Origin of the sequence: Lysinibacillus sp. NPDC094403 (assembly GCF_050278745.1) — a bacterium.
Taxonomy (GTDB): domain Bacteria; phylum Bacillota; class Bacilli; order Bacillales_A; family Planococcaceae; genus Lysinibacillus.
Genome location: NZ_JBNNTL010000006.1, coordinates 57,672 through 173,014, shown reverse-complemented (window position 1 = coordinate 173,014; position 115,343 = coordinate 57,672). Strand labels below are relative to the sequence as shown.

General features: G+C 35.3%; 111 protein-coding genes, 1 pseudogene and 1 other annotated feature (2 of these 113 cut by a window edge). Of the genes and pseudogenes, 91 read left to right on the top strand and 21 right to left on the bottom strand.

What is annotated here, in order from left to right; translation table 11 throughout:
* The 20 genes from ACQKMV_RS12115 to ACQKMV_RS12020 all read left to right on the top strand — a co-directional run.
* Window positions 1-327, top strand: the 3' portion of a protein-coding gene (locus ACQKMV_RS12115; RefSeq protein WP_427504180.1) for an MFS transporter. It extends 984 nt beyond the left edge of the window; only the last 327 of its 1,311 coding nucleotides appear in the window; its start codon lies off the left edge, out of view; it ends in the stop codon at window positions 325-327.
* A complete protein-coding gene (locus ACQKMV_RS12110) occupies window positions 312-2,630 on the top strand; it encodes an ABC transporter permease (RefSeq protein WP_427504178.1) in 2,319 nt (772 codons plus the stop codon). The genes ACQKMV_RS12115 and ACQKMV_RS12110 overlap by 16 nt, the downstream gene beginning before the upstream one ends.
* Before the next feature lie 3 nt (window positions 2,631-2,633).
* On the top strand, window positions 2,634-3,392 hold the full coding sequence (locus ACQKMV_RS12105) for an ABC transporter ATP-binding protein (protein ID WP_427504177.1): 759 nt from the start codon (window positions 2,634-2,636) through the stop codon (window positions 3,390-3,392).
* A gap of 199 nt (window positions 3,393-3,591) precedes the next feature.
* Complete coding sequence (locus ACQKMV_RS12100; RefSeq protein ID WP_427504176.1) at window positions 3,592-4,497, top strand: hypothetical protein; 906 nt, start codon at window positions 3,592-3,594, stop codon at window positions 4,495-4,497.
* A 738-nt stretch (window positions 4,498-5,235) separates the two neighbouring features.
* Window positions 5,236-6,006 (top strand): hypothetical protein, encoded by a 771-nt coding sequence (locus tag ACQKMV_RS12095; RefSeq protein WP_427504175.1) that lies wholly within the window; start codon window positions 5,236-5,238, stop codon window positions 6,004-6,006.
* On the top strand, window positions 6,003-6,359 hold the full coding sequence (locus tag ACQKMV_RS12090) for a GntR family transcriptional regulator (protein ID WP_427504173.1): 357 nt from the start codon (window positions 6,003-6,005) through the stop codon (window positions 6,357-6,359). The genes ACQKMV_RS12095 and ACQKMV_RS12090 overlap by 4 nt, the downstream gene beginning before the upstream one ends.
* A 10-nt stretch (window positions 6,360-6,369) precedes the next feature.
* A complete protein-coding gene (locus ACQKMV_RS12085; protein ID WP_427504171.1) occupies window positions 6,370-7,065 on the top strand; it encodes an ATP-binding cassette domain-containing protein in 696 nt (231 codons plus the stop codon).
* A gap of 5 nt (window positions 7,066-7,070) precedes the next feature.
* A complete protein-coding gene (locus ACQKMV_RS12080) occupies window positions 7,071-7,994 on the top strand; it encodes an ABC transporter ATP-binding protein (protein WP_427504170.1) in 924 nt (307 codons plus the stop codon).
* A complete protein-coding gene (locus ACQKMV_RS12075; RefSeq protein WP_427504169.1) occupies window positions 7,972-8,910 on the top strand; it encodes an ABC transporter permease in 939 nt (312 codons plus the stop codon). The genes ACQKMV_RS12080 and ACQKMV_RS12075 overlap by 23 nt, the downstream gene beginning before the upstream one ends.
* Before the next feature lie 283 nt (window positions 8,911-9,193).
* Window positions 9,194-11,140 (top strand): N-acetylglucosamine-specific PTS transporter subunit IIBC, encoded by a 1,947-nt coding sequence (gene nagE / locus ACQKMV_RS12070; RefSeq protein WP_427504167.1) that lies wholly within the window; start codon window positions 9,194-9,196, stop codon window positions 11,138-11,140.
* A gap of 201 nt (window positions 11,141-11,341) precedes the next feature.
* The gene (gene nagA, locus ACQKMV_RS12065; RefSeq protein WP_427504166.1) at window positions 11,342-12,484 is read left to right on the top strand and encodes an N-acetylglucosamine-6-phosphate deacetylase; all 1,143 of its coding nucleotides are present in this window, start codon (window positions 11,342-11,344) and stop codon (window positions 12,482-12,484) included.
* A 53-nt stretch (window positions 12,485-12,537) separates the two neighbouring features.
* Entirely contained in the window at window positions 12,538-13,242 is a 705-nt protein-coding gene (locus tag ACQKMV_RS12060; RefSeq protein WP_427504164.1) for a glucosamine-6-phosphate deaminase, read from the top strand.
* On the top strand, window positions 13,239-13,505 hold the full coding sequence (locus tag ACQKMV_RS12055; RefSeq protein ID WP_427504163.1) for an HPr family phosphocarrier protein: 267 nt from the start codon (window positions 13,239-13,241) through the stop codon (window positions 13,503-13,505). The genes ACQKMV_RS12060 and ACQKMV_RS12055 overlap by 4 nt, the downstream gene beginning before the upstream one ends.
* Window positions 13,502-15,214 carry a phosphoenolpyruvate--protein phosphotransferase gene (gene ptsP, locus ACQKMV_RS12050; protein WP_427504162.1) on the top strand — a complete coding sequence of 571 codons (1,713 nt, stop codon included), beginning with the start codon at window positions 13,502-13,504 and terminating at the stop codon, window positions 15,212-15,214. Before ACQKMV_RS12055 ends, ptsP begins: the two co-directional genes overlap by 4 nt.
* A 146-nt stretch (window positions 15,215-15,360) precedes the next feature.
* On the top strand, window positions 15,361-16,215 hold the full coding sequence (locus tag ACQKMV_RS12045) for a LysR family transcriptional regulator (protein WP_427504161.1): 855 nt from the start codon (window positions 15,361-15,363) through the stop codon (window positions 16,213-16,215).
* Window positions 16,216-16,266: 51 nt separating this feature from the next.
* Window positions 16,267-17,004 (top strand): sulfite exporter TauE/SafE family protein, encoded by a 738-nt coding sequence (locus tag ACQKMV_RS12040; RefSeq protein ID WP_427504160.1) that lies wholly within the window; start codon window positions 16,267-16,269, stop codon window positions 17,002-17,004.
* 233 nt (window positions 17,005-17,237) lie between these two features.
* Window positions 17,238-17,561, top strand: coding sequence for a YnfA family protein (locus tag ACQKMV_RS12035; RefSeq protein WP_053593001.1), 324 nt, complete (start codon window positions 17,238-17,240; stop codon window positions 17,559-17,561).
* A 174-nt stretch (window positions 17,562-17,735) separates the two neighbouring features.
* Window positions 17,736-18,251 carry an RNA polymerase sigma factor gene (locus ACQKMV_RS12030; RefSeq protein WP_427504159.1) on the top strand — a complete coding sequence of 172 codons (516 nt, stop codon included), beginning with the start codon at window positions 17,736-17,738 and terminating at the stop codon, window positions 18,249-18,251.
* Complete coding sequence (locus ACQKMV_RS12025) at window positions 18,238-18,846, top strand: zf-HC2 domain-containing protein (protein ID WP_427504274.1); 609 nt, start codon at window positions 18,238-18,240, stop codon at window positions 18,844-18,846. The genes ACQKMV_RS12030 and ACQKMV_RS12025 overlap by 14 nt, the downstream gene beginning before the upstream one ends.
* Window positions 18,847-19,094: 248 nt before the next feature.
* On the top strand, window positions 19,095-19,508 hold the full coding sequence (locus ACQKMV_RS12020) for a GNAT family N-acetyltransferase (protein ID WP_427504273.1): 414 nt from the start codon (window positions 19,095-19,097) through the stop codon (window positions 19,506-19,508).
* A gap of 79 nt (window positions 19,509-19,587) precedes the next feature.
* On the opposite strand, the gene ACQKMV_RS12015 is transcribed toward ACQKMV_RS12020, so the two are convergent.
* Window positions 19,588-20,346 carry a methyltransferase domain-containing protein gene (locus tag ACQKMV_RS12015; RefSeq protein WP_427504158.1) on the bottom strand — a complete coding sequence of 253 codons (759 nt, stop codon included), beginning with the start codon at window positions 20,344-20,346 and terminating at the stop codon, window positions 19,588-19,590.
* A 539-nt stretch (window positions 20,347-20,885) separates the two neighbouring features.
* Between ACQKMV_RS12015 and ACQKMV_RS12010 the strand changes: the two genes are divergently transcribed.
* The 14 genes from ACQKMV_RS12010 to ACQKMV_RS11945 all read left to right on the top strand — a co-directional run bounded on the left by ACQKMV_RS12010 (window position 20,886) and on the right by ACQKMV_RS11945 (window position 38,354).
* A complete protein-coding gene (locus ACQKMV_RS12010; RefSeq protein ID WP_427504156.1) occupies window positions 20,886-21,467 on the top strand; it encodes a hypothetical protein in 582 nt (193 codons plus the stop codon).
* A 378-nt stretch (window positions 21,468-21,845) separates the two neighbouring features.
* A complete protein-coding gene (locus ACQKMV_RS12005) occupies window positions 21,846-22,019 on the top strand; it encodes an RNA polymerase sigma factor (RefSeq protein WP_427504154.1) in 174 nt (57 codons plus the stop codon).
* A 290-nt stretch (window positions 22,020-22,309) separates the two neighbouring features.
* Entirely contained in the window at window positions 22,310-22,798 is a 489-nt protein-coding gene (locus tag ACQKMV_RS12000) for a nitrous oxide reductase accessory protein NosL (RefSeq protein ID WP_427504153.1), read from the top strand.
* A 42-nt stretch (window positions 22,799-22,840) separates the two neighbouring features.
* Window positions 22,841-24,247 carry a nitrous oxide reductase accessory protein NosL gene (locus ACQKMV_RS11995; protein ID WP_427504152.1) on the top strand — a complete coding sequence of 469 codons (1,407 nt, stop codon included), beginning with the start codon at window positions 22,841-22,843 and terminating at the stop codon, window positions 24,245-24,247.
* A gap of 175 nt (window positions 24,248-24,422) precedes the next feature.
* Window positions 24,423-25,001 (top strand): peroxiredoxin family protein, encoded by a 579-nt coding sequence (locus ACQKMV_RS11990; RefSeq protein WP_427504150.1) that lies wholly within the window; start codon window positions 24,423-24,425, stop codon window positions 24,999-25,001.
* A 726-nt stretch (window positions 25,002-25,727) separates the two neighbouring features.
* Complete coding sequence (locus ACQKMV_RS11985) at window positions 25,728-27,887, top strand: alkaline phosphatase PhoX (protein ID WP_427504148.1); 2,160 nt, start codon at window positions 25,728-25,730, stop codon at window positions 27,885-27,887.
* 199 nt (window positions 27,888-28,086) lie between these two features.
* Window positions 28,087-29,316: a hypothetical protein gene (locus ACQKMV_RS11980; protein ID WP_427504147.1), complete on the top strand. Its 1,230-nt coding sequence runs from the start codon at window positions 28,087-28,089 to the stop codon at window positions 29,314-29,316.
* A 355-nt stretch (window positions 29,317-29,671) separates the two neighbouring features.
* Entirely contained in the window at window positions 29,672-30,304 is a 633-nt protein-coding gene (ytaF, locus tag ACQKMV_RS11975) for a sporulation membrane protein YtaF (RefSeq protein ID WP_427504146.1), read from the top strand.
* A gap of 216 nt (window positions 30,305-30,520) precedes the next feature.
* Complete coding sequence (locus tag ACQKMV_RS11970) at window positions 30,521-31,171, top strand: DUF1232 domain-containing protein (protein ID WP_427504145.1); 651 nt, start codon at window positions 30,521-30,523, stop codon at window positions 31,169-31,171.
* Between the two features lie 30 nt (window positions 31,172-31,201).
* Complete coding sequence (locus ACQKMV_RS11965) at window positions 31,202-32,182, top strand: LCP family protein (protein WP_427504144.1); 981 nt, start codon at window positions 31,202-31,204, stop codon at window positions 32,180-32,182.
* Window positions 32,183-32,925: 743 nt separating this feature from the next.
* Complete coding sequence (locus ACQKMV_RS11960; protein WP_427504143.1) at window positions 32,926-33,894, top strand: 2-keto-3-deoxygluconate permease; 969 nt, start codon at window positions 32,926-32,928, stop codon at window positions 33,892-33,894.
* A 183-nt stretch (window positions 33,895-34,077) separates the two neighbouring features.
* A complete protein-coding gene (locus tag ACQKMV_RS11955) occupies window positions 34,078-35,787 on the top strand; it encodes an NAD-dependent malic enzyme (RefSeq protein ID WP_427504141.1) in 1,710 nt (569 codons plus the stop codon).
* Window positions 35,788-36,048: 261 nt separating this feature from the next.
* Complete coding sequence (gene dcuS / locus ACQKMV_RS11950; RefSeq protein WP_427504140.1) at window positions 36,049-37,650, top strand: DcuS/MalK family sensor histidine kinase; 1,602 nt, start codon at window positions 36,049-36,051, stop codon at window positions 37,648-37,650.
* On the top strand, window positions 37,647-38,354 hold the full coding sequence (locus ACQKMV_RS11945) for a response regulator (protein WP_427504139.1): 708 nt from the start codon (window positions 37,647-37,649) through the stop codon (window positions 38,352-38,354). Before dcuS ends, ACQKMV_RS11945 begins: the two co-directional genes overlap by 4 nt.
* 428 nt (window positions 38,355-38,782) lie before the next feature.
* Here ACQKMV_RS11945 and nhaC read toward each other — a convergent pair whose 3' ends face one another.
* Together nhaC and ACQKMV_RS11935 are read right to left on the bottom strand one after the other, a co-directional pair.
* Window positions 38,783-40,165, bottom strand: a complete 1,383-nt coding sequence (nhaC, locus tag ACQKMV_RS11940; RefSeq protein ID WP_427504138.1) for a Na+/H+ antiporter NhaC — start codon at window positions 40,163-40,165, stop codon at window positions 38,783-38,785.
* A gap of 235 nt (window positions 40,166-40,400) precedes the next feature.
* Window positions 40,401-40,958 (bottom strand): annotated as a pseudogene (locus ACQKMV_RS11935) (sulfite exporter TauE/SafE family protein).
* A 433-nt stretch (window positions 40,959-41,391) separates the two neighbouring features.
* Between ACQKMV_RS11935 and ACQKMV_RS11930 the strand changes: the two are divergent.
* The 6 genes from ACQKMV_RS11930 (at window position 41,392) to ACQKMV_RS11905 (ending at window position 46,856) form a co-directional block, all read left to right on the top strand.
* Window positions 41,392-42,012, top strand: coding sequence for a DUF47 domain-containing protein (locus ACQKMV_RS11930; protein ID WP_427423951.1), 621 nt, complete (start codon window positions 41,392-41,394; stop codon window positions 42,010-42,012).
* A gap of 15 nt (window positions 42,013-42,027) precedes the next feature.
* Window positions 42,028-43,044, top strand: coding sequence for an inorganic phosphate transporter (locus tag ACQKMV_RS11925; protein WP_427504136.1), 1,017 nt, complete (start codon window positions 42,028-42,030; stop codon window positions 43,042-43,044).
* A gap of 369 nt (window positions 43,045-43,413) precedes the next feature.
* The gene (locus ACQKMV_RS11920) at window positions 43,414-44,112 is read left to right on the top strand and encodes a response regulator transcription factor (RefSeq protein WP_427504134.1); all 699 of its coding nucleotides are present in this window, start codon (window positions 43,414-43,416) and stop codon (window positions 44,110-44,112) included.
* On the top strand, window positions 44,109-45,554 hold the full coding sequence (locus ACQKMV_RS11915; RefSeq protein WP_427504133.1) for a HAMP domain-containing sensor histidine kinase: 1,446 nt from the start codon (window positions 44,109-44,111) through the stop codon (window positions 45,552-45,554). The genes ACQKMV_RS11920 and ACQKMV_RS11915 overlap by 4 nt, the downstream gene beginning before the upstream one ends.
* 2 nt (window positions 45,555-45,556) lie before the next feature.
* Complete coding sequence (locus tag ACQKMV_RS11910) at window positions 45,557-46,624, top strand: LolA family protein (protein WP_427504132.1); 1,068 nt, start codon at window positions 45,557-45,559, stop codon at window positions 46,622-46,624.
* Between the two features lie 10 nt (window positions 46,625-46,634).
* On the top strand, window positions 46,635-46,856 hold the full coding sequence (locus ACQKMV_RS11905; RefSeq protein ID WP_427504130.1) for a hypothetical protein: 222 nt from the start codon (window positions 46,635-46,637) through the stop codon (window positions 46,854-46,856).
* Window positions 46,857-47,039: 183 nt separating this feature from the next.
* Here the strand turns inward: ACQKMV_RS11905 and fabF are convergent, their stop codons facing one another.
* The gene (fabF, locus tag ACQKMV_RS11900) at window positions 47,040-48,275 is read right to left on the bottom strand and encodes a beta-ketoacyl-ACP synthase II (RefSeq protein WP_427504129.1); all 1,236 of its coding nucleotides are present in this window, start codon (window positions 48,273-48,275) and stop codon (window positions 47,040-47,042) included.
* 122 nt (window positions 48,276-48,397) lie between these two features.
* Here fabF and ACQKMV_RS11895 point away from each other — a divergent pair, with 122 nt between their 5' ends.
* The 3 genes from ACQKMV_RS11895 (at window position 48,398) to ACQKMV_RS11885 (ending at window position 52,932) form a co-directional block, all read left to right on the top strand.
* A complete protein-coding gene (locus ACQKMV_RS11895) occupies window positions 48,398-49,249 on the top strand; it encodes a helix-turn-helix transcriptional regulator (protein WP_427504128.1) in 852 nt (283 codons plus the stop codon).
* A gap of 468 nt (window positions 49,250-49,717) precedes the next feature.
* Complete coding sequence (locus ACQKMV_RS11890; protein ID WP_427504127.1) at window positions 49,718-51,691, top strand: S9 family peptidase; 1,974 nt, start codon at window positions 49,718-49,720, stop codon at window positions 51,689-51,691.
* 293 nt (window positions 51,692-51,984) lie between these two features.
* A complete protein-coding gene (locus tag ACQKMV_RS11885) occupies window positions 51,985-52,932 on the top strand; it encodes an MBL fold metallo-hydrolase (RefSeq protein WP_427504125.1) in 948 nt (315 codons plus the stop codon).
* Here ACQKMV_RS11885 and ACQKMV_RS11880 read toward each other — a convergent pair.
* The 3 genes from ACQKMV_RS11880 to ACQKMV_RS11870 form a co-directional block, all read right to left on the bottom strand.
* The gene (locus tag ACQKMV_RS11880; RefSeq protein ID WP_427504124.1) at window positions 52,816-53,289 is read right to left on the bottom strand and encodes a YrdB family protein; all 474 of its coding nucleotides are present in this window, start codon (window positions 53,287-53,289) and stop codon (window positions 52,816-52,818) included. The genes ACQKMV_RS11885 and ACQKMV_RS11880 overlap by 117 nt on opposite strands.
* Window positions 53,290-53,569: 280 nt before the next feature.
* Window positions 53,570-53,923, bottom strand: a complete 354-nt coding sequence (locus tag ACQKMV_RS11875) for a DUF4260 domain-containing protein (RefSeq protein ID WP_427504123.1) — start codon at window positions 53,921-53,923, stop codon at window positions 53,570-53,572.
* Window positions 53,910-54,350, bottom strand: a complete 441-nt coding sequence (locus ACQKMV_RS11870; protein ID WP_427504122.1) for a MerR family transcriptional regulator — start codon at window positions 54,348-54,350, stop codon at window positions 53,910-53,912. The genes ACQKMV_RS11875 and ACQKMV_RS11870 overlap by 14 nt, the downstream gene beginning before the upstream one ends.
* 125 nt (window positions 54,351-54,475) lie before the next feature.
* Between ACQKMV_RS11870 and ACQKMV_RS11865 the strand changes: the two genes are divergently transcribed.
* From ACQKMV_RS11865 to ACQKMV_RS11825, 9 genes are all read left to right on the top strand, one after another.
* Window positions 54,476-54,982: a sigma-70 family RNA polymerase sigma factor gene (locus ACQKMV_RS11865; RefSeq protein WP_427504120.1), complete on the top strand. Its 507-nt coding sequence runs from the start codon at window positions 54,476-54,478 to the stop codon at window positions 54,980-54,982.
* Window positions 54,975-56,180: a hypothetical protein gene (locus tag ACQKMV_RS11860; protein ID WP_427504119.1), complete on the top strand. Its 1,206-nt coding sequence runs from the start codon at window positions 54,975-54,977 to the stop codon at window positions 56,178-56,180. The genes ACQKMV_RS11865 and ACQKMV_RS11860 overlap by 8 nt, the downstream gene beginning before the upstream one ends.
* A 344-nt stretch (window positions 56,181-56,524) precedes the next feature.
* The gene (locus tag ACQKMV_RS11855; protein ID WP_427504118.1) at window positions 56,525-58,000 is read left to right on the top strand and encodes a diguanylate cyclase; all 1,476 of its coding nucleotides are present in this window, start codon (window positions 56,525-56,527) and stop codon (window positions 57,998-58,000) included.
* Between the two features lie 171 nt (window positions 58,001-58,171).
* Complete coding sequence (locus ACQKMV_RS11850; protein WP_427504116.1) at window positions 58,172-58,687, top strand: sigma-70 family RNA polymerase sigma factor; 516 nt, start codon at window positions 58,172-58,174, stop codon at window positions 58,685-58,687.
* The gene (locus ACQKMV_RS11845; RefSeq protein WP_427504114.1) at window positions 58,674-59,360 is read left to right on the top strand and encodes a TIGR04104 family putative zinc finger protein; all 687 of its coding nucleotides are present in this window, start codon (window positions 58,674-58,676) and stop codon (window positions 59,358-59,360) included. The genes ACQKMV_RS11850 and ACQKMV_RS11845 overlap by 14 nt, the downstream gene beginning before the upstream one ends.
* A gap of 29 nt (window positions 59,361-59,389) precedes the next feature.
* A complete protein-coding gene (locus tag ACQKMV_RS11840) occupies window positions 59,390-60,304 on the top strand; it encodes an ABC transporter ATP-binding protein (RefSeq protein ID WP_427504113.1) in 915 nt (304 codons plus the stop codon).
* Window positions 60,304-61,038 (top strand): ABC transporter permease, encoded by a 735-nt coding sequence (locus ACQKMV_RS11835; RefSeq protein WP_427504112.1) that lies wholly within the window; start codon window positions 60,304-60,306, stop codon window positions 61,036-61,038. Before ACQKMV_RS11840 ends, ACQKMV_RS11835 begins: the two co-directional genes overlap by 1 nt.
* A 312-nt stretch (window positions 61,039-61,350) precedes the next feature.
* Complete coding sequence (locus ACQKMV_RS11830; protein WP_427504110.1) at window positions 61,351-61,908, top strand: biotin transporter BioY; 558 nt, start codon at window positions 61,351-61,353, stop codon at window positions 61,906-61,908.
* 13 nt (window positions 61,909-61,921) lie between these two features.
* Window positions 61,922-63,496, top strand: a complete 1,575-nt coding sequence (locus tag ACQKMV_RS11825; protein WP_427504109.1) for an amidohydrolase — start codon at window positions 61,922-61,924, stop codon at window positions 63,494-63,496.
* Between the two features lie 432 nt (window positions 63,497-63,928).
* Here ACQKMV_RS11825 and ACQKMV_RS11820 read toward each other — a convergent pair whose 3' ends face one another.
* The gene (locus ACQKMV_RS11820; protein ID WP_427504107.1) at window positions 63,929-64,147 is read right to left on the bottom strand and encodes a hypothetical protein; all 219 of its coding nucleotides are present in this window, start codon (window positions 64,145-64,147) and stop codon (window positions 63,929-63,931) included.
* A gap of 257 nt (window positions 64,148-64,404) precedes the next feature.
* Here ACQKMV_RS11820 and ACQKMV_RS11815 point away from each other — a divergent pair, with 257 nt between their 5' ends.
* The 5 genes from ACQKMV_RS11815 to ACQKMV_RS11795 all read left to right on the top strand — a co-directional run bounded on the left by ACQKMV_RS11815 (window position 64,405) and on the right by ACQKMV_RS11795 (window position 69,512).
* Entirely contained in the window at window positions 64,405-66,177 is a 1,773-nt protein-coding gene (locus ACQKMV_RS11815; RefSeq protein ID WP_427504106.1) for a glycerophosphoryl diester phosphodiesterase membrane domain-containing protein, read from the top strand.
* A 461-nt stretch (window positions 66,178-66,638) separates the two neighbouring features.
* On the top strand, window positions 66,639-67,571 hold the full coding sequence (locus ACQKMV_RS11810; protein WP_427504104.1) for a stalk domain-containing protein: 933 nt from the start codon (window positions 66,639-66,641) through the stop codon (window positions 67,569-67,571).
* 224 nt (window positions 67,572-67,795) lie between these two features.
* Window positions 67,796-68,227 (top strand): NUDIX hydrolase, encoded by a 432-nt coding sequence (locus ACQKMV_RS11805; RefSeq protein WP_427504102.1) that lies wholly within the window; start codon window positions 67,796-67,798, stop codon window positions 68,225-68,227.
* A gap of 191 nt (window positions 68,228-68,418) precedes the next feature.
* Window positions 68,419-68,961 carry a cysteine hydrolase family protein gene (locus ACQKMV_RS11800; RefSeq protein ID WP_427504101.1) on the top strand — a complete coding sequence of 181 codons (543 nt, stop codon included), beginning with the start codon at window positions 68,419-68,421 and terminating at the stop codon, window positions 68,959-68,961.
* Between the two features lie 5 nt (window positions 68,962-68,966).
* Entirely contained in the window at window positions 68,967-69,512 is a 546-nt protein-coding gene (locus ACQKMV_RS11795; RefSeq protein ID WP_427504100.1) for an N-acetyltransferase family protein, read from the top strand.
* 384 nt (window positions 69,513-69,896) lie between these two features.
* Here ACQKMV_RS11795 and ACQKMV_RS11790 read toward each other — a convergent pair whose 3' ends face one another.
* The gene (locus ACQKMV_RS11790) at window positions 69,897-71,144 is read right to left on the bottom strand and encodes an MFS transporter (protein WP_427504095.1); all 1,248 of its coding nucleotides are present in this window, start codon (window positions 71,142-71,144) and stop codon (window positions 69,897-69,899) included.
* A 73-nt stretch (window positions 71,145-71,217) separates the two neighbouring features.
* On the opposite strand from ACQKMV_RS11790, the gene ACQKMV_RS11785 reads away from it, so the two are divergent.
* The 7 genes from ACQKMV_RS11785 (at window position 71,218) to ACQKMV_RS11755 (ending at window position 80,447) form a co-directional block, all read left to right on the top strand.
* Window positions 71,218-72,609 carry a PLP-dependent aminotransferase family protein gene (locus tag ACQKMV_RS11785; RefSeq protein WP_427504093.1) on the top strand — a complete coding sequence of 464 codons (1,392 nt, stop codon included), beginning with the start codon at window positions 71,218-71,220 and terminating at the stop codon, window positions 72,607-72,609.
* A gap of 457 nt (window positions 72,610-73,066) precedes the next feature.
* On the top strand, window positions 73,067-74,272 hold the full coding sequence (locus ACQKMV_RS11780) for an MFS transporter (protein ID WP_427504092.1): 1,206 nt from the start codon (window positions 73,067-73,069) through the stop codon (window positions 74,270-74,272).
* 264 nt (window positions 74,273-74,536) lie between these two features.
* Complete coding sequence (locus ACQKMV_RS11775; RefSeq protein ID WP_427504090.1) at window positions 74,537-75,178, top strand: hypothetical protein; 642 nt, start codon at window positions 74,537-74,539, stop codon at window positions 75,176-75,178.
* 378 nt (window positions 75,179-75,556) lie between these two features.
* On the top strand, window positions 75,557-77,503 hold the full coding sequence (locus ACQKMV_RS11770; protein WP_427504089.1) for a primary-amine oxidase: 1,947 nt from the start codon (window positions 75,557-75,559) through the stop codon (window positions 77,501-77,503).
* 21 nt (window positions 77,504-77,524) lie between these two features.
* Window positions 77,525-78,076 carry a hypothetical protein gene (locus tag ACQKMV_RS11765; RefSeq protein ID WP_427504088.1) on the top strand — a complete coding sequence of 184 codons (552 nt, stop codon included), beginning with the start codon at window positions 77,525-77,527 and terminating at the stop codon, window positions 78,074-78,076.
* 13 nt (window positions 78,077-78,089) lie between these two features.
* Window positions 78,090-79,604, top strand: a complete 1,515-nt coding sequence (locus ACQKMV_RS11760; RefSeq protein WP_427504086.1) for an aldehyde dehydrogenase family protein — start codon at window positions 78,090-78,092, stop codon at window positions 79,602-79,604.
* A 33-nt stretch (window positions 79,605-79,637) separates the two neighbouring features.
* The gene (locus tag ACQKMV_RS11755) at window positions 79,638-80,447 is read left to right on the top strand and encodes a helix-turn-helix domain-containing protein (protein ID WP_427504084.1); all 810 of its coding nucleotides are present in this window, start codon (window positions 79,638-79,640) and stop codon (window positions 80,445-80,447) included.
* A 777-nt stretch (window positions 80,448-81,224) separates the two neighbouring features.
* On the opposite strand, the gene ACQKMV_RS11750 is transcribed toward ACQKMV_RS11755, so the two are convergent.
* On the bottom strand, window positions 81,225-81,707 hold the full coding sequence (locus ACQKMV_RS11750; protein ID WP_427504083.1) for a CcdC family protein: 483 nt from the start codon (window positions 81,705-81,707) through the stop codon (window positions 81,225-81,227).
* A 733-nt stretch (window positions 81,708-82,440) separates the two neighbouring features.
* On the opposite strand from ACQKMV_RS11750, the gene lepB reads away from it, so the two are divergent.
* Window positions 82,441-83,034: a signal peptidase I gene (gene lepB, locus ACQKMV_RS11745; RefSeq protein WP_427504082.1), complete on the top strand. Its 594-nt coding sequence runs from the start codon at window positions 82,441-82,443 to the stop codon at window positions 83,032-83,034.
* Window positions 83,035-83,220: 186 nt separating this feature from the next.
* On the opposite strand, the gene ACQKMV_RS11740 is transcribed toward lepB, so the two are convergent.
* Window positions 83,221-83,541, bottom strand: coding sequence for a hypothetical protein (locus ACQKMV_RS11740; protein WP_427504081.1), 321 nt, complete (start codon window positions 83,539-83,541; stop codon window positions 83,221-83,223).
* A 511-nt stretch (window positions 83,542-84,052) separates the two neighbouring features.
* Entirely contained in the window at window positions 84,053-84,646 is a 594-nt protein-coding gene (locus tag ACQKMV_RS11735) for a YdeI/OmpD-associated family protein (protein ID WP_427504079.1), read from the bottom strand.
* Between the two features lie 287 nt (window positions 84,647-84,933).
* Between ACQKMV_RS11735 and ACQKMV_RS11730 the strand changes: the two genes are divergently transcribed.
* From ACQKMV_RS11730 to thrC, 8 genes are all read left to right on the top strand, one after another.
* The gene (locus ACQKMV_RS11730) at window positions 84,934-85,671 is read left to right on the top strand and encodes a hypothetical protein (protein WP_427504078.1); all 738 of its coding nucleotides are present in this window, start codon (window positions 84,934-84,936) and stop codon (window positions 85,669-85,671) included.
* Between the two features lie 290 nt (window positions 85,672-85,961).
* Window positions 85,962-86,705: a hypothetical protein gene (locus tag ACQKMV_RS11725; RefSeq protein WP_427504077.1), complete on the top strand. Its 744-nt coding sequence runs from the start codon at window positions 85,962-85,964 to the stop codon at window positions 86,703-86,705.
* A gap of 1,202 nt (window positions 86,706-87,907) precedes the next feature.
* Window positions 87,908-89,125, top strand: coding sequence for a benzoate/H(+) symporter BenE family transporter (locus ACQKMV_RS11720; protein ID WP_427504076.1), 1,218 nt, complete (start codon window positions 87,908-87,910; stop codon window positions 89,123-89,125).
* A 38-nt stretch (window positions 89,126-89,163) separates the two neighbouring features.
* Complete coding sequence (locus ACQKMV_RS11715; protein ID WP_427504075.1) at window positions 89,164-90,315, top strand: NAD(P)/FAD-dependent oxidoreductase; 1,152 nt, start codon at window positions 89,164-89,166, stop codon at window positions 90,313-90,315.
* Window positions 90,316-90,363: 48 nt separating this feature from the next.
* Window positions 90,364-90,744, top strand: a complete 381-nt coding sequence (locus ACQKMV_RS11710) for a Rid family detoxifying hydrolase (protein WP_427504074.1) — start codon at window positions 90,364-90,366, stop codon at window positions 90,742-90,744.
* A gap of 82 nt (window positions 90,745-90,826) precedes the next feature.
* Entirely contained in the window at window positions 90,827-91,795 is a 969-nt protein-coding gene (gene sbnA, locus ACQKMV_RS11705) for a 2,3-diaminopropionate biosynthesis protein SbnA (protein ID WP_427504073.1), read from the top strand.
* A 23-nt stretch (window positions 91,796-91,818) separates the two neighbouring features.
* Window positions 91,819-92,784: a 2,3-diaminopropionate biosynthesis protein SbnB gene (locus ACQKMV_RS11700; RefSeq protein ID WP_427504071.1), complete on the top strand. Its 966-nt coding sequence runs from the start codon at window positions 91,819-91,821 to the stop codon at window positions 92,782-92,784.
* 55 nt (window positions 92,785-92,839) lie between these two features.
* Window positions 92,840-94,048, top strand: coding sequence for a threonine synthase (gene thrC, locus ACQKMV_RS11695; RefSeq protein WP_427504070.1), 1,209 nt, complete (start codon window positions 92,840-92,842; stop codon window positions 94,046-94,048).
* A 281-nt stretch (window positions 94,049-94,329) separates the two neighbouring features.
* Here the strand turns inward: thrC and fumC are convergent, their stop codons facing one another.
* Entirely contained in the window at window positions 94,330-95,721 is a 1,392-nt protein-coding gene (gene fumC / locus ACQKMV_RS11690) for a class II fumarate hydratase (RefSeq protein WP_427504069.1), read from the bottom strand.
* A gap of 455 nt (window positions 95,722-96,176) precedes the next feature.
* Window positions 96,177-96,392: a hypothetical protein gene (locus ACQKMV_RS11685; protein WP_427504068.1), complete on the bottom strand. Its 216-nt coding sequence runs from the start codon at window positions 96,390-96,392 to the stop codon at window positions 96,177-96,179.
* A gap of 225 nt (window positions 96,393-96,617) precedes the next feature.
* Window positions 96,618-96,817: a binding site (T-box leader), on the top strand.
* A gap of 145 nt (window positions 96,818-96,962) precedes the next feature.
* On the opposite strand from ACQKMV_RS11685, the gene ACQKMV_RS11680 reads away from it, so the two are divergent.
* The 4 genes from ACQKMV_RS11680 (at window position 96,963) to ACQKMV_RS11665 (ending at window position 100,435) form a co-directional block, all read left to right on the top strand.
* Complete coding sequence (locus tag ACQKMV_RS11680; RefSeq protein ID WP_427504066.1) at window positions 96,963-97,874, top strand: EamA family transporter; 912 nt, start codon at window positions 96,963-96,965, stop codon at window positions 97,872-97,874.
* Window positions 97,875-97,912: 38 nt separating this feature from the next.
* Window positions 97,913-98,644 (top strand): AAA family ATPase, encoded by a 732-nt coding sequence (locus ACQKMV_RS11675; RefSeq protein ID WP_427504065.1) that lies wholly within the window; start codon window positions 97,913-97,915, stop codon window positions 98,642-98,644.
* Window positions 98,641-99,864: a GNAT family N-acetyltransferase gene (locus ACQKMV_RS11670; RefSeq protein WP_427504064.1), complete on the top strand. Its 1,224-nt coding sequence runs from the start codon at window positions 98,641-98,643 to the stop codon at window positions 99,862-99,864. The genes ACQKMV_RS11675 and ACQKMV_RS11670 overlap by 4 nt, the downstream gene beginning before the upstream one ends.
* A gap of 436 nt (window positions 99,865-100,300) precedes the next feature.
* A complete protein-coding gene (locus ACQKMV_RS11665) occupies window positions 100,301-100,435 on the top strand; it encodes a DUF5412 family protein (protein ID WP_427504063.1) in 135 nt (44 codons plus the stop codon).
* A 25-nt stretch (window positions 100,436-100,460) separates the two neighbouring features.
* On the opposite strand, the gene ACQKMV_RS11660 is transcribed toward ACQKMV_RS11665, so the two are convergent.
* The gene (locus tag ACQKMV_RS11660) at window positions 100,461-101,849 is read right to left on the bottom strand and encodes a PLP-dependent aminotransferase family protein (protein ID WP_427504061.1); all 1,389 of its coding nucleotides are present in this window, start codon (window positions 101,847-101,849) and stop codon (window positions 100,461-100,463) included.
* 112 nt (window positions 101,850-101,961) lie between these two features.
* Between ACQKMV_RS11660 and ACQKMV_RS11655 the strand changes: the two genes are divergently transcribed.
* From ACQKMV_RS11655 to ACQKMV_RS11620, 8 genes are all read left to right on the top strand, one after another.
* Window positions 101,962-102,402 carry a GNAT family N-acetyltransferase gene (locus tag ACQKMV_RS11655; RefSeq protein WP_427504059.1) on the top strand — a complete coding sequence of 147 codons (441 nt, stop codon included), beginning with the start codon at window positions 101,962-101,964 and terminating at the stop codon, window positions 102,400-102,402.
* A complete protein-coding gene (locus ACQKMV_RS11650; protein WP_427504058.1) occupies window positions 102,368-102,847 on the top strand; it encodes a GNAT family N-acetyltransferase in 480 nt (159 codons plus the stop codon). Before ACQKMV_RS11655 ends, ACQKMV_RS11650 begins: the two co-directional genes overlap by 35 nt.
* A gap of 55 nt (window positions 102,848-102,902) precedes the next feature.
* Window positions 102,903-103,304 carry a hypothetical protein gene (locus tag ACQKMV_RS11645; RefSeq protein WP_427504057.1) on the top strand — a complete coding sequence of 134 codons (402 nt, stop codon included), beginning with the start codon at window positions 102,903-102,905 and terminating at the stop codon, window positions 103,302-103,304.
* A gap of 363 nt (window positions 103,305-103,667) precedes the next feature.
* The gene (locus tag ACQKMV_RS11640) at window positions 103,668-104,276 is read left to right on the top strand and encodes a CPBP family intramembrane glutamic endopeptidase (RefSeq protein ID WP_427504056.1); all 609 of its coding nucleotides are present in this window, start codon (window positions 103,668-103,670) and stop codon (window positions 104,274-104,276) included.
* Window positions 104,277-104,548: 272 nt separating this feature from the next.
* Window positions 104,549-104,734 (top strand): hypothetical protein, encoded by a 186-nt coding sequence (locus tag ACQKMV_RS11635; protein ID WP_427504055.1) that lies wholly within the window; start codon window positions 104,549-104,551, stop codon window positions 104,732-104,734.
* A 168-nt stretch (window positions 104,735-104,902) separates the two neighbouring features.
* On the top strand, window positions 104,903-105,526 hold the full coding sequence (locus tag ACQKMV_RS11630; RefSeq protein ID WP_427504054.1) for a hypothetical protein: 624 nt from the start codon (window positions 104,903-104,905) through the stop codon (window positions 105,524-105,526).
* Between the two features lie 121 nt (window positions 105,527-105,647).
* Window positions 105,648-106,166, top strand: coding sequence for an RNA polymerase sigma factor (locus tag ACQKMV_RS11625; RefSeq protein ID WP_427504052.1), 519 nt, complete (start codon window positions 105,648-105,650; stop codon window positions 106,164-106,166).
* Complete coding sequence (locus ACQKMV_RS11620; protein WP_427504051.1) at window positions 106,132-106,992, top strand: hypothetical protein; 861 nt, start codon at window positions 106,132-106,134, stop codon at window positions 106,990-106,992. Before ACQKMV_RS11625 ends, ACQKMV_RS11620 begins: the two co-directional genes overlap by 35 nt.
* Window positions 106,993-107,078: 86 nt before the next feature.
* On the opposite strand, the gene ACQKMV_RS11615 is transcribed toward ACQKMV_RS11620, so the two are convergent.
* Complete coding sequence (locus tag ACQKMV_RS11615) at window positions 107,079-107,576, bottom strand: DUF1648 domain-containing protein (protein ID WP_427504050.1); 498 nt, start codon at window positions 107,574-107,576, stop codon at window positions 107,079-107,081.
* A gap of 91 nt (window positions 107,577-107,667) precedes the next feature.
* Between ACQKMV_RS11615 and ACQKMV_RS11610 the strand changes: the two genes are divergently transcribed.
* From ACQKMV_RS11610 to ACQKMV_RS11585, 6 genes are all read left to right on the top strand, one after another.
* Window positions 107,668-108,408: a sulfite exporter TauE/SafE family protein gene (locus ACQKMV_RS11610; protein WP_427504049.1), complete on the top strand. Its 741-nt coding sequence runs from the start codon at window positions 107,668-107,670 to the stop codon at window positions 108,406-108,408.
* A gap of 330 nt (window positions 108,409-108,738) precedes the next feature.
* Entirely contained in the window at window positions 108,739-109,674 is a 936-nt protein-coding gene (locus tag ACQKMV_RS11605; protein ID WP_427504047.1) for a PD-(D/E)XK nuclease family protein, read from the top strand.
* 388 nt (window positions 109,675-110,062) lie between these two features.
* On the top strand, window positions 110,063-110,290 hold the full coding sequence (locus ACQKMV_RS11600; protein ID WP_427424027.1) for a hypothetical protein: 228 nt from the start codon (window positions 110,063-110,065) through the stop codon (window positions 110,288-110,290).
* A 265-nt stretch (window positions 110,291-110,555) separates the two neighbouring features.
* Complete coding sequence (locus ACQKMV_RS11595) at window positions 110,556-110,699, top strand: hypothetical protein (protein WP_427504045.1); 144 nt, start codon at window positions 110,556-110,558, stop codon at window positions 110,697-110,699.
* A 235-nt stretch (window positions 110,700-110,934) separates the two neighbouring features.
* On the top strand, window positions 110,935-111,246 hold the full coding sequence (locus tag ACQKMV_RS11590; RefSeq protein WP_427504044.1) for a YfzA family protein: 312 nt from the start codon (window positions 110,935-110,937) through the stop codon (window positions 111,244-111,246).
* Between the two features lie 29 nt (window positions 111,247-111,275).
* Complete coding sequence (locus ACQKMV_RS11585) at window positions 111,276-111,557, top strand: hypothetical protein (protein ID WP_427504043.1); 282 nt, start codon at window positions 111,276-111,278, stop codon at window positions 111,555-111,557.
* Between the two features lie 204 nt (window positions 111,558-111,761).
* Here ACQKMV_RS11585 and ACQKMV_RS11580 read toward each other — a convergent pair whose 3' ends face one another.
* The 5 genes from ACQKMV_RS11580 to ACQKMV_RS11560 all read right to left on the bottom strand — a co-directional run.
* Window positions 111,762-112,007 carry a YkuS family protein gene (locus ACQKMV_RS11580; RefSeq protein ID WP_427504042.1) on the bottom strand — a complete coding sequence of 82 codons (246 nt, stop codon included), beginning with the start codon at window positions 112,005-112,007 and terminating at the stop codon, window positions 111,762-111,764.
* Window positions 112,008-112,210: 203 nt separating this feature from the next.
* Window positions 112,211-112,525 (bottom strand): hypothetical protein, encoded by a 315-nt coding sequence (locus ACQKMV_RS11575; RefSeq protein WP_427504041.1) that lies wholly within the window; start codon window positions 112,523-112,525, stop codon window positions 112,211-112,213.
* Window positions 112,526-112,764: 239 nt separating this feature from the next.
* A complete protein-coding gene (locus tag ACQKMV_RS11570) occupies window positions 112,765-113,085 on the bottom strand; it encodes a hypothetical protein (RefSeq protein ID WP_427504040.1) in 321 nt (106 codons plus the stop codon).
* Between the two features lie 179 nt (window positions 113,086-113,264).
* A complete protein-coding gene (locus tag ACQKMV_RS11565; RefSeq protein ID WP_427504039.1) occupies window positions 113,265-114,413 on the bottom strand; it encodes a hypothetical protein in 1,149 nt (382 codons plus the stop codon).
* 435 nt (window positions 114,414-114,848) lie between these two features.
* A protein-coding gene (locus ACQKMV_RS11560) for a hypothetical protein (protein WP_427504037.1) crosses the window boundary here: on the bottom strand, window positions 114,849-115,343 show its final stretch. Its footprint extends 660 nt past the window's final position; only the last 495 of its 1,155 coding nucleotides appear in the window; the start codon falls outside the window, past its right edge; the stop codon is at window positions 114,849-114,851.

Sequence of the window (115,343 nt, the reverse complement as noted above, 5' to 3'; positions counted from 1 at the left end):
ACTATGGATTTTCTTGTTCGTACCAACATTGATAATGCCGTTCAGGGCAGAGCATGGTCACTTATAGGGGTAATTTCACAGCTTGGATTTGTTGCCGCCTATGCGCTTTCGGGTATACTTGCTGATTATGTGTTCACTCCTTTGTTAGTTGACGGCGGATTGCTTGCTGACAGCGTAGGGAAAATTATCGGTACAGGTCAAGGCAGAGGAACGGGCTTACTCATCATAACAGCTGGAATTTTATTAAGTGTTACTTCATTAATTTTGTTCAACTTAAAATCAGTTAAAAAGCTTGAAAACAGAGGTGACGTATGTATTTCAGATTAATCCGAAATGACATTTCTAAAAGCAAACTGATAACGCTGACAACAACGTTATTTGTCGCGGCTGCGGCTATGCTGGTTTCTTTATCGGCGATCCTTATGGTTAATCTTTCTGGTGCGATCGATTCACTTATGAATCAGGCGAAAACTCCGCATTTTATGCAAATGCATTCGGGAGATATCGATACTGTCCGGCTTACAAATTTCGCGGAGAAAAACAGTAATGTCGATGAATTTCAAGTGCTCGAGTTTCTCAACATGGATAATGGGCAAATTATTTTAGGTGATCGTTCACTTGCTAATAATGTTCAAGACAATGGTTTTAGCACACAGAGTGAGAAATTTGATTATCTTCTTGATCTTGACGGAAACATCATAAACGTATCTGATGGTGAGCTTTATGTTCCAATAAACTATATGAAGGACTCCACGACGAAGGTCGGTGATAAAGCCGTAATAGGTGGAAAGGAATTTACTGTAGCGGGATTCCTCCGGGATTCACAGATGAATTCTATGCTGTCTTCTTCAAAAAGATTTCTCGTTAGTGGAAATGATTACGCGGAAATAAAAAGTCTTGGAAGTATGGAGTATTTGATTGAGTTTAGATTGAAGGATTTGTCTGCACTTGGTGAATTTGAAACTGCTTATGCCTCTGAAGGACTTGAAGCGAACGGACCAACGATTACATATCCACTTTTCAAAACACTTAACGCGCTTTCCGACGGGATCATGATAGCAGTTATACTTCTTATAAGCGTCCTTGTCGTTGCTATCGCATTTCTGTGCATACGCTTTACACTCCTTGCGAAAATCGAAGACGATTACCGTGAAATTGGTGTAATGAAGGCAATAGGGCTACGCCTTTCTGACATTAAGAAAATTTATCTTGCGAAGTACGCAGCAATTGCCGCAGGGGGGAGTATTCTCGGTTATGCACTTTCGTTAATGTTCAAAAACAGGCTTCTTGAAAACATCCGGCTTAATATGGGGGAAAGCGAACACTCTTCTTTTGCCACGTCTTTAGGAATCCTCGGCATTATACTTGTATACCTTGCAATAATCGCTTATATAAGCGGGGTGCTGAGACGCTTTCGGAAAATTTCTGCTGCAGAAGCAATTCGCTTTGGCACATCACAGGAAAAAAACGCAGTCGCAAAGCGTTTTAGCCTGAATAGAAATAAGCTTTTTAACACGAATATTTTCCTTGGAATCAAAGATGTTCTCGCAAGGAAAAGACTATACGCCACAATGCTTGCAGTACTTGTAATTTCCGCATTTATCATTATTGTTCCACAAAACCTTTACAACACGATTTCCTCAACAAGCTTCATTAAATATATGGGTATTGGAAACTACGATATTCGTATTGATATTCAGCAGACGGATCAAATCTCTGAAAAAGCTGCAGAAATTTTAGATTATATGGACAGCGACAATTCCATTGCAAAGTATACCATCCTTACTACAAAGACATTCAAAGTGAAAACGGAAGACGGATCAGAGGAAAATATAAAAATCGAACTTGGAGACCATTCGATATTTCTTATCGAATATACAAAGGGAAGAGCACCTGCTACAGAAAAGGAAATTGCACTTTCGGTTTTGAACGCCGAAGAAATGAGCAAAAAGGTCGGCGATACCATTACGGTCATCATGAAGGGGAAGGAGAGTAAGCTCACGGTAAGTGGCATTTATTCCGACATTACTAACGGTGGTAAAACGGCAAAGGCTGTTTTTACTGACAACTCGGAAAATATAATGTGGAGCGTTATTTGTGCAAAGCTTTCAGATAAAACCCTTGTCGATGATAAAATCTCTAAGTACACGGACCGATTTACTTTTGCTAAGATCTCTAATATTGATGAATTTGTTAAACAAACATTCGGATCGACAATAAAATCAGTTGAAATGGCCTCCATTGCCGCAATTGCTATAGCGCTCATAATAATGGTGCTAGTGACACTATTGTTTATGAAAATGCTTGTCGCAAAGGATAGATATTCGATTGCTGTCATGAAAGCACTAGGTTTTACAAACTCCGATATTACGGTACAGTATGGTTCGCGAGCGGTATTCGTATCGATTATCGGAATTGTTCTAGGCACCCTTATGGCAAACACTCTTGGAGAGGTACTTGCAGGTACAGTTATCACCTCGTTCGGGGTGTCATCGTTCAGTTTTTCAATCAATTCACTTTCGGCATACGTACTTTGTCCGTTATTGATGATTTGCTCGGTACTAATCACAACTATAATTGGCACATGGGACGTGGGGAAAATAAAAATATCCGAAAATATAAAGGAGTAGCTTATGAAGAAGATTATAATCGGTGAACATATTGTAAAGTCTTTCGGCGAGGGCGATGAAAAGCACAATGTTCTCGACGGAGCATCCGTTGACATAAACGAGGGTGAGTTTGTTGCAATTATGGGACCCTCGGGCTCAGGAAAATCAACGCTAATGTTTGCACTGAGCGGCATGGACAGCGTTGATGGAGGAAGGGTTATTTTTGATGGCAATGAATTATCGTCAGTCGGAGAGGTTGAACTTTCAGACATACGTAGAACTAAAATGGGCTTTGTATTTCAGCAACCAACGATGCTCAAAAATCTAAATATTCTTGATAATATTATTCTACCATCCATTCGTGATAACAGAAAAAACGTTACGAAAATTTCAGAGAAGGCAAGAGCGATTATGAAGAGGGTAGGCATTGCGGAGCTTGAAATGCGCGACATTACACAAGTTTCGGGAGGTCAGCTACAGCGAGCAGGGATATGTCGAGCGCTTTTGAACAGCCCGAAAATCATTTTCGGCGATGAGCCTACAGGTGCACTTAACTCCAAAACAGCGCAGGAAATCATGGACATTTTTACCGAAATCAATGCGGGCGGTACTGCGATTATGCTCGTCACTCACGATGCAAAGGTAGCGGCGCGGACGGAACGTGTGATGTTTATGCGCGATGGGAAAATCGTCAGTGAGCTGAAACTTCCGAAGTTTGACGGTACCGATATTGATGGAAGAATTGAGAAAGTAACGGAGAAAATGTGGGAAATAGGAATATGAGTTGTTGAGAATCTCATAATGGAAAATGTAAGATTTCTAGAGTAGTTATGTACCGAGTTAAATGATTGGTTATAGAGAAAAGCAGGGGAATTGGTATACAAACAAACCTCTGCTTTTATTTATATAATAAAATTTTTTTACTTATTTATTTTTTGAATACTTGAAAAAATGAAACTTTTCGATTTGGAATCCGTATTAAATGGAAAATATTGATTTTTCAGGAGGTAATATGTTTAAGTTTAGAAGCTTCTTCCTTATATTTATTTTCATATTCTTATTAACTGCCTGTACTCAGGATACAGTTGTTCCTAAAGGAAACAATGATGAAAATATTGTTGTTACAGCGGATGGGAAAATTACCTTTGAGATTATTAATAAAATAAAGCTTCCACAAGAAAAAGTAGAATCAATAAAAGACGAACTCTTTAATGCCTATGATGAAATTCAGAATTCAATTCACACTACATATGTTCCTTCCGAGAGAATTAATGTATTTCTCAATGAAGGAAATGAAGTATCACGGGGTTTGAGATCGGAACTTCAACTATATGACATTAAGGAAGACCAATATCCACTTGTCCATGAACTGACACATTCCGTAGTTGGTTATGGCAACAATTTTGATAAAAGTAGGGGCTATTTTACGCAAGAGGGTTTTGCTACTTATATGGAAGATAAGTATGGGAAAAATGAGTCATATTCCCATAAGCTTATGAAGTATTATATCGATTCAAACAAATTCATACCAATTAGCAAGTTGATAGATCCGAATCAAGCAGATTCCTATTTTCGCCCAGCCCTTAAAAATCAAAAAGAGTACACCCTTCAATGGATGAGCTATATACATTCAGCCTCTTTTATTACTTATTTAATTGATACTTATGGATTAGAAAAGTTTGAACAACTCTACAACGAAGATGACTTGGCTAAAAAAGTAGAGGAATTATACGGAAAGAACATTAGTGAGATAGAAAATGATTGGGTAGTTTTTATTAAAAAGAGTCAAAAGGAATTAACATATGATGACAAAAGGAAAATAGGATCATTTTATACTGCTACTTCAGTTATTGATCAGATTGACCCTAAATTTTTCACTAAGGAATAATTTATTGTAGAACGGTAAGGTGTGATTCAAAGTAAGTTGTTTTCAATTATTTGAGAATCGTCTTTGAAGTTATAGCCGATGACACCGGATATATTGAGGGCAATGAAAAACTAGAAAAATCATTTTTTATTTAAAAATTTATCTTTTGTTAGATTTGAAACCTTAAAAAAAGTCGATTTGCATCACATTTTTTGTGGCAAATCGACTTTTTCAGTGCCTTCGAATATTACCTATCTCTTCTTCTAAAACAGGGAATGTGGTATTCTTCTTCATAAGAATACGGTGCCATATTTTTAGCAATGCTTGTTAACTCTATGGCAAACACACCTGATAGTACATAAAAAATATAATAAGAAGTAGTGGTGAAGAAAAATGGGGTAACGGTAAAACAAGGGAAAATTCTTGTCGTTACCTCTTTTTTAATTGCCCAGAGGATGTCGATAAAATTCAGAAGTTGGGTGATAAAACGCAAAAGTTAGTAGATAAAACTAAGAAGTTGGGCGATAAAATGTAAAAGTGTTCTGATAAAAATAAAAAGTTGGATGACATTTTGTTAAAACGTCAAAATCACCCTCATATTGCTGAAGATGCATACTTTATTAAACTTTATTTCATTACAACCCGAAGGAAGAAGCCTTTATTTTAAAGGGTTCTTCCTTTTTTTTGCATTTAATGCTTGCAAAGTTAAAAGTCATAGTGTACTATTTGACTAGTACACTATGACACGAGGTGTTTGCTTTGAAAAAATTTGCAGGGCTAATGAAAAAGGAATGGGTGCTTTATCAGGCATGGCTATTCAGTGGGATTTTTATTGGGATCATGCTGACAATGGTAGTTCCATATTTAATTAGGCATTTTAGTGATCAATTTGTGATGGATAATCAGATGCCATTTTTCTTCTCGATATTAGTACTTATGTTAGGTGGATTTTTTTCGATATTACAATTTCTAGTTAGTATCCGTAATGACTTAAGGACCAAAGAGATCTGGCTGCATTCAACTAGTTCCATCGCACAGCTTGTGGGTGTGAAGATTGTATTTTCCTTAATAGGATACGCTATCTTCAATTTTATCTTTGTGAGTATAGCTATTTACAATATCAAAGATGAAATGATAGGCAACTTCGCCCAAATGTTTTTATTGCTTTTATTTTTAGTTGGAATGATTGTTATTTTTCAATTGATGATGTTTGTGACACTGCTACTATTTTTTGCATTTAATCTCCAAATGAAACACTTTATTGGGAACTTTTCAGTAGTTATTACTATGGTTACCTTTTTCATCAGTATGAATTCATGGTTGAAATTTACAGAAAGCAAATTATATGATAATATTTTCCATCATATAGGCATTTCATTAAAGGGTCTCGAACAATTTTTCCCGAAGTCACCAACAATGAATTTAAGTTTGAGCACTATGTATTTAGTAGAAGAAGTAGCAACTATTATTTTTGTAGCCATCCTATTTATCACAGCGACAAAATGGCTTGAAAAGGTGGTTTTACGATGACAATCGACTTTTCACGTGATAAGCCTATCTATAGCCAGCTCGTTGATCTGATATGTGGGGACATTTTGAAAGGGAAGCTAGTGCTTGGAGATCGACTTCCTTCTGTTCGAGAATATGCAGTGGAAACAGGAGTCAATGTAAATACTGTGCAACGGGTGTATAAGGAGTTAGAGGCAATGAATATAACGGAAACCAAACGAGGTCAAGGTACATTTATTACAACCGAAGAAGAGCGAATTGCTCTATTACGGGAAGATATGAAAAATCAACTGGCAGATCATTTTTTAACTTCCATTGAAGCACTTGGGTTTTCAAAGGAAGAGATGCTCGTTGTTTTACAAAATAAATCGTGAGGTGAAATAAATGCTACAGCTATCAAACGTTTCTTTCCGTTATATGAAAAAGCCTATTCTCCAAGATGTGTCTTTTTCCTTTCCTGTTGGACAAATCATTGGGCTTGTTGGAGAAAATGGTAGTGGTAAGTCTACACTATTAAAAGTGTTGGCAGGCTTATTATGTCCATCAAGTGGTGAGGTATTGTTAAATGGAACGCCTGTTACACGCAGAAGTGCTGATAAAATTGCTTATTTACCAGATATTGATTTGTTTTTTGATTTTTACACAGGTGAGCAGCTTTTTCAGCACTACGCCTCTCAATTCGAAGATTTTTCGTATGATAAGGCATGTATAGTTGCAGAGTTTTTACAGGTTGATAAAAATGTGAAGCTACGGCAATTATCAAAGGGTAATCGTGGTCGAATGAAAATGGCCGCAACTCTTGGGCGAGAAGTACCCTTTTATGTAATGGATGAGCCATTTTCAGGTCTTGATCCAATTGTTCGTGAGCAACTCATAAAAGGGTTAATTCAATTTACAGATATTGAACACCAAACAATATTATTATCAACGCATGAGTTATATGAAGTAGAGCCTATTTTAGATCAAATCATTTTATTGCGAAATGGTTCGATCATTGCACATGAAGAAGTAGAGACTATTCGAGACGTTACGAATAAAGATGCTGTGCAATGGATGAAGGCTTATTATAAGAAAGGGTGAAATTAATGACAACACAACCAATTGTTCAATTGCAAAATATATCAAAAACCATTGGTGGTAAGCAATTGATTCAGCAATTGAATATCGATTTATATCCAGGTCAAATTACTGGATTTTTAGGACCGAATGGTGCAGGGAAAACGACGACAATTCGTATGATGACAGGGCTTATGAGTCCATCTGAGGGGAAAGTTATTATTGATGGCCTTTCCTTACAGGACAATTATGAAGAAGCGATAAGTAAGGTCGGCGTAATTGTAGAAAATCCGGAAATGTATAAATATATGACGGGTTATAAAAACTTACTGCACTTTGCGCGTATGCATAAAAACGTTACAAAAGAGCGTATTCAAGAGGTGGTTAAACAAGTTGGTCTTGAGAAACGCATCAATGAAAAGGTATCGACGTACTCGCTAGGGATGCGTCAGCGTTTAGGACTCGCACAGGCTCTACTTCATCGACCAAAATTTTTAATTTTGGATGAACCAACAAACGGTCTAGATCCAGCAGGTATCCGCGAGTTTCGTATGTATTTGCGTAAAATTGCGGCGGAGGATGGAGTATCTGTTTTTGTCTCCAGTCATTTATTATCTGAAATTGAATTAATGTGTGATCGAGTGGCTGTCATACAAAATGGCAAACTTATCGATATTCGTGATATCAACGTTGAAACTTCTTCGTTTTATTATATTGAAGCTACACCAAATAATCAGGCAACAGAACATCTTCAAAAGCTCGATTATAACTTTGTGGCTGAAAATAATGGTTATGTGGTGGAAATTAAGAAAGAGGATATACCGAAACTCATTACACAATTTGTTAATGAAGGAATTCAATTATTTGCCGTTCAACCGCATCAAAAAACTTTAGAGGATCAATTCTTAGAAATGACAGGAGGTGGCCAAATTGCTGAATCTAATTCAAAATGAATGGATGAAATTATGGCATAAAAAAGGAACTTGGGCAATGGTCACGCTATTAATCCTCTTTATTATTGGTCCAGGTATTATGATGAAATACTATGAAACAAAAACGACAGAGGATTTAACGTGGCAGGAAAGTGAACAGAAAGCCATTATTAATAATAAAGAAATACTGAAAGGTGACGACCTAACGGCAGAGGATAAAAAACACTTCGAGGAGCAAATTGCTATTTCTGAGTATCGACTAGCAAATGATGTGCCATCTCAAGAAGAGGGAAGCGTAGCAAGCTTTATGTCATTTTCAGGTGGCATGCTGACTTTAGTGACATTATTTACGGTTATTACTGCAGCAAGTATTGTCTCTAGTGAATTCTCTACTGGTACGATAAAAATGCTATTAACGCGTCCGGTTTCACGGGCAAAAATATTAACTTCAAAATTGCTTACTACATTCATATTTGGGCTCTTTTTAATTGTTGTCAATGTGATAATAAGCGCTCTCGTTGGGTTAATACTATTTGGTGGTACAACTGGTGTTGAGTTAGAAATGGTCAACGGTCAAGTAGTTGAAAAAGCAGTATGGAATGATTTAGCATACCACTATTTACTTTCTGGCGGAAACTTTGTCATGTCAATATTATTTGCTTTCTTAGTAGGCTCAGTTTTCCGTTCAAGCTCTTTAGCGATTGGCTTAACGATGTTCTTATCTTTTACAGGTGGAATGATTGTCATGTTCTTAAGCAGATTTAAAATCGTTAAATATATTTGGATAACACATTCAGATTTGACACAGTATGAAACTGGTCACTTTATAATAGATGGTATGACAATGCCATTCTCACTCACAATTCTTGCGATTTATGCTGTAATTTTCCTTGTGATCAGCTATATGTCCTTTATGAAACGTGACGTCACAGCGTAAAGAAAAGAAATGATGAACTTGTAGCCCAATTGGTTGAAGAAAAGCTTCCAATTGGGCTATTCTTTGTTCAATGGCAAGACTATATCCATCCATGTAAATAAGATCATATTTGAGCATGGTATGATGACTTTAGAGAATTTGAAAAAGTTGGATGCTTCCCATCATTTCAAAAATAGTGTTTATTTTTTGTAAGAGTGGTAATATAATTGATATCAACTTAATGAAAACGCTTTTTTTTCGATTAATTGGTCTAGACAACTATACCAAAAGGGGGGGAGAATAAATGTTAGCTTTCTTACAAAAAATCGGTAAGTCGTTAATGTTTCCAATTGCTACTTTACCAGCAGCTGCATTACTTTCACGCTTAGGATCTAGTGACATGCTTGGTGCAGTTCCAAATGACGTTGTCCAGCATATTGCAGCTGTAATGGCAGCATCTGGTGAAGCTATTTTAGGTAATTTACCTATTATTTTTGCAATCGGTATCGCAATGGGCTTAGCACATGATAATAGTGGTGGAGCAGCATTAGCGGGCGCCATTGCGCATCTGGTGTTAGTCGCAGTATTAGCATCCGTAAATAAAGATCTGAATATGGGAGTATTTGGTGGTATTATCGCAGGTATTACAGCAGGTTCACTCTATAACAAATTCTATAATGTAAAATTCCCAGAATGGCTGTCATTCTTCGGAGGACGGCGTTTTGTGCCAATTATAACGTCCATCACCATGGCGCTTTTAGGTGCTATTTTAGCTGTTGTATGGGGACCAATTCAAGGTGGTATCGATGCAGTAGGGAACGGGTTAATCGGTGGTGGAGCACTTGGTGTTGGGATGTATGGCTTCTTAAATCGTTTATTGATCCCAGTAGGTTTACACCATGTAATTAATACAATAATTTGGTTTGACTTCGGTGAATTTACCAATGCTGCAGGCGATCTTGTCAAAGGAGATATTAATCGATTTTTAGCAGGAGACCCATCAGCAGGACATTTCCAAGCAGGTTTCTTCCCAATCATGATGTTTGGGTTACCAGCAGCGTGTCTTGCGATGTTCTTTGCAGCGAAAAAGGAAAAACGTGCTGTAGTCGGTGGTATGTTTGTATCCATCGCTTTAACAGCATTTTTAACAGGTGTAACAGAGCCTATTGAATTTACATTTATGTTCTTATCACCAGTACTTTACGGTATCCATGCAGTTTTAACGGGTATTTCGCTTGCAGTTTCTTATATTATTGGATTCCGTGATGGTTTTGGTTTTTCGGCAGGCTTAATTGACTATCTTTTAAACTTTGGTATAGCAGATAAACCATGGCTATTAATCCCATTAGGATTAGGTTTTGGCGCTATTTACTTTGTCGTTTTCTATTTCTTAATCAAGATATTAGACTTAAAAACTCCTGGTCGTGAAGACGACGATGAAGAAGGGACCGATGTTGATGCAGCTGTTTCCAATGATTTAGATGTACGTGCTTACAAAACAATCGAAGCATTAGGTGGACAAGAGAATATCAAGCAAGTGGATTACTGTACAACACGTCTTCGTATGACTGTAGATGATGCAGATCAGGTGGATGAAAAAACATTAAAACAAACGGGTGCGCGTGGTGTTATGCGTATTAGTAAGACAAATGTACAAGTCATTATCGGTACATTCGTAGAGTTTTTAGCAGAAGCCATGAAAGATCGCCTGAAAAAGGGTAATCCAGCTCCTACAAATGTAGATTTACAAAAAGAAGTGCCTGTTGAAGAAAAGATAGCAGAAGAAGGGACAATTCCTTCCAATGATTTTGAGATGCCAATTACAGGCGATTTAATACCGCTATCTGACGTGCCAGATGATGCGTTTTCAGCAGGTATAATGGGGCCAGGTTTTGGTATTCATCCAAAAGGTGGTACAGTTCATGCACCATTTGATGGACAAGTAGTAATGGTTTTCCCAACGAAGCATGCTATTGGATTAAAATCTGATACAGGTGTGGAAATATTAATCCATGTCGGTTTAGATACTGTCACTCTAAATGGTGAAGGATTTGAAGCAATGGTTACAGAGGGTCAATTAATTCAACGTGGTGATACGTTATTAAAAGTTGATTTTGAGAGTATTGCAGACAAAGTGCCGTCTATCGTCACTCCAGTTGTCTTCACAAGTTTAATTGGTCAAGAAATAACACTTGAAAAATCTGGTTACCAACGAGCAGGTTCTAATAACATCATTTCGATGAAGAAGTAACAAACAATATTTGCTGTCAAAAAAAGTCCATTAAACAAAATGAACATTCTCTTTTATTAAATCCGTAAATTCCTGTGGGAAAGTTTATCCCACAGGAATTTACGGAGGTTTAAACTCTATATCAAAATATTAGTCTTGATAGGATCGCTTAAACATACTATTTTGGACAGCACCTTTTATCAATCCTAGGAGATGTTTTTAATGAATTTATTAATCCGTAACATCACGGTCGTCAATGCAACAGGACGAAAGGAACATATCGACGTTTTCATAAAGGATGGGAAAATTGCACAAATTGCGCAACACATTAACGCAGACAATGTGCAACTAGTAGATGGTACAGGGAAATTTTTATTCCCAGGTTTTATCGATATGCATATTCATGGCTCTGCTCAAATGGACACGATGGATGCATCGAATGACGGTCTTCACACGATGGCAAAATCACTTGCCAAAGAAGGCATAATAGGCTTTTTAGCTACGACTATGACACAAAGCTATCAAAATATTGAACGTGCCATTGAAAATATTGCGCAGTTTACATCAAATCCAGATGAGGCAGAACTTCTAGGTATTCATGTTGAAGGTCCTTTTATCTCAAAAAATCGTGTAGGTGCACAGCCCCTTGAACATATCGTACCACCTGATTTCGCTTTATTTACAAAGTGGCAAAAATTAAGCGGTAATAAAATTAAAGAAATTACAATGGCACCAGAAGAACCAAATGGATTTGAGGTAGTTCAAGCAATTGCAGAAAGCGGTGTGGTCGTATCGATTGGTCATTCTGATGCAACATTTGAACAAGTGAAAGAAGCGGTTCATCATGGTGTAACACAAGGTACACATTTATACAACCAAATGCGTCCATTCCATCATCGAGATCCAGGTGTTGTCGGTGGTGTATTATTAGAAGAAATTAAGGCCGAAATCATTGTTGATTTTATTCATATGCACAAGGATGCCGTGAATATGGCATATCGTTTAAAAGGAGCAGACGGAATTATTTTAATTACCGATGCTATGCGAGCAAAAGGAATGCCATATGGAGATTATGACTTAGGTGGTCAACTGGTTCATGTCTCCGAAAGTGGCGCCCATTTATCAAATGGAGCTCTTGCTGGTAGTGTGTTAAAAATGGACCAAGCTGTACGTAATATGCAACTCATCACGAACTGCTCGTTAGAAGAACTTGTTAAAATGTCGAGCTACAATGCAGCTAAACAACTAAAATTAGCTAAAAAAGGACAAATCGAACAAGGATTTGATGCGGATGTTGTGATTCTGGATGAACATTTAATGTTGCAACAAACGGTTAAGGCTGGCAAGGTAATTTACGAAGCTTAAGAGGCCGTTTCCTAGTCATGAGGATTAAAAAATAAAAAAGGGGGAATAGGAAAATGAGATTGGAACGTTTTACTTCAAAAGAAGATTTATACGCTCGTGCAGTAGACATTATCGCGAATGCTAAAAATGAGGGTGCTACAACGTTCGGTCTAGCTACAGGTGGTACAATGGAACCGCTATATGCTGAAATTTGTGACACTAATATCGATTTTACAAATTGTATTAGCTTTAATCTAGACGAATACGTTGGACTAAGTGCTAAACATGAACAAAGTTACGCATTTTATATGTACAAACATTTATTTCACTATAAACCATTTGAAAAATCCTATTTACCGAATGGTTTAGCTGATAATCCTATAGAGGAAGCGACACGCTATGAATCATTATTACAGCAGCATTCATTAGATTTTCAATTGCTTGGTATCGGACAAAACGGCCATATCGGTTTCAATGAACCAGGAACTTCTTTTCATTCCTTGACACATCTTGTAACACTTGAAGATTCAACACGCCAAGCAAATGCACGCTTCTTTGATTCAATCGATGAAGTTCCAACCCAAGCATTTACGATGGGGATTCAATCCATAATGCGCGCAAAGAGCATTTTGTTAATCGCTGTTGGAGAAGCTAAACGTGATGTTTTAGAACGTGTGCTTGCATCTGAATATACAGAAGATATACCAGCAAGTATATTAACGAAACATCCAAATGTTACTATTTTAACAGATTTACAAAAAGGGGAGAATGAACAATGAAAACTAAACAATTTACAGTAGTAGACCCACTAGGTATTCACGCACGTCCAGCTAGTCAACTTGTAGCAGCAGCAACTCCATTCGCTTCTTCTATCGAGTTGCAGACAGATCAAAGAACGGCAAATTTAAAATCTATTTTAGGCGTTATGGGATTAGCCCTAAAACAAGGTTCAATATTTACACTACAAGTAGAGGGGGAGGATGAAGAACAAGCGATTACTGCATTAACTAAATTAATTTTAGAAACGGGGCTTGCACAATGAACCAACTCAAAGGTATTGCCGCATCTGACGGCATTGCCATTGCAAAAGCATATTGTTTAGTACAACCAGATTTAACGTTTACGAAAACAACTATTCAGGATATTGATGCAGAGCAGCGACGTTTAGTGGCAGCGCTTGAAAAAACAGAAGCAGAGTTAGCCGCTATTCAACAGCAAACACATGAAAAGTTAGGCGCGGAAGAAGCCGCGATTTTTGGTGCACATATACTGGTCGTAAAAGATCCAGAACTAATTGGACCTATCAAACAAAAAATTGCTGATGAAGCTGTCAATGCTGAATATGCATTGAGTGACGTTTCAATGATGTTTGTATCATTATTTGAAGGTATGGATGACGAATATATGAGTGAGCGTGCTGCAGATATTAAAGACGTTTCAAACCGTGTTTTAGCACATTTACTCGGTGTACATATTCCAAATCCAAGTAATATCCATGAACAGGTGATAATTGTAGCAACTGATTTAACGCCTTCTGAGACAGCACAATTGGACCGCAACTTTGTACTTGGCTTTACAACGGATATTGGTGGTCGTACATCTCACTCTGCCATTATGGCACGTTCACTTGAAATTCCAGCCGTTGTAGGGACCGGTACAGCAACGACTTCCATTCAAGATGGTGATTTATTAATCGTGGATGGTTTAACTGGTGATGTACTTGTGAACCCAACTGAAGCTGTTGTTGCAACTTTTAGAAAAAAAGCGGAAAACTTTACTGCTCAACAAGCAGAATGGGCAACATTAATGAATGAAAAAACAATCTCCAAAGATGGGGTTCAAGTTGAACTAGCTGCCAACATTGGGTCACCAAATGATTTAGACAGTGTACTTCGTCACGGTGGTGAAGGAATCGGTTTATATCGTACAGAATTTTTATATATGGGACGAGAAAACTTACCGTCAGAAGAAGAACAATTTACAGCGTATAAAATGGTATTAGAAGGAATGGAAAGGAAAGCGGTTGTCATCCGTACACTTGATATTGGTGGAGATAAAAATTTACCGTATTTACCGCTCCAAGAAGAAATGAATCCGTTCCTCGGCCATCGCGCGATTCGTCTGTGCTTAGATTATCAAGACATTTTCCGTACACAATTGCGTGCATTACTACGTGCATCCAATTACGGTAACTTAAAAATTATGTTCCCTATGATTGCGACATTGCAAGAATTCCGTGACGCGAAAGCGATTCTTTTAGAAGAAAAGGAAAACTTACTGGCACAAGGCATAGCTGTTAGCGAGCAGATTGAAATAGGTATTATGGTTGAAATTCCATCGACGGCAGTGATGGCAGATATTTTTGCGAAAGAAGTGGACTTCTTCTCGATTGGTACAAATGATTTAATCCAATATACGATGGCAGCGGATCGTATGAACGAAAAAGTATCTTATTTATATCAACCTTATAATCCAGCTATTTTACGTTTGGTAAAAATGGTCATTGATGCAGCACACAAAGAAAAGAAATGGGCAGGGATGTGTGGTGAAATGGCAGGGGATGAATATGCTGTACCACTATTACTTGGTTTAGGTCTAGATGAATTTTCAATGAGTGCAACATCTATTTTAAAAATACGTTCCATTATTAAAAATTTATCCGTAGCGGATATGCAAGCATTAGCAACAGAAGCATTACAATTAGCAACATCCGATGAAATATTAGATAAAGTGAAGCAAGCTGTTAACTAAGTCTTTAAGAATAATAAAAAAAGATAATAAGTAGTTGAAGATACAAGAAATTGGAGATCTTCAACTACTTTTTTTAGTTTTTAGAAAAGGTTTTAAGACGTAAATATAATTCGATATAATGAATGAAAAACTAGAGAGGCCTATTTATGGAAACAGAATGGTTACGAACTTTTATTGTTGCTGCGAAAACGGAGAATTTTCGTGAGACGGCAGAACAACTTTTTATTACACAATCAACAGTATCGAAGCATATTCAACACCTTGAAAAAGAACTGCAAACAACACTTTTTGATAGACAGGGGAAGCTTGTGAAGTTAAATCATATTGGTGCTCACTTCCTTCAACATGCCGAGAAAATGATGGCAACGATTGATGAAGGATTACAAACTACTGTATCCCTTTTGAATGGTTATACGTCCAAGCTAACGATTGGTGTCGCACCACAAATTGCTAATTCTACATTACCAGTAATCATTGATACATTTCAGCAGCAAAAACCTTCCATTCAAATAACGATCGAACTATTACAGTCCAATGAAATCGGGGAAGCGGTATATGCAGGTAAAGTAGATATCGGTTTATCAAAATTAACATCGACACGTGATCTTCACACAGTACTTCTTGCACAGGAACCACTTCAATTGATAGCTCCGATGTCAAAAAAGGCTACCGATGCACGGACTCTTTTACAACAGGAAACTATATTAACACATGAATATGCACCTTACTGGCAGGAAATCCAACAAGTACTACAACAATTCCCAAGCTATAAAAGTATGAATATCAATCAAACAGAGGTTATAAAAAACTTTGTCAAGCAAGGATTAGGAATTGCCTTTTTACCAAAGAGTGTAATTGAGGCTGAAACTCACCAGCAATTGCTTCATAGCTATTCGTTAAAGGAATGTTCTCATATTGTTTCGAATACCTATTTTTTAACGAAATATGTAACAGCGGATATTGAGGCGTTCTTAGCAGTATGTCATCTGATATACGCGTAGTTAATGATTAGAGGAGCAGGTTTTCTACTAAAAAATTGAGGGTGTTTATAGATGTATAGTTTAATGTCGAAAATAAGCCAAATTATTAGTGGACCGATTACAGTATTTCTAAATTCCTATGAACATTCCCCACTCATTATTGCGATTCTTCTTGGATTAATAGGCGCATTAGCACCTTGTCAATTAACGGGGAATATGAGTGCTATCACTTTTTATGGAAATCGGACATTGCAAATGAAAAACAATTGGCATGAAATTGTGTTTTTTATTCTAGGGAAAGTTGTTGTATTTAGTTTAATAGGTTTATTCGCCTGGTTACTAGGTCAGTCCTTTGAAACTGAGATGACGAGGTATTTTCCTATTTTTCGCAAAGCAATTGGTCCAATCATGTTAATAACAGGACTCGTGCTAATTGGAATATTAAAATTGAAATTACTAAATCGAATTCCTAAGTATATTCCATCTGTTTTAAAAGAGGGGAAATTGGGCTCCTTTCTAATGGGTGCTAGTTTTTCCATAGCCTTTTGCCCTACGATGTTTGTGCTATTTTTCGTGTGGTTAATGCCAACAGTCGTAACCTCTTCGTATGGGGTAGTTTTGCCGGCCATTTTTGGTATATCAACCTCTATACCACTACTAGTGATACTGGGGCTTATTCATTTATTTGACGCAAAAAGATTCATTATGCGTACAAGCATGAAAATGGGAAGAGTAATTCAAAATGTAGCGGGTGTTATTCTGATTTTTATTGGCGTTACGGATACGATTACATACTGGGGATTGTATTAAAGAGAGGAAGAAGCAAGAAAGAGTGTTACAAGTAAGGGGAGTATATTCAAACATAATAGCGATATCTACTTCAATTTTTCGCCTTTCTCCTGTTAAAATAAACAACCGCTTTTAAATGGTAGTACAAGAGAAAGGCGAAGTTTTTTTGATTTCATTCATGGTAACGTTCTTTTATGTATAATAGAGCAGATAATGCAATTTTTAATCAAACATATATAGAAAGAGTGAAAAAAATGATCGGTGCAACATTATTATTTATCCTCGCAGGTATTGGCGAAATTGGGGGCGGCTATTTAATTTGGCTTTGGTTAAGAGAAGGTAAACCATTTTATTGGGGAATTATAGGCGGGATTGCGTTGGCTTTATATGGAGTTGTCGCAACTTTTCAGACCTTCCCAACCTTCGGAAGAGTCTACGCTGCCTATGGTGGTGTCTTTATTGTCCTTTCTATTTTATGGGGCTGGGGAATCGACGGGAAAAAACCAGACATCTTGGATTTCGTTGGAGCTGGCATTTGTTTGATTGGTGTTTTGGTAATTTTAATACCTCGTTCATGATGGGTAGAATGTTTTTATGAACCTTCACAATTTGAGTAAAATCATGATTGTGAAGGGTTTTTTATTTTAAATAATAAAATTAATTGGAAAAAATAAAAATTTTTGTAACGAATCTTCTTTAAGATCTATATATAAGTATCCACCGTTAAAAGGCTAGAGAGAGGAGGGAGGAAAGTGGAGGATTTAAATGAAATTTACAAATCTTATGCAGATGAAGTAAAACGGTTTCTTATTTGTTTAACAACTAATGTCGATTTAGCTGAAGAACTGACGCAAGAAACCTTTTATCAAGCTGTGAAGTCAATTGACCGATACAACGGTGAATGTAAGATGTCTGTTTGGTTATGTCAAATTGCAAAGCATACATACTATAACCATTTAAAAAGGGAAAAACGGAATAGTCATGTGAGTGTAGAACAAATGATGGAAATGGGGTTGGATGTTCCATCTAATGCGGAATTACCAGACGTGCAGCTTTCAAAACGAAATACATTTATTTCATTACATAGGGAAGTTCATCTATTAAAAGAACCTTATCGTGAAATATTTTTACTTAGAAATTCCGTCAATCTTAGTTTCAAGGAAATTGGTGAGATATTCGATAAAAGTGAGAACTGGGCAAGGGTAACCTATTATCGAGCCAAATTAAAATTGGTAGAAAGGATCCAAGGTGATTATGATGAATTGTAATATAATAAAGGATTTATTACCCTCTTATATTGATGGTATTTGTAGTGAAGATACTACTAGGGTTGTAGAGGAACATTTACAACATTGTGAAGAGTGTCGATTGTATCTAGAAATGATGGAGAAGCCAACAAATGATATGCTACCAGAAGAAGTAATGGTAGCAAAAGCTCCATTTAAAAAAATTAATAAAAAGCGTCGTATTCAAGTTTTAATTTCCATTTTGATTACTTTTATTATCACAATAATAGGCTCACTAGTTGTTCAAGAAGTGGGAGCTGTACATCAAATCTTTTTTCCGATGAGTACTGCTACTGTAAATTCAACAGATGATAAAGAAGAGTGGGCAACATTATATTTTGACGATAAGGATTATTTAAAGTTCGAGAGTATTTTTTGGAACAAGGAAATCGTTAATCATGCAAATAGTAATAGTGATGTAATTTTAAGAATAAAGGATGAAAATGGCCATGTTGTAGTAGATGAATTTAAGATATCCCCTGGTAAAAGCGTGAAATTGGATGGACTAAAGAATAATATAAAATATTCTTTTGAAATAAAGGCTAAAAAAGGGCAATTTTTTATAAATGTAGTTTGAAAACTAGAAAGTTGAAAACCTTCAAATTCTCTAAATAATATGGAAGAACGTAAATATACGTTCTTTTTTTGTAGGATATAACCTTATTTCTTAAATGTATTCAAAAGTACAAAGAAGAAGGATTTTTAGAATTTGAATCGAATATCTTTTAATAGACTAGAAAAGTTTGGAGGTCGCAAATTTGTTACTTTATTTTTGATATATATTATCTACCTAAAAAATTGTAGATAAATTAGGAGTGATATATGTTGATATACAAAAATTCTCTTGATGGAATTTCATCTGATATGTTAAATGGCTTCTTTGTTGATTGGCCTAATCCACCAAATCGACAAACTCACTTAAAGCTATTAAAAAACAGCAGTAAAGTAGTCATTGCTATAGAAGAAAATTCTAATAAAGTAGTTGGATTTGTAACAGCGATTAGCGATGGGGTTCTATCTGCCTACATTCCGTTCCTTGAAGTTTTGCCGGAGTATAAAAATAAAGGTATTGGCATGGAATTAGTCAAACAAATGTTAAAGGAACTTGATGATATCTATATGGTTGATTTGTGTTGCGACGATGACTTAGTTCCTTATTATGAGAAGTTTGGAATGATAAAATCTAACGGGATGCTCGTTAGAAATTACGAAATGCAGTCTGGAATTTCAAACAAATAAATATAAAGAAAGAACGCTTGGATATTTTCCAAGCGTTTTTTATATGCCACGTTATTTGATTTCATGTGTAAAATGACTGTTATTTTTTTATAGCAACAAAGCGTAATCGGCAATAATCAGCAACCCATTGATGATCCTGATAAAACTTTGGCTTTAATAGTTCTTCACATTTTGCATAAATTTGTTCTTTTTCAGATTCAGATAAATGCTGGAGCATATTATTACTGAACATTACTAGCCAATTACGTAGCCCTGTATCGCCTTGAAGTAGTGTTGGGCGCTCATATAGCGTAATCTTTTCAACTGTAAAACCTGCATCTTCTAATTTCGACTGATATTCTTCTAAAGTTGGAAAATACCACGGGAAAAATTCCTCTATATAAGATAGTTTTAATTCATCCATGCTTTTTTGAAGAGCCCAAACAATAGAAGCGATATTACCATGTCCGCCCATCTCAGCGACGAAACGACCACCTTGTTTAAGTGCGCTATAGATGTTTTTTATGACTTCATCTTGTAGTTTCATCCAATGGAGGGCAGCATTTGAAAAGACTGCATCGAATTGATTTGTCATGCGAAGTACGGTTGTGTCCATTGTTTGAAACGTAATGTCTGGGTATTTTTGCTGTGCAGCGATAATCATGTCATGGGAGGCATCTATCCCTTGAACATTGGCACCAAGAGCTGCAATTTCATGGGCTAAATCACCTGTACCACATCCGACATCTAAAATTCTTTCATTTTTTTGTGGTGCAAGCAAATCCACTAAGCTCCCTCCAAATTTTGAAACAAAGTCATGCTTTTGATCATATAAATTGGCATTCCATATTGTTGTCATTGTTCCTCATCTCCTTTGTTTGAGCATAGCAGAGGGTTTAATGGAACAGAAATGCGTAAAATCATCAGTTTTGATTCCACATTGGAATATAGGGACGTCAGTTTAGCATTAGTTTCGATGAACCGTATCATAAGTAAGTGAGGTTTTTTTTGAAAAATAGTAAAGCACCTCCCCAAATAGTGGAATAAGTATTTTTTTGTTGTTTGGCCGTATAAAAAGAATGAACTCCTTATGAGAACAGAATAGTGGTAAAGCAGAGAATAGAAGTTTCTTTGGATAGCAAGGTTCTAAAAAAATTGATATAAACCAAAGAATTCCGTCAAATTGTCATTGATGATTCGCAGTTATTGGAGTGATACGTGAACAATTTATTGGATAATGCGGTTAGACATACACCTCGCCATGGGGAGTTTTTTGTAGAATGCTATACACAAAGATATTATCCAAATAATACTTTAGTAAAATTAATGTATTTGACTAAATCTAAATTTCTTCTTCGAATAAGATATATTATTCTAAATTGAAAAGAAGGTGGTATAATGTCAAATCAACGAGGACATAAAGATAGTAATGATGGGTCTAATTCCGAGGAATTACAAAGCGGTGTGGAAAGTAAAAATGAAAAATTAAGGATTATTGTAAAAAAAGATGGAGAAGAAATTAGGACTGATTCTCCTGTATTGGATAAGTTAAAAGTTGTAATTGTTATAAATAATCAGTTCACTAGTGCACCTAATACCACGCAAATTGCAAGTGGGGCAGGAAGAAATAGTGCAGCTGGTAGTAATGCTGCAATAGATTCCTCGAATACCGATCAACAGCAAAGTGTGGGAGCACAAGGGGTAGCTAGAAACAGCGGTATGGAGGGGGAGCAGACTGAACCTCATGAACAGCATAAAGACTGGGATGGTGACGAAGAAATTGTAATCATCATCAATAATCAGATAAATATGGGTCAAAAACAGTCGTCAGCTACTCAGGTAGCAAGCGGAAGCGGTTTAGATAGTACGGGAGGAACTAATTCAGCCATAGGAAGTTCTAATACGAAGCAACAGCATGCGGTTGGTGGAGGCGGTCGTGCAATAAATGAGGGTGAGAATGATGATCAAGAGGAAAAGTAACAATTCAAAGTAAACATTTCATTGGAAAAGTTAAAAAGGTTTAAATATAATTATCTACGTAAACTAAAAGAGAATTGATTCCATAGCTTATAGATAGTTAAGAATCAGTTTTTTATTTAATCAGAAGGATAACATTGAGAAAAATCATGTCTTTTCTGTAGATAAAGTGTAAGTATAAAAAGGTAGTAGCTAGATTTGGTAGCTCACATAATACTTTCCTTTTTTCAATCAGTTAGAAGCACATAATATTTATTATAAACTTACGGAAATTTGACAGGCATATTCAGTTAAAATGAATATGTCTATTTTTTATGCAATGAAAATTTTTTGTAACGGAATACAAGTTCAATAGTTATATAAGTGAAGGGAGTGAAAGCTATGGACTTTGAGGAAATCTATCAAACGTATTTTCATGATTTGTACTTATATATGAAATCATTATCGGTAGATGAAAATATTGCTGAAGAAATAACGCAAGAAACGTTTTTTAAAGCATTGAAGTCCATTCATCAATTTGATGGGAAAAAGGATATTCGGGCCTGGCTCTTTTAAAAAGGGTAATTGTAAAATAAATTTAATAAACTGATAACGCAAAGCGAAAACTCCTAAAGTATTTGTCTCTACAACAATTACGATAAGTGAGTTTTCGCTATTATACTATAGCAAACTGTAAAATTGTTGAATTTCTATAATGCCGATCCTAAATTACGATAATGTGCCATATTTAATAATTTATCAAGAGGAATTCTATTTTGAAGAAATTTTTCTATTATTTCACAATTTCTTTCATCTTATTTCACATTTATTCTGTATTATTGGAAATTGAAAGGGGATTGTAAACATTGAAAAAACTATTGGCATTAGGAATTATATTGTTAAGTATCATCTCTGTAGGTTTTATAGACAATAAGCACAAAATGAGTGCTGAGGCAGCTAAGTCTAGTTTAGAACAAGATGTACCTGATAATACAAATTGCGCATTTTGTAACATGGTTGTTTACCAAAAAAAAGATAAAATGGGTGTTTTTGCAGCGCAGGCAATTAAAAAGAAAGGGAAGGTAGTTTATTACGATGACATAGGTTGTCTTTTATACGATGAAGAAAAAAACAAAACAAAAAATAAAAAGTATGTTCGTGATTACAAAACATTGAAGTGGGTTCAAGCTGAAAAGGCGACTTATGTTAAAACATCACTAGCTTCACCAATGGACGATGGCTATATATATTTTGATAAAGAAGCTGATGCGAAGAAATATATAGCCAAAAATTCAGGTACAAAGATTGTCCCGTTTAAAACTGTTCGAAAAGAGAGTATTGAGAAATATCAATAAGTATATATAAAAATACAATAGATTTAGGAAGGAAAATATAGAATGAGAAAATATTTAAGATTTGGATTGCTTGTATGTGTAATTTTAGTAGCATTTTTAAGTGGTAATCAAAATTCGACTGTATTTGCAAAAACTACAGATGTCCAAGCTATTAAAAATGGAGAAGTAGTTTATTATAAGAATGTATTTTCATTGTTATACGATGAATTAAATGAAGGAGTTACACTAACAAAAAAAGTTCAGGATTATAGTACAAAAAAGTGGGTTGCGTTAGATTCGGTAACGATTGTTAAAACTAATACTTCAAAAAATATTTATTTCTCAAAAGAAGCAGATGCAGATCAATATATTAACGCTTATAAAACAAAAAACAATGTAAAGTTAAAAAAGGTTGAACTAAATACAATTAAAACTAGTGCGAGGGAAAAATATGATAAAGAAGCACCAAGTATTGTATTGAATGTGAGCACAACAAAGCCAACGAAAACAGATGTTACAGTGAATGTAGATGTTACAGATAACAAGGAAGTGACCTTGATAAAATGGGCTATTGGTACAAAGCCAGCGAATAAATTTTCAAATGTAGGCACAACATTGACAGATAACTCATTTACAGTAAGTAAAAATGGAACATATACAGTTTATGCTTTAGACAATGATGGTAATAAAAGAACAAAATCAATCACAATATCAAATATCGATAAGACAACACCAGTAATAACACTTTCAATACCTGAAAGTGATGTAACAGCAGTAAGTAAAAAAATACAAGTTTCAACTACTGATGATACTGGGATTCAAGATCAAAAATGGGCATATGGAAATAAAGGTGTAGAATACTTCGTTGATAAGGGTTCAAGAATAGCACCATTACAAAATGCGAATCAAAAGGATAAAATTATCGCACTAAAAAATGGCGTTTATACAGTGTATGCTGAAGATAAAATGGGGAATAAAGCAGTAAAAACAATTACAATCGATGGAATTTCTGAATTTACAGAAGTAACACAAGCGGGTGTACATTGTGAAGTATGTCGTATGGATCTTCATAACACTGACCCAAATAAAGTGTATTCTGCCAAAGCGATTGACCAAGAAGGTACTACACATTATTTTTGTAGAATTGGATGTATGTATCATCAAGAACATGCAAATGGTATAGCATTTACTAATAAATATGTTCGAGATTACAGTGCAACAGCACCGCGCTCAAATAACTGGATTGCAGTTGAAAACGCAGTAACTGTAAAATTTAATAAGAGTGAAACAGCCAAAGGAATCATGGGTTGGAATCTTTTCCACTTTACAGATTTATCAAGTGCAGCAAACTACCTAGGTGTTAGCAAAGAAAATGTAGTAGCTGAAAAATTAGAAAATATCAGTGAATATACGAAAACGAATAATAAGGGAATGAATTATCAATACGAGGTTGATAAAGTAGCGCAGTAATTTTAAATAACAAAAATTTAAATACCATTTGCGACGGATAGAAAAGCGAAAACTCATGTATCGTATTTGTTGTTGAGACAAATCACGTTAGGAGTTTTCGCTTTGTGTCATTAGTTGAAACAATCTGTTTATCATTTATTCCTTATTAATTTACAAAATTGGAGGTATTACATTCGTGGTTAAGAATCTGATTTCCATTATTATTATCATGGGTTTATTAACGATAGTTGCAATAAATGTTCTTGGTAATGAAAAAGAAACTGTGAAAACAGCTGAAACAGCTAAAAAAACCGAATCAGCATCTACTAATGAAAAAGAGGATACTACATATCAAGTAGAGTATGTAGCACCCGATTTTGAGTTGAAAACGTTAAAAGGTGAAACAGTACGTTTATCGGATTATGTAGGAAAAAAGGTAATTTTAAATTTTTGGGCAACATGGTGTCCACCTTGTAAAGAAGAAGTGCCGCATATGCAAAAGATTTATGAAGAGTATAAAAATCAAGGTATTGAAATTTTAGCGGTTAACGTAACAAATAAGGATAAAGGGGAAGAAGCGGTTGCTCAATTTGTGAAAGAACATGGACTAACTTTTGAAGTATTGTTAGATGAAGAAGGGTTTGTAGGTAGTAAATATCAAGTATTTACGCTGCCAACGACCTATATGATTGATACCAAAGGCAACATGATTGACATCATTGAAGGTCCAATGAATGAGGCATTGATGAAAGAATTAATTAACAAGGCTGAATAATAAAAATTATAAAGGACAAAAGAACTTTTTGAATATAAACATAACTAAAATCCAAAATCTAAAATCCAAAATCCAAAATTAAGATATATACATAAGTAGAGTATTGATATTGTGAAAAAATGTAATTAAAAACTCTATAGATTATAATCGTTATTATCCAAACCATGGATATTAAAAAAATCAAATAATTGCTTATCATGCAGAGAAGCATTAATAACTTGAAAAAAATGCCCTAACCTGTAAAAAAACAACAGGCTGAGGCATTTTTTATTTCCACAGTATAGATAAAGTAAACATCCCTCATTTTAAGATATAATACCATTTATTGTTAAAATAATTGTTATCACCGGCACAGCCGAATATTTGCCAGTGCTAATGCTGCTACGCTGGTTTAATGCCAAAACGACACAAAATGGCGAAGAAGCAGTTGCCTATACTCGGTTTTGGTTACCGCCCCTAGACGCATAGATATCTCCTGCATGCAGCACCATTCCATTACGTGTGGATGGTGCTGTTTTTGGTAAACGATGTTATAAATTTGAATGATAATCAGCTTCAATCTAGCTTTTTAATTCATTATCTTGCCTTACTCTTCATGAAATGTTACAAAAAGAGCCCCTAGTAACTTCAAATGTTAATAAATACTAAATATAAAATCAATAGTAAATTAACATTTACATAGTTTAATAGAATTGTACAAAAGGAATCTACTAGGAGGATTATTAGATGATTAATAACAAACTTGTGAAAAAAGGTGCTACCTTAGCACTTGCTCTAGCTATTGCAGTTCCAGCATTATCACCGTCTGCAGTGAAGGCTCAGGAAAATATAACAATCGAATCTGTTAAATTTAATGGGATGAAAGCGCCGTCTACTATTGAAGAAATGGTAAAAACGTATACAACCGCAACAGTTGATGTGAAATATAGCAATGGAAAAGTAAAAACATTTCCGTTGTCCTACAACTACCTATTTAAATCGGAAGATAAGGTAGCAACTGTTAAAGGGGAAAAAATCCCTGCCGGTACACCAATTGATGTAAAAGGAAATCCAATTAAGGATCCAAGCAGCACAGACGGAAAATACTTTGTTTCCGATTCTCCGGATTCAAATAGCTTAATGATGCCTATTAATGGAAAACTTTATATGGTTACACATTATGAATATCAAACCATTGATGCTGCTGGAAAATCAGCATACGGTTTAGTTCCTGCATCTATGTCTTTAACTGAGTTGGAACAGGACAATAAAACAGGTGAATTGAAACCTGTAAAAGTAGAAAAAATTGATTTTTCAGCAGTAAATGGACTTTGGATTCCGTGTAATGGATCATTATCTCCTTGGAATACACATTTAGGTTCTGAAGAGTACGAACCAGATGCACGACTTTTCTTAGATCCAACTTCGAAAGTAAGAAGTCAAGTTGAAACATTCTCTCAATTCTATTTTGGAGATAAAGCAAAGGCTAATCCTTATTTCTATGGGTACACTCCTGAGATTACAGTAGAAAAGAACGGGAAAACATCAGTTGTAAAGCATTATGGTACAGGACGCTTCTCTCATGAGTTAGCGAAAGTAATGCCTGATAACAAAACTGTTTTTTACGGTGATGATGGCGGTAATACAGGAATGTTTATGTATGTGGCTGACCAAGCAAAAGATTTATCATCAGGTACATTATATGCAGCCAAATTTAACCAAATTGGTACTGAAAACGGTGGTTCAGGAGATTTACAATGGATTAATTTAGGACATGCAACCGATAAAGAAGTGAAAGATATTATTGATAGTGGTATTACATTCAATGATATTTTTGAAACTTCAGATGCGCCTAAAGAAGGTTTTACAGCTATTAAAACATACTCAAATGAAGGAAAAGTTGAGTATTTAAAACTTAAACCTGGCAAAGAAAAAGCAGCAGCCTTCTTAGAAACTCGCCGTTACGCTGCCATGCTTGGTGCGACTACAGAATTTAACAAAATGGAAGGTGTAGCACTAAACGAAAAGGATAAAAAAGTATATATCGCAATTTCCGATCAAAGTAAGGCTATGGAAAAAGATTCAACAGGAAAAGACCCAGCAGACCATATTCAATTACCAAAAATTAAAGCTGGTGTAACTTATCAATTAGATTTGCAAGATGGTCAAAAGGATAGCGAAGGAAAGTCTATTAATAGCTCTTATGTAGCACTTACAATGTCTGGATTAGTTGTTGGTGAAGATTTAAAAGAAGCTGATTCATTTGGAAATACTGCAAATGTAGATAAAGTAGCCAATCCAGATAACTTAAGTTACTCTGAATCAATGAGAACACTCTTTATTGGTGAAGATAGTGGAGCTCACACAAATAACTACGTTTGGGCATATAATGTTGATACGAAAAAATTAGATCGTGTCTTATCTGTTCCAGCAGGAGCGGAATCAACTGGATTATTTGCTGCTGATGACCGCAATGGATTCCCATACATTTTCAGTAATTTCCAGCATCCTGGTGATGAATTAGAGGCTAAGTCAATTACAGCTGTTAATAAAGATGAATTACTTAAAGCTGTTGACGTACAAATTGGTATTAATAAAACAGGTGGTATTGGTTATATCTCTGGTCTTCCTTCTTTAACAAACATGCCAGATTTCACTGCAACTAATGCTCCTAAAGTAGATAAAGTAACAGCAAAATCTAAATCAGTTAAAGGTACAACTGAAGAAGATGCTACTGTACAAGTTTATAACGGGAAAACATTATTAGGGGAAGCAAAAGCAAATTCAAAAGGGAAATTCACTGTGAAGATTAAAGCCCAAAAAGCAGGCACAAGCCTAACTGTTGTGGCTAAAGACAAAGCTGGAAACGAAATTGAACCAACAGTCATAATAGTTGCTTCTAAATAACAAACACTTACATTTATTGTGCATGTAAAAAATGAAAAGGGCTGTCATAAAAGTGACTTTGTGACAGCCCTTTTTCTCATTCCATAAATCAGATAAAACTGTATTGATAAAACAAAAGAAGGAAATATGTTTATTTAGTAGAAGTTGTTCATATCAATACATTTTACATAGAAAAATATAGTTAGAAGGAATGAAAATAATGATTCTTACTGAATATGCGATTGAAAGAGAATTTGTTAATAAATTTATTCAATTCACTTTTGATAATCCACTTGTAATTAATGGGATAGAGATGAGACTTTTTATATGGGGGCATGAGATTTTGCTTCCAGATGGAAAAGGTAATTATAATTCAGGAATTCTTGATTTAATAGGAACGGATGAAAGAGGAGAAGTATGGTTAATAGAGGCAAAGCTAAACAGCAACAAAGAATGGAATTCGAACATTTGGGAAAATCAGCTAGGATTATATGCAAAGTCATTACGAAAAAGGACGGAGCAAGAAATAGTATTAGGGGCTAGAAGATATATAGTAAAGGAAAGTGCAGGAACATTATTCCCGTCATTTATTTTTGAAGGTACCAATAGTCTGTCAGAGGCATTTTGTCAATGGGCTACATCTTTAAAAAAGGATAATAAGGAAGGACTTACACTTTATGAAACAACTATGCGGAAAATAATGAATGGGGAAATTATACAGTGTGTATTATCGAATGAACCAGGTCAGGGAATTTGGGAGAATCGACCTAAAGGTGACTCTACTGCAAGAGCCTATATAACTTTTCAAAAAATGATTGCAGATGTAGTGTTGGAACAGAATAAAGTAGTATCTACAAGTTTTGAAGAGGGACATTGGAGCCATGGAACATGGATTTCCTTTATACAGAAGAAAAATGAAGTAAAGCCTACTCCAGATAAAATCCCTCTACTACTTGCTGATGGTGTCATCCCCACATATGAACGGATACTTTCCTTTATATTGGAGATTGGATGGAATGGGAAATATGTTGCAAACCAAAAAGCATTTCGATTTGATTTACAAACTGTCTATGGAGTGCCTTTACGGATTCATATTGGCTGGATCGATGCAGATGGACAGCAGGATATTCAATATAGAACACCTTATCAATTTGGTTTGAAATTTAATATTGATTTTCGGCATTTTAAAAGACATGTAGATACGGAAATTTGGGAAACAGGTTATAAGCTTGCCAAAGAACTTGCGGAAAAGGCACATTACAATATTAGAGGAGGAGAATTTTCAATTTTTGATCCATATTGGACTGCTGAGAAAGTAAAAGATTTAAGATGGGATGGAGAAATGTATAGGTTTATCTCACAAAGAAACAGAGATTATATTGGGCTTGAGGAAGAGCAGCATGATCTGAATGGGGTATTTCTATTTTTGAGAAAAGTAATCAAACATTGAAATAGGGTGAAGCTTACAGCACTATTAAAAGTAGTACAAACCAAGACCATGGTTTGTGCTACTTTTTTTATAGTAGATGTGAAGTTAGCTGGCAGGGCTCCCCCTCCCAGCTAAACAAATTCTATTCTTCTCATAAAAATTATCTGTAATCAATTGACTGGAGGTAAGAAAGTACCCAGTCGGAACGGAGAGCAACCCCGCGTACGGTTAAAAGGAAATTTTTTCTAAGTTTATGTTTATTAATTCACATACTATTACCAAAATATTGTTGTTTTTTTGTCAACATTTTTCAGATAAATAGGCAACATTTGTCAACACAAATAATAAGATATAAAAAAATAAGGGGTGTGGTTGAGTGAATTGGTTAATGATTATTGCTTTTACTTTTTCATCCAGTATCGATAATTTGGGTGTAGGACTTTCTTATGGGATTCGGAAGATAAATGTTAGATTTGATAAAAATATATTAATCTCGTTCATTTGTTTTCTAATGAGTATGGGAGGCATTTCATTTGGTGTTTGGCTCTCTAAAATTCTTCCAGGTATGCTTCCTGTGATTATTGGAGCGTTATTATTATTTATCATCGGAATTCGGATTATTCTTTTGGCTAAACCGCGGAAACAAGAGACCTCAATAGTGGATAGTAACAATGAAATGCAGTCCAATAATGTTCAAGATATTTTAAGAAATCCTGAGGAAGCACATTTCAATAAGTCTGGAGAAATTGGATGGGGAGAAGCTGTACTTCTCGGCATAGCCTTATCGGCGAATGCACTTACGAATGGGGTAGGTGCAGGTTTACTCGGTCTTTCACCGTTTGTCATCTCGTTAACTGCTGCAATTGGGAGTTTTATTACTGTTTGGTTAGGGGTTAAGTTAGGAAGTAAAGTAGCGGATGTTCGAATCGGTTCATTCACTTTAGGGCAATTTGGAACAATTATTAGTGGAGTAATTTTATTAATAGTCGCTGTTGCAGCTTTCTTTTAACTTCTTTCTGACCTCTATAGGTGGTGAGATGAATGAGAGTTTTAAGTTATTTTTTAGTGTGTGACCAACATCGTGATGACCTTAAGCCTCCGGACGATTATGTTGTTGACAAAATGTCAATGGATTAATATACTTTTTGAGAATGATAATTTCATTATTTCATTTTAGACAACGGCGTTAAGTCACGTTAGTCACTGTAAGAAGGGAGAATCGAAATTGGCTGAACAGAGAAACAGTAATACTCTTGGTTTATTGCTGAGACGGTTATTGAAAGAACGTTCATTATCTATGCGGAAGTTTAGTGAACAAACTGGAATCGATACAGCTACGATCTCACGAATAATAAATGATAAGAGAAAAGCGACACCACAACATTTAGAAAAATTTGCTGACTGTCTTGAAGTTCCTTTAATCAATCTTTTTGAAGCAGCAGGATATCCAATTGAACAGAGACAAGAAGAGTCAGAAACAGATTCAGATATCCATACTTCTGTTGACGCAATACAAGCTTTTCTTAAGTCTTCAAATGTTTACGATGATGAATTTTCGGTGGCAAATGTTGAACAGAAATTAGAAAGCTATGGACTCTATGCGCAAACAGAAGAAGGTAAAAATTCGATACTTGAGGATTTTGATGAAAAAATTAAGAGTGTAGGAAGCATAGGCCCGTTTATATGCAAGTTAAAAGAGTTGTATGAGAAATTCGCATCTGAGAAAGGGACACTTTTTGAACTAACCTTAATCGGAAGTACATTATTATATTTTATTATTCCAGTAGATGTTATACCGGATTATCTATTTCCCATTGGTTATTTAGATGATGCAATAGCTGTACAACTAACTACAAAGTCATTACTAAAAAAATAACTTAGACTTAAGTGATAGGTGGATATATTTATGAGAAGAAGCAAAAAGAGCCGTAAATGGCTAAGAAATTTGTTCTTAGCATTCGCATTAGTACTCGTAGCAGGGATTATTTATTCGGTTTATCAATACAAAAGTGGATTGGCTATGGCTGAAGATAGTCATTTAAAAGATAAAGAAAAGGCGTATGACCCATTTGAAGGTGCGGATGTACAATTTGGTCAGATTAATGTGCTATTAATGGGAAGCGATGCTAGAGACGAGGATGGTAGATCGGATACTTTAATGATTGCACATTATGATCAAGCGACTAATGACGTAAAATTGATTTCTATTATGAGAGATTCGTATGTCGACATCCCAGGTCACGGAATGAATAAAATAAATGCTGCATTTGCTTTGGGAGGTCCTGAACTTGTAAGGAAAACAATTAAGCAAAATTTTGATATTGATGTTAATTACTACGCTCTCGTGGATTTTAAAGGATTCCCTAAAATTGTTGATCTTTTAGCACCGGATGGGATTGAGGTGGATATTCCATATGAAATGTCCCATGGAATTGGTATGACATTACATCCAGGAAAACAAGTTCTACATGGTAATGAGTTATTAGGATATGTGCGATTCCGTCACGATCGTTTAAGTGATTTTGGGCGAGTAGAACGTCAGCAAGAGGTTTTGGGTAAGGTTAAAGAGCAAATCGGTGTTTCAAGCTTAATGAATATACCAAAAATACTTGGCGTTGCTGATTCCTACATCGATACAAATGTTGATAATAAAACAATCCTTACAATTGCAAAAGGGATAGTAAATGGAAAATCTAAAGGTATGGACACTTTACGAATTCCTGTTGCAGGTTCTTTTGAAGACAAACGTGAAAATGTAGGGGACGTCTTGAATATTGACTTTGATAAGAACAAACAGGCATTAGAAGAGTTTTTATCATCAAAGGACCATGAAAAAAATACGAAGACAGATGACGTTTCATCCCAGGGAACGAAGGCATCAAATTAAATAAGGGCAAAAAATTAGAGTATGTTTTGAACAGTTTTTCAAAACATACTCTTTTCTTATTTTATGGGTTCCTTTTCGAGAAAAGTGCTACATCATTCCAATCTTATATTGGAGATATTTATATATGTACTTTTAGTTCGTGAAATTTCTCATATTAACGCTAAATCACAAAAATTCTTTCATTTTTTTGTGCAAGCAAATCCACTAAACTTCCTCCAATTTCGAACCTAAGTCATGTTTTTGGTCATATAGAAATGGAAGACGGCAATTTTCAAATCTCAAATACTAAACATAATTTGACAATCTCACCTTACACAATTATACGGGGGATTGTCTTTTTTAGTATTGGAAAGTCACTTAAAATTCCAGATGCAAAGAAATCTTTTTAACACATCTATTAACTCTTCCAACAATAAAAAGCTAAGGTTTTGGGGGGAATTGAACCGGGGATGTTCAATTGTCAATTAAAAAAAATGCAATGGTTCTTACCTTGATTATGGGAGTTGCCATTTTGCTAATTCGATGATTAATGATAATGGCTGCTTACTTTTTTTATTTACAAAAAGGATTATTTAACTTTCATAAACTATGAAAACGGTTTCCACCCGAATATGATAGACAGGTACAAAACAAAGGGAGATTAAAAAATAGTACAACATGCAAGAAAGTTGGAACCGCTTTCTGCAATTAATGGAGCAATTGATAAAATAATGGATTCGTTCGTGATTATAGGAGGGGTAAAAATGCAAATTCCAATTAAGAAAACGCTTGATAAAATTCCAGGTGGAATGATGGTTGTCCCACTTTTTTTAGGGGTATTAACGAACACATTTTTTCCGGAAATTTTAAAAATAGGAAGTTTTACAACTGCATTATTCAGTAAAGAAGCATCATCAACTATTTTGGCATGTTTTATGTTTTTAATTGGTTCACAAATTAATTTCAAATTAGCACCAAAGGCAATAAAAAAAGGTGCAATATTAATAACAGGAAAATTTATAGTGGGTGCTGGAATAGGTATAACTGTAGCAATGATTTTTGGGCCTGCCGGAATACTAGGATTATCACCATTAGCAATCCTTGCAGCGTTATTAAATGCTAATGGTGGATTATATGCATCTCTTGCTTCAACGTATGGTGACGAAACTGATGTAGGCGCATATGCTGTATTTTCTTTAAAAGATGGTCCATTTTTCACATTAGTTGCATTAGGTGCATCCGGCCTTGCTACAATTCCTTTTCAAACACTTATAGGAGTATTAATTCCAATAGTAATAGGAATGATTTTAGGGAATATTGATCCTGATATGAGAAAGTTCCTTGGAAGCAGTAAATTATTATTAATCCCATTCTTCTCATTCCCATTAGGTGCAGGGATGGATCTTTCAACTATTATAAAAGCGGGAGGTCCTGGCATACTACTAGGATTAATAGCTGCATTCACTGGAATTGGAGCTTACCTACTTTTGAAGTTATTTAAAGAAAATCCTCTAGTTGGTCTAGCAACAGGATCAACTGCAGGAAATGCTGTAGCTACACCTGCTGTTGTTGCAGCTGCAGATCCAACCTTAGCTCACATAGCACCAGCAGCTACCGCACAAGTTGCAGCAGCATGTGTAATATCTGCAATACTCTGTCCGATTATTGTTAATTATGTATATAAAAGATCCGAAAAGAAAAAAGCTAAAGAATCAATTGCAAGGGCAACATGACAATAAAGTAAAAATTTACGGTTATCCCGGCCATTAAAATGAAACAAAGATAAAGCAGTCAGCGGTTTCACTGTCTGCTTTGTTTAGTTACAACAAAGGGTCATTAAGTTAAAAAAACTAATGGGATAAGGAAAATTTTATTAGCATGGTTGCTCTATTTTAAAATAGAAGGAAGGAAACACCATGAATATACCTAATAATGTTATTATAACTACAATAAAAGGAAAAGAAGTTCTCTCTAATCCTTTTTTGAATAAAGGAACAGCTTTTACGAAAGAAGAAAGAGAAGACCTTGGACTTGAAGGTCTGTTACCGCCACAAGTACTAACCCTTGATGAGCAGGTTAATAGGGTCTATGAACAATATTCGATGCGGACGACGAATCTATTCAAAAACGGGCTGCTTTTTGATTTATATAACCGCAATGTTGTCTTGTTTTATCGTCTTTTGAAAGAACACCTGGCAGAAATGCTCCCTATCATCTACACTCCTACTGTCGGTGATGCAATTCAGTCATACTCTCAAAGCTACAGACGACCAGGTGGCTTATATCTTTCTATTGAGGATCCTGAGAGCATTGAAAAGGCATTTTATAATCTAGGAAAGCAAAAAAATGGTATCGACTTAATCGTCGTTACAGACTCTGAAAGCATTCTTGGTATCGGGGACCAAGGGATAGGCGGTATTAATATTGCGATTGGTAAACTTGCCGTGTACACGGCTGCAGCTGGTATTGATCCAAGCCGTGTTCTGCCAATCGTGATGGATGTTGGCACGAACAATCAGGCTTTGATTGCAGATCCTATGTATATCGGAAACAAATTCGCACGTGTCCGAGGTCATCGTTATGATCAATTCATTGATTTATTCGTTCAGACTGCAAGAAAGTTCTTTCCAGAGGTACTCATTCACTGGGAGGACCTTGGCAACGTCAATGCGCGAAAAATCTTGGACAAATACGGTGACAAAATCCTTACCTTCAACGATGACATCCAGGGGACAGGTGCTGTTACTCTTGCTGCTATTATGTCTTCTTTGAAAGTAACAGGAGAATCCATGAAGGACCAGCGCGTTGTTGTCTTTGGACCAGGAGCTGCCGGCATTGGTATCGCAGACCAAATGGTAGATGCCATGGTTCTAGAAGGGTCTACCAGAGAAGAAGCCTGTGATCGTTTCTGGGCTGTAGACTATCGGGGTCTACTAACAGATGAAACACCAGATGTTCTTTACTTCCAGAAGCCTTATACAAAAAAGATGGATGAAGTTAAGAACTGGGATATGAATGAGGAAGGGAACATTTCATTAACGGAAGTAGTTCAAAGAGTGAAGCCAACCATCCTGATTGGTACTTCAGGACAAGCCAGCGCGTTCACTGAGGAAATTGTTAAAGAAATGGCCAAGCACGTTGAGCGTCCCATCATCTTGCCTATGTCCAACCCTACGGCACTGACTGAAGCAGTGCCAGAAAACCTAATTAAGTGGACCGATGGCAAGGCTCTAATTGCAACCGGTAGCCCGTTTGCCAATGTAGAATACAAAGGTGTTTCGTATGAAATCGGGCAGTCAAATAACGCATTTGTATTCCCAGGCCTAGGCTTGGGAGCGATTGCTGCAAAAGCTGAAGTGATCTCAAAAGGAATGTTTGCAGCAGCTGCTTCTGCGGTTGCAAGAGTGTCAGACACAAGTAAACCTGGAGCATCTATACTGCCATCTATTGAAAAGCTTCATGAAGTCTCAAAATACGTAGCCATTGAAGTAGCCCGTGCTGCAATACACGAAGGAATTGCAAGAATAGATATTCAAGATGTTGAAAAAACTATTGAAGATTCTATGTGGAAACCTGAGTATAAAGAAATTAAGAGTGTAGGTACTTGGACAAAGATTAATTCCTAAGCATATTAAATAGTTAAATAAAATGCCTGTACTCCTGGTAATTAATCGAACTTTCGGTATTCCAGGTAGTGACAGGCATTTTTGTAAAGATGGAGCAATAGTTTTACGTTGACTCCATCTTTAATTCTTTACCATACCTTGCTTACCCCAGTCATGGCGGGTGCAATTTTGAGACTGCAAAGTTCTTCCTTCGCGGTCTCTATGAATGTAATGGATAAAACTTATTCATACTATAATTAAGCAGATAACCTGGAGGAGATTATGAAAAAGGGCAGATTTAGTTTACAAGTCATCATTATTATTTTTGTATGCCTTGTCTTCGCTTTGTCACTTGGTATAACCGATTTGCTAATTAGTAAGAGAATTACCTCCAGTGTGGAAGAGACACAGAAAGAAAAGGCACTCAATATTGCAAAGATGGTTTCTGTTAGCCCGCAAGTGATTGGGTCTCTTGAGGGAGAAACAAATCCGAAAGAAGTACAAGCTTTTGCCAATCAAATAAAAGATTTAACGCATGTTAACTTCGTTGTCGTCATGGATATGAAAGGAATCCGACTTTCCCACCCGGATCCAGGTGAAGTGGGAAGGAAGTTCAGGGGAGGAGATGAAGGGCCAGTCCTTCAAGGGAAAGAGTATATATCCATCTCAAAGGGTATTCTCAGCCCCTCCATGCGGGCATTTACCCCAATAAAGAATACACAGGGAAAACAAGTCGGCGCAGTTGCTGTAGGGATTTCTTTGGAAAACGTAACGGAGGCTGTACATAAAGGTCGGATGGGCATGGTGATCGGGACATTAATCGGAATACTTATCGGGGTAACAGGTGCAGTGGGCTTGGCCAGGGTTATCAAAAAAATCCTGTTGGGACTCGAGCCGTTCGCTATTGCCAGGCTGCTTGAAGAGCGGAGTTCCATGCTCCAGTCTGTCCGTGAGGGCATTATAGCCATTGACCAAGAAGGAAAAATTACCCTTGTAAACAGGGCAGCCCGAAAGCTTTTTAAAAAAGCCGGTCTAGAAGGGAATCCAATGGGACTCAAAATAGAAGATTATTTACCTAGTAGCCGTTTAACCCATATTTTGAAGTCTGGAGGAACTGAGTTTGACCAGGAACAGGATCTGCATGGGGTTACTATTTTAGTAAACAGGGTACCGGTAGTCGTGGATAATCAGCCGGTTGGAGCAATCGCTACATTCCGTGATAAAACAGAAGTTCAGTTATTGGCCGAACAGCTCACAGGTGTACGCAATTATGCGGATGCCCTACGTGCCCATGCCCATGAATTTATGAATAAGCTGCATGTCATTCTTGGACTTGTCCGTACTGAGCAATATAATACACTTGCGAACTATGTGAGTGAAACGGTTAACCACCGGGAAACGGAAATAGGTTTTGTAACCGAGAATGTCCAAGATCCAGTTCTAGCCGGATTTTTGATTGGCAAGCAAAGCTTTGCAAGAGAATCAGGTGCATCACTATCATTTGATTGCTCCAATAAGCTTCCCAAGCCTTTGAACCAAGAAATCACCAATGACCTGATAACGATTATTGGAAATCTCGTCAATAATGCAATGGAAGCGATAGCGGACAGTCCTATCAAAAAAGTTGACTTAAAACTCGATTACGCAGAGGATATTTTAACAATCGAGGTTAAGGATACAGGGATGGGAATGACGAAAGCAATGCAAAATAAAATATTAGATAAAGGCTTCTCCACAAAAGGTGATAACCGTGGGCTCGGGCTATATCTTTTAGCTCAGGCTATTGAAAGACTAGAAGGGGACCTAATCATTTCTTCCAAGCCGGGAAAGGGAACGAATTTTGCGGTATATATACCTTATAAAGCAGAGGATGAAGAGGCATGATCAATGTAATGATTGTCGAAGACGACCCTATGGTGGCGGAAATCAATAAACGATACCTTTCAAAGATTGGTGGCTTCCGTTTGGCTGCAATAGCCAATTCAGTCGATGAGGCTATCCATTTGCTCGGAAAGGAGGAAATACAGCTTATACTTCTGGATATTTTTATGCCGGGTAGGCATGGCCTAGAGCTATTGGCGTATCTCCGGCAAAATGAACTTGAAATCGATGTAATCATTATTTCAGCTGCATCGGATCTGGAACGAATCAGGAGGGCAATAAGGTACGGCGTTGTCGATTATTTAATAAAGCCTTTTAAATTTGAAAGGTTCAACGCTGCTCTTGTCAGTTATCAGCAAAAGACCCGGCTTACAGGTAAACTGGAAGCGGTCAGCCAGCAGGAGCTCGATAATTATTTTTTGCACAGGGATGAGACTGCAATAGTTGAAGAGCTCCCAAAAGGGTTGACTAAAGATACCTTAAAGCAAGTCTGGGAAGCGGTTCAGGAATTGAAAGAAGGGCCGTTTTCCACCGAAGAAGTGGCAAATGTTGTGGGCATTTCAAGGGTCTCTGCGAGAAAGTATCTGAACTTCTTAAAGGATTTAGGAATCCTTGATGTCAAGGTTATATATGGAACCATTGGAAGGCCTGTTTACCAACATGAATATAACCAAATTAAAGAGTACTTAATAAAAACCTTTCTGTAAAAATAAGGGGAACCTATGGATGTTCTTGAAAATGTAATTCTTACAACATTAAAAGGAAAAGAGGGGAAGTGAGGAAGCCTTAGACGGTAGTGACCCCTTGATGTTAGAGTTTTTAATATGTGGCTGATTGGTTGGTTTGAGTTCGGAATTGCACGGACTTAGACTAACTAATTTTGCTTTAATTCGGTCAATTCAATACCTTCTCTAATAAAACCAGTTATTACTATTAGTAAAGCAGAGGATAGTAAGATAAAACACATAAATTCATTAAATAACCTATTAAACCTGCTGAATGTGGTTGTTTGGTTAATGAAGCATAGGTATAATCGACTCTTCTATATATACTTCCTTCATGAATTTAACGCATAAATATGGTGGGAGATAGAAAAAAGTAGCTGACGAATTCATCAGCTACCAATCTTATTATCTTATTTTTCAAGCTTCGTTAATGTTTTACCGCTCCAACCAAAGATGATCGTCAAAATTGGTCCGAGTAGACAGAAGAAAGTAAATGGTAGGTAAGTTGTTGTTGGTATATCTAGTACACTAGCAATGAACATACCACAAACACTCCATGGAACAAGAGGATTGACTACAGTACCTGCGTCCTCCATAACACGGGATAAATTTTTAGGGGCAAGTCCTACCTTCTCAAATTGTGCTTTAAATGCTTCACCAGTTAGTAGGATTGATAAATATTGCTCACCAATTAATGTGTTGACACCTATTCCTGTAATGGCAGCTCCCGTAATAACAGAGCCAGCATTTTTAAAGAAGCTTTCCACCTTCGCTAAAATACTTTGTATAATGCCGAGCGTAAATAATAGACCACCCATTGTTAATGCTAAGAGGACTAAGGCAATTGTAGATAGCATACTGTTCATACCACCACGAGACAGTAGTGCATCTACATCTTTATATCCCGTAGTAGATTTATAGCCTTCAAAAAGGATTTTAAAGACATTCGATAGTGCAATCGGTTCTTGTATGTAGGCAAGCCCAACGCCAATAATTGATACGACTGCAAGTGTGATAAGTGCAGGTGCTTTATAAAAAGTCATAATAACGAGCACAACAATTGGCAATAATGTATACCAATGAATAAGCCCAGTTGACAGTAATCCCTCTTTAAATTGCTCAACTGTTTCAAACGAAGTATTTCCACCTGTTGGCGATAAAATTGCATAAAGGACGAATGAGATCACGAAAGCTGGAATCGTTGTCCAACCCATATTTTTAATATGCTCGAAAAGATCTACACCAACCGTTCCAGATGCAAGATTTGTTGTATCCGATAGTGGAGACATTTTATCACCAAAGAAAGCTCCAGAAACAATCGCACCAGCTGTTATAGCTAAAGAGATGTCCATTGCACCAGCAATCCCCATAAAGGCAACGCCCACTGTTGCAACAGTAGTTAAAGAACTACCAACTGAAACACCAACAATACTACAAATCAAAAATACGATCGCAAAGAAAAAGTTTGGTGAAACTGTTAAAAAACCGTAGTAGATGAGCGTTGGAATGGTGCCGCCCATAATCCAGCTTGAAATTAAAATACCAATAAAGAAGAAAATAAAAACTGCCCCAAGTCCAGCACTTGCACCAGCAATCATTCCAGATTCAAGCTCACGGAAAGGAACTTTTTTAAGTAATCCATAAGCAAGTAAAAGTGAAATGACAAGAAAAATAGGTATATGGGGTGTTGCTTGTAAATACCCAATACTGTATGCCATCGTGGCAATTATTACTATTATTATAAAGCTTGCCTCAATAAATCGAGGGTTACTCTTTGCTTCAATTCGGAACATGCTAATCCTCCTAACAATTACTTCTTCGCTTCAATGCGGTGAAGCCCAAAAGTATTATAGCACGCAAATAAATTTTGTCAATTGACTGATAAATAATGTCAATGAAATCGGTACTATTCCACTTGGTGATTTTTTGAAACTGGACCTTAATGAATACTGAAATAATCCCATGCATTTTTAACAATTAATGTACAAGTCATTATGAAAATAATACGCATCATCTTTGTCCCCCGTTTCAGCGCAAATTTTGACCTATTATTGCACCGAAAATCATGACAAAGCCCATAGGTAGACCGTATAAAAAAATAACTTTTCCTAATAGTAAAAACATAGCAAGTGCCGCTAAGTTCGATGTGAAATTAAAAGCCTTTGCATTACCTGCAGCCTGTAAGAAATCATCTCCCATCATTAATAAAATGAAAATAAAAAAAGAACCAGTGTTAGGTCCGAAGAAACCATCATAAAAGCCAGCAGCAGCAAAAGCGCAAATAAAGGCTATTTTCATAACAGTACTTGATGTTCGCTCTTCAGGTCACTGTCCCCAATTTTTCTCGAAAACCGTATAAGTGGTAACGAGGACGAGCATAACAAGCATTAGAGGTTTTAAAATAGCTGGTGATACGAGATGCACGGTGTATGCTCCAATGAACGAACCAATAAAAATAAAAGGTATTATTTTTTTTAGATCAACCTTGCCCGCTCGTAAAAAAGTTAACATGCTAGTCCCATTGCTAATTGTATTGGTTAGTTTGTTTGTGGCAATAGCTGTACTTGGGGGTAAACCAACAGCCATAAGTGCAGGTATATAGTAAATCGATGTCCATATGTATGATATTCACAATCTTCTTTAACGCATAATGTGTTAGTTACTCTTAGTACTGCGAATTGTAATAAATGACAATGGAGTATTCCTCTTTTAATGTAAATATCGTTTACAATTCCTTAACATTTATAACGATCAAAAAACAGAAGAGAAAAAAGTTTTTTCAAGTATTTTTATAAAAATCAAAGAAAAAACGGTAATATTTAAAGAAAAATCGATAATTTTTGTTATCGAGTTTCCAACGTTTTCAACTTGAAAATGCACCTTAAAATAATTGTGGCAATTTTAATATTACATTTTTGTAAATTCAACTCGTTTATGTTTAAAAATCTGTAGATTTATGTGAAATTTTTGTTATGATGATTGCAGAAATCGACAATATTTATTCAACAGGAGGAACACTATGTTCAACTCAAACAAGCAAGATCCATTTTTCAAAGCATTATTAAACATTTCTAAAAATGTCAAAGAAGGTATTTACTATGCACATAATGCACGTATTCAAGATATAGATGCTCTAAAAGAAATCGCAGGCACAATGAAGCAATATGAAACAAGTGGAGATAAATTGATTCACGAGCTTATCGTCATGCTAAATAAATCATTTATGACACCTATCGAGCGTGAGGATATTTTATCACTTGCAAATAAATTAGATGATGTCATTGATGGTATGGAAGGCTGTATTGCCCATTTTGACATGTATAATTTAACAGAGGTTACAGAGCCAATGCGCCAATTTCTAACATTTATTGCAAAAAGCACAGACGAAATGGTCCAAGCAATGGAGCTATTAAATAGTAAAAAGCTTGTTGAAATGCGTAAACATGCTATTCAAATTAAGGACTATGAGCGTGAATGCGATGAAATATTCCGCTCGTCTATGAAGCAATTATTTATTCAAGAAAAAGATCCAATGCGTATCATCGTGTTCAAGAGTATATACGAACAATTTGAAGATATTGCAGATAGCTGCCAAACAGTAGCAAACACAATTGAAACAATAATTATGCGTAACGCGTAAGATGGAGTGTACGAAATGGATACGATTTTACTAATAACAATATTAATCGTTATATTCGCACTTGTGTTCGATTTTATTAACGGTTTCCATGATACAGCCAACGCAATAGCAACTTCTGTATCAACAAGAGCTTTGAAGCCTCGAACAGCAGTATATTTGGCTGCGGGTATGAACTTCATCGGAGCTATTACATTTGTTGGGGTAGCGAAAGCATTGACAAAGGATATTGTTGACCCATACAGCTTGAATGCTTTTACTGGTGATACTACAGGATCTGTCGTTATTTTAGCGGCATTATTTTCAGCGATCACATGGAATTTAGTAACGTGGTACTTTGGAATTCCATCTAGTTCATCGCATACATTAATTGGTTCTGTGGCAGGGGCTGCTATTGCAGCGGCAGGCTTTGATGCTTTGAACTACAGCGGCTTTATAAAAATCCTTCAAGCGCTTATTTTCTCACCATTACTTGCGTTTGCAGCTGGTTTCTTAATGATGTCTTTATTTAAAGTACTATTTAAGGATATGAATTTATATCGAACAAATAAAGGCTTCCGGACGATGCAAATAGGTACTGCAGCTTTGCAATCATTTACTCACGGTACAAACGATGCGCAAAAAGCGATGGGGATTATTACGTTAGCTTTAATTGCAGGAGGCTTACATCACACAGACGATATTCCATTCTGGGTTCGTTTTGCAGCAGCATGTGCGATGGGGCTTGGTACTTCTGTAGGTGGTTATAAAATCATCAAAACAGTTGGCGGCAAGATTATGAAAATCCGTCCAGTAAACGGAGTTGCAGCAGACCTTGCTTCTGCATCCATCATCTTTGGTGCGACATTAATTCACCTACCAGTATCTACAACACATGTTATTTCTTCATCCATCATGGGTGTAGGAACAGCACATCGTGTAAAAGGTGTTAAATGGGGCATGGCACGAAAAATTGTAACGACATGGGTTATTACTATGCCAATTTCCGCAGTCATGGCTGCAACTATATACTTTATATTAAATTTATTTTTCTAACATAATGGGAGGAATGCACAACTTGCGTGCATTCCTTTTTTTATTTTGATTAATCGGATAGGATCGACGGAAGGGTCGAGTAACACGACGGAAAGAAAAAGATAAGCGAGGGATAGCCAGTCCAGAACGACGGAAGGAAAAGGCGAAGCGATGGAAGGGCCGAGTAGAACGACGGAAGGAAAAGGCAAAGCGACGGAAAGGCCGGGCAGAACGACGGATAAAAATGGCGAAGCGACGGAAAGTTCGCCCCGCTCGACGGATAAAAAATGAGAAGTGACGGATAGCCAGATCTATGGTAATTATAAAGAAAGTGTAAAGTTCAGAAAAAACGTCTTTTTACATAGTAAGGTTAGTACAGGAGGAAAACAGATGAAAGAAAAGCTATTACTGATTGAGGATGATACGGCGATTGGACGTATTGTGAAGGATACGCTTGAGCAAGAGGGTTACCAAATTACTTGGGCAACAACAGGCCTTGAAGGGCTAGCTGATTTTCAAGCAGATACGTTCGATTTAGTGTTAGTCGATTGGATGTTACCTGAGATGGATGGTCTTTCTGTTTGCCAAAATATTCGTTGGGAAAGTGATGTACCTATTTTAATGATGAGTGCGCGTAAGGAAGAGGCAGATAAGGTTGAGGGCTTGCAGGGCGCTGATGATTATATAGCGAAACCATTTAGCTTAGAGGAGTTAAAGGCACGTGTAGCCTCACACTTACGTCGCTGGAAACGTTATACAAAAAAAGAAGTCACTGAAGATGTAACATCCTTTGCACACGGCTTACAAATTAATTGGCAAAAGGAAACAGCGCGCCTTGATGATAAAGAGCTTGCCTTAACACAGAAGGAAATTGCTCTGTTAAAACTGCTTGCGAAAAATCCAAGCCAAACCTTTTCAAAAGAAGAGCTATATCAGCATATTTGGCAACAGGCGAGTGTCGATGAAACACATACAGTTACAGTACATATAAAGGCGCTACGAGAAAAGCTAAAAGACCCAGTTAAAACCCCTTATTATATACAGACGGTATGGGGCAAGGGCTACCGCTTTATTGGTGAACCGCTATGAAAATTAAAACATGGCTACTCATCACTTTTTTCATCGTGATGGTTTTACCGATAACAGGTGCTTATGGCCTTTATGTGTGGATTAATGCCTATTATCAAGATAAAAACTTTGCTGAGTATTTCGAGAAATGGACAGAGTTAAATCAGGTAAAATCTGTTCTCGAAAATCCTGTACATTATAAAAAAAATGCGGATACAAAAGAGATTGAAGCATTAACGAATAATCAGCTCGCAATTACACTTTACTCGAAATCAGGCTTACTTTTGTATTCCTCAATTCCGTTGAGATTGGAATATGAATCTAGAGATAGTGTTTTTAAAGGTTTATATGAATTAAAGCAAAACTACAATGCCTTTACTTATAAAGAACCTGTTTATCAAGATGGGGATTTGCTTGGGGTTTATAAAATTCAATTAGTTAGGACGGATTGGATAAAAGGCGTAGAAAGTCGTTCTTGGCTTGTAATAGCTAGCTCTATACTATTATTTCTCCTAATTTATTTTGCAGCTATGATGCTGCTTAACCGTAAATTAAATCGACCGTTACATGAACTGATGCGGCAGATGCGTGCTTTTGCAAAAGGGGAGCATGTGGAATCGAATTTAGTGGCAAGAAAAGATGAAATTGGTGAACTTGCTCAAACCTTTCTTGCTATGCAGGATGAAATTGAAACAGCGCGTGCGCACTTAAAAGCGGAACAACAGCAAAAGGAGCTAATGATTGCAAGTATTTCCCATGATTTAAAAACACCTCTTACAGCAATACAAGCGTATGCTGAGTCGTTACAAGGCAAGGCGTTGTCGGAAGAACTTCAAGACGAGTACCGACAGATTATTTTAACAAAGTCTGAAACGATGAAGCATATGTTAGAGGATCTACTAATGTACACTTTACTGCAATCTACAAGTTATAATTTAGAACTTGTAGCAGTAGATGGGGCTGAGTTTTTTGAAATGGCACTGTCTGATTATGATCAGCTTTGTGAGGATCAAGGATTTATGCTTGAAGTTACTTGTGACATAGAAGGGATGTATGCTGTTCATCCGAAGCAGCTTCAACGGGTAGTTGACAATTTAATGAGTAATGCTTGGCGTTATGGAGCAGAAGGTACAACGATAGGTTTAGCAGCCTTAAATACTGGGAAGTGTCCTACAGGATTCTTTGATTTTGTAAAGCCTGCACTGAAAAAACAAGAAGGTATGTATATTATTGTGCAAAATAGCGGTCAGGGTATAAATAAAGAAGATATCGACAAGTTATTCGAGCCCATGTACCAAGCAGATACAGCACGAACAAAGGCTGGGGAGCGAGGTACTGGACTAGGATTAAATATTGCAAAACAAATAATAGAAAAGCATGGTGGGACAGTAGAGCTTGTATCGAGAGAAGGCAATGGAACAGCTGTACTTTGCTGGTTGCCACCATTTAAAGGAGAGATTTGATAATGAATTGGAAAAAATCATTACGTGCAGCAGGCTTAGTTGCCGCACTAACATTTAGCTTAGTAGGTTGTAATACGCAGGGATCATATTCACCACAGGAAATTATTGATCATGCATTACAGGAAACGAAAGAACCACTTACTTATTACGGTGAATACACAATGGATATGGGCGAGGCTGGTGGAAAAGCTCAAGTCAAAGAGTGGTCTAAAGATGGTAAGCGACGTATTGAGACAATATCTGAAAATGGTGAGCATAGCATCGCAGTCAACAATGGCTCACAGGTTATTATGTATGATGTTGTGAAAAACACTGTTCATAAAATAGATATTAGCAAAGATGGGTTAGATGACTTCCCATCACAAAGAGATCAGTTAGAAATACTATTTAACACAGTAAAGGATACACATGATGTGAAAATTGCCGGAGAGGAGAAGATTGCTGGAAGAGATACGTATAAAATTGTAGCGAAAGCTAAAAAAAATGATACTTTAATTGGTGATATAGAAGTATGGGTTGATAAAAAAACATGGGTAACATTAAAAACAATAACGAATAGCGCTGGAAATAAAATGACAACAGAGTATGCGAAACTGGATGACAGTGCAAAAATTGATGATGCACAATTCACAATTGATATCCCAAAGGATGCAAAAGTGGAAGAAATAAGTGTACCTGAATCTGAGTCAGTAAAACTGGATACAGTGAAAGAACAACTAGGCGAATTTTTAATGGTGCCAGAAGAAAATGGGCTTACTTTGGATGGTATTTCATTAGATAAAGGGATTGAAGACCGTTCAGAATACACATTTAATTATTCAAAGAATGGTCAGCAAAATATTTCAGTAACTGTTTTTAAAGCAAATAGTAATGCTACTAAGGTAGAGCCTGTTTTTGGTGAAAAAGAAATGGACATCCGAGGTCAAAAAGGTACTGTAATGGATGAGAATAAATTCCGTAGTATTAGCTGGCAGGAAAACGGCTATCAATATAGCATTTTTATTGGAAATTCTGAGTTAACAATCGATGACCTTGTAACATACGCAAAACAAATGACCATCGTTAAGTGAGGTGAATTGTATGAATAGAAATGAATTTATAAAATGTCTAGCGTTGTTTTTATTTAGCACAGTTTTTTTATACGGTGTAGGTGAAACATATGGCGTTCCATGGCTGCGATTTCATTTCTTAGGACAATACAATGATGGGGGTTTTTATTTCAGTTTTAGTTCTTTAACCCCTATACTTGGCGGCTTACTAATTGTTATGTTATATGAAAAGATGATTAAGCGACTTATTTAATATGATGAGAAAATCCACTCTGAAAAAAGAGTGGATTTTTTTGTCTTGATCATATTGTAACTAAAATTTGCTTTTGCAGAGATTTATAATAAAATCATTTTCTACTTGTTTAAAAAACAGGCTTTTTAATGGAATGATTCCAACTATTTCCTTAAGAAACGGTAGATTTACGAGAAAGTTTATTCACTCGTATTTCCTTATAACAATAGCCGCATTATGACCTCCGAAACCGAATGAGTTAGACAGACCCGTATTTATTTTCACTTGGCGAGCAATAGATGGTACATAATCGAGATCACATAATGGATCAGGATTTTCTAAGTTAATTGTTGGAGGAATTATCCCTTCCTTTAAACTTAGTGCTAAAGCAATTGCTTCAACACCGCCTGCTGCCCCTAACATATGACCGAGCATAGATTTATTAGCTGTTACAGGAATCTGATAAGCTTGTTTACCAAACAGCTGCTTAATAGCCATCGTTTCGGAGATGTCTCCCACTTTTGTACTTGTTGCATGAGCACTAATTACATCAATTTCTTCAGGTGATAAATTTGCATTTTTTAAAGCTGATCTCATTGCAAGATAAGCCCCTTTGCCTTCCGGATGTGTAGCTACGATATGGTGTGCGTCTGAACTTGCACCATATCCAATGACTTCTGCATAAATCTTTGCCTCTCTACGTAAAGCATGAGATAAAGATTCTAAGATTAAAATTCCAGCTCCCTCTGACATGACGAATCCATCTCGATTTTCATCAAATGGACGACTGGCTTTAGTGGGATTATCGTTTCTCGTTGATAATGCTGTAGCATTACCAAAGCTTGCTATTGATAAGTCTGTTATAGCTGCCTCTGTTCCACCTGCGAACATAACGTCAACTTCTCCAGAACGAATTAGTCTAAAGGCTTCACCAATAGCTGTATTTCCAATTGCACAAGCAGAAACAGGCGACAAAGAAGGTCCCATTGCGTTCCACTTGATACTAATTTGTGCTGCAGCAGCATTAGAAATCATAGCAGGTACTAGGGTCGGGCTAACTCTTCTAGGACCCTTCTGTCTAAGCGCATCAATATTTTCAATCAAGGTTTCAATTCCCCCTATACCTGAACCTACATATACGCCTAACCGTTCTACATCTATATGATCGAGGTCTAACTTAGAATCTACCCAAGCTTGTTCAGCTGCAGCCAAAGCAAATTGTGAAAAACGATCCAAACGTTTAGCTTCGCTCCTTCCTAAAACTTCATCTGCATCAAACTCTTGGACGATACCTGCAATTTTTGTCTTATGATTAGTAACATCAAATGTATCGATAATGGATATACCAGATTCTCCGTTAATCAAATTGTTCCAAAATGTTTGGATGTTGTTTCCTAAAGGAGACACTATCCCCATACCGGTAATCACAACTCTTTCCATTTTGCATCCCTCCAAATAAATAATTTACTTGTATTTTACATCTGTTTTATCCTATTACAAGTGATTGTTTATCCTGGTATAATTACTAATAGGTTAAATGGATAAGATGAGGAGTTTTAAAAATGAATGATAAAACTAGGCTTGAAGCTTTGTCGACATTCTTAAAAGCTAAGCGTGCCCAAATTAAGCCAGAGTCTGTTGGTTTGCCTGCTGGAAATCGGAGAAGGACACCTGGATTACGAAGAGAAGAGGTTGCACAATTAGCAGGTGTAAGTACCACTTGGTATACATGGCTAGAGCAAGGAAGAGATATTAAAGTTTCTTCAATCGTACTTGATTGTATTTCTACAGCTCTACAATTAAATAATGATGAAAGAGACTATTTGTATGACCTGGCATTAGAGACAAAATCAGAAATTACAAATCAAAAAAAGAATCAATCAGAGCTTAGCCCTTCTTTAAAGCGAATACTAACTGAATTAACATATTGTCCGACTATCATTACAGATCGACATTGCCATATAGTGGGCTGGAATCCTGCAGCTGCTCATGTTTTTTTAGATTTTGAACAAATACCGGATGATCAAAGAAATTTGATTCGATTAGTGTTCACCAGAAAAGAATTTAAAGCATTGGCCGTCAATTGGGAACATTTTGCGAAAGGTTTTCTTGCTATTTTCCGTACCTATTATGGACACTATTTAGGGGATGAATGGTACAACCAATTTATTAAAGAAATGAATCATTCACATTCAGAATTTCAGGATTTATGGCAAGAAAGTCAAGTAAGTAAGGCTCCAGAAATGATCATTGAATTCAGACATGCTAAAGCAGGCAAAATGTTGTTTAATTTAACTTCTCTTCAGGTGCAAGGTGATATGGATTTACGGTGCAGTATCTATACACCAGTAGAGGAAACGGATACAGAAAATAAATTAAAGCGATTAATGAAAAGGATTTCGGTTAAAAATTAATAAAGTAATGTAGTTATTCGATTAAAGAGCGCTTTCCTGGAAACATGGAAAGGGTCTTTTTAGATTATTCAAAGATCAATATCTTAGATTATTGAATATCCTCGTTTGAAAAAGCCTTTCATTGGACATCTATCAGTGGGAGAGTGAAAAAAGTATGTTATTATCCGTAGCGTGGGAAAAGTATCAACAGGAAAAAAATCGAGGGATATTCATTACTTACATTAAAAACATATCTTTTTCAATATCATCTTTTTTTGCGATTTTTTTGGTGACATAGATATTTTGAAATAAACTTTAATTAAGACACTCTTGTAAAAATGAGTGTCTTTTCGTTATAGGGCCAGTAAGTGGAAGAAGGAACTTTTGCCCATTGTATAGAAATATTGTAAGAGAATTTCTTAGAATATATGAACAAGATGAATCAATTCATAATTTATATGTGTCAATATTAAACGAGGGGGTTTATTAATGGAAATGAATGAAAAAACATATCTAAGTATAGAAGAGATTATTTCATTACCAACATTATCAGGTACAAATATAAGTGAGAATGGCAAAAACGTAGCATTTGTCAAGAAGTCAGCTAACTGGAAAGACAATATATATATGAATCATGTATGGATATATGAAAAAGATAAGGGGCAGTGTTACCCATTAACAACTAGGGATATAGATAGTACATACCCATTATGGTCTTCAGATTCTAGAGATATCGCATACCTTAGCCCAGTTGGTGACGGGGATCATAAGAAAAATCAGATCTTTGTTAAGTCATTAGATGGTTATAGTGGGGTTCAAATTACTGATGAGAAAGAAGGAGTCAGTAAATTCAAATGGGAGCCTACTGGCAAGGGTTTTTATTATGTTGCACAGTCTAAAGAATCGGAGACGAATAAGAAACGTAAGGAACTATATGGAGATTTCCATCATATAGGTAAGGAATACCAGAATAATTGTTTATATTACATTGAAATAGAAAAAGTGATACAAGATGATAAATATGAACATGAAAATTGCGTTGTTTATCAACTAACTGATGGTAAGGATTTTCATGTCCATGAATTTGATATTTCAAATTGTGGGAAAAAGATTGTATTAATGGCTACACCAAGTCCAAATATGGGGGATTATCTTAATGGGGATCTTTACATACTAGATATTAAAGCTGGAGAGCTACAAAAGTTGAATACAGATAAGTTGTTGGGAGGGAGTGTTTGCTTTTCACCTGATGGCAGCAAAATATGTTACTCAGCAAGCATAAGGGAGAAGGATTACTATAAGACCCATATACAAGAAAGTACGCTTGAGATTTATGATATTAATAATGGAGAGCTAATTAAACCTTTACCAGATTTTGATAGTACGGTTATTCCATTACGGTGGACAGCTAAAGGAATTTTAATTAGATGGCAAAATAAAACTAATTATCTTATTGGGTTGTTATCTGAGAGTGGCACTGTGGAAATGTTAAGCGGAAAAGAAGATAGCTTTATAATGGATGCTTCTATAACAAGGAACGGAAATCATTTAGCCTTTAATAAGGCAATTAGAAATGAAACCTTTGAAATCTATTTAGACGATAAAAAAATAACGAATGAAAATAGCTTTTTCAAAGGAAAGCTTAAAAGTAACAGGGAAATAATTTCATGGCAAAGTAGTGATGGTCTTGAAATAGAGGGCGTTTTATCAACCCCAGTAGAGTTTGACGCAAATAAAAAATATCCCTTATTAGTGGTAATCCATGGTGGTCCGGCTTGGGCATCTTTTCCAATATTTTCAGACTGTTTTAATGAGAAATATCCTATTGAACAGTTTATCGAAAAAGGCTTTATCGTTTTAGAACCAAACTACAGGGGAAGTTCTGGTTATGGTAATGAATTCTTAAAAGCAAACTATAGAAAATTGGGAATTGCTAACTACGATGATGTTATATCTGGAGTGGATAAACTGGTTGACAAAGGGATTGCAGATAAAGATAGAGTAGGGGTTATGGGATGGAGCAACGGTGGATATATATCAGCTTTTTGTTCTACATTTAGTAGTAGATTTAAGGCGATTTCAGTTGGTGGTGGGATTACTAATTGGAGTACCCATTATGTAAATACAGATATCCCTTACTTTATTAGGATGTATTTAGGAAATACTCCATGGAATGATCCAGAGATCTATAGCAAAACATCACCAATGACATATATTAAATCAGCCTGTACTCCCACTCTAATCCAACATGGCGAAAAGGATGCAAGAGTCCCAACTTCAAATGCATATGAGCTATATCAGGGATTAAGGGATATGGAAGTTGATACAGAATTAATAATATTTAAAGGAATGGCATATAGTTCTGACCAGCCAGGAGTTAATGTGGCTATTATGAAGCAGAATTTGATGTGGTTTTCACACTATATTCTTGGAGAGAGTATGAAAGATTTTAGAGTTTTATGATTAATAAATGAACCGATTGGAAATTCTGTTTGAACTAAGTAACTATATTGAAATGGAAGAAAAACGTTTCGAAATCAATTTGAATATATGAGAATGAAAGTTTTGACGTTTGGCTAAAATATTTTCCTTGTTTGACAAACGAGCGCAATTGTTGAGTAAGAAGTGGGTGATACATAACTAATTTTGCGATTTAGGCCTTGATATTAAAATAACTAACTTTATTTTCGCGAAACATTGATTTATCTTCAAGTATGAATGCTATAATATGTAAAAACTTCAAAGGGGAGCTGTGAATGGAACGGGAGATTGTAGAAACAAAATATTTTACTTTGCATACTTTAAGTGACGGTGTGCTTGCTGCTATTGCTAAACCAGGTCAAGGTGCTTGGAGTAATGCTGGAATAATTGATTTGGGTGACGAGCTTCTAGTTTTTGATTCGCTAAGTACTCCTAGTGCAGGGGAAGAGTTAAGGCGTCTAGCTGAAAGTTTAACTGGTAAAAAAGTAAAGTATTTGATTAACAGTCACTATCACGGGGATCACGTTTTTGGGAATCAAGTATTTTCAGATACAACGATTATTTCTACATATGTAACGGAGAAATTGTGTAAAGAAAAAAATAAGATTGAAGATTATGAGAAGGAAAAGCAGGACATGAATCATTACCTGCTGCAGCTAAAAAATCAAATCGATTCAACAGAAGACACCATTTTAAAAGAGAGTTTAATTAACCAATATCAAGAAATGTCGAAGGTGTTAGATGACTTATCTCAATTACAAATTGTGCTACCATCCCTATTGTTTGAAGAAAAATTGACCATCACTGGTTCCGCTAAAACTGTGGAATTATATTGTTTAGGCGGTGGTCATTCACCGAGTGATACATTTATGTACCTACCTAAAGAAAAAATAGCTTTTATGGGAGATTTAGCGACAGAAGATTTACATGTACCGATATACAACTCTGTAGAATTTTTGACCATATTACAGCGAGTTAAACAAATCGATATTAATATAATTGTACCTGGTCATGGCAATGTTGCTGATATGACATTATGCGATACATTAATTGATTATTTATCTTTAATGACTCAACGCGCAAAAGAGGCTCATCAACGAAAATTATCACTGGAAAATTTTATTTCTGAATTTGATATACCTAAAGAGTATAGGGAATGGAAGGGAGTAAACGGTATAAAAGCTAACCTTACAACGATATACACTTGCCTCCAAAAAAGCTAAAAATCCACTTTTTAAAAACGTGGATTTTTTGCGTTGATTAAATACGGACAATAAAATCTGATTGATGATGATTAGTATTGCAAATATAGTCGCTAATTGTGTTCGCCCTGCAGCATACAGAGCTATGACGGCTAAAGAGAATATCACAAATTCAAGCAAAAAATGCAAAGCCCCATTCAATGGAAATGTTGCTTTAGTTGAACCAAACAAACTCCAAATAACTACGAACAAAACAGGTGCTCCTATGCCAAGTAAAAGCTTAAAGAAAAGGCTTTTTCTAGTTTGTATACCCCAATATCCAAAAGCTATTATCACACAAATTTCTAAAAGAAAGCGAAGAGCTAAATTCAACACCATAGTATCCCTCCGAAAAATTGGTTATTAAAAGGTTGAAAATCGCTGATAAAAGCGTACATCGCTGATAAAGGCGAAAGAATCGCTGATAAAACATCGAACATCGCTGATAAAGGTGAGAGAATCGCTGATAAAACATCGAACATCGCTGATAAAAGTGAAAGAATCGCTGATAATACATCGTACATCGCTGATAAAAGTGAAAGAATCGCTGATAAAAGCGTACATCGCTGATAAAAGTATGAGAATCGCTGATAAAACTTCGCTTACCTCCGAAACGATCTTAAGCTATTTGTTGTAAATGAGTTTTAGTAAAGGCTTCATCATATTTTAATCCATAGCCTAGTGCACGATCTAAAAATATATGGGCTAGCCAAATAATAGAGGCCATTAGAAGCGGTGTCGATATAATGACAAAGCCAACAATCATGAGAATCGCTGGCAGTATTAAACTATGGCCAATATTGTAAAATAAAGCGCCGACTTTCGTGTTTACAATGTAACCTAACATGCTTACATCAGGTAGTAATAAAAACAATACAAAATATAAGAACGAAAATTCAAAATGCCAGTAGAAAAATACACTTCCTAAAAATGCAATTAAATATTCAAAAGAGATAATTTTACGTAGTTTCATGATAACCACGACCTTCCTGTAGTTTTTTATACATATCCTCGATAAGTGAGCCGATGACCAACTTATTTTCCGTGTATTTTCCTTCAGCCATTAATGTTTGAGTGAGCTGTAAGGAGTGGAGTGCTTGCTGATAAAAAAATAGCTGCTGTTCAATGTGGGTGATCTTTGTAGAGAATAGCTGAACTGTTTCTTGATTGCAGGAATCTGAAATAGGCTTTTGCTCTAATGTCAGAAGCTGTTTGATTTCTTGTAATGTAAAGCCAAGCTGTCTTAATACTAAAATAAATTTTATTGTATGTTCACAAGTGACATCATACACTCGATAACCATTGTCCTGTTTATTTGGATGTAGTAATCCTTCTTTTTCATAGTAACGCACGGTATCAGTAGATAAATTATACTTAGCTGCAAACTGTTTGATATGCATGTGAGCACCTCCTGAATTTATCCTAACATTGGAGTATGCTCCAAGGTCAATACGATAATTGAAATTTTTTGAAATTATGTGAAACGGTCATTTATTGGCAATCGTTTATAGTGTAAGAGGGGGAGGTGGACGGCATACTTGAAGAAATTATGGATGAACATGCAGAGCATTTATTACGTCTCGCCTATTTTTACGTAAAAAATAGTCACGCAGCTGAGGATATCGTGCAGGAGGTTTTTATAAAATTTTCTCAGCATGATTACGAGGAACGTGGACAGCTACGTGCTTATTTATCTAGGTTAACGATTAATAAATGTAAAGACTATTTAAAAAGCTGGCATTATAAAAAATTAATTTTACAAGAGAAAATATTTCCAGTGAAGGTCAACATACAGCGCGATGCATTGATTGAAGCAGAGGAAAGATCGCATATTGGGGCAGCTATTTTAAAGCTTCCACTAACATATAGAGAGCCAATCATCCTTTACTATTATGAAGAAATGAAGATTGCCGAAATTGCACAAGTTCTAGGAATAGTAGAAAACACTGTTAAAACAAGGCTAAAAAGGGCAAGAGAAGCCTTGAAGTCTCAGTTAAAGCAGGATGAATGGGAGGTGCTTGGACATGAATGAATGGCAGAAGGAATTGGTGAAAGTAGCGGGGGATATGGAAGAAAGTAAAGAGCGTGTCAAAAAACGTGTCTTACAGCAGCATGATGTTAAATCTAAAAAGCCCATTCGTTTCGCGCTTTTAACGGCAATTGTGACGTTTTGCTTAGTTGGATTTGTCATGGTGCAGCTATTAAATAAGGACATGAAACAATCAGCAAACTTGTTCAACGATACACAGCTTGCCCATTTTGAAAATATTATGCGCATCATTTGGTTCGAAAAAGACGAAGAATCTTATAGAAGAGAGGCTTATGGACGGTACGAGAAGCTAGTTGCCACCTATTATTATGCGAAGTCACTTGGTCTTCAATATTCTGAGGCAGAGCTAAAGGATGAGAGGAAGGTGCGTTATGACCAGCTTGATATGCTACAACAAGTACCTGAATATGCTGAGCTTTTTAAAGAAGAGGGAGTCGATAAATATTTTAAGAAATATTTGGAGCCATTGTTACCGATGTATACAACTAAAAAAAAGCTTGAAGCCTTATATCTAGGAAAATACCCCACTTTCCCGAAAGGTATAGTAGAACAATTAGTCACTCAAGATGCTCTCCGTTATTTTGATAAACATTTTGCAGAGCAGGCAAAAACGTTTCAGGAGCAAAATGGAATCAAGAATTATTCAAGTAGCTCATCAGGAACTACGTATTTAGGAACAGTGATAAAAGTAGAATCTAATGCCTTTCTATTTGTTGAAGGAGTTATTCCAAAGGACTTAGAAAACCTTTCTCAAGAGCAAATTATCAAAAAGTACCCAAAAGCTACTTGGTATCCGGTTATGGATGATTTCCAAGTAAAGCAAGAAGATTATGTCAGAATAGAATCAAATAGTAATCAGTCAATTGATGAAAATGGAATTGTCACACACTACGGCCTATTAAACAATGTGGAAATTTGTGAACCAACAGTGACTACTAAGCTCAACATCCAAAATGAACAGGAAGCCATACAATTCTTTCAACAAACAGAGTGGCAGTCTGCTGAAGATATGGGAAGCCCTCCAGATTATTCATTTATGCTGAAGGGAGCTCGGGTAGATGTCTGGGTTAGTTACGGTCAATCACTTTATTTGTATAAAGTGGGTTCCGGTACTGTTCATCTTAGTCAAAAAAGATCAGCAGAGCTAAAGAAGATATTAGGTATTGAAGAATCTCAATAGCTTGTATGCATAAAGCATATTAACATTGCTTGGAGATTAAGCTTCACGGATGAGACGCTAGTACTTTGATTCCATTTACGACAGTCAGCAAGTCTCTTTAAAAAAAGAGGCTTGTTTTTTATTTGTCAGGAACTTATAGTTTTTGTACTGTTATAAATATTTTCCATATAAAAAGAGTCGTTTTTACAGGTATAAATAATTTTTTTAGGAAAAAAGAATCACTCGGTGTTATTTAAAGGTTAAATTTACTCATTTATTTGAAAATAAATGAGTCTGAGGAATTGTAATATTTCACATATAAAGATAGTATTAAAGGAGTAGGGGATATTATAAGGAGGGGCGGTATGAACACACAAGAATTTGAAGAATTATGGATTACGCTAAATGAATTGTACAATGCGAATCGCTTTTTAGAATATATAGATTTAAGTAGCGCAGCAATTGAAAGTGCTATTGCGCTTGGTGTGCACAAAAAGGCAATCCTGTTATTACGATATCGCTGTGCAAGCTATTTTCAAACAGGTGATTTACAAGTTTCCATTAGTGTGCTTGAACAATATCGTGAATTAACCTTTCAATATGGCGATGATATCGATTTAATCCATCATTATATTTTAGCGGCCGTCTATTGGGGGACATTAGGCCATTTAAAGAAATCTGAAGAATTTATGATCAAGGGACTCAAGATTGCCGAACGTGTTCAACATATAGAAAGTATAGGGAAAATTTATAATAATTTAAGCGACTTAGAAAACTCATTAGGAAACTATCAAAAAGCGAAGGATTTTGCATTAAAAAGCTTATACTATGCCAATTATTTTGAGACAAAGCATGAAAATCCTTATACAGGGATAATTTATTCAAAAATAAACTTAGCTGTCGCACAAATTTGGTTGGAGGAATTTGATGAAGCAGATGAACTATTGCAAGAGTTACTGGTGACGATTCAGAAACCTCCTTATTCCAAGGTACAATTGGAGGTTATTAATGCCTATGCTTTGCTTTGTGAAAAACAGGGACGCATTGGCGAGGCTATTGATTTGTACCAAAAGTCGAAGCACTATGCATTACAAAATAATGATTTATCGATGCTTCAAACTATCTATAATTCTTTGGTAAAGCTAATAGAAGAGCAAGGAAATAAACTTGTATTGTGCTCGATACAAAAGGAATATATTAATATTTTGCTAGAAATACAAAGGGAAAATTATACTCATTTGTTATTTGAGATGGAGTACAATGACCAGAAGAAACATTTTGAAAAAACGTCTTACATTGATCCATTAACGAATATTTATAATCGACGCTATTTTGATGTAAATGCAAAGAAAATGGTAGAGAAAGCTTCTTTAGAAAATCAGCAATTAGCATTAATGATGATTGATTTAGACCATTTTAAAGAAATCAATGATACAAATGGTCATTTATTTGGTGATGATGCTTTAACGAATACTGCTACTACATTAAAGAACTATTTTCAACCATTTGAGTCGATAGTTGCTCGTTTTGGCGGGGATGAGTTTATTGTTCTTTGTCAATTACAGGAAGATGAATCTGTGCAATTGATAGCTGATAATCTCTATCAAACATTAAACTCTCTGTCCTTATCAATCAATGATGAGACCGTTCAGTTGGAATTTAGTATTGGTGTAAGTACAAATAAACAAGGCAAGATTACCGAGGTTGAAGAGCTAATCCATAATGCGGACACAGCACTTTATACGTCAAAGCGCAATGGTCGTAGCCAAATCACTGTCTTTAATCAATATAGTGATGCGGGAAATAGTAAAAAATTGGTACAGGTGGATTTTAAATTGTGAGCGTTCGATTTAGAGAAATATTTATAATCAATCATAAAGGATCTGCTTCAATTCAACGAACAGTCGTTGGAGTTTGCAGATTCTTTTTTCATTTTAAAAAATTTTTTTAAAAAAATGAATCGGAAATGAAGTGGCGTCCGTCAGTAGTTTAGAAAGAAGGTGAGGACAACGATGGATATCGAAGAAATTATTGCAGAGCACGGTGATTATTTACTAAAGGTTGCTTATTTATATGTGAAAAATGAAGCAACAGCTGAGGACATTGTGCAGGATGTGTTTATCGCCTTTTATCAAAAGCAGGAGCAATTTCGCCAAGAATCATCATTACGTACATATTTAGTGAAAATGACGGTCAATCGAAGCCATGATTATTTGCGTAGCTGGAAAAGTAAACGACTGACACTCTTTGAAAAAATAACAGGTCGTACGACAGCAGTTACACCTGAAAAAGAATTTCTTGCTAAGTCCACAAAACGAGAGCTAGTAGAAGCTTTGTTTACATTATCTGTGGCATATAGGGAAGTACTGATTCTCTATTATTTTGAGGATATGACGACAGTGGAAATTGCACAGCTCGTATGTTGTCCAGAAGCAACAATACGTACAAGATTACAGCGTGCTAGAAAGCAGCTTGCAACAGCAATCGGTGATTATGATTGGGAGGTGTTACGCCATGAATCAATTTAAAGAAGATGTGCTAAATGAACTTCGAGATGTGAAGCTTACAGATGAAAAAAAACAGGCAATTGCCCAAAAAGCACGAAGTAAGGGCAAACGAAGAAGTAGTAGTCCATGGCAATATCGTGTGGTGCTTGCGACGTTTACGATTTTTGTGATTGGTTTTAGTTATTTATTATCGCAGAACACAGACCAACATACGGGAAGTCAGCAGGCAGCGAGTATACAGCAAGAAGCGGATACATGGAGTATTTTGGGATTGCTAGAATATGACTTTGTGAAGGGAATTTTGATATGCAGTGTTTTTCAGATTCTATCATTTTTAATAAGACGTTATTTGAAAAAGAAGAAATATGGTTTACCAATTTGTATTCAATGCGGAGAATCATGGTCATATAAACAATCACACAAGCTTTTATGGACAAATAATGCAAAACCAATTGAATGTAAACATTGTGGTCAAAAACAATATCGTACAAATAAATCAATGCGATTAAATGGGATACTCCAGATACCTATGCTTCACCTAATATTTCTAACAAATGTAACTTTCCAAAATATCTGGGTAGGAATAGGTTTTTATTTAATTAGTACCATTGCATTCTATTGTACTTTAGCTCCGTTTTTATTTGCTTTCCAGGAAAACGATCCGATGAAGGAGCCTCAAAAACCACTTTGGTAATATTTATGACACTTGAAAGGGGAATAGTGATGGAGGCAATTATACAAATAGAAAAATTACAGAAATCTTTTGGGTCTTTTGAAGCGATTCGGGATCTATCATTTTCTATTCAAAAAGGAGAGATTTTTGGCATAATTGGACCGAATGGGGCTGGTAAGACAACTACTATTGAAATTATTGAAGGTCTGCAAGAATGTTCATCTGGCAAAGTATCAGTACTAGGATATGATCCATGGAAAGATGAAAAAAAAATGAAAGAAAACATTGGCGTAATGTTTCAACATACGAATCTGCAACCAAAAATTAAAGTAGGGGAAGCTGTGGAATTGTTTGCATCATTTTATTCTAAGCAAATTGATACAGCTAAAGCATTCCAAAAGTTAAAACTAGAAAAATATCGAAATTCTTATTTTAAAAATTTATCTGGAGGTTGGAAACAAAAATTACTTTTAACATTAGCTACATTACATTCGCCACAAATAGTATTTTTAGATGAACCAAGTACAGGATTAGATCCAAAATCTAGAAGAGAACTATGGGAATTGATTGTCTCACTAAGAGATGCTGGAACAACAATTGTGTTAACTACACACTATATGGAAGAGGCTGAACACCTCTGTGATCGAATTGCATTGATTCATCACGGAACATTAGTTGGTTTAAATACACCAAAAAAACTTATCCAAAGCCTAAACAAGGAAAAATCAATCTGTGTTGCTTGTGAACAATTAGATATAGCGTTGGTTCAAAAGATAGCAAGTGTACTAAGGATAGAATTAAAAAATAATTTATATCAAATTTTCACCGATGATCTAGAATGGACGGCACATAAACTTTTTGAACTAGTTAATAATCAAGGTTGGATTGTTGAAGATTTTAGATTTAATACGGGTTCGTTAGATGATTTGTTTGTTCGTCTACCTCAAAAAGTGGGGAAAAAATAATGGTTGCTATCCAAAAGTTGACGCTGACAGAATTGAAATTGTTTTTTAGAGATCTACAATCAATGATTTGGACATTTATTTTTCCTTTTGTGATGATATATTTCTTAGGATTTTTGTTTGGAAGTAGCGAAGTAGACGACGTTAATTACAAAACCTTATTAATCCCGAATATGATTGCTCTTTCACTTCTAAGTACGGCCTTATTTACTTTAGGTACCCGAATTGTAAGTTATAAAGAATCTCAATTATTAAGGACTTATCAAACAACACCGTTACATTCTATACGAATGATACTATCTTTTTGTGTTTTTGGAGTAATTATTTCCCTTTTTAGTATAATTATTTCTTTCACTAGTGGTTATATCATTTATCATGTTCAGGCACCTATGTATTTGTTAGCTACAATTGGAGCTTTGGCATTAAGTATGGCGGCATTATTTTCATTTGGAATATTAGTAACAGGTATTAGTTCTACTATGCAGGGAGCAGCAGGAATAAGTGTGTTAGCTTTAAATCTACAAACATTTTTATCTGGAGGAGTTATACCATATCAAATTTTACCCATTCCTCTTAAAATAATTGCAAAAGCATTACCATTACATTATGTGAATGACCTTTTAACATTTACATGGACAGGTCAATCTGTAAATCCAATATGGATAGATGTATTAATTTTATTTTTAATGGCGATTTTCTTTATTATGTTATCAATACGTTTTTTTAAATGGAGTTAAAATTGAATACAAAGGTGAGAGAGTATAATGAGTGAAAAGAATATAAGAAGAAAAGATAGTAATAAGAAATTGTGGATGACTATAGGATGTGTTCAAGGTTTCGTACTAGTGGCTCTATTGTTAATATATGTATTTTGGTATAAATGATCCTATTTGATCATTAATTTTGATGGGAGAAATTGCTAGTTCACTATAGCAATTTCTTTTTTTATAGCAATTTTTCAAAATAGATTGACAACAGTTTTCATTTGCTTTATCGTTGTGTTAACTTATTTATACTGTGAGTTAACGCACAAAAGGAGGCAATTTAGTTTGAAGAAGAGTAGTACATATAATTATGTGTTGGCAGCATTTGGTGCAGCGATTATCGCCGTGTTAGCACAAGTAAGCATTCCATTACCATTTTCACCTGTACCGATTACAGGACAAACATTAGCAGTAGGCTTAATCGTAACGATTTTAGGGACAAGACTTGGTACGTTCTCAGTACTGATTTATATATTACTTGGCGCAGTAGGTCTTCCGGTATTTAGTAGTATGTCGGGAGGATTTGCAATTTTGGTTGGCCCAACAGGTGGCTATATTGTAGGCTTCCTAGTTACGGCAGTTATTATGGGCTTATACTTAGATAAATTTGGCATTACAATCTTCCACGCTATTACTGCGAATCTGATTGGGATGGTTGTGACATTAGCATTTGGAACGGTTTGGTTAAAAGTTGCAGCAGACTTAAGTTGGACTGCAGCATTTATGGGCGGTGTGGCACCATTTATCATTGTCGGTATTTTAAAAGCTGTTCTGGCAGCATGGGTTGGCGTAATTGTTCGTCGACGTTTAGAAAGTGCACATTTAATAGAAGCGATTGCATAGGAGGCGAATTGTTTTGGCAACCTTATGGACAGGTGGAACAATTTACACGATGGCGCAAGTTGGCGAAACAGTCGAAGCAGTCCTTGTAGAAGATGGAAAAATTGTGGCGACAGGCTCAGTAGATAGCTTGTTGCCACTTGCTACTTCTATTCAAGATTTACAAGGGAATGTGATGTATCCAGGCTTTGTCGATAGTCATTTACATATTATTGGCTACGGGGAGAAATTAAAGCATATTGATGTCTCGAACGTCAGAAGTAAGGATGAGCTTCTGGCAATTATTCGTAAGCGAATGTTAGAAGTTCCCGCTGATGAATGGGTGATCGCGATAGGGCTTAATGAGACGCAATTTGAAGTTCCTATTTTCCCAACATTAGCGGAGCTTGATGCTCTAGGGGAAGCACATTTAATTATTAAGCGAAGCTGTCATCATTTAATTTTGGCTAATTCTAAGGCGCTGGCATTTGCGGAAATAACAAAGGACACACCATCTCCAGAGGGTGGTGTAATTGATAAAGTGAATGGACAGCTAACAGGAGTCTTAAAGGATTCAGCATTGTATATGATTGTTAACCATATGCCCCATATAACGCCTGAGTACATTGAGGATGCTCTCGAAAAGGCAGTAAAATCGCTGCAATCATATGGCTTAGTAGGTGGTCATTCTGAAGATTTAAGTTATTACGGGCCACCGCTTCAACCAATCAATGCTTTTCGAAAGATTGTCGAGGCAAAGCAATCGTTTAAAGCTCATTTATTACAACACCACACGGTATTTGAGGAAGTTGCCAAGATGGAAACAGCATTTTCTTCGTATTTAGAGTTTGGTGCAATGAAGATCTTTATCGATGGTGCCTTTGGAGGACGTACCGCTGCCCTACGTGAACCTTACTGTGATGAGCCAGACAATTGCGGTATGCTTGTACATTCAACAGAACAATTAGAGGAATATGTTCAACTTGCACGTCAGCATGGACAAACAGTGGCAGTGCATGCCATTGGAGATTTAGCCATTGAAACAATTTTAAAAGTATTTGCCGCCTATCCGCCTCGTGAAGGTCAATTAGATCGTGTTATTCATTGCAGTTTGGTGGATGAAGGTATTTTAGATAGACTTGCTGCGTTGCCTGTCGCAGTAGATATGCAGCCACAATTTGTGCAAGGAGAGTATGTGGCAGAACTAGCAAGGTTAGGGGAGGAACGAGCAAAAGGCTTGCACCCGTTAAAATCGCTCCTTGATCGTGGAGTAGTTGTTGCAGGTGGCAGTGATGCCCCGATTGAAGTCCCCAACCCCTTATATGGCATATATGCTGCAGTAACAAGACGGAATTTTGGGGAATCTCATAATGGCTACGGTCCAGAAGAGAAAATTTCACGTTTTGAGGCAGTACGACTCTATACTGTAGGAGCTGCACAAGTAATAGCTCAAGATCATGTTCGAGGTAAGATTGAAAAGGGCTATACAGCAGACTTCACTGTTCTAGAAGAGGATATTTTTACGATAGCTATTGAAAACATTCCACAAGTTAAAGTCGCCTATACGGTTGTTGATGGCCGTATCGTTTATGAAAAGCGCTGTAAAGAATAAACTTTACAGCGTTTTAGCTTGTTAGCCGCTTGGGCCAGATGTGCAAAAGCATATTGGCAGGACAGATGTTTTATGCCCCTTTTTCAATCTCGCCATTAAGTTTTTGTGAGGAGCGTCGAAACTGTTGCGTTTTCCGTCACTGTGTGAGGATAGTTTATAGTAAGTAATTTTTATTATTGCTTTAAAATCTAATTTGGTTTCAGCTTGTCGACTCTCCCTGTGATGAGGAACCGTTGATTTTTCACGGAGAGTGGCACTCCTGCGGGACGTGCTTGCGATGAAAGCCCCAACTCGAAGTGAAAATCAACTTTTGTTTATTGATACAAATTATTTATTGTCTTCATTTACATAATATTTTTATAAGAACGTGAAAAACGCTGTAAAGAATAACCTTTACAGCGTTTTTTCATTCAACAATAATTTTTTTAGGAGCTATCGTCTTTCTGATAAATCATTCACTTGATGCTCTAGCATTTTCACTCGTGTTGTTAAATCGTCTACTTTTTGTTCAAGTGTTTCTTGAGGTGGCAGAGGAGCTGTGGATTTCATTTTTTTAATCATATTAATCATGACGAAAAAAATGGCGAAGAAAATTACAAGAAGAACGATTGTACTAATAATATCTCCGAAGTTAAACGTTGTTTCTCTCATAATTATGGCCCCTTCAAATTGTATCGATCATATTATTTACCGAGTTGCATACAAAAAAGTTTCAAGAAAATATTTATAGACACCTTAATTACTGAAATCTTATCATTTTTCCGCGCATATTATATGGGACAAATTGAATTTTAAGTGCAGAAAGTAATTTGAAATAAATGGCTTTACATATCATATAGGAAAGAGCTAATAAAAATCGTAAAGTTGCTTAAGATAGGGGATACGATAGGTAGAACTGGGGTGAGTAAATGCACAAAGCGGGACAAGTAATGCGACATGCCATCTACAATATTTATATATATCGCATCGATTATTTACGGATTTTCGCACTAACTAGGTTATTTCAGTTTTTATTAATTGTTCCGGTGACAGCTATCGTATTTAAGCTAATGCTGCGGGTAACGGGCTATACACATATAACGGAGCAAAATATTGAAAGTTTTATGGTGCATCCTTTTGTCATCTCGATGATCATTCTTTTGATCATGCTCATATTGCTATTTATTTATTATGAAATGGGCTTTCTTTTTTTAATGGCCTTTTATCAACAACGGGGAAATCGCTATCGATTTCGACATATATGGCAGCAGCTTAATCGTAAGGTTATTTCTTTTTTTAGTATTCAAGTCATTTTTTTATTTATATATATTGCATTTTTATTGCCATTAGCTTCATTTATATTTCCACTAACGTTAACTCAAGCAATGTCCATTCCGCATTTTTTGACAGATGAAATAATGAGCAGACTTTCGGGCCGTTTACTTTATGCTACTGTTGTAATTGTGTTAATAATAGTGTGGGTACGTAGCATTTTTGCATTGCCGATCTTTACAATCCAGCCCAGAATATCATTATTTCGTTCATTAATACAGAGCTGGCGTTTATCAAATAGGAAGTTGTTTGAACTCATTGGAATATTAGCTTTGCTTGTTGCGCTTCATTTACTTGTAATGATTGGAATTACGCTTATAAGTACCTTGCCATTATATATTTTGGAGCGTTTGATACCGAGTACTGCACTTGTCACAGCGGGGATTACACTCGCTTTTTTAGAACTGATCTTCATAATGTTATTTAGTTTACTGCAAGCAATGTTTTCACAAGTAATGGTGGCTACTGCATATAATAAGCCAATTTTAAGCAAGCCAAGGTTCACACCGAAATTTAAGAAAAGGCACTATAAGCCATTATCTTTCATCGTTTTAGTTGTTTTCATCGTATTAAGTGTGATGAATATTATTTCGTTAGAGAAAAGTGTCTATGCACCAGATACAAAAATTATTGCTCATCGTGGCTACACGACGGGTAATGTGGAAAATACGATCAGTGGCCTTGTTAGCGCAGCTAGTGCAGGTGCAGATCTAATCGAAATCGATATTCAGCAAACGGTAGATGGACAATTCGTTGTATTTCATGATCAAACATTAAGAAGACTTACAGGAAAAAATGGTGTTATCGCCAATATGACGCTTGGTGAATTAAAGACATTAACGATTCATTCTAATGGCTTTAACGACAAAATTTCATCTTTAGATGATTTTATCGAAATAGCAAAAACTCTAAATGTTTCCTTACTAATTGAATTGAAAGTTCATGGTAAAGAAACGGAAGATCTATTGCCCAAGTTAGTAGAAAAACTAAAGGCATATAAAGTGCTTGATACGTATTATGTGCAATCATCAGATCCTCAAATGATGACACAGTTAAAAAAATTGGCGCCTAACTTACGTGTTGGGATTGTCTATGCATTAAATATCGGGCCTATGGATGAAACAGTTGATTTTATTGCACTTGAGGAAGCATGGGTAACAGATCAATTAATCGCAGAGCTAAAACAACAAAAAATTGATTTGTTTGTATGGACATTAAATAAAGATCGATCATTACACGAATTCATTAGGAAAAATGTTAATGGAGTCATAACCGATCTCCCAGATATGGCTTTGGATATACGAAAAAAGCAAAATGAGCGTGAATATTTTTTACAGCGTATACTAAATTTACTGCAATTCATGTTTTAACTCTAAATGATTAAATTTAATACCTGTTTTTATGCAATACTCGCGAAAGGCAAGGAAATACTCGCGGAAGGTAAGTGAATACCCGCGCGAAGCAAGGAAATATCCGCGAAGGTGGAATACCCGCGGAAGGAAAGTGAATACCCGCGCGAAGCAAGGAAATACCCGCGAAGGTGGAATACCCGCGGAAGGTAAGTGAATACCCGCGCGAAGCAAGGAAATACCCGCGGAAGGAGAGTGAATACCCGCGAAGGTGGAATACCCGCGGAAGGTGGAATACTCGCGCGAAGTAGGGAAATACCCGCGAACCGATTCAAACAGTATAAGTGACAGCCGTGATTCTTAATCGTAAAAGAATCGCGGCTTTTATATTGGAATACTAAAAAATGTTGGCAATGTTGTAACCTTTTTCTTTTTTAATCGACTACTTCTTTGAATTCGTGAAATGAAGGAGATGCTTTTTTATGAAAATGACGAAAGTCGTACCATTTGCCATGTCAGCATTATTAATCGGGGGCGCTGTAGTAGCTCCAACTGCATCAGCAAAAGAAGGAGAAGCGGTTGTGACGAACGCTACTGATAATAAGGAGCAAAATCCAGAAGTTCAGCCGGTTTTTATTAAAATAGCTGGAACAATTGACAATGTTGAAAAACGTGAGGATTCAACATACTACACTGTTAAAGAGGACGAAAATACAAATGTTTTTGTCGTAAATAACGATACACTAGTTTTCGATAATACTGGTAAAGAAGTTAAACTACAAAAAGGTGATAAAGTAACGGCTTACACGTATGCAAATAAACCAATGCTAACGATTTATCCACCACAGTATAATCCAGAGGTAATTATTGTTGAAACAAAAGAAATGGGAACTGTTGAAGTTGACTTTTTCAATAAAGAATTAGTGAATACTGATAACACGCTAAAATTAAATGTTGGTAAAGATACGGAATTACTCAGCCTATCTGGTAAAAAGGTAACTGCTGAGGATTTAGCTGAGCAACATTTACTAGTGTTCTATACAATTGCAACAATGAGCATCCCAGCTCAAACACCACCTTCAAAAGTTGTCGTTTTAGATACGATTGCACAAAAGCCAGGTGAAGTGGATCCATCTAAAGCTGCAGTACAAGAAATTATTAATAATGACTTTTATGAGGTTGAAGGTACTAAAATGGTACCACTACGATTAATAGCCGAAGAATTAGGCTTTAAAGTAGAATCAACAGGAAAAGGCGCTATTATCTCTAAAGGCGCATTATCTTATACAATTACACGTGGTCAAAAAGAATATGGCTATAATAAAGCACTTCGTCATTTTGAAGTAGCACCAGCTTTATTAGAACCAACAAAAACATATGTACCAGTTGAATTTGTTGAAGAATTAATGAAATAAAACAATTGAACTTCTCCTTGTCAAGTGACGGAGGAAATAGTAAAAAATATTTTGAGCGGCTTAATCCCTTTAAACTAATGGGCTTAAGCCGTTTAATCGTTTTTGGTAACGTTACAATGTCTCCTACCATGCAGAATAATACTTGCGGTAGAAAAAATAGAAAAAGGAGAAGACTCTTCTGATGCAGAAAATACATATAATATACTTTATTAGGAGGCAATTATATGTTTATCGTTAATGTTGAAGCTGCAATATACAAAAATAAAAAATGGCTGTTAATAAAACGTAGTGAAAAAGAAGAACATGCAGGGGGAGTATTGTCTCTTGTTGGTGGTAAGGTAGAAAAGGAAGGGTTCTCAACAGATATTTTAGAAAGAACTCTAATAAGGGAAATTGCCGAAGAAGTTGGAGTAGAGGTTTCAAATTTAAGATATGTTAATAGTTCCTCCTTTCTGACAAATGCAGGTATTAGTGTAGTAGACATCGTATTTCTTTGTAATCATCAGTTCGGAGAAGCCTTTGCAAAGAGTCCTGATGAAGTTGACAGTATCGTGTGGATGACAACTGAACAAATACTCGATAATTCTTGTATACCTATTTATTTAAAGGAGAATATAAAACTTGCTGATAAATTAGTCCTTGAAACCCAGGGGTAGAGGTAAACATCACGTCCTGTGATAACGCCTTCGTACCAACATCGTGTCTCCTCAAGTGGCTCATCAGTCACCCACCTGAATAAGTTCATCTAAAAATGAAAATATCCCTCACTTCTCATAATTCTCTTTAAATGGTAAATATATTTTTGTACAATAAGAGAATTAAAGTCAGATTCTTAAAGGAGAACTATATGAAGCAGGCATTAATTATAGTGGATATGCAGGAAGCGTTCTTTTTGGATAGTGAAAATTACTTATTTGATTATGAAAAAGTATTAGAAAACATTAATATGTTAATAACTTGGGCACGGCACAGAGAAGTTCCGATTGTTTTTATCCAGCATACGGATTCAAATCAAGACGACGATTTTGCGTTTGGCAAGCCAGGCTGGGATCTATATCACGGACTTCTACGACAACCAGAGGATAAAGTGATTCAAAAAACATCGTGGGATGCATTTTTCCAAACGGAATTAGCGGAGTATCTACAGGAACAACATATTGAGCAGCTTATTTTCGCTGGTGCTCAAACAGAATTTTGTCTTGATACGACCATCCGAAATGCCTATAGTCGTGGATACCATCATAATATTTTAGTTGAAGGGGCGCATACCACACTAGATAGTCACGTATTAAATGCGCAGCAAATTATAAAGCACCACGAGTCCGTTTGGCATAATCGATTCGTGAACATTCAGCCACGTACTTTTTTCAAAATAAGTAAAAAGGGGTAACAATAATGCTCATAAACAGCCAAGAATATAATGTCAACGAACTTCATTATACAATTAGACCCGCAAATGTTGAAGATGCCCAAGCATTATCTGATTTAAGGTTACAACTTGATGGCGAAACGGAAAACTTCGATAGGGAACAAGGAGAAGGCTTCATCAATACGAAAGGATTTGAACAGATCATTCAGGAAGACACAAAAAGTCCAAGGAATTTGTGTTTAGTAGCAGTGGTCGATAATCGTATCGTCGGATTTTCTAGATGTGAGGGATCACCATTAAAAAGATTTGCTCATAAAGTAGATTTCGGTGTAGGTGTATTAAAGGAGTTTTGGCGTTATGGGATAGGTAAAAACTTCTTAAAAACATCGGTAGAATGGGCTGACGCTAATGACATTAAAAAAATGGCCTTGCATGTTATAGAGACAAATGACAAAGCAATTTTACTCTATAAAAAGCTTGGCTTTGAAGTTGAAGGCGTCTTAAAAAATGATAAACTCCTTTCAGATGGCAACTATTATAATACGATTGTCATGGGAAGAATTAAGGCATAATTTCAAAATAAACCCAGCTAAGCAAATAGGTTTTATTAAAAGACAAGTTATAAGCTGAAACTATTTTAAATAATGAATTCCTATTTAATGTCACACATTATATATATAGAAATTTAAAGGATAGAAGAGCTAAAATGAATTCGCTCTATCTATCCTCTTTTTTACCCCAGATGATCCTAATTACTACAACAATTATATCAATCTAATGTTGCAGTAATTTAAAAGGAGCTTATTTCAATTAGTAATTGTACATTAAAGCTTATTTCTTAAACTTCTATATACACGGCAATATAGTGAAAATAATCATATTTTTTTATACTGTTTTTTTCTGCAAAACAACAAATGCAACATATTCACGAATTTTTGCGTTTGGCCAAAAATAACCTAAGTAACCTCTTTCTTTAACTCTTTCACAATAGAATGTGAAGGTGTTCTACCATGCAGTAAATAATAAACCCCTATTCCGATTATTATAAGGAAAGAACAATAAAAATATAATGATCCATGATCAATTTTAGCTGCGGCAATACCAAAGATAAATGATCCAATGCCGAACCCAAAATCATATATAGAAAGGAATGTGGCCGTAGCCAATGCCCTCTTTTTAGGAGGTGCTACTTGAATGGCAATGGTTTGAAAACTGGGAAACATGGTTCCCCACCCCAATCCAATAAGGGCTGCTGATGTAAGAAATAACAAGGACGTATTCGATATACTCAATAAGAATGTACCGACTCCAAAGCATAAAATAGCAGGATAAATTATAATATTTGCCCCTAATAAATCATACCATTTTCCAGTAAACGGTCGGGAAATTAAAAGGACCACTGCGTACACAACAAAAAAATAACCAGCAGCTTCCACTAAACTTTGCTCTTTAGCATATATGGATACAAAAGAGATAATCCCAGAGTAAATCAGTCCAAAGAAAGCTGAGACCAATGATACAGGAATAGCGGAAATTTCCAAATAATATCCAATTTCCATACTTTTTTTTCGTTCAATTACCCGTTCTGGCATAAAAGCTACCTTAGGTAATTTTACAAATAATCCTGCAACGAGTGCAAAGAGGGCACAAAATACATTTATGATAAACATTACATTTGCCTCTGTTTGTTGCATAACAGTCAAACCCAAAAAGGGACCAATTGCCATGGCAAGATTTAGCGTTAGTCCATAGTACCCCATACCTTCTCCTTTACGGGATTCCGGGATGAGGTCGGCCACAATTGCTCCAGTGGACGTTGTGGCCATTCCAAAACCAATTCCATGAAAAAAGCGAAGAATTAGTAAGTCAATCAGAGATTCTGGAATAAAATACAAAATTGAAGCTGCGAAAAGAACAATGAGGGAACTTATAAAAGCGGTATAATTTCCTACCTTTTCGATCCATTTACCTGCAAATAGGCGTGTTAGGATGGATGCAATCAAAAAAACTGTAGTAATAAGTCCGGCTTCAGATTCGGCACCATGCAATTCTTTTAAAGCATATATCGGTAGTGTAACCAATAAATAAAAAAATGCTGTAAACACGAGAAAATTAGTAATGGCAATACTGATAAAATCCCTTGTCCATAATCGGGGTTTATCCAATATTTCCACCTCCCAGATCAAAATTTTTTCTAAATTCATTATTCATATATACTGACATTTCTAAAAGGTACAGTTTACAATAAACATAAATGACAGATGAGGTATTTCAATAATGAATGAACTAATATTTAATATCAATAGAGAAAGTAACACGCCTATGTACCAACAAGTTTATCAATACATACGAACACAGATTTTATCTGGTAAATTAGAAAGGAATACAAAGTTGCCATCGATTAGACAATTTGCTCTCCAATTAGAGGTCAGTAGAAACACAACTCAGGTAGCCTATGAACAATTGCAATCGGAAGGATATATTCGAAGTGAGAACAAAAAGGGGTTTTTTGTAGATGCAACTATATCGGATGAGACGCTTACATATGAACCCATTAGAGAACAGCATCATGAAAAAAAACAAACTGACATAAAAACTATTGACTTTAAGATTGGGACAGTGGATCAAGAGAACTTCCCTTTGAAAAAATGGAGAATGCTTACAAACAAAAGCATTAATGACTCTAGCATGTTTTCATACGGAGAAAAACAAGGCGATATTCAATTAAGAAAGGAACTAGCAGATTACTTGTTTCAATCAAGAGGAGTTAATACTTCCGCTGAACAGATTATTATTGGCAGTAGCACACAACACTTGTTATTACTTTTGTCGCTGTTGCTAAAGCAAGACTATCATTATCTGGCAGTAGAAGACCCTGGATATAATGTAGCAAGGGACCTATTTACGCTTCAATCATTTATCATTGATCCAATCCCGGTAACAGAACAAGGCATTCAAGTCGATCGCCTTTTACAGTCACCTTCTAGACTTTTATATGTCACTCCTACTCACCACTTTCCATACGGAGTAACAATCCCCGTCAATGAAAGATTAAAGTTAATTCAATGGGCAAAAAGGGTGGAAGGTTACATTATTGAGGATGATTACGATAGTGAATTTCGATACATCCATCAGCCTATACCTTCTCTTCAAAGTTTAGATTCTAATGATAGGGTAGTTTATTTAGGGACATTTTCAAAAGCATTGCTACCTTCTATCCGTGTCAGTTATATGGTTTTGCCTAGGAGGCTAGTAAGTGAATATAAAAAGATACTCCCTTTGTTTGAGCAAACATCCTCATCTATACATCAAAGAACGTTGGCGACCTTTATGAATGAAGGATATTGGTACCCACACTTAAGGAAGATGAAAGCATTGTATAAACGTAAAATGAATCTATTGAATAGGGAATTACTAAAACACTTTAAGAATTATGTTGAAATAAAAGGTGATAGCTCCGGGATTTTCGTTATTATCGAAGTTAAAACAAAAATGAGTGAAAAAATGTTAATTGAAAGGGCATATGAACATGGAATTGTAGTTTATCCTTGCTCAAAATATTTCTCGAAAGATATACCACAATATCCACATATTCAACTTGGATTGGGTAATTTATGTGAAGAAAAGATAATAAAAGGAATATCTCAACTAGCAAAAGTTTGGTTGTAATCTTATTAGAGGTAGCACCACATCGCTATTAAGTTAAGATTTTAAGCTTGTTACTACTATTGAACAATTGAATTTCTACAAAGATTGGTTGAAGAGTTTGTGAAGAATTTGCTTCAAGTAACGGAGGTTTACTTGGAGAAAATTGAGTAGCACTTTTTTCTTGTTGAACTAACCGCGCAGTTTAGCGGAAGGAGGATTTTTTACATTTATTGAGAATATACTGAATGAAAAATAAAGAATTGTAAGGAAAATATGGATAATAATTACTGTTGAAGTGTAATATTTTGAAAAACAATGCTATAATCCATATAAATATTTATGGATGATACAAAACTTGTGATAAATCTACGTCCCCCAGATTTGTCCGATATATGAAAGGAGTCAAATTTTAATGAATAGTCCAATCTGATATTCCCCTATTAAGCCAAAATTCGATTGAAATATTGGGGGATATATAATGAAATTGAATAGAAATTTTTCTTTATTACTATTGGGTCAGTCACTCGCTAATATAGGCGATGTATTATATATAGTAAGTGTTATTAGTACAATTTTTGTATTAACAGGTACTGCAATTGCAGCATCGTTTGTGCCATTTACAATTGCTTCTTCTATGTTTATATCCAGTCTGCTGACACCTCTTTTGGTTGAAAAATTAAATCTTAAATGGTTACTTGCTGGGTCACAAATTGTAAAGACAATTTTACTCTTTATTCTAGGGTTTATGTTAATTGGTTTAACAGCAGCTAATTATTATTTTATCTTTTTAATAATAGGATTGATTGCTTTTTTTGACGGATGTGCAAATCCAATAAGACAGACATTGACTCCATACTATGTTAAACCTGAACATCTAATTCAAGCTAATGGAATTTCGGAAACTATTACGCAGATCATACAAGCAGGTATGTGGTTCGTAGGAAGTTCATTGCTAATTATTATGAGTTCTCAACAACTTATTTGGTTAGTTGGATGTCTATTTGTAATTGCAAGTATATTACTTTGCCTTTTAGAAAGTGTAAACCATGAAACAACCGAGCTAAAAGGGAAACTAGAAAAGATTAAAGAGGGTTGGAAAACTTTATCTAACACTCCAGTATTAAGAAGGATTGCTTGGATAGAATTTTTGGAAACATTTGCAGCGACAGTTTGGATAGCTGCTATTTTATATGTGTTTGTCAACGATGCTTTGAACGTTGATGAAAAATGGTGGGGATTTATCAATGGAGCTAACTTTTTAGGTCTGATTTTAGGAAGTGTTTATTGTATTAAATTTTCTTCTTTTGTTGAAAAGAAAATTGGAACCTTTATTTTTGTCGGTTCATTCGCAAGTTTCTTATTCACAATATTATTTAGCCTAAACAGTATTCCTATGATTTCCTTACTTTTATCGCTCTGTGTAGGGCTTTTTGGACAAATTAAAAAAATTCCTCAACAAACGGTTATACAAACTAGTGTGTCAAAAGAACAGTTGTCAACTGTTTATACCTCATTAGGTGCTATCGGAACTGGGATTTTTGGCGTTGGCTCTCTTGTTATGGGACTAATAGCAGATTTGTTAGGAATTAGAATTGTATTCGTTATTTCGGGGCTATTACTTGCGATAGTAAGTACAATTGCTCATAAAAATAAGCAATTGTTTGTTAGAAATATTATGGAATAATAAAATTAAAGATGAAGGGTTTTATTAGCTATCATGTCCTTTGTTTTTTAATGATAGTTTGTGAAGTGGGACCATCATTTTTGATGGTCTTTTTTATTGAACTTATTGTACTAACAGGGACTTTTCTTGAAGATCATTGAGTTGCATAGGCAGCTCTTTTTTTCTTTTTTGAACTAACGAATCAAGTTACTTCAAGAAGAGGACATTGTGTTTAATGACATTTTTTAGAGATACAGGACATACCCTCATAACGGGAGGTATTGTATGTTAAAAAAGCTAGTGATTATTGCTGGAATACTTATAGTGGCAATAGCATTATATATCCTGTTAATTAGATTCTCAGTAGCTGATACTGCTGTTGCAAATAAAGAGAAACAAATAACTTTAATTACTAAAGATGAAGAACAAGAGATATCAATATTGAACAGGGTAACTGAAAAAATTCACGAGAAATATGTGGGGGTTGATGTGAAAACAACTTCAAAGAAAGAATTGATGATAAGGGTTGTAGGGGATGAAGAATATTATAATTCCGTAAAAAAGGATATGGAATCCATTGCAAAAAGTGTAATCAAATCCTCTCCTTTAAAAAACCATAAAGTTGTGTTTGAGAGATGGGATTTATTTAGGATTCCCGAAGAATTTAATAAAGCCAACAAAGAAAATCATCATTTAAGGCTTTTAATGGAAGTTTTTAAAGATTATGAGGTAGTTATAAATATCAGCGCTAACGACCAAAAATCCATTATCATTCATACATCAATAAAAAGTTCTGATAAAGATGCGCATAAGTTATCATTAAAAATCGAAGAGACTGTAAGTAAAATCTTACACTCTAAAGAACTAAATTCCAATGACTCTTATGAAATAAAAATATTAGATGCCAACGGTCAAATAATAAAATAGTCAACTCGGCATCTATTAAAAAAGTAATAATAAAAAATTTAAAATACTACGTGCTATTCTAAGAAGTGTTTACTAAATAACCTTTCTATTTATTATAGGAAGGTTTTGTTGTTTTAACTTAGAATTAGTTACTAAACTGAGCGATATCTCAAGTCCTTACCTATTTGTATCTAGAAGAAAAAATAATTTTGGAGAACCTGAAGAGAACTATAAACAGCTCAAATAGTATTTTTTGTGAAAATAAATAGCGCTTAAAGTAGAAATTAATGTATATTTTTAGCTAAAAATAACTTATTTATAAAAATGCCGTTATTTACAATAACTTCACTGAATTTTCTAATTATAATTGAAGGTAATAAATTATAAGGGGTTGATAGAATGTCAATAAAGGTAAATCCGAACGTTGAACTAAGCCACCCATTATCACCATTATCTGAAGTAGAAATTGAAAAAGCTGTTCAAATAGCCAAGGAACAGCAACAGTTGTCTGAACATGTACGATTTATGTCGGTGATGTTACATGAACCTAAAAAATCAGAAGTACTAAATTACAAACCTGGTAATAATGTAGATCGCCAAGTATTTTTAGTGATTTTAGATGATAAAGAATTGAAAACATTTGAAGCAGTTGTAAATTTAACTTCAGAAAAAGTTGATTCCTACGAACATATTCCTGGCGTACAACCAAATGTAGCCTTAGAGGAATTTGAGCAATGTGAAGAATTAGTAAAGAGCCACCCTGATTTTGTAGTAGCTTTACAGAAGCGTGGCATTGACAATCCTGATTTAATCATGGTGGATCCTTGGTCAGCAGGGAATTTTGGTGTCCAGGAACATGAAGGCAAACGTTTACTTCGTGCGATATGTTGGCAAAAACAATCACTAGAAGATAACGGATATGCTTACCCTTTAACAGGTATTGTAACGTATGTAGACCTAAACAAAATGGAAGTTTACAAAGTAGAAGATCACGGGGTACGTCCAATGCCAACAACATCAGGTAATTACCATCCTGAAGTTGATGAATCAATTGTGTTTAGAAATGACTTAAAACCATTGGAAATCATTCAACCTGAAGGTCCAAGCTTTACAATTGAAGGTAATTTGATCAAATGGCAAAAATGGAGTTTCCGCTATGGATTTACACCACGTGAGGGCCTTGTATTATACACAATTAATTACCATGACAAAGGTAAGGATCGTCCAGTTCTTTATCGTGCAGCATTATCAGAAATGGTTGTCCCTTATGGTGAACCAACATTTTCGCATAACACACAAAATGCCTTTGATGCTGGTGAATATGGAATGGGTCAATTAGCCAATTCGTTAGAACTAGGTTGCGACTGCTTAGGCGAAATTCGATACTTTGATGGTGTTGTTGCTGATGTTAAAGGAAATGCACGTACGATCAAAAATGCGATTTGCTTACACGAAGAAGATTACGGGATTGGTTGGAAACATACAGATTGGCGTACAGGCCATGTAGAAGTACGGCGCTCACGTAGACTAGTGATTTCATTCTTCTGTACAGTTGGAAATTATGATTACGGCTTCTATTGGAGTTTCTACCAAGACGGTACGATTGAAGCTGAAGTCAAACTAACAGGTATTTTAAGCACGGGTACATGTGAAGATGGCATCCAAACAAAATATGGATCTGAGATCTCTCCAGGATTAAATGCATCACATCATCAACACTTCTTTAATTTCCGACTTGATACAATGTTAGACGGTGAAAATAACTCAGTAGTTGAAACAGAAACAGTTTCAGAAACATTGGGAGAACACAATCCGAATGCCAATGGTTTCTATCCTGTTTCACGTATCTTTAAAACGGAGAAGGAAGCGTTACGTAATTTAGATTTAAAAACGCAGCGTACTTGGAAAATTATCAATAAAAACTCACTTAACCGAGTGAATCAACCTGTTGGATATAAAATTTTGCCTGGCGAAAATTGCTTCCCATTTGCTCATGAAGAAGCAAGCGTTATGAAACGTGCTGGTTTCCTTAAACACCATTTACACGTTACGCAATTTGATGAAAATGAAAAATATGCAACAGGTATGTATCCAAATCAACATGCCGGGGGAGATGGACTTCCAAAATACGTTGAGAATAACCGTTCAATTGATGATGAAGATATCGTCGTTTGGTACACAATGGGCCATCATCATATCCCGCGCCCTGAAGATTGGCCTATAATGCCAACTGCATATATCAACTTCCAATTAAAACCGGTTGGATTCTTTGATCGAAACCCAGCAATAGACGTTCCTAGACCGGATAAGAAGTGTCACACAACTTCGTCTTGTCATACACAATAAAACTCTTAAAGGAGTGATTATATGCTACCATTCCTAAGCATGTTGGTGATTGTTACTTTTACGGTAATCACTAACCGTTTATTAAAACAGCGTTTTGCTAATCATGGCATGTCCAAGTGCTGTATAATGCTGATTTCTATGACAATGAGTACGGCTGTTGGGATGAATATGGCTACCTGGCTTCCCGATATGGTACTAGGCGCAATAGCATCTATTATTATTTCTATTGCATTAGGCTATTTACTGTCAACTGGCTTACCAATGCACCTATTCATGGAAAGTGTAGGATCTAGTTTTATGGGAGCAATGATGGGCGCGATGCTAACTTTAATGACTACACAATATTTAACGTTAAGCATTATCTTTTTTACAATGATGTTTATTGTAAGTGCTATCATTTCTATCGGTGTATGGAATCGTGAGATGTTTCCGATCTTTATAAAAGCCATTCCAAAACATATTTACATTGTGGCTGGTTTAATGATTTGTGTACTAGTATTAAGTAGTTTTGAGATTCAAAATGAGTTACCTGCAAAAGAGGAACAACAGCATCATCATCATCATCATCATTAAAGGGGTCGATAATATGATAAATGTTAAACCGAATATTGAAGAATCTGGCATTCAACTCAAAACGAAATATGACAATTTTATTGGCGGTGAATGGGTAGCACCTGTAAATGGAGAGTATTTCGATAATAGTACGCCGATCACGAAAGAAGTATTTACACATGTAGCTCGTTCAACAAAAGAAGATGTAGAGCTAGCATTAGATGCCGCTCATGAAGCCCAAAAAACTTGGGGGAAAACACCTGTAGCAGAACGGGCACGTATCTTACTAGCGATTGCTGATCGTATGGAAGAAAACCTTGAAAAAATTGCAAGGGTAGAAACTTGGGATAATGGGAAAGCGATTCGTGAAACTATGTTTGCTGATATTCCATTGGCAATTGATAATTTCCGCTATTTTGCAAGTGCCATTCGCGCACAACAAGGGCAAATGACACCTTTTGATGAGGATACAGTAGCTTATCATTACCAAGAACCTATTGGTGTAGTTGGCCAAATCATTCCATGGAACTTTCCTATTTTAATGGCAGCTTGGAAGTTGGCGCCAGCACTTGCTGCAGGAAATAGTGTTGTATTAAAATTAGCAGAACAAACGCCGGTATCATTCTTATTCGTAGTTGAACTTATTCAAGACCTATTACCAAAAGGTGTATTAAACGTCATTAATGGTTTTGGTATAGAGGCAGGGAAAGAGTTAGCTTCAAGCCCACGTATTGCCAAAGTGGCCTTTACTGGTTCTACAGCTGTCGGCAAACTGATTATGAAATATGCATCTGAGAATCTAATTCCTGTTACACTAGAGTTAGGTGGCAAATCTCCTAATATCTTCTTTGAAGATGTCATGGATGCTGATGACGGATATCTAGATAAGGCAATTGAAGGATTAGTTATGTTTGCTTTAAATCAAGGTGAAGTTTGCACTTGTCCATCTAGAGCCTTAATTCATGAGTCTATTTATGATCGTTTCATGGAAAAAGCCATTGAACGAGTAAAGCAAATTAAAGTTGGTGATCCATTCGAACTTGAAACAATGATGGGTGCACAGGCTTCAGAGGAACAACATAAAAAAATTCTTTCTTATTTTGAAATTGCCAAACAAGATGGCGCAGAATGTTTAATCGGTGGCGCCGAAAATCACCTTGATAATTTAGATGGTTATTTTATTAAACCAACTATTTTTAAAGGCAATAACAAAATGCGTATTTTCCAAGAAGAAATTTTCGGTCCTGTATTGGCAGTGACTACGTTTAAAACTTTCGAGGAAGCGATTGAAATTGCAAATGATACTATGTATGGATTAGGGGCAGCTGTATGGTCACGTAATACAAACGTTACCTATAAAGCAAGTCGAGAGATCCAAGCAGGACGTGTTTGGATTAATACGTATCACCAATACCCTGCTGGTGCAGCATTTGGCGGCTACAAAAAGTCAGGCATCGGTCGAGAAAATCATTTAAAAGCTTTAGAATCGTATCAATCAACTAAATGTGTCTTAGCTAGTTACAATGAACAGGCGCAAGGATTCTTTTAATTTTACCTAAGAGTGAAGTGAGGGGGCGGCTTATTGAGTAGCTATTATCCAATCCAACCTGAATTGGTCCAAAAAACGTATTATAGAGAAATGACTCCAAACAGTAATTTAAACCAGGATATACTATTATATTATGAGTTTGAACCAATAAGCATTAATAGTGATATTCATGTCATTCCTGATGCTTGCCAAGATTTAATGTTTTACATGGGCAAGGATCAAAAGGTTGTCTTAGGTAATACCCCGACTACACGTGGAATTTATTCATTTACCCCAAAAGGGAAATATTTTGGTGTTCGGCTAAATCCAAAACAAACAATTATTCAATACAATTGCGCATTAAAACAAATTGTTCAACAACCGTTTGTTAATGTTGAATTAGGCTGCACATTAGACTCTAAATTTATACAAGCTGTTTTTGAAGCAGGAGATTTCGAACAAAGAGTGCAGATTTGTAATGAGTATTTTTGTTCACAAAAAAAGGAAAAAAGCTTGGGTGATGAAATATTCGCTACTTGTTTTGATTCTATTATTGAAAATAATGGGCTGTTCTTACCAGATGTAATTCAGCATAAAACAGGTTATTCTGAGCGATATATCCGAGAACTTTTCTATAAAAAAACAGGTTTTGGACCAAAAAAACTAAGTAAATTCATACGTATTCAACTCTTACTTCAACATTTTTCTTTTGAAGAGACACCTGTAAACATTGACCAATATGGTTACTATGATCCTTCACATTATTACAAAGAATTTAAAAGCTTACTTGTAATAACACCTGCTGAATATATAAAAAAATTTTTAGGTAGGAAAAATATAAAACGAAAGTATCTATCTTATTAGCCCCTTAAAGCTTTCACTCTTTCTTATATAAAACATCCAAGGGTAAGGGAATAGAGGATAATTAGTCTATTATAGAGGCTGATTATCCTCTTTTTATTTACATACATTGAATTAATCACCTTCCATAACATACTTGGAGAGATACCTAGAAATATATAATACCATTAAAAGTGGAAGCGTCATTTTCGGTAACTTAGAACGTATGCAGAGAAAACTAGAGCGTGTGAAAAAGAGAGGAGTTAAGAATGGCTAGTATTAACCGAGAAGAGCAAATAAGGCACTTACACGAGAACACAAACGCAAAACTATAGAAAAGGTGGAAAATGCCATTAAACGGGCTATTAACTTCAACAGTGTAGCAAAGAAGCTTGCGTAATGAAAGCGAACTTTTATAATCATTGACATTCAAGAACGCATCGAATTCTTAAGAGATCAACAAGAAAAAGCATATAGTGATGCAAGAGTTAAGTGAGACGAAGCAAATCAAGTCGCTATGATTGTTTCTCTTAGACCGAGAATTAAGAAATTGGAAGAAAGAATTGAAGAGTTGGAAGATGAAAACAAAAAAATTACGCAAAACAGAAAGTACAGAACTAGCAGATTATATGAAAAATTTATATCAAAGGCTAGGATAGTGAACATTGTTACATAGGTCATAATAAAGAGACAGCAATAACTGTCTCTTACTAAACTAACGCACTAGTTAGTTTAAGTGCATTTATTCACAAACTTATACTTCTTGTTTCATTTTGGAGGGTGCTAGAGATATACGACACTCTACAAACTGACTGTATTTTTTAGTTTAAGAACCTTTTTATACTTTATATAGCAAGCTATTCTCCAAGGAAATAAATAACAAATAACAAGTAAGAAAATTAGCATATTGAGTGTACCTGGTTCGATAGTAGAAATATGTTGTCGAAAATAATAACGTAAAGCAATCATAATGGAGAAAGTAATTATAAAAGCAGGACTTTTCTTAGCATAAATTAAACCATCATTTCGCATTTCATAATCTGACCATAAAATAAGAGGAATAGAAAACCCCACACCTAAAAAAATTGCTACAGATAATTGAAGGTATGTGACGTGCCCAGAAGAGTTTAGAAAAAATGAAAATCCTGGTGTTAAAAATAGAAGAGGAAGAATTATTCGCACTCCTCTCCCTTTGGCTGGTTTGTACATAGAACGGATTCTACGAAATAAAATGAACAATCCAATAATTAGAAACATAGAAGTAGCTGGTATTGCAGTTTGCATAAAAACCTCCCTGAATTATGTTGTAATACATCTATTATTGCATAGATTTAAACAAAAACCACATTTTTCCTTATGTAACTAAAGTGCGCAGTTAGTTGAGTAAGACAAAATAAAACAACAATCATTACGAACAGAATATTTACATACATTTGAAGGTTTTCACCCTAAGATAACATAAGAGTATGCAACCATAGAAATGCTTCTATGTTCTGAGGCTGTTGGATTATTAGCTCCAAAACAACCCCCATATTTGGCGATGAACAAAACAAATAACATTACATAATATAGAAACATGAAATATTTATCTTCATTCAGTCAAACAACTACTGAATGAAGATAAAGCCTCCGGCGGATGTCATGGATTTTGAAAGGAATGAATTGTGCCGGCACAATTCAAAATCCAGACTCAATTACGCCAAGGCGAAATTGATAAAAAAAGGATGATGTATTATTTCTATAGTAAGAACTGGTACCCTTCCTAACGGAGAAATACATGACGGATGCGAAGATATTGATGTTGTTTGGGACATTGATCGCTGGGAGAATGACGGCGGTAGAAGTCTTGGAACGAGTTCGAGGACGTGAAAAGGGTGCCTGTATTAAATGGAGAGGGAGATGAACTTGTCTCCCTTTAAAAATGTTATGTTTGATTATTTTAGGATTACGAACATAAAATTGAAACTATTTTCCTTTTTTTTCGTATTAAATAAGAGAAACAATAGGAGGTGAAATTTTGGAAGAAAAAGTACAGGAAAAACAAAAAAATGAGTTTTTTGAATGGGTAAAGGCCATTGCATTCGCTTTATTGGTGGCATTTTTAATTAAGCAGTTTTTATTTACACCAGTACTCGTAAAAGGTGCTTCTATGATGCCGACACTAGAAGACAAAGACCGTGTTATTATTAACAAAATCGGTCCAAAATTTAAGTCGATTGATCGATTTGACATTGTTGTTATTGAAAATGTTCTTCTTCAAAAGAATGAAGAAGAAAATATTATTAAACGTATCATTGGTCTACCAGGGGATAAAATCGAGTATAAGGATGATCAATTATACATAAACGGAGAGAAATTCAGTGAACCTTTTTTAGACCAAAAAAAGAAGGAATTAAAAGATTCTGGGTCACTTACTTATGATTTTACGCTAGAACAAGATTTAGGTGAAATTACCGTACCTGAAGGACATTACTTTGTATTAGGTGATAATCGTCGTGTAAGTAATGATAGTAGAAATCCTGAGATAGGGTTCATCCCTAAAGAAAAAATAATGGGTACAACAAGTATCATCTGTTGGCCGTTCGAGCATATTGACTTGAATTTTAACTGAATCTTGGAGTTAGTTAAAAAAAACAAATTTACTGCAGTCAACAATTCTGTGGTAGAACGAGTAGGTAAATTGAAGACAAGTTAAATGAAAAGGACCTGAATTCAGTGGCAAACCTTCATTCTCAAGTTGTAAATGGAGGTTTACCACTTGAATTAACAGGGGATATTAACTTTTTACTATACGGTTTTATTTAAATGCTTTAAGTAATTTTTCCCATTGTTTGAAATAATCTTTTTTAGGCGTTCGATACCATTTTTCAATTTTATTTTTTTTGAGATGATATTCACCGCCTTCTAGGATATATATATAATTTTTATGTTCAAAAGTAAAAATTTGCCAACCTTGTTCCGAATCCTGAAAAGGATATTTAATAGTTCCAGATGGTATATCCCTTATACGCCATTCTTTTAGGTAGGTTTCAGCATGGTCCAAATATGGAAACGAACCTAACTCTTCATTTCTGCTCACACTATAAAAATATATATGTTTACCCAAGCCTTTAGACAAACGTTTCTTAGTGATAAGGATTTCGAAGTCATATACAATAGGGAACTTTTCGAGGTTCAATTCTTTTAAATTAATTCATATTGAAATAATGTACATGCAACAATACAACACAAATTTACAAAAGTCGTACATGAAAATAATAGCAATGCATGTAATTAATCCGTACAGATAATTCAATTAAAAGTTATGAAGTGACGTAATCATCATTAAGGCAGGGATAAAGATCGAGGAATAGAGATGCAGTACGTCTATTTGTTATGGCATTCTTTCCGTTATTCAAAGAGATGTCAGAAGAAGTCAAAACTCTTTATATTCACGCAAAAGAGTACGTGACACAGTAATTAAATGTGGAACATATTATTTTTATATAGATAATGAAGGCATCCATAAAAATTTAGTATGGGTGCCTCCAATTTAACTTTAGGTATTTGGACTCTGCAAAAGCGAGAAAAACGAACCTTAAAATGAGGTTTGCTAGAGGAGAGTTTAATTTATTTTCCCACGACTAAACCTAATCATTTAATCCTTTTCCATCGAGAATTTGCTGCGTGCATTTTTCAATTCTTGACACTCGGGTTTTGGATTGTTTAGGTTGAGAAAAATGTAGAATATATGCTCTTTGTCTCCCTGGTGTTAATTCTTCAAAAGCAGTTTTCAAGGTAGGCATTTCATCGAATTTATTGTGAAGTTCTTCAGGAATTATGTATTCCTTATGCTCTTTCATTGGCACTTCTAAACCTGATTTTTCAACTTCAATGGCTTCATGAATATAGTCTTTTATGATGGTTTCCATTCCAACTATTTCTTGAACATTGGTGAAACGAATTTGGCGCGCCGCCTGTACATTTTCCGTTTGTTGAATTAAAATCCCTTGTGCATCCTTTAACAAGGCGCCTTTGTGAAACAGAAGCGCACAATAATCTTTAAATCCATGTATTAACACGATGTTCTTGTTCTCAAGAGTGTAACAAGGATGCATCCATTTAAATTCTTCAGTCATCTCACAGTCAAGAACGATATTTCTCAATACTGAATACTCTTCCTGCCACTTTTTAGCTTTACTTAAAAATTCATCAACCTTCGGATTCATTTTACTATTTGCCATCTAGGAACACCCCTCTACAATTTTTTAATCAGCTAATATCAATTTTTCTAATCGATTTATAATAAAACATTAATTAGTGTGATGTCTAGCATAGGGAACTAATAAAGCTAATCTACAAAGTATAGCGAATTGTGGAGGACAGTAATTACAATATGGTATAGAGCAACAGACAATGGAAAATATATTGAGATTTTTTCATCATCATATGATTGTTGGTAGAATATCATATTATTGGTATATAATACTAAGAGGAAATGTTTTCTAAAATTAATCTGAGGGGGAGAATAATGAAAAAATTTTTTATTGTGTTATTAGCAGCGTTTACATTTGCAGTAGTAAATCCTACAAAATCAGAAGCGAAAGTGATGTATGATGGAGCAGAAGTTGTAAAAGATCAAACGGGAAAAATGACCTTTAAAAAAGACATTAAAGTATACAAGAAAAATCCAGATGGTTCGTTTGATTCGTTAGTGGTTAAGCGAAATAACTTCTTTAGAACGTATGATATTGAGAAATATGATGGAAAAACATTTTACCAAATGGGGCAATATCGCGTACAAGCAACGGATTTGGTAGTTTTCAAAGAAGTACCATTAAAAATTCGTTCATCTTTCTATAACAATCCAACTTATATCATTATTAATCGTGATGGTAATTATGGTGCCGGATCTTATGGAATGTGGTTCAAAGGAAAAAACCAGGGTATTTCTATTACAAATAATGGACAACTACTTTCTTATTGTTCTGGCGGTGAATGTGTTCAGTATCCTGGTACAGATCTTAAAATCGCTGAGACAATATCGAGAGAAAGAGAAGTACGGTTCGAGTTAATAAAAGATGCAGGTGGGAAAAGCACTCCTTTAAATGGAGCTAAAATTGAAACAATCCATAAAAAGGGAAGTATTGTTCTTTCATGGGGTGAGGAAATTAGTGGTTATCTATTTGTAAGCGTGGATGAAAATGACGCTCACGCTCTGAATGTTTGGATTCCGGTGAATGCATTAAAGCCAGTTGGAGATAAGTGATAGATTAGGAATTATATATAGCTCTCTTAAATTTTGTTAAGGGAGCTTTTTTATATGGTTTATTGATATTTGGATAGGATGTTTTGCTTAATGAACGAGATCGTCTTCTACAATTAATAAGTAGTAGACCTAAATTAAAAATTGACTTGGATGAAATCATGTTATGGAAAAACACTCTATTTTTGTTGTTTTTTTGACATCCTTAATTTCAATTGATAAAATATTAAGTTATTAGTATTTAATACTATAATCTGATGTTTTCTATAATAAAGCTGAGTAGGGGGAGAATAATGAAAAAATTATTTATTGTGCTACTAGCAGCATTTGTATTAGCAGTAGTAAATCCAACAAAATCAGAAGCGAAAGTGATGTATGATGGAGCAGAAGTTGTAAAAGAGCAAACAGGAAAAATGACCTTTAAAAAAGACATCAAAGTATACAAGAGAAATCCAAATGGTACATTTGATTCGTTAGTGGTAAAAGAAAATAACTTCTTTAAAACGTATGATATTGAAAAATATGATGGCAAAACATTCTATCATATGGGGCAATATCGGGTACAAGCAACGGATTTGGTAGTTTTCAAAGAAGTACCAATAAAGATTCGTGCTTCTTTCTATAACAATCCAACTTATGTTGTTATTAATCGTGATGGTAATTATAATTACGGATATTACGGAAAATACTTCAATGAAACTGGTGATTCTTCATACGTGGATTTAAATAATGAACAATTTAAGTATTGCGTGAGCAATGGAGTAGGTTGGTTATGTGAGAAGTATCCTGGTACAGATCTTAAAATCTTTGAGACAACAGTGAGACAAATTGACGTGCGTTATGAGCTAACAGAAAATGCAGAAGCGAAACACACTCCATTAAAAGAAGCTAAACCTGAAATAATGTTTGAAAAGGGAAGCATTTTTTCATCAGATAGAATTGAAGTTAATGGTTATCTATTGGTAAGGTTGGAGGGAGAAGTCAGATATATTGGTTGGCTTCCGGTGAATTTATTAAAGTCAGTTGGAGATAAGTGATAGATTAAGAATTATATAAAGCCCACTTGATGATTAAAATTCAATTAAAACAGTTTATGGGAAAAAAGATAATAAATTGTTAGAAATTCGTAGGCGAAGGTTTTCTTTTTGAATCGCAGAAACTTAGGCTGCAGTTAACTACCCAACTTCTGCCACACCTTATTCACTAGATAGTTGATTGACCTGTGTACCAGAGCGATAAAGATCGACTACCGTTTCTTTAAATTCTTTATAATATTTTTTTGATTCATGTTTGGACACGTCCTCTCGTATCCTCAATGCTATTGATTTAACCGTTATTGTTTTTGAGTGCAAACACATTTAAATGAATAGAAATTAAACAACTTTAAAGAGCCTTACTACAATAAAATGTAGCAAGGCTCTTATATTTTTATATCAAAACATGTATGTTGATTAACCATTTTTATCAATCCTAATTAATTTGATGGCTCTGTTTTTCGCTTCGGGTTACTCGCTTTGTTGCTGTCGCTTCACTTTCGCACAGATAAACCATTTGTCGCTGACTCTTCGCTCGAGTAGCCCTATGCTACAATCAGTTAAAAATGGGGATAATTAAATAACTTTATTATCATCTTACAAAATTATGTAATCCATAAAAATAAATCTTTAAATTTTATTATTTCGAAGTATGATAGTCAAGTGATTATAAAAATTTTTTTTTATAGGAAAAATTAACATTATTCTTTTGTATAGACAAATTTGAAATAGGATAATAATTTAATCAGGTAAAACTTTAGCTAGATAACAATTTAAATAATTAAAGTGTCCATTTCTAAAAAATGAAAATAGTTAAATGGATAAACAACTTTCCAAATGTGTTATAAAACAAAGTGATTCTATCTGAGGTATACCTAAAGTTTTATTTCTTCTTAGGTATGTATACTATTTAAGTATTCGAATAAAAAACTGAATATTAAGAAAATACCATGTGTTTTATAACTATTTTTAGATATAAAACTATAATAATGATGTTAATAGATATATTTAATTTTTGTTTTTTTCAGATAATATAAGTTTGTTTTCAAAAAAACAAGAAAGTTTTATTGAAAATGACAGAAAATCGAACGTGGAAAAAAATGGTTTTAGATGAGGGTCTGTTGTGATATTGTAAAAAATAGTAAAAGGGGGGTGATAAAGGAATATGAATTTATGGAAAAAGATACTGGAGGAAGGGTTGCTTTTTGTTAAAGATAAGACACTCCTTTAATATGGGAATGTTAAAAGAAGATTTATCAATATCATCTGTAGTTGTCGGATTAATAGCCACAATGGTATCTTATGCTGGGCCTCTAGTAATTGTTTTTCAAGCTGCTAAAGTAGCACATTTAAGTGATTCTCATTTGTCCTCGTGGATATGGGCGATATCGATGGGTAGTGGGATAACTTGTATTTTGTTGAGTATTTGGTTTAAAGCTCCAATTATAACAGCGTGGTCTACACCAGGAGTGGTTTTACTTGTTTCAAGCTGGTCAACTTATTCCTATACAGATGCTATTGGAGCGTTCATTTTTTCTGCATTAATTATTACATTGTTAGGATTTACGGGGATATTTGAGAAAATGATGAATCGAATACCTTATTCAATCACAACTGCTATGCTTGCCGGAATTCTTTTAAACTTTGGTGTTGAAGTTTTTACGTCTTTAAGAAATCTACCTGAATTGGTTTTTCCGATGATACTGTGCTACTTACTTTTTAAAAGATTTTCACCACGTTATACGGTCGTAATTACATTATTTTTAGGATTATTGATTACTTATTTTACTGGAAATCTAAAGACTGAAAGTATTGATATATCTTTAGTGAATCCTATTTTTACAATTCCTACATTTTCACTTGATGCTTTGATTGGGATTGGAGTTCCATTATGTATTGTAACGATGGCATCTCAAAATGCTCCTGGTATAGGGGTACTAAGAGCGGATGGATACAATGTTCCAATAAGTCCATTAGTTACAACAACGGGTATTTTTTCTATTTTACTTGCACCATTTGGTTCTCATGCTATTAATTTAGCGGCAATTACTGCTGCAATTTGTACTGGAAAAGAAGCTCATGAAGATAAAAATAAAAGATATATTGCGGGTATATCATGTGGATTATTTTATTTAATCTTTGGTTTATTTGGAGCTGCAATTGCATCAATTTTTCAAGCACTTCCTAGTGAGCTTATAGCAGCTATTGCTGGTTTGGCTTTATTTGCTTCACTTAGTTCGAGCTTAACTTCAGCAATGGAAGGTACTCAAAAGGAAAGCGCATTAATTACTTTTCTAGTTACTATATCAGGTATCTCTTTTTTAGGTATTGGGGCTGCTTTTTGGGGATTAATAGCTGGCATTCTAACAAATGCAATTTTTCAAATGAAGTTTAATATTTTCTCAAAAAAACAAAAGAATTGACTATAGAAACTAGTAATTCACAAAAGGGATGATATTTAATGAGGGATCAATGCGTAGATTATTTAATTATTGGTGCGGGAATTGCAGGTGCATCGGCAGCATATGAATTGGCTAAAGAGGCTAATGTTCTCCTTATAGAAAAAGAGACTCAATTAGCCTACCATTCCACAGGACGTTCTGCAGCAATATACATGCAAGCATATGGTAATAAAATAGTAAGAGGATTAACAAAGAATAGCTATGAGTTTTATACTAATCCCCCAAAAGGATTTAGTGATAAACCTTTATTAAAAGAAAGAGGGGCAATTTTTTTAGCAACAAAAGAACAGAAGATATTAGCAGAACAACATTATAAAGATATGAAAAATGAAGTAAATAATTTGGAACTACTAGAAGGTGAAGAGTTACGAAGTCTTGTTCCAGTCATTAATACAGATATATATACATCGGGTATATTTGAAAAAGATGCAATGGATATCGATACACATGCTGTTCATCAAGGATATATCAATGGATTTAAAGGAAAAGGTGGGACTCTGATTACCAATTGTAGTGTGAATTCAATATCTCGCCATAACAATATTTGGTGTGTAGATACAAACCAAGGTAAGATTGCCGCACCGATGATTATTAACGCAGCAGGTGCATGGGCTGACCAGATAGCAAGTTTAGCGGGAGTTGGAAATATTAACCTTGAACCAAAGAAGAGAAGTGTCTTTTATTTATCAATTGATGAATATAATATAAATAAATGGCCGTATGTAGGAGATTTAAGTGAATCTTTTTATTTTAAACCCGACTCGGGAAAATTGTTTGTAAGTCCATGTGATGAAATTCCAATAACACCTTGTGATGCAAAACCATCAGATTTAGATATCGCTATAGCTGCAAATAATCTTGAAGCGGTAACTAACATTGAAGTCAAGAAAGTTGGTCATACATTAGCAGGTTTGCGCTCTTTCGTGGCAGATAGGACGCCGGTTGTGGGTGAGGACGCAGATGTACCAGGTTTCTTTTGGTTAGTAGGACAGGGAGGATATGGGTTTCAGACAGCACCTGCTATTGCTAACTGTTGTAGAATGCTTCTTACAAGGAATTGTTTTCCAGAAACGTTGAAAAATGCAGGAATCGTAGAAGAAGCACTTTCGCCAAATAGAAATAGTTTAGATCGTAACAGTAGATCATTTTGAATGACCAAGTAAAAAGTATAAACTTAACGAGAGAAGGAGAGTATAAAAATGTCGATTAGAGAAATTTATACAAACAAGGCGCCAGAACCAATAGGTACCTATTCACAAGCAATTCTTTCAAATAATATTGTATATTTATCAGCTCAAGCGCCCATTATTCCTGAAACAATGGAAGTAGTAGAAGGAGGAATAAAGGAACAGATTCAATGCTCTTTTAATAATTTGAAGTCAGTTGCGGAAGCTACTGGTGGAAATCTTTCTAATATTGTTAAGCTAACAGTATATCTTACTGATTTAACTCATTTTTCATTAGTTAATGAAGAAATGGCGAAACTTTTTACAGCCCCATACCCAGCAAGAGCGGCAGTTGGTGTTAAGGCATTACCTAAAGGAACAGACTTTGCAGTTGAAGCAATTATGAGTTTATAACTTAACTTATTTTATTACGAACTTCTAAGATACAAATCGTGTATATTTTTATTACTTTATATATGAAGGGAGATTATTAAATTTGCTTAAAAAACTAGATCTTCTTAACCGATATATAGGCAATACACCTTGTGTGAATCTAGACGTAAATCCTATTAATTTATTTGCAAAATTAGAATCTTATAATTTAATGGGCAGTGTGAAAATGAGACCAGCTTATTATGTTATTAAAGAGGCAATTAAAAATGGAAAGATTGACGAAAATACAACAGTAATTGAATCATCATCTGGAAACTTTGCTATAGCATTAGCTACTATATGCAAATTCTTGGGAATTAAGTTTATTCCTTTTATTGATATGAACATTAGTCCGACATATGAAAAATTGCTTCATACAATTTCATACGATGTAGTAAAAGTTACTGAAAGAGATGAAACAGGCGGATATCTCTTAACAAGACTAAACGAGATTAAACGTTTTCAATCTGATAATGATAATATTTTTTGGACCAATCAATATGGAAATATAGATTGTTTACGAGCGCATTATTACGGATTGGGGACTGAAATATCAGAAAGTTTCGATAAATTAGATTATGCATTTATTGGTGTTAGTTCATGCGGTACGATTGCAGGAGTTTCAAGGAAATTAAAAGAGAAATTTCCTAATATAAAAATTATTGCGGTAGATACAAAAGGTTCAGTTATTTTCGGAAAACCACCAAGTAAACGTTATATTCCCGGTATTGGCTCGAGTATGACACCAGATATTTTAAAAGAAGCATTAATTGATGAAGTAATATATGTCCCTGAAACCAAAGCAGTAGAAGGATGTTATGAGCTTTTTGAGAAATTTGTTATCTTTGCAGGTGGGTCTTCAGGAGCATCATATTACGCAATTAGTGAATATTTTAAAGATAAAAAACTTAACCAAGTTCCAAATGTAGTGTTTTTATGTCCCGATGGTGGTTCACCATATGTTGATACTATTTATAGTAATGAATGGGTAAAGTGGATTAACAATCAAAAGGGTACAGTGATGAGTTTATAATACACATAGGAGTTGAAAATACCATGCTCTATTTAAACAAAACAGATATATCAGCAATTCCAATAAATTGGGATGAAAATATTTCGAATATTGAATACGCTGTAGAATGTTTATCTAACAATGATTTTTCTCAACCGATTAAACCTTATTTGAAATTTAAAGACCCGAATGATCGTATCATTGCTATGCCTGCATATGTTGGCGGTGATATTTCTGCTACAGGTATAAAATGGATTGCTAGTTTTCCAAAAAATATTAAAAAGACTATTCCAAGAGCGCACTCAATAACTTTATTGAATGATGTTAATACAGGAGAACCAAAATGTATAATAAATACCGCTATAATAAGTGGGATACGTACAGCATCTGTTTCGGGATTGATGATACGTAAATTTCAAGCAGTTAGGAAATTAGATAAAATTAATATCGGCATTATTGGATTTGGTCCAATTGGACAGTTACATTATCAAATGGTCACGGAGTTATTAAATGAAAAAATAAATAAAATATGTATTTTTGATCTTGCTGGAATTTCTATGGAGAAAATACCTGAAAATTGGTTAGAGAAAACAGAAATTTGTAGTTCTTGGGAAGATGTTTATAAAAATAGTGATATCTTTATAACTTGTACAGTTTCAGAGATGAGATATATAAATAAAGAACCTAAAAAAGGTGCGCTACTGTTAAACGTTTCTCTTCGAGATTATGAGCCTAGTATTATTGATTTCACTCAATCGATTATTGTAGATGATTGGGACGAGGTATGTAGAGCAAATACTGATATAGAAGTTATGCATAAAGAACGTAATTTGAATAGAGAGAATACAAAATCCATTGTTGATGTAGTTTTGCATAATGCAATGAATGAATTTCCAGACAATCAAGCTATAATGTTTCATCCAATGGGAATGGCTATCTTTGATATAACAATTGCTAAATTGTATTTTGAAAAAGCTAAGAAAAATAATATTGGTCTCATCCTAGATTAATGAAAGAAGTTTTTTATTTTTATATTAAGGAGTACACAAGGGAGGGGCAATTAAAGTGATACGATTTAGTTGTGTTTCATGTGGATATGAATTTCAATCAGTAGGAATCGTTTATCTTTGTCCTGTCTGTAAAAATGATAAGAATAATGGTTTTCAAAAAGGTATATTATCCGTTAAATATGAACCAAAAAACAATGCTAAGAGAAATTCAATGGTTGAACCAAATTCATTCCTTCCAATTGCCATTCATAATTCGAATTCTTTAAAGGTTGGTAATACACCATTACTAGAGCCTACTTATTTAAGAGAGGAAGTAGGACTACCAAATCTTTTTATTAAAAATGAAAGTTTAAATCCATCAGGGTCATTAAAAGATAGAGCATCATTATTAATTGCAGAACAGGCTATCTTACATAATGAGCAGAAAATTGTACTTGCATCAACTGGTAACGCCGGTTCTGCAATGGCTTGTATTTCTGCAACTTATGGATTAAAAACCGTTTTATTTATACCCGAAACTGCACCTAAAGAAAAAATTGCACAGGCCAAATTTTTTGGAGCGAGCGTTATCCCTATTCAAGGAACATACGATGATGCATATAAACTATCAATAGAGTTTACAGAAAGATTTGGAGGTATTAATAGAAATACCGCTTATAATCCTTTTACGATAGAAGGGAAAAAAACAGTATCAATTGAATTGTACAATCAGTTAGGCTTCAAAGCACCCGATATTATTTATATACCAGCTGGAGATGGTGTAATTTATGCTGCTGTTTGCAAAGGTTTTATTGACCTTAAACAAGAGGGGCTTATTGATAGGTTACCTCAATGTATTTTAGTGCAAGCAAAGGGTAGTGATGCAATAGTAAGAAGCTGGAGAGAGAAAAGAGATTTAATACTAGATAAAACAGATTCTATTGCAGACTCTATCTCTGTTAATTCACCTGCAAATGCTGAAATGGCTATTGGTTATTTACTTAAGACAAATAGTTGGGGCGTTTCAATATCGGATGAAGAAATTTTAGATTCACAAAAAAAACTAGCTACAAAGGCCGGAATTTTTGTTGAACCTTCAGCAGCGGCAGCGTGGGCAGGTTTAGAATCGGACCTTAGAAACAAGCTAATAAATCGAGATATGAATGTAGTTGTTTTAGCTACTGGCTCAGGATTCAAGGATATGAATAGAATTAAAAAGTCGAACAATGGTTTAATTTCATGTACGAATAATATTTATGCAGTTAGAGGTTATTTGAAAAATTAAGGACAAATAGAAGAGTTACGATTCCAACTTTATTTGCTCTATACACCAAGCACTTTGTCAAAGCCGATTGTAGAAATAGCTGTGAGAATAACGATGCCTCATATAAAGGTATAATATAGAAAGTAATTATTCTTGCCTTTATTATGGCAATAAATAAACACTTTCAGCTGCATAATTAGCTGAAAGTGTTTTTTGTCCGATTTATCCTTTATTGGACTGATAAATTACATCTTCTACTTCGAACTCTAAGTAATCAGATAATTTGTCTATCAGGCTAATGATCACTTTACATTTGGATAAATCATCGTCGAAGGATCCACGTATTCGTCAAACTGTTCCTTTGTCAGTAAACCAGTTGAAATTGCAGCTTCTTTCAATGTAGTGCCTTCTTTGTGAGCCTTTTTCGCGATTTTTGCCGCATTTTCATAGCCGATATAAGGGTTAAGTGCAGTTACAAGCATTAATGAGTTTTGTAAATTATGGTCAAGTACTTCTTTATTTGGCTCAATTCCAACAGCGCAATTATCATTAAATGATTTCATTGTGTCTGCTAGTAGGCGAGTTGATTGTAAGAAGTTATAGATAATTACTGGCTTGAAGACATTCAGCTCAAAATTACCTTGAGAAGCGGCAAAGGCAATTGTTGCATCATTGCCAACGACTTGTGTAACAACCATCGTCATCGCTTCACTTTGCGTTGGATTTACTTTACCAGGCATAATGGATGAGCCTGGTTCGTTTTCTGGAATCGTAATTTCCCCGATACCTGAACGAGGACCACTTGCTAACCAGCGAACATCATTGGCAATTTTCATTAAGTCAGCTGCAAGAGCCTTTAATGCGCCGTGTGCGACAACGGCTTCATCATGACTCGTTAGAGCATGGAATTTATTTGCTGCAGAAGTAAAATGTTTTCCTGTCAATTCACTAATTTCCACTGCAACACGCTCGCCAAATTCGGGATGTGCGTTAATACCCGTACCAACTGCTGTTCCACCAATCGCTAGTTCCTTCATATATTCAATATTTTGGACAACCATTTGCTCAGATTTAGCAAGCATTGCTGCCCAACCACTAATTTCTTGACCTAAAGTTAAAGGTGTAGCGTCTTGTAAATGTGTACGACCAATTTTAATAATATCTTTAAAGTTCTCTGCTTTGTCATCAAGTGTTGATTTTAGTAAACGTAGTCGAGGCAGTAAATAATCTTCAACTTTTAATACTGCTGCAATATGCAAAGCTGTTGGGAAAGTATCGTTTGAGCTTTGAGATTTGTTGACATCATCATTTGGATGAATACGTTCTGCCTCTCCAGCATTTTGTAAAAGTTGATTTGCACGGTGCGCAATTACCTCATTGACGTTCATATTTGACTGTGTACCACTACCAGTCTGCCAAACAACAAGAGGGAATTGCTCATCCCATTGACCGTTTAAAATTTCATCAGCAGCTAGCACAATCGCATTTGTTTTTAAATCGGAAAGTTTTCCGAGCTTGTTATTGGCGATAGCAGCACTTTTCTTTAAAATTGCCATAGCTTGAATTAGCTCAATTGGCATTTGCTCTGTTCCAATTTGGAAATTTTCTTTACTGCGCTGCGTTTGAGCACCCCAAATTTTATCTGCAGGTACTTTAATTTCACCCATTGTGTCTTTTTCAATTCGATAATCCATGTAAAACAGCTCCTTTATTTATGTAAATCTCTCCAATTAGTAAAGATCCATTATGCCTTGGCATAATTGTAGCTGACGCTTTGCTTTCGCTACAGAAAACATTTGCCGCCGAAGCTACGCTTTCGCGCAGATAAACAATGCGGCCGGATTCGACATTGTGCATACACAAAGAACTCCTTTCCGCTAAAAGAAGTTAAAAAAAACGAATATTCTTAGTCTGATGTAAGAATATCCGTTTGATACATGCTTATTTCAAAAAAGAGGGGGATTCTGAAGTAAGCAATTCGGAGATAAGAAATAATCTATTGATAATGATAATTGTTATCAATTAAAAAGTCAACTTCTTTGCTTTATGTGATTTGCAGTGATTTTTTTTCTTACAGTTCGAATCCCGCTTTTTTTAAGAGTAAAAACGCTATCGATAAACGATAGCGTTGGTAGATAAAGGGAAAGAGCTACCTTTTTTTCTTCCCAATTTCTTTTAATGGTTGTTTTTTAGGCACTTTTTCAAAAATGATACTTACGTGATAGCTGTTGTCGTCTATTTGAAGAATCTGAACAACTTTTGCTTTACGTCCTTTAATTTTAATGTTCTCTTCGACAGTAGGTAGACTTACTAGTAGTTGGCTTAAAACGGACGTCTTGTTTTCATAAAAATGAGTTACAAACATATCTTTTTCTCCTTATAACTTTTTTATTTAAAAGCCTGATTTTTACCTTCCTTAGTTGTTCGTATGTGATGTAAAAGAGACAGAGTTTTTACAAGGTTAATTAGCGGGGAAGGTTTTACTCAATGTATGATAAGGGCTTATAATATAGAACATTTGTTATACTGCAGGGAACTCTATTTTGGATCCTTGACGAAATAGTAAAAATCAATTATGATGTATCGAAATAAATTAACAATGATTGGAAGTAGTAATGAATGTAGTTTGCTTTAGAGAGATGATGGCTGGTGGAAATCATTGCAAACCATTTATGAACTCGTCCAGAAGTTTTTATGCTGAATCCAGTAGGCATAAACGGCTGCTACCGTTATAGTAAAGTGAGCTTTCTAGCTAATCAGAGTGGTACCGCGGATAACTTCGTCTCTATATTTATTTGAGATGAAGTTTTTTTATTTTGGGAAATTGTGAGACATTCCAATGCTGAATCGCTTAAATCACTAGCAAATGTCTTTGCTCCATCGACAAAATACTCGTGCTGTATGTGTTTACAAAAAACAAAAGGGGGAAAATGGGATGGAAATCACGAAAAAGCAGACAACGACAGTGGGGTTAGTAGCTCTTGTATTATCAGCACTTTTAACATCGATGAGCCAGGTTTTCTACGCTAAGCAGGTGCAAGAAGTACCGACATTTTTATTTATTGGTATTAGTTTTTTCATTACAGCTATTTATTTCTCTTTCTTTGCACGCAAACATAAACAAGCTAATCGATGGAAGGGAAATATTAATAATGTAGTGAAGTTGAATGTCGCGTCTGTGTTAGCATTTATGGGCTTTTATTTCGCTTTGAAATATGTAGAGTCAGCGATTGTAAGTGCACTTGAAATGGGCATTGGACCGCTGTTTGTTTTGATGTTGGCTGTTTTTGCTAAGGAGTCAATTCCTAAAGCACAATGGGTAATTGCCACGGGGACATTTATCGCTTGTATTATATTAATATTAGCGGTTGTTAGTGGGAAATCAGCTGTTCAAATGGATATAACATTGCCCGTAATAGTAGCATTGATAGCGAGTGTTGGCTGTGGAATTGGAGCTGTACTTTGTACGATATATTCTAAGAGATTAAGTGAGGCTGGTTGGACTACTTCAATGATTTTAGCAAATCGCTATTATGGCATAATTTTATTATCTTTTATCGCGACTTTCGACATATTTTTTAAATATTTCTCGGGAAATATTTCATGGATAATTGCAGTAACAGCAGTGGGTGTCATGCTTCCAATGTATTTATTGCAGATAGGCATTCAGTATTGTTCATCTTTAATAGTTATGATGAGTTTATGCTTTGTTCCAATATTTACTTTTTTCTTTCAGATGTTTGATTCCAGACTATCATGGTCGCCCGTTTCACTTTTAGGAATAAGTCTATTGTTTATTTTAGGGGTGTTTAGCTTGTGTTTGGAAAAAAGGGCGGTTTCAGAGTAACGTAAACGCGTTATAATAGTAGTAAGGGAGGACACGAAATGTATTTGAAATCATGTAAGGTATTACAGGGAGATATTGAAGATAAAGACCAGTATCCCTTTAATATACCAAGTTTGCAGGATTTGCAGGAGCTAGAGTTTCCTACGAATGTGACCTTCTTTGTTGGGGAAAATGGCTCTGGGAAATCAACACTATTGGAGGCTATAGCTGATCGCTGTGATTTTAATACAGCGGGGGGCGGTCGCCAAAATTTATTTGAGGTACATAAAGCGGAATCTGCTCTTGGAGAATTCATCCGTTTATCATGGTGGCCGAAGGTTTCAAATGGCTTTTTCCTACGTTCGGAAACGTTTTATCAATTTGCAAGTCATATTGATTTGTTAGACAATCATCCAAATAAGTATGCCGCTTTTGGTGGTAAGTCGTTACATCAACAATCACATGGCGAGTCCTTTTTATCGCTATTTCTGCACCGCTTTAAAGGGAAGGCAATTTATTTATTGGATGAGCCTGAAGCGGCGTTGTCACCAACGAGACAGCTTAGCCTACTCAAAATTATCAAAGATTTAGAGCATGAGGCACAATTTATTATTGCCACACATTCACCTATTTTGCTTGGTTATCCAAATGCTACAATCTATAGTTTTGATAATGGGGAGATTGAGTCTATTCGTTATGAGGATACTATACATTACATTGTTACGAAGCGCTTTTTAAATGCACCAGAAACCATTTTTTCAGAGTTATTTGATGAGGAGAGAGAATCATGAATCAACGTAAAGGCTTAGTCATGCGAGAAATTCGATTAGATGAAATGGCACAGTTTATAGATTTGCTTAATTATGTTTTCCAAATGTCCATGTCCATTCATAAGGATCGTCGCTTTGTGAATGCTAAAAGTAAGCAATTTAATGAGGGACATGCGATTGGTTGGTTCGATGGTTCACATCTTGTATCTCAAATTTTAAGCCTACCTTTTGAGGTAAATGTTCATGGAAAGATCTATGAAATGGGAGGCATCACTGCTGTCGGAACGTACCCTGAATATTCTGGGCATGGTTTGATGGAGAGCCTCATTATTGAGAGCCTGGAGCGAATGCGCAATGAAGGACAATGTATATCCTATTTATTTCCATATTCTATCCCTTATTACCGGAAAAAGGGATGGGAAATTATGAGTGATATTGTGGAATTTCAGATCAAGGATACGCAGCTTCCTCACTACAAAGGCTTAAACGGTAAAATCCGACGTGTCGATCCGAAACATGAAGATGTTGTGACCATTTATGCGCGCTATGCCAAGAAGACGCACGGTGTCATGGTACGAAATAGTATTGCTTGGAATGAAAAGTTTCAGGAAGATTTTTGGGAGGAAAAATTTATTGATAGTGATGTGAACCTCCAGGCTGCAGTGTATTATGATGAGGATGATGTTCCGCAGGGTTATATGTTTTACCGGATAATGGAGGAGAATTATTACATCGATGAAATTGTCTATTTGCAGGAAGAGGCGCGTAAAGGCTTATGGAATTTTGTCTCAGCACATAGCTCGATGATTTACAATGTATATGGTAAAACAACTGGCAATGAAGCCGTTGCCTTTTTGTTAGAGGATAGTGAGATTATTCAAAAGGTATCCCCTTATTTTATGGCACGGATTGTAGACGTAAAAGAATTTCTGTTACGCTACCCATTCGCGGGAAATGATTTTCAACTTCGATTAGCTGTTAGTGATCGGATTGTGGCATGGAATAACGGCACATTTGTTGTAACGAAGCAGAATGGAAAAGTTGCTGTCGAAAAGGTAAGTGAAACACAGTCTGAAAATGCTATTCAGCTAACGGTACAAACACTTGCCACGATGTTATTAGGCTATAAACGACCGAGCTATTTAGAAAAAATCGAGCGTTTACAAGGCAATGCTATTGAAATTGCACTACTAGAGACGGTGCTACCAGTTGGCATTCCAACGTTTATTGATTATTTTTAACAAAATTATGGGGATTTGTGCAGAGACAGCTGTGCAGATTCCTTTTTTATGGATTCAAAAGAAGATTGATCGGGTTAGCGCGAGAACAGATCGGGTTCAAGAGAAAACAGCTCAGGTCAGCGCGAGAACTGCTCGGGTCCAAGGGAAGACTGATCAGGTCAGCGCGAGAACTGCTCGGGTCCAAGGGAAAACTGAGCAGGTCCCCAAAAAACAGCTCTAATGAATGCATTTCCTAATTCAGGAAACAACTATTCCGCTGAAATCGTCTCTATATAAACAGATAGGGGGATACAGAAGAACGATGCCGAGAAGTTAGAAAGAAAATATACAAAAAACGCTTCTAGTGCTGCTTATTTGGATTATGTTTTTTGTTGGTATTATGGGTACGGTATTTATTGGGTGTTTTTTAATTGGACTAGATTTAAACATGAGCTGATTGCTGAATCTACATTATTGGCAATATCGAGAAAATAGAGCATACATTAACTGGAGCGATGATGATACAGTAAGTATTAACGGTGTGACATTGAATGTGCCTGATGAAACATATGATTATCGTGATAATGAGTAGCCATAACCATTTCAGTTATGGCTTATTATTCTGTGATCCAAGCTTTTTTTAGCAGCTGAACGCCGAGGATGATTTCCTCCATTTTTAACTTACTAAAGCCTAATTGAATAATAGGCACAGAACTCGGAGGTTGTAGAAAATATGGGCTTGTAGGGTAGACCTTAACTCCGTATTGTTGTGCATTTTGAATGAGTTGCTCTTCTGAAAATCTTGTATGCACCTTGACCAATATATAAAGTCCAGATTGATCTCCAAGTATCGTAACTTTTTCTCCGAACTGTTTATTAAGCTCCTCTACAAGAGCATTTATTTTATGTTTATAAGTAATACGCATTCTTTTAATATGTCTTGTCCACTCCCTTTGTTCCATGAATTTCGCCATTGTTAATTGATGTAGGGACGAAGCGTTATGTTCAAAATGAGCAAAGCGTTCTTTATATGGACGAACAAGTGCTTTCGGTAGCACCATATAGCTTAAACGAATAGCTGGTAAAAATGATTTTGAAAATGTCCCCATATAAATAACACGTGACTTGTCGATTGAAGCGAGAGCAGGGAATGGCTGTTGAGCATAACGGAATTCACCATCATAATCATCCTCAAGTATATAGCCATCAACATTTTTGGCCCACTGAATTAAAGCTTGCCGCTGCTGAATACTCATGGAATCACCATATGGGAAATGATGTGAAGGTGTGACATAGAGTAGGCGCGAATGTAAATGCGCTAAATGGTCAAGCTGCGCACCATTTTCCAACACAGGTAATGACTCTAGAAGAAAGCCATGCAATTTAAATGCTTCTCGAGCACCGTTGTAGCCAGGGTCTTCTAAAATAACACTTGGGAAATCTTGCTTTAATAGAAAGCCTAGATAAATTAACATTTGTTGCGTGCTGCTACCGATAATAATGTCCTCTTCATTTACATGAACGCCACGAGCTTGAAGCAAATAATACACAAGCTGTTCCTTTAAAAGTGGCTCACCGAAAGGATCACCATATTCATAGCACTTTTTCGAAGGTAACACTTGATTTGCCATTTGACGCCATACTTTTAGAGGAAAATACTGTTGATCGACAGCGCCTGCGCGAAAGTCGATGATGATATCTCCACCGATAGCTGTTACTTTTTGAGTAAGGCTTGGTCGTTCCTCCTCCTGTAGAAAAACTTGTTCAATTTCATTAACGAAATAACCCTTTCGTCCTTCACCACGTATGTATCCTTCCGCTACGAGCTGTTCATAGGCAGTTAAAGTTGTATTTCGACTGACATGTAAAGTTTCAGCTAACCTTCGAATAGAGGGAAGAGAATCATTCGTTTTCAATTTCCCTTGTTCGATTAACCATTTGATTTGCTGATAAATTTGTTTATATTTTGCCTCTTCTTCTGTGAATAAGAAAATGAATTCCTTCATAAAGTCCCTCCTTGACATGTTGAAATATCTAGAACTGTTTCTTTTTAAATGTCAGTTTGTTTTTTATCATAATACAAGAATTACATATTAAAAGAAATGGGGAGAAAAGTTTATGGAGATTTGTACAGTAACTTTAGCAACAGTTGGAGACGTAGTGCCATTATTTAATGCATATCGAGAATTTTATGGTCAACAATCAGACTTAAAGCGGGCTGAGTATTTTCTAATGGAACGTTTAAATAAACAGGAGTCGGTTATTTTTCTAGCTTATTTGGATGAGCAGCCAGTTGGTTTTGTCCAGCTTTTCCCGATTTTTTCATCTGTTGCAATGAAAAAGGCTTTTATTTTAAACGATTTATTTGTAGCAGAGAATGCCAGGAAACAAGGTGTAGCACAGAGCTTAATTGAACAGTGTTATTCATACTGTTTACAAAATGATGCACGCTATATAGGTTTAGAAACAGCGATAGATAACGTTCGTGCTCAAAAACTATATGAGAAGCTCGGGATGAAAAAAGATGATGGAGTATTTCATTACATTAAATATTGGTGAAATGAGGTTTGAAAAAATGACCGTAACAATCAAGAAATTAACGTCTCGGCAGGAGTGGATTGAAGCGTATGCCATTTTGGTGCAGCTTCGTACGGAACTAACAGTAGAAAAGTATCTTCGATTATTAAAGGAAATGACCCAAGATGGCTATATGTTGTTTGCTTTATATGAGAACAAGAAAATTGTGGCAGTTGCCGGATTAAGTTGGAGAATCAACTTTTACAGTGAACGCCATATTTTTGTCTATGATTTAGTGACGGATGAGGCCTATCGTTCAAGAGGCTATGGTGAGAAATTATTGCATTATCTTCACCAATGGGGCAAAGAAAACGGGGCGCACTATATTGCTTTAGAGTCTGGCATTCAAAGAATTAGTGCACATCGGTTTTATGAAGATCGATTAGGGTATGAAAAATGGTGTTATTCTTTTCGAAAAGAATTATAAAGGAATATGATTTTTAAAACCTCACACACTAGTGGAAACATGAAGGAGGTTTGATATGAAAGCACCATTCAAGAAATTATTCCTCACAAGCATACTAATGATGAGCTTTACACCAATTGGTTATGCAAATAATGTAATTCAACAACATGCAAATGGTGAGGAAGGACAGCTTGTATACCATGTAAAATACGATTATGATGCTATTTGTAAAGTTCTTGGGATTACACAAGAAGTGTATGATCAATACTGGAAAGAAGGACTTTCGATTGTCGATATGGCAAAAAAGAAAGGGATAGACCGTCGTGAGATTGAAAGTTATTTTATCACTTTTCATTACCAAGAAATGCAAAAATGGCGAAAGAAGGGAGCAATGAACGAACATCATTATTTCAATTTTGTTTATGAATTAAAAGATGAAATTACAGACTTTATAGAGCGAAATCCGAATAAAGAATAAAAGCGACTAGTACTTTTCTAGTCGTATTTTTTATGTATATTACTGATTAACATTTAATATTTATTTACAAAAGTTAATTATTTAATGATTATCATTAAAAATATCTTGATTTTACCTCTCCTGTTTAATATGCTTAACATGAAGAAGGGCAGCAATTTAGTGTACCTGCTAGTTTTCTACATTAAGCGGCGGAAAAGCGATTGTTAGCGGCGAAGTTTGAACATTTAGCGGCGGAAAAGCAGGTTTTAGCGGCGAACTTCGAACATTAACCGGCGATAAGATCCTAACGGCGATTTTCGGAAAACAACTTTCACCATCGCACGCCATTCTTCATGTAAAACATTTTGAACAGGGGGAGAAATTATGGTTTTGGAAAGTGCGATCAATGCAATTATTCAAGTCATTTTAGTATCAGTTATTCCGTTTATTTGGTGGTTTTTCTCAGCAAGAAAGGAACAATCATTTTTAAGATGGCTCGGCCTTCAAAAGCCTGACATTGAAAATAAAGGGAATTATTTTGTATGGTTTTTATTCATTATGGTTTTATTATTCGTACCACTTTATACAATTACCTATTTCTACCTAGACAGTTCTATCTTAGCGTCCAATCGTTTTACAGGACTTGGTTTTTCAGCGCTCATACCAGCACTTTTCTATGCTATGGTACAAACAGGATTGTCAGAAGAGCTGTTGTTCCGAGGCTTCTTACTAAAAAGATTCAAGCATAAGTTTGGTTTTCAAATGGGAAATATCATGCAAAGTTTACTTTTTGGAATTTTACATGGATGGATGTTTTATTCTTTAGTTCCTTTTGGAGTTGTAGTATTAGTTGTTATGGCAACTGCGTTTGCAGGTTATTTAATGGGCTGGATCAATGAACGAAAATCCAATGGTTCCATCGTAACAAGCTGGGGCATACATGGTATTGGTAATCTGATTGCCTCATTCGTGGCAATGTTTAATGTGCTCTGAAGCCCTAGCTCATTTGCATTTCATCATGTTCGATTGCATAATAAAGCAGAGAGGTGATAGAAATGCAATTCTTCGAGCAAGTTATAAAGGTATGCTTGATAGTTGGTTTAATATTGCTGGGAGGGCGTATTATCACTGCAATATGCGATTATTATAATATAGCATTTACGACTTTTTTCGTTGATTATCATGTCGCCTCACTAGCTATACTGTTAATTGGTATTATAGGAACAGAGATACTTAATAGACGAAAAAGGAAGGGACGAGCATAAATGACGGAATGGCCTAAGGGAGTGGCTAAACCTGCTATACGTGCATTAAATGCGGCAGGGTATACACAATTAGAGCAATTGGAAAAGGTTGATTTATCAACGTTAAAAAATTTACATGGGATGGGACCGAAAGCGCTAGCAGTTATTGAAGCAGCACTGAATGAAAGTAGGAACCACAGTGAATAAACTAACATTATTTTTACTGGCAATGGTCGTCTATTATATCCTTGTTGTTTTCGTGATTAGCAAGTTATTTATTATTCCTCTCATGAAGTTTATGGCGCTTGTATTTTTCCTTGGAGCAGGCTTTATTTTTTCTCGAAAAATGCGAAGGAAAATACAGTAGGTGGAAATATGAAAATTATAAAATTAACCATATTTTATTTATTCATTTTTATTTTAACAATATTACTATCACTAGCAGGAGCTCGTCTACCCATTACAATCGGCATCATTGCCCTTATTGCGATCGCGATGATTTATAGACATATATATATTTTATTTAGGACAAATAATATGAAGAGTGTAGATAAACTAGTAAAAGATCGTAAAAATGATCCGTTTTTTGCTTATCTTTACGCTGTTGCTTATGGTACAAGGGAAGACCAACTTCACTCATTAGAAACAGCCATCGTAAAATATAAGCAGCCAGCTATGAAGTATAACTGTAAATTTATAAAAGCAATTATGGAAGAGAATTTAGAGGAAGCAAAGGATGCGGCTAATAAAATAAATAAAGAGCCTTTAACTAGCTATGCAAAATGTTATATCGCTGCATTTGAAGGACGAACAACTGACATGCGAAGCGATCAGCTTACACAGCCGTGGATGCAGCCAGCAATTGAAGCGGTTTATGCATACAAAATGAAGAATGAAACAGCCCTTCATCATTATGCTCAGGAAAGCATTGAATTGGCTCGTGGTGTACAAAAATATGTGTTAATACATACATTTGAAAAAATGAAAACGGAACTGTAAAAATTTTAGGCTACTTGATACTATATGGTGTCAGGTAGCCTATTTTTTACTTAGTAAATTTATACTTAAACATACAAATCTTGTATACTCATTCGTCTAATAAAATAAGAGAGGTGAAAAGATGGAGTTTGATGAGCTTTATGAACAATATTTTCAATGCATTTATCAATTTATTTACTATATGGTCTCGGATCCAGGTTTAGCGGAGGATTTAACGCAGGAAACCTTTATTCGTGTTTATAAAGGACAGTTTAGAAATGAGGCTGCTATGGGAACTTATATAAGGAGAATTGCACGAAACCTGGTCTATGACACCTATAGAAAAAAAGCACTTATTAAATGGCTACCATTTCAAAAAGAACATGAAAAACGGGAGACACAATATGTACCACATGATTGGATCATGCAATCTGAGGAGCGTCGGCTATTATATGAGGCAATCCAATTATTAAAGCCTGAATATCGAGAGGTTCTTATTTATAGAAAAATTGAAGAGTTGAATTTAGCCGAAACTAGTGAAATCTTAGGGTGGTCTACAGTAAAAATAGCGAATACACAGAGAAATGCTATGAAGGCTTTGGAGAAAATACTTGGAGGTGATGAATTTGGATTTAAACAATCGACTAAAGGAACTCAATAAATTACCAGAGGATCCGGCTGTAAAGACCCGTATTTATGAACACATTCATCATAAGAAAAGAAGTGGCTTAACGTTATGGAAGGAAAGTTTTCTACTATTAATGATCGTGTTGATTGCTCTATTTTTTATTTTGATTCCACAAAATTCTTCACCGCCTCAAACTGCTAGTCAATCCATCCAAGCGATTTATAAGCATTTTGGAGGAAAAGAAGGGGAATTCTTTGCAAGAAGTTCGATTTTGTATATATCTGTGAAAAAGGTTGAAGATACATCAGTTTCTAGCTTTTTTGAAGATTTACCACAATATGTCGAAAAGACTGATGGAAAGTTAGGTAACTATATTACAGATGTAGTCGTTGTAAGAGATCGTCAGGAAGAGCGTTATCAGATTTCAGATACAGGCATGCTAAATGTTGATTCTGGCCAGTTTTTTGTAGGGAAATCTGAAATGTACGATGAAGTATTTCAGACATTATACTCTGTAGAAACAATACCCTGGTTATTTATCCTTCCACTTATCATTGCAGCTGTAAATATATTCTCTATGTACTATTATAAACGTCATAATCTCCAAGGATTAAAACCATCTAAGCGTTTATGGTGGCTGTTAGTACTTGTACTTGCGATGCTTTCTGGCGTTTTTGCTTGGGCAACCTGGATCGGTCCATTGTATAAACCACTAATGATTCTGTTTGCGCTTTTATATGGTGTCATCATTTGGCATTATATAAAACGAGAGGTAAAGACATATTCCATATATAAAGTAGAAACAATAAAAATAAGTATTATTAGTGCAACATTTGTTTTAATTATTATACTTTATTAATAGAATTAACAATAAAACCACCTATACATTTTGCATAAGAGACAATTGCAAAGGTATAGGTGGTTTTAATTACCCATAGGTATGCTCTATTCCTTCTTGTTCAATAAAATTCCACGTACGATCCCCATTATAAATATAGTACTTAGTGCAAATAGAAATAAATAAGCATGCCACTGTTGTAAAATACGATGATGGCCTAAACCAACTGTTAAGTCATTGAAAAGTGAATACGTAAAGTACAATAGTATACTATTTTTGATGAGACAAAATGTAATGATCCCATTTTGTCGCTCGGGATGAGATAAGGTAGGCTTATTTTTACGTAGGATAGGATAAGCGGCTTTAATCTCTAAGTAGTGCAAAAGTAAAAATAGCATTAGAGCAACAAAGGGTAAATAAAAAATGGCGATTTTTGGGCCAAATTGCGCATGTTCACTCGTAAAACTTTGCAGAACCGGTATAGAAGCGGGGAGCTTATTGTATTGGATAAGCGTTGCCGTAATGCCAGCAAAAAAAATGGTCGCGACAATAAGCGTTAGCGGCTTACAAAAACGTGGTGTAGGTGTTTTTTGTTGTTCAAGCATTCGTTCACCTCATATGTCATCTTAAAAAATAGCAGTCTGTTATACTGTATCATATGAATTATATCATGTGTGTCACAGAAAGAAGGATTAGATGGAATACTTGTTGTTTTTACTAATAGGAATAGCTGGCAACGTAATCGGAACGTTAGTTGGAGGCGGCGGGTTAATTACATTACCGACCATGATGTTAATGGGAGTGCCAGTCCATTCAGCGATAGGCGCGAATAAGGTTTCTAATATGGTCAGTGCCTTTTCAAGCTTCTATACGATTTTTAAAAGAAAAGAATTGTTATGGTCTGAAATGCGTTCAGTATTAATTGTTTCCCTAGTAGGTGGTACACTTGGAGGCCTGTTTGCATCGTTTATGAGCAGTCAAACATTGACGCTCATCGCCATAGTTTTATTAGGCTTTGCCCTTGTTATGTCCTTTATAGGTGGGGCTGAATTTGGAGAAAAAGAAAACTTTACAATGAATCGAAAAAACGGTCCAATACTTCTCGGAGTTGGTTTTTATGATGGGATGTTCGGTCCAGGGAGCAGTACGCTGGCACTTTATACATATGCACATGAGAAAATTTCTTATATGAAAGCTGTAGGTCTGTCGCGTGTAGGTGTTTTTGCAATGTGCTCAGGAGCTGCTATTACGTATATTGCCACAGGTAAAATTGATTGGCCATTGACAATCGTTTTAATGGCTGGTTCGGTAATTGGTGCGCAAATAGGAATTATCCTTGCAAGGAAGGTTAAGGCAAATCAAGTGAAGCTATTGCTACGTATTGTGACAATTGTGCTGATATTACAACTCGGCTATGATTTTATCTTCATTCAGTAGAGGACACCCACCTATGAAGATGATGAGATAAATGGAGATGAAATTCCTTTTCAGTGGATATCCAAACATCTACTGAAATAGAGGAACTCAGTCTAAGAACGCCACGTCCTGTGGCAACGACTGAGTGACCAACATCATGTTGGCCCAAAGCCTCCGGCGGATGTCACAGATTTTGAAAGGAATGAATATAAGGATGTTAGCCTAAAACCTTCGCATCCTGCGAAAACGGCTAACTGACCTGCGTCGTGCAGGCCTGAGCACAATTCAAAATCCGGACGCAATTATGCCAAGGCGAAATTGATAAAATACAGATTTAAGGAGGCGATATCCATGTTTGAAATCACACCGTATCCATCTTTTTCGTGGTCACTGTCACGTTATAAAACATTAACAAGCTGTGCGCGAAAATATGGCTATGAATATTATTTTTCTCATAACGGCTGGCTTAGTTACAATGTGGAGCCATATCATCAACATGTCTATCGCTTAAAAAAGCTTCAATCCATGCCAATTTTATTTGGGCAAATTGTCCATCATTTAATAGAGCAATCAATCAACGATTATTTACAAACGGGCAAGGCGCCGACTTTGGCTGAGCTAGTAAATCGTGCGCGTGGCCAACTTAATTCGGCTTTTATTGATTCTACACGCCATGTAGATTTATGGAGACATAAGCCTAATAAATTTTATATGATGCAGGAAATTTATTACGAAGGGAAGTTAAATCCTGAACTTGTACAGGATTATAAGGAGCGAATGACGGCTGTGTTTGACAACTTTCTTAACAGTGCAACATTCCAGCAGATTACCTCACAAAAAGGCTCACTACGAATCGGTGAACCCGAACAATTTCGTTCTATGAAAATTGAGGGGATACAAGTTTTCGTCGTAATGGATTTTCATTATTATGATGAGATGGCAGACAAGTGGATTATTATCGACTGGAAAACAGGCGGGGAGTCCGATGATGATCGCCAACAATTAGCGCTCTATGCTTATTATGTTCAGCAGAAATATCGTGTAACCCTTGACCAAATTGATGTTTATAATGAATATTTACTGACTGGTAAACGAAAAAAATACACCTTTACAGCATTTGATATGGACAATATTTTACATACGTTTCAGCGAAGTGTGCTGGAAATGAAAAAATATCAGGCTGATATTTTCTCCAATGAACCAGTGGACTTCGAGGAATTTGAGCAAACCCTTGAAAAATGGCACTGTAAAGGGTGTAATTTTAAAGAATTATGTATGCAGAATTGAGTTAGAAGATGGAGCAGAAGATCAAAAAGTGAAAATTATTTAGAATGTCATACCTAACTAGGTGTGGCTTTTTATCTACATTCAGCAGAAGACTCCTACCTCTGAAGGTAGTGAGATGAATGCAGATGTGGTTCCTTTTCAGTGGGTGTCTAAACACCTACTGAATGAAGATAATGCCTCCGGCGGATGTCATGGATTTTGAAAGGAGTGAATATAAGGATGTTAGCCTAAAACCTTCGCATCCTGCGAAAACGGCTAACTGACCTGCGTCGTGCAGGCCTGGGCACAATTCAAAATCCTGACGCAATTACGCCAAGGCGAAATTGATTTTGTCTCATATTTCTTGTCATTACAACCCATTATATATGTAGATGGGAGGTGTTGACTTATGGAGTATGAATATACAGTGAAGTTTTACTTTGACGAAGGTCGTGAAGAAGAACATAAAATCAAGACTAATATTGAACAAGAAACATTTACAGAAGAAATTTCTAATGAGTTCAATGAGAAGTCTTGGTATTCATTTACTGAAACAGAACATTATAAGACGATTTTAATTAGTACTTGGGATGTTTACAAGGTAGAAGTAGAAAAAAACATTTTAGAATCTGATTAATTTGATGTATTAAGTCACATCTTCTAACAAGGTGTGGCTTTTTATTTGTTACTATTATTTAGTGCTTTAGTTAATAAAACATAAAGGCCTTTGTAAGTGATAGTTCTTTATGATCCAGTATTAAATAACTGTCTTTCAAGGAAAATGGAAAATTTTATACAAATGTATCTGATTTCGGGTATTATTAAATTAACAGTGTAGATTTGTTAAATTAATGATTTCTTTTTTATTGTGGAACATAAAATGCTGAATTGGAGGGGTTTTATTGAATGATAAAAAAATTGGAATAGTGTTCTCATTAATATTTGGTAGCTTAGCCATTTTACTTGTATCGATTCTATTGATTTTTGCGTTTTTTGGCCAAGAAATAATAGAATTCTTTAGAGATGGATTTTCAGAGAAATACTAGTATGTATTTACTTTAGTTGAAGGAAGTATATATTTACATACGAATGTTCTTATTTGTAGAAGTTTAAAATGAATGAGGAATCATGGTTATCCAAACTGTGCAGGATAGTTCAACTAAGAAAATAATCAATAATAGTTTTAGAGTTTATTATACAGAAAGGGTTGTTTTATTATGGAGTTAAACCCTTGATTTACCGAATATTTACTGATAGTATTAAATGGAGGAGGTATATTACTTGGCTAATAAACAAAATCAGATTCCATTTTTGAAAAGACCTTGGGTATCTTCTATTGGTGTATTTGTATTGTCACAGATAATCTTTATTACATGTGAAACAACAGGGTGGATACCTAATTATCGGGATATTAGTGGAACATTATTTGGAAGAATTACTGACTCTTCAATTTTCAGAGAGTGGTTTACTTTTTATGAAACACAACATTTCAATTTACTTACCCTCTTTTTTGGCATCGTATTTCTCGTGCCTGGAATAATAGGTGCGATAAAAAATGTAGTTTTACCAAAGTCAATAAACACGGGCCATTAAATACGCGTTAATCAGAGGAGGTTCTTCAGTTGAAGAAGATTCCAAAAGCAGGATTTATATTCGGAGGTTTATCCGTGTTAACTCCTATACTCAGTTACATATTGTTTTTAAAAACAAGAGGGCCTAATGCTGATATTTATTTTATGATTACTGTTTTTGGCATTCTTTCGGTTGTCGGTATCTTACTAGCCGTGCTCTCCTATGGGTTGTCTAAACGACTTGTACTTCCAATAATCGGGCTCCTGGGAAATGGAGTTGTTTTGGTCTTTACTTACTTTCTATTATTGGCAATGGGAATTAGTGAACCTTAACACTTAGTTTGTTCAACAATCAGGCGCGATTGTTGAACAAATTTTTTTTTTGAAATTTCTTTGGCCAAAAGTGCTTCTGTAATGAAGATTGGAGAACATTCACATAAAGTATTATATGTAGGAAAATCAGGGTTTTAGCATAGAAAATATTAAAAGGTGCTGCTCCATAGTCAAAAAAACTACAACACAGCACCAAGTCATTTATTAGTGGAAATATTTATCGACACGTTGAAGTACTTCGTCAGCAGAAAGACCATCAGCGTCAATAACAGGTCCTGCCATGGTAGGATCGCTTATTCCCATGATATCTCTATCTTGCCCAGTGATTACACAAGCATCACATTTTTTTGCATCTTCTTCAGTACGAAGTTGAATAACTTCATAACCTTTTGCCTTTAAAGCATCTTCAACGTTCGTTAATGATTGTTCCACACCAATTATTCTAGACATTATTCTTCCACCTCCTATATGTAATGTGTCATATAGGATTGCTATTTATTCACTTAATTCGCATTTTGTTATACACCAATGGATTTTAACAATAACCAAAAGTGATCGACAGTAATAACTGATAAGATAAATCGCTTAAATCAAAATCAAATTAGAGGACCAAGAAAGCTTAATTGCCATCTTGGTCATTTTTTAATTCATGATTAAAATTTCACATAACCCTCATCGCTGTCTATGTCAAGAAAATAAAATTCCTGAACCCCATGTTCTTCCTGAAAATATTTCTTTATCATTTCTATATCTTCTCCAAAAAAAGGGTAAGGACTAGAAAAAAAAGAGATTTTATATTTTGATTCTTCATATATTTTTCCATCAAATATTTCATCGTTAAACTGAATATCAATATAGTGACCACTGTAGGCTATGAGATATGTTCCATCTTCATTCAGCCCACATTTGTCTTCAAATGGAGTAAATTTAATTTTGTAAGTTCTTTCATTTGTAATTAGTGTTTCCATGTTCCGTCAACTCCTCTGTTCCTGTTCTCCAACGAATTTGAGGTTTTATACTTGTTGGAGATTAATGATAGCTTTTACATGAATTTGTAACAATGGATCTAGTTATTAATAGATTAACAGTAATAACTTATAAGATAAATCCCTTAAATCAAAGTAAAAGAATGTAATTTAAAAATATGGTGTGAGAATATAAGACCAAGAGAGTTTAATTGCCATCTTGGTCATTTTCTAATTTATGATTAAAAATTTACATAACTAACTTCATCACTGTCTGGGTCATAATATTGAAAATCTCTGATTCCGTGTTTTTCCCGTAAGTATTCTTTTACTATTTCTATATCTTTACCGAAAGTAGGGAATGGAGAGCTTCCGAATCTAATTATATAGGGGCCATCTTCAGATATAGAAGCATATAGTATTTCTTTTTCATCGTAGTGAAAATCGACATTCCATCCTCTATAACAAATCAAATAAGTACCATTGTCTCTTAGTCCACATTTGTCTTCATAAGGAACGATATTAACATTACATATTTTATTATTTATTAAAAATGAATCCATGTTGCCTTACTCCTTTTAAAATTTATATTTCTTGCTATAGAAGTAAAATGATTAGATTGAATTAATTCAGAAAAAAATTATTATGAATCAACAGTCATTTTTATTATCTTCTTTAAGTCAAAAAAGAGGAATCCCAACAATCATCCTAAATGATTGTTGAGACACCCCGATTCTTTTATTTATTGTGGAAGATATTCTTTGCCGTTAATTATTACTTTAGAAACAGAAATTAGAATTTCTTTATTTGCTTTATAATATGGCTCTAAAATATTGTGGAATGCATCCCATTTCTCTTCAATTTTTGCTTGCTCTTCTTTTTTATCTAGCTTTAAGATTTCTTCATAAAGCTGTTTTAATTGTTTGCTATCCGCTTCACTAACTTTGAAATCAAAATCAGCCATGAATTCTTCAAATGTTTGAGGTTTTATGAACTGATCAAGAATTTCATAGAATTCACCCCATAGTTTTTCAGATAACTCTGCCTTGTCATCTTTGTCTGCTTTTTGGGCATCCTTATAAATATTTTTTAGTTTTGCTAAAGTTTCAGCAGGGATATCCAACTTCATGTCTTCCATGTATTCTTCAAATGTTTGAGGTGGATAAAGTTCTTCAAGATATGGTTGAAGTATTTTATAAAACTCATCCATTTTTTCGTTAGACTTTTCCTCTTGATCAGCTTTTTCAAGTTTTACCCATTCTTCATAAATAGCTTTAAGATCTTTTTTATCCTTTTCTGCAATAACTATATTTTTTTCACTAAATCCAAATTCTTTTAAATACTCTTCAAATGTTTGAGGCTCCCAAATAGCTAAAAAATATGGCTTAGTAATTTTACTCATGTCTGTATAAACTGCATTCATTTTTTCATAAATCTTTTCTAACATTTCTTCATTATCCGTCACTTTTGAAGCTTCTTTTTCCAGCTTCTTCAGTTCATTAAACATTTTTTCTAATTTTGTTAGGTCTTCAACAGTTACCTCTTTAGGCAAGTTTCTTTTATAAACTTCGAATGTGTTGAAGTCTGAATAATCCTCTGCAACACTACCTTCAACTGTGATTTCCTGTCCTTCTACTAAGTTCATTTTTTCTAGTTGTTCTTCAGAGAATTTATAGAAGCTGATATAGTAGTTTTTACCGTCCCTACTTTTGAGATCCATCCCGTCTCCGTAGATGTTTTTAATTGTTCCTGTAATTTGTTGTTCGATTTGAACAGTAGCCCCATTTGTGGGCTCTACTGAAGTAGCTCCTGCTTGAAGGGGCGTCAGAACAGCCATTCCAATTGTTAGTGCAGAAGCAATCATCCAAGTTTTTTTAATCGGTTTTTTCATTATCATTTCTCCTTTTGTTTGACTCTGGAAATCGATGTTTCCAAAATTTAGACGAATTACCAAACAAAAAAGTTCGTTGTTTTTAAAAAATATTTAAAACATTACATGTAAAGTGCATAAATAGTTGTATAACATCAAAGTTTGAGCAGTCTAAATAAATAAAGTAACAGTATAAGGACATATTGTTGGCAAGCTATAAATAAATGTGTTGATAAAATTACACTGCCGGAAATTTTCACTAACAAAAAAATTATTCGATTGAAGTCGAAACGGAGACAAATGGCGAAGAGAGTGAACGAATAAAAATTGAAGGTGTTTTTTCTGCAACAAAAGAGAAGGGGAATTATTTACGGTAATTTTGGAAGGTAGCTAAAACAAAAAGAGGAATCCCAACAATCATCTTAAATGATTGTTGAGTATCCCGGATTCATTTACTTATTGTAGAAGATATTCTTGGCCGTTAACTATTACTTTGGAAGGAGAAATTAGAACTTCTTTATTTGCTTTGAAATAAGTGTCTAAAATATTGTGAAATGCTTCCCAATTTTCTCTAATTTTTTCTTGTTCTTCTTTTTTATCAAGCTTTAAAGCTTCTTCATAAAGCTGTTTTAATTGTTTTTTATCCGTATCGCTTATTTCGAAATCGTAGTTAGCAATGTATTCTTCAAAAGGTTCAGGCTTAACGAACTGATCAATGATGTTAGAGAATTCACTCCACAACTTTTCGGATAACTCGTAATTTTCAACTTTTTCTGCTTTTTGAGCATCTTCATAAATAGGTTTTAGTATTGCTAAAGTTTCAGTAGGGATATCTAGGTCCAGACGTTCCATGAAATCTTCAAATGGTTGAGGTGGATAAAGTTCATCAAAATATGGTTGAAGGATTTTACTAAATTCATCATATTTATTGTTAGACTTTTCTTCTTGGCC

What these genes read in the sequence shown, in the direction of transcription:
- ACQKMV_RS11895 (WP_427504128.1), top strand. Translation starts at nt 48,398, where the DNA reads ATGAATGATAAAACTAGGCTTGAAGCTTTGTCGACATTCTTAAAAGCT.
- ACQKMV_RS11995 (WP_427504152.1), top strand. Translation starts at nt 22,841, where the DNA reads ATGAGAAAATATTTAAGATTTGGATTGCTTGTATGTGTAATTTTAGTA.
- ACQKMV_RS12055 (WP_427504163.1), top strand. Translation starts at nt 13,239, where the DNA reads ATGAAAACTAAACAATTTACAGTAGTAGACCCACTAGGTATTCACGCA.
- fabF (WP_427504129.1), bottom strand. Translation starts at nt 48,275, where the DNA reads ATGGAAAGAGTTGTGATTACCGGTATGGGGATAGTGTCTCCTTTAGGA.
- nhaC (WP_427504138.1), bottom strand. Translation starts at nt 40,165, where the DNA reads ATGTTCCGAATTGAAGCAAAGAGTAACCCTCGATTTATTGAGGCAAGC.
- ACQKMV_RS11715 (WP_427504075.1), top strand. Translation starts at nt 89,164, where the DNA reads ATGAGGGATCAATGCGTAGATTATTTAATTATTGGTGCGGGAATTGCA.
- ACQKMV_RS11945 (WP_427504139.1), top strand. Translation starts at nt 37,647, where the DNA reads ATGATCAATGTAATGATTGTCGAAGACGACCCTATGGTGGCGGAAATC.
- ACQKMV_RS11680 (WP_427504066.1), top strand. Translation starts at nt 96,963, where the DNA reads ATGGAAATCACGAAAAAGCAGACAACGACAGTGGGGTTAGTAGCTCTT.
- ACQKMV_RS11925 (WP_427504136.1), top strand. Translation starts at nt 42,028, where the DNA reads ATGGATACGATTTTACTAATAACAATATTAATCGTTATATTCGCACTT.
- ACQKMV_RS11985 (WP_427504148.1), top strand. Translation starts at nt 25,728, where the DNA reads ATGATTAATAACAAACTTGTGAAAAAAGGTGCTACCTTAGCACTTGCT.
- ACQKMV_RS11905 (WP_427504130.1), top strand. Translation starts at nt 46,635, where the DNA reads ATGAATAGAAATGAATTTATAAAATGTCTAGCGTTGTTTTTATTTAGC.
- ACQKMV_RS11960 (WP_427504143.1), top strand. Translation starts at nt 32,926, where the DNA reads ATGCAAATTCCAATTAAGAAAACGCTTGATAAAATTCCAGGTGGAATG.
- ACQKMV_RS11570 (WP_427504040.1), bottom strand. Translation starts at nt 113,085, where the DNA reads ATGGATTCATTTTTAATAAATAATAAAATATGTAATGTTAATATCGTT.
- ACQKMV_RS12005 (WP_427504154.1), top strand. Translation starts at nt 21,846, where the DNA reads ATGGACTTTGAGGAAATCTATCAAACGTATTTTCATGATTTGTACTTA.
- ACQKMV_RS12090 (WP_427504173.1), top strand. Translation starts at nt 6,003, where the DNA reads ATGACAATCGACTTTTCACGTGATAAGCCTATCTATAGCCAGCTCGTT.
- ACQKMV_RS11630 (WP_427504054.1), top strand. Translation starts at nt 104,903, where the DNA reads ATGAAAATTATAAAATTAACCATATTTTATTTATTCATTTTTATTTTA.
- ACQKMV_RS11820 (WP_427504107.1), bottom strand. Translation starts at nt 64,147, where the DNA reads ATGAGAGAAACAACGTTTAACTTCGGAGATATTATTAGTACAATCGTT.
- ACQKMV_RS11655 (WP_427504059.1), top strand. Translation starts at nt 101,962, where the DNA reads ATGGAGATTTGTACAGTAACTTTAGCAACAGTTGGAGACGTAGTGCCA.
- ACQKMV_RS11640 (WP_427504056.1), top strand. Translation starts at nt 103,668, where the DNA reads ATGGTTTTGGAAAGTGCGATCAATGCAATTATTCAAGTCATTTTAGTA.
- ACQKMV_RS11785 (WP_427504093.1), top strand. Translation starts at nt 71,218, where the DNA reads ATGAATGAACTAATATTTAATATCAATAGAGAAAGTAACACGCCTATG.
- ACQKMV_RS11575 (WP_427504041.1), bottom strand. Translation starts at nt 112,525, where the DNA reads ATGGAAACACTAATTACAAATGAAAGAACTTACAAAATTAAATTTACT.
- ACQKMV_RS11615 (WP_427504050.1), bottom strand. Translation starts at nt 107,576, where the DNA reads ATGCTTGAACAACAAAAAACACCTACACCACGTTTTTGTAAGCCGCTA.
- ACQKMV_RS11770 (WP_427504089.1), top strand. Translation starts at nt 75,557, where the DNA reads ATGTCAATAAAGGTAAATCCGAACGTTGAACTAAGCCACCCATTATCA.
- ACQKMV_RS11580 (WP_427504042.1), bottom strand. Translation starts at nt 112,007, where the DNA reads ATGTCTAGAATAATTGGTGTGGAACAATCATTAACGAACGTTGAAGAT.
- ACQKMV_RS11980 (WP_427504147.1), top strand. Translation starts at nt 28,087, where the DNA reads ATGATTCTTACTGAATATGCGATTGAAAGAGAATTTGTTAATAAATTT.
- ACQKMV_RS11955 (WP_427504141.1), top strand. Translation starts at nt 34,078, where the DNA reads ATGAATATACCTAATAATGTTATTATAACTACAATAAAAGGAAAAGAA.
- nagE (WP_427504167.1), top strand. Translation starts at nt 9,194, where the DNA reads ATGTTAGCTTTCTTACAAAAAATCGGTAAGTCGTTAATGTTTCCAATT.
- ACQKMV_RS12045 (WP_427504161.1), top strand. Translation starts at nt 15,361, where the DNA reads ATGGAAACAGAATGGTTACGAACTTTTATTGTTGCTGCGAAAACGGAG.
- ACQKMV_RS11920 (WP_427504134.1), top strand. Translation starts at nt 43,414, where the DNA reads ATGAAAGAAAAGCTATTACTGATTGAGGATGATACGGCGATTGGACGT.
- ACQKMV_RS11650 (WP_427504058.1), top strand. Translation starts at nt 102,368, where the DNA reads ATGATGGAGTATTTCATTACATTAAATATTGGTGAAATGAGGTTTGAA.
- ACQKMV_RS11610 (WP_427504049.1), top strand. Translation starts at nt 107,668, where the DNA reads ATGGAATACTTGTTGTTTTTACTAATAGGAATAGCTGGCAACGTAATC.
- ACQKMV_RS11725 (WP_427504077.1), top strand. Translation starts at nt 85,962, where the DNA reads ATGAAAAAATTATTTATTGTGCTACTAGCAGCATTTGTATTAGCAGTA.
- ACQKMV_RS11765 (WP_427504088.1), top strand. Translation starts at nt 77,525, where the DNA reads ATGCTACCATTCCTAAGCATGTTGGTGATTGTTACTTTTACGGTAATC.
- ACQKMV_RS11885 (WP_427504125.1), top strand. Translation starts at nt 51,985, where the DNA reads ATGGAACGGGAGATTGTAGAAACAAAATATTTTACTTTGCATACTTTA.
- ACQKMV_RS11730 (WP_427504078.1), top strand. Translation starts at nt 84,934, where the DNA reads ATGAAAAAATTTTTTATTGTGTTATTAGCAGCGTTTACATTTGCAGTA.
- ACQKMV_RS11910 (WP_427504132.1), top strand. Translation starts at nt 45,557, where the DNA reads ATGAATTGGAAAAAATCATTACGTGCAGCAGGCTTAGTTGCCGCACTA.
- ptsP (WP_427504162.1), top strand. Translation starts at nt 13,502, where the DNA reads ATGAACCAACTCAAAGGTATTGCCGCATCTGACGGCATTGCCATTGCA.
- ACQKMV_RS11600 (WP_427424027.1), top strand. Translation starts at nt 110,063, where the DNA reads ATGGAGTATGAATATACAGTGAAGTTTTACTTTGACGAAGGTCGTGAA.
- nagA (WP_427504166.1), top strand. Translation starts at nt 11,342, where the DNA reads ATGAATTTATTAATCCGTAACATCACGGTCGTCAATGCAACAGGACGA.
- ACQKMV_RS11840 (WP_427504113.1), top strand. Translation starts at nt 59,390, where the DNA reads ATGGAGGCAATTATACAAATAGAAAAATTACAGAAATCTTTTGGGTCT.
- ACQKMV_RS12035 (WP_053593001.1), top strand. Translation starts at nt 17,238, where the DNA reads ATGATCGGTGCAACATTATTATTTATCCTCGCAGGTATTGGCGAAATT.
- ACQKMV_RS11675 (WP_427504065.1), top strand. Translation starts at nt 97,913, where the DNA reads ATGTATTTGAAATCATGTAAGGTATTACAGGGAGATATTGAAGATAAA.
- ACQKMV_RS11685 (WP_427504068.1), bottom strand. Translation starts at nt 96,392, where the DNA reads ATGTTTGTAACTCATTTTTATGAAAACAAGACGTCCGTTTTAAGCCAA.
- ACQKMV_RS11735 (WP_427504079.1), bottom strand. Translation starts at nt 84,646, where the DNA reads ATGGCAAATAGTAAAATGAATCCGAAGGTTGATGAATTTTTAAGTAAA.
- ACQKMV_RS11790 (WP_427504095.1), bottom strand. Translation starts at nt 71,144, where the DNA reads ATGAATTTAGAAAAAATTTTGATCTGGGAGGTGGAAATATTGGATAAA.
- ACQKMV_RS11605 (WP_427504047.1), top strand. Translation starts at nt 108,739, where the DNA reads ATGTTTGAAATCACACCGTATCCATCTTTTTCGTGGTCACTGTCACGT.
- ACQKMV_RS11565 (WP_427504039.1), bottom strand. Translation starts at nt 114,413, where the DNA reads ATGAAAAAACCGATTAAAAAAACTTGGATGATTGCTTCTGCACTAACA.
- ACQKMV_RS11800 (WP_427504101.1), top strand. Translation starts at nt 68,419, where the DNA reads ATGAAGCAGGCATTAATTATAGTGGATATGCAGGAAGCGTTCTTTTTG.
- ACQKMV_RS12015 (WP_427504158.1), bottom strand. Translation starts at nt 20,346, where the DNA reads ATGACAACAATATGGAATGCCAATTTATATGATCAAAAGCATGACTTT.
- ACQKMV_RS11775 (WP_427504090.1), top strand. Translation starts at nt 74,537, where the DNA reads ATGTTAAAAAAGCTAGTGATTATTGCTGGAATACTTATAGTGGCAATA.
- ACQKMV_RS11870 (WP_427504122.1), bottom strand. Translation starts at nt 54,350, where the DNA reads ATGCATATCAAACAGTTTGCAGCTAAGTATAATTTATCTACTGATACC.
- ACQKMV_RS12100 (WP_427504176.1), top strand. Translation starts at nt 3,592, where the DNA reads ATGGAAAATATTGATTTTTCAGGAGGTAATATGTTTAAGTTTAGAAGC.
- ACQKMV_RS11710 (WP_427504074.1), top strand. Translation starts at nt 90,364, where the DNA reads ATGTCGATTAGAGAAATTTATACAAACAAGGCGCCAGAACCAATAGGT.
- ACQKMV_RS11855 (WP_427504118.1), top strand. Translation starts at nt 56,525, where the DNA reads ATGAACACACAAGAATTTGAAGAATTATGGATTACGCTAAATGAATTG.
- ACQKMV_RS12060 (WP_427504164.1), top strand. Translation starts at nt 12,538, where the DNA reads ATGAGATTGGAACGTTTTACTTCAAAAGAAGATTTATACGCTCGTGCA.
- ACQKMV_RS11660 (WP_427504061.1), bottom strand. Translation starts at nt 101,849, where the DNA reads ATGAAGGAATTCATTTTCTTATTCACAGAAGAAGAGGCAAAATATAAA.
- ACQKMV_RS12040 (WP_427504160.1), top strand. Translation starts at nt 16,267, where the DNA reads ATGTATAGTTTAATGTCGAAAATAAGCCAAATTATTAGTGGACCGATT.
- ACQKMV_RS12105 (WP_427504177.1), top strand. Translation starts at nt 2,634, where the DNA reads ATGAAGAAGATTATAATCGGTGAACATATTGTAAAGTCTTTCGGCGAG.
- ACQKMV_RS11860 (WP_427504119.1), top strand. Translation starts at nt 54,975, where the DNA reads ATGAATGAATGGCAGAAGGAATTGGTGAAAGTAGCGGGGGATATGGAA.
- ACQKMV_RS12025 (WP_427504274.1), top strand. Translation starts at nt 18,238, where the DNA reads ATGATGAATTGTAATATAATAAAGGATTTATTACCCTCTTATATTGAT.
- ACQKMV_RS11670 (WP_427504064.1), top strand. Translation starts at nt 98,641, where the DNA reads ATGAATCAACGTAAAGGCTTAGTCATGCGAGAAATTCGATTAGATGAA.
- ACQKMV_RS11875 (WP_427504123.1), bottom strand. Translation starts at nt 53,923, where the DNA reads ATGAAACTACGTAAAATTATCTCTTTTGAATATTTAATTGCATTTTTA.
- ACQKMV_RS11810 (WP_427504104.1), top strand. Translation starts at nt 66,639, where the DNA reads ATGAAAATGACGAAAGTCGTACCATTTGCCATGTCAGCATTATTAATC.
- ACQKMV_RS11760 (WP_427504086.1), top strand. Translation starts at nt 78,090, where the DNA reads ATGATAAATGTTAAACCGAATATTGAAGAATCTGGCATTCAACTCAAA.
- ACQKMV_RS11700 (WP_427504071.1), top strand. Translation starts at nt 91,819, where the DNA reads ATGCTCTATTTAAACAAAACAGATATATCAGCAATTCCAATAAATTGG.
- ACQKMV_RS12010 (WP_427504156.1), top strand. Translation starts at nt 20,886, where the DNA reads ATGTCAAATCAACGAGGACATAAAGATAGTAATGATGGGTCTAATTCC.
- ACQKMV_RS11635 (WP_427504055.1), top strand. Translation starts at nt 104,549, where the DNA reads ATGACGGAATGGCCTAAGGGAGTGGCTAAACCTGCTATACGTGCATTA.
- ACQKMV_RS11805 (WP_427504102.1), top strand. Translation starts at nt 67,796, where the DNA reads ATGTTTATCGTTAATGTTGAAGCTGCAATATACAAAAATAAAAAATGG.
- ACQKMV_RS12080 (WP_427504170.1), top strand. Translation starts at nt 7,071, where the DNA reads ATGACAACACAACCAATTGTTCAATTGCAAAATATATCAAAAACCATT.
- ACQKMV_RS11850 (WP_427504116.1), top strand. Translation starts at nt 58,172, where the DNA reads ATGGATATCGAAGAAATTATTGCAGAGCACGGTGATTATTTACTAAAG.
- ACQKMV_RS11815 (WP_427504106.1), top strand. Translation starts at nt 64,405, where the DNA reads ATGCACAAAGCGGGACAAGTAATGCGACATGCCATCTACAATATTTAT.
- ACQKMV_RS11880 (WP_427504124.1), bottom strand. Translation starts at nt 53,289, where the DNA reads ATGGTGTTGAATTTAGCTCTTCGCTTTCTTTTAGAAATTTGTGTGATA.
- ACQKMV_RS11890 (WP_427504127.1), top strand. Translation starts at nt 49,718, where the DNA reads ATGGAAATGAATGAAAAAACATATCTAAGTATAGAAGAGATTATTTCA.
- ACQKMV_RS11835 (WP_427504112.1), top strand. Translation starts at nt 60,304, where the DNA reads ATGGTTGCTATCCAAAAGTTGACGCTGACAGAATTGAAATTGTTTTTT.
- ACQKMV_RS11845 (WP_427504114.1), top strand. Translation starts at nt 58,674, where the DNA reads ATGAATCAATTTAAAGAAGATGTGCTAAATGAACTTCGAGATGTGAAG.
- ACQKMV_RS11930 (WP_427423951.1), top strand. Translation starts at nt 41,392, where the DNA reads ATGTTCAACTCAAACAAGCAAGATCCATTTTTCAAAGCATTATTAAAC.
- ACQKMV_RS11625 (WP_427504052.1), top strand. Translation starts at nt 105,648, where the DNA reads ATGGAGTTTGATGAGCTTTATGAACAATATTTTCAATGCATTTATCAA.
- ACQKMV_RS12110 (WP_427504178.1), top strand. Translation starts at nt 312, where the DNA reads ATGTATTTCAGATTAATCCGAAATGACATTTCTAAAAGCAAACTGATA.
- dcuS (WP_427504140.1), top strand. Translation starts at nt 36,049, where the DNA reads ATGAAAAAGGGCAGATTTAGTTTACAAGTCATCATTATTATTTTTGTA.
- ACQKMV_RS11780 (WP_427504092.1), top strand. Translation starts at nt 73,067, where the DNA reads ATGAAATTGAATAGAAATTTTTCTTTATTACTATTGGGTCAGTCACTC.
- ACQKMV_RS11795 (WP_427504100.1), top strand. Translation starts at nt 68,967, where the DNA reads ATGCTCATAAACAGCCAAGAATATAATGTCAACGAACTTCATTATACA.
- ACQKMV_RS11915 (WP_427504133.1), top strand. Translation starts at nt 44,109, where the DNA reads ATGAAAATTAAAACATGGCTACTCATCACTTTTTTCATCGTGATGGTT.
- fumC (WP_427504069.1), bottom strand. Translation starts at nt 95,721, where the DNA reads ATGGATTATCGAATTGAAAAAGACACAATGGGTGAAATTAAAGTACCT.
- ACQKMV_RS11750 (WP_427504083.1), bottom strand. Translation starts at nt 81,707, where the DNA reads ATGCAAACTGCAATACCAGCTACTTCTATGTTTCTAATTATTGGATTG.
- ACQKMV_RS12085 (WP_427504171.1), top strand. Translation starts at nt 6,370, where the DNA reads ATGCTACAGCTATCAAACGTTTCTTTCCGTTATATGAAAAAGCCTATT.
- ACQKMV_RS11965 (WP_427504144.1), top strand. Translation starts at nt 31,202, where the DNA reads ATGAGAAGAAGCAAAAAGAGCCGTAAATGGCTAAGAAATTTGTTCTTA.
- ACQKMV_RS11645 (WP_427504057.1), top strand. Translation starts at nt 102,903, where the DNA reads ATGAAAGCACCATTCAAGAAATTATTCCTCACAAGCATACTAATGATG.